The following is a 115343-nucleotide window of genomic DNA, read 5'->3' on the forward strand; positions in this document are numbered from 1 at the left end:
CAGCGGTAGTCCGGAGGCCGGATGTGTATTCATTCGGTAAAGGTGCACAAGTCCATGTCTGTGATCTGAACGATAAACAGCAAGTACGTCATCTGATCGGCGAGGTGCAGCCCGACTATGTGCTGCATCTCGCTGGCAAAAATTCAGTGCCTGATTCGTGGTCTGATCCGCTACTGGTCCTGGAGACCAATGTGATGGCCGTGCTGTATCTGCTGGATGCGCTTCGCAGTTGTCCGACAGCACGAACCGTTATTGTAGGATCGAGGTTAAAATATACGCCGGAACCTGGCCGGATTCCCCAGCCTCCGCATCCATACAGTCTCAGCAAAGCGCTGGAAGAGATGGTGTCCTTGTCGTGGATGTCGCTCTTCGGACAACAGATCATGCTGGCGGAGCCAGGCAATCTGATTGGTGCGGGTCCTTCCACAGGCATCTGTTCACTGCTTGCACGCCATGTTGTTGCCTGTGAGCAGGCGGGGAAAACCGAGGCATTCCGTCTGTCCGGACGGGACAATACCCGTGACTTTCTGGATGTGCGGGATGCAGTCAGAGCGTATGCAACCCTCTTGATACAAGGGTCCAGTGGTACAGTATACCCGGTGGTGTCTGGAGTTGAGCGCAGTCTTGGTGAAATTGCAGAACTGCTGTTGTCCATGACAGAAGCGGAAGTTCCTGTTCGCTGGGATGGGGCATCTTCTGGTCCGGATGGTTCGGGGAAACAAGAGGAATTATCACTGCTGCGCAAGCTTGGCTGGCAGCCGATGATTCCATTTGCCACATCGCTTCAGGATATCCTGAGTGATGTTCGTGTCCAGCAAGGGAGGACGACAAGTTGAATCCGAGAGTATCCATTGTCATTCCATTCTACAACTGCCCTTATGTGCCTCAGGCGATTCAGAGTGCGCTGAACCAGACGTATCCCCATGTGGAGATCGTTGTTGTGAATGACGGTTCAACCCGGCATGCAGAGTTGCTTCAACCCTATCTTCCTTATATTCATGTGCTTGGCAAAAGCAATGGCGGGACGGCTTCGGCACTTAATCATGGCATACGCCATGCCTCTGGTGATTATGTAGCCTGGCTCAGTTCGGATGATTATCTGTACCCGGATAAAATTCGTTATCAGCTGGAGTTTATGCAACGCGAGAATGTGCTCGTCTCACATACAAACTTTCACTATATCAACGAGCATTCGGCAGTTACCAGAATGCATGGTGGGCCTGAACCGATGTCGGATATGGATTTACTACGACGGTTTGTTAACGGCAATCCAGTGAATGGTTGCACGGTCATGATTCGCAAGGATCTCTTTAGCGGAGTGGGGCTGTTCGATGAACTTCTTCCCTACACCCATGATCTGGATCTCTGGATGCGTATTGTACTGAACGGTCATCGGTTCCCATACCTGAATGAACCGCTTACTGCCTATCGGTGGCATGGGGGAATGGGATCGGTACGTCATGCGGATGTCATCGGCAGAGAGGCATCCATGGTATGGTCCAGATATCGGGAACCGCTGTTGCAGCGAATAGCGACGCTTGGCGGGTAGCGTAGGGAGGGCAGTTAAGAAAGCCAAAAGATGGCTGATTAACGCCCTCTTTGCGCAGCATTTTACCTAAGACAGTAAGAGGAGGGGAAGGCCCGAATGGAGCCAAAAGTATCGATCGTCATTCCTTTTTACAATTGTGCTTATATCGAGCAGGCTGTTCACAGTGCCATTCACCAGACGTATCCGCATATCGAGGTCATCGTGGTGGATGATGGGTCAACCGAGCACGTGGAGCGGCTACAGCCATTCATGGATTCCATCCGCTATATTCGCAAAGAAAACGGTGGAACCGCGACAGCATTAAATGAGGGCATCAAGCAGGCAACAGGGGATTACTTTGTTTGGCTCAGCTCAGATGATGTGATGCTGCTGGATCGGGTGGAGAAGCAACTGAAGTTTATGCGCGAGGTTAAGGCTTCATTCTGCCATGGTGCCTACCATTATGTGAATGAGAAGAGTGAATGGTTGGATACGGTGCATCCGGAAGTGGGAAGTCGTCTGGAGATGTTGCAGGTACTGCTGGAAGGTTGTCCGATCAACGGCTGTACTGTCATGTTAGAGATGGAAGCATTCGAGCGGTTTGGACTGTTCGACACTGATTTTCGCTACACCCATGACTATGAGATGTGGATGAGGCTGTTTCCAATGTATGAGCTGTTCTACTACAATGAACCTCTGATGTGTTACCGATTGCATGAGTCAATGGGAACCAAACGTCACTTCAAGGCACTGGTTGCCGAGATGGAAAAAGTTCAAGAGAAGCATCGGCCTATTCTGTTTAACTTACTTCAGGTTGGCGGGTACTGGAAGTAGATGGATTTGGCAACGATGGCTGAATGGAATAGGTGTTAAATGGACAGGAGAGCACCCTTATGAAACGCTTTTTAAGTGTTATAAGTGGAAGCTCTTTTTTTGCTTTATGGACAGATACGTGGACACAAAGGGTGATCGATTGCTGAAGTCTCTGTATAATGAAATGATTCATACACGGAAGGGACTGGACTATGCGCAGATATCAATATCTTAAACCCAACTATTAATAAACTAATGGAGGTAAGAGTATTGATTACAGAGTTATACACAGAACGGTTATATTTGCGAAAAATGAACGTATCGGATGCGGCCAGCTTGTTTAAAATTTGGTCTGATCCGGATGTAACTAGATTTATGAATATCACTCATTTTACGGATGAAAATCAAGCTATAGCCATGATTAATTTTCTGAATGATCTTGCTCAGGAAAACAAGGCCATTCGGTTCTCTATCCTTGTGCAAGAGTCCAACGAAATCATAGGTTCATGTGGTTATAATACACTGGATTTTGACAATCTCAAAGCAGAAATTGGGTATGACATTGCCAGATCACACTGGGGGAAAGGATATGCTACGGAAGCGATCTCTTCTTTATTAGCTCATGCATTCTCGACTATGAAGCTGAATCGTATTGAGGCAAAGGTTGACCCCGATAATGTGAATTCTATCAAGCTATTGCAAAAGCTCAATTTCACATACGAAGGCACCCTCAGAGCATACGAGAGGGCAGGCGAAACGTTCAGTGATCTGAATGTGTATTCCAAGTTGGCGACAGATTAAAACGATCTGTAATAGCGTGTTCTCGGTCCGTTAGAACACATTTGAAGCGAGAAGGGGGTGTCCTCAGTCATTCATATGACAGATGGGACACCCCTTGTTTGATATTTCGGCATGTTATATGAAGACGGCATATCATTGGACAACTCAATCTTTTGAATTCATGATCGCCATGGATGCAGGATCGGGAAATATATATCCTTTAGGCAGCTTTTTCATCAATTCATTCATTACAGCGTAATCCACGTTGATGTGAGGTGTGGAAACTGGAGTCGAAAACCAGCGATTGTATAGATCACTTGGTACAAGTAACGTCATATTGTATGTCCTCCTCTGTAGATGGCTTCTTGGTAGACTTGAAATGTACGAAATCCCATCACTTCCAGTGAACGATTTTGTTCAGCCCAAGCTTTCGCCGCCGCCCCCACTGTTCTTCGGGTAACATCATCCTCAAGTAGTGCATCCAACAGTTCACGGAGCGAGTCGACATCCTGCGGAGGAACAACCCATCCCGTACGTCCAGGTTCAACCATCTCGGGCATGCCGGCTGTGCCACTGACGATAACAGGTACACCCGCCAGTTGCGCTTCAGTAACGGAGAACGGCTGGGTGTCCTGCAGACTGGGCTGGACATAGATATCTGCATGGCGCAGGAAGGAAGGAATATTGTCCAGCTTGCCCCAGAACACAACATCGGCTCCAATCCCCGTTGACGCGGCCTGTGAACGCAATTCATCGGTTAGATTGCCTTCTCCTGCGATCCAGCAGACCCAATCGGAACGTTTATTTTTCAGACTGGCTAAGGCCTTGATTAACACATGAACGCCCTTGATGTATTCAAGTCGTCCGGTAAAGGCAATGACTTTCTTGCCCGCAGGTGGTCGCTGGCGGAACTTCACAGCTGCTGAGGCACGGTAGGCTGGCAGATCTACAGCATAGGGAATCTGTCTGAACTTTGATTCAGGAACGGCAAGCTCTGTAAGCGTACTCTTGATCCAGTGGCTTGACACGAGAATGAGCTCGGACTGTGCTGCACTACGTTCTTCCAATGAGAGAAAATAACGTCCACGCTTGGATTGCAAATATGAAGGGAGAGTAAGCTGTGGGTTGGAATTTTGAGCATCGTAAAAGGCTTCGCGTGCAAGAGCGCCATGATAGCTTGTAACCAGTGGGATATTGCGGTTCAAGATGCGTTTTATGGCTACGGCAGCTACCGGATCTTGCGCATGAATAACGTCATAGTCCTCCACCCCCAGATAAGCGGCTGCCATCTCGAAGGCATATCTATTCAGTTCATAATAAGCGAGAAGAGGATCAGCAGTGAATTGTGGCAGATCAGTCGGATTGAGTTTGGCTTGCAGCATGTGCCACACCTTATCCTTGGAGAAAGCGCGGTTCAGATTACGAACATATACTTCGTTATTGGCACCATTTGTGCCCATGATATCAACCTCTACACCAAGTGCGATTAACCTGTCGGCCAGTTGTTTAACATATGTCCATATGCCTCCCATATGTGTAAGCTCCCAATACGTAACGAGCAGAACTTTCATAGCTACCTCCTTGTCACGGCCTGCACCGGCCGAGCTTCTATCCTTTTATTCTATGAAAAAAGAGGACCGGAAGGTCGGGCATTTCCGTGTAATTGGTCGAAAATGGGTGAATGCAAATGGCAATGGACGAGAGGAAGCATATCCTATGTACAGGAAGGGTTCGTGTGCTCCGAAGGAGGGATCTACAGTGGCGGTATATTTACTTGAGATTCATGAGAATCTGTTACAGACATTTGTTCCCGTCAAGTACATGGATGTGGAGTTGGCCTATGTGGGCGGCGAGGAAGGGACGGATGTATTTGTTGGTGGAGCCAGTATTCACGGAGAACTGTATCGACACCTTTTTCACCTAACGTCAAATTCGGGGGGAGCGGGCGGTAATCAGGTCATTCATAATCTGGATGTGTCATCCGAGCCTTATGAACTGAGGATCATCAGCAACAGTTCTTCACCGAAGCATCTGGTTATTCGAATATATTGCAGAAGTATTCACGGTCAGACATTGGGCATACTGTCAGAATATCAGATGATGAAGGTTGCAGATTGATATGGACATCATTGCATAATCATGATTAACCAACGTGTGGAGCAGGGAAGGTGCCTGTTCCATTTTTTTGTGGTGCATCCATAGTAGAATTGTCTGAAAAAATAGCTTGACAGCAAAGGTATTTTCATTAGAATTAGATCAGTATTAAACGAAAGTTTAAAACGACGATTTAAAACGATAGTTTGAAATTAGTCGTCAATATAGGCTGAGTGAGACGCATGGATAAGCCTGCGATCTACTGGCTGGAAAAGAGTGTGGAGAACGTGAAAGAACAAACAGCAGTACCCCAGGAGCCGGCAGAGTTTTCGCTTAAAGCCATTATACTGCCACTCCTGGCTATTATCGTCGGTATGATCATGGTTATACTGGACAGCACGGTGGTGAACGTGGCCATTCCGAATCTCGTTCAATATTTCGAAACGGATCTTAAAACGATCCAATGGACGGTTACGGGTTACACCTTGGCTTTGTCTGCAGTTATTCCACTGGCAGGCTGGTTAACGGACCGTTTTGGTGCCAAAAGAGTATTTCTGTTCACGATTGCCATGTTTACCTTGGGTTCTGTATTATGCTCGATCGCTCAATCACCTGAGCAATTAATCATTTACCGTATCATTCAAGGCCTTGGTGGAGGCATGGTTGCTCCTATTGGTATGGCGATGGTCTTTCGTCTGGCTCCGCCTGAGCGAAGAGGTTCCATCATGGGGATGCTGGGAATTCCGATGTTGCTTGCCCCCGCATTGGGTCCGGTGTTGTCCGGGTGGTTTATTGAATCACTGAGCTGGCACTGGATCTTCCTGATTAACTTGCCAATTGGTATTGCAGCTTTCATTCTATGTATCAAGTTTTTGCCGGATACAGATCGTGGACGCACACCTGCACTGGATCTGCTCGGCATGATTCTGGCGCCAATTGCGTTCTCGATGCTGGCTTACGGTGTGAGTGAGGGCGGAACGAGCTGGACGTCTGCAACAACTTTGACGGGTGTCATTGTGGGTGGTGTAGCGCTCATTTTGTTCATTATTGTGGAGCTTCGTCATCAAAATCCATTGCTCGAACTCCGGGTATTCAAATCATCTGATTTCTCACGGGGAATTATTCTCGCATGGGTGTCACAAGTGGCGCTGTTCGGTGCGATGATCCTGATCCCGCTTTATTTGCAGCAGATCAAAGGGTACACTGCACTGGAAACAGGATTGATTCTACTGCCACAGGCATTGGCTTCCGGAGTGGGTATGCCGCTTGGTGGTCGGTTGTTTGATAAAATCGGTGCTAGACCTCTGGCCTTTGTGGGTCTGGGTATTATTTCGGGAGCATTGTTTATTCTGTCCTCCATTACGGCAGAGACAGGTCTTGGCCTGATTATAACGGCTCTGGTCATGATGGGTCTGGGTATGGGCTTGTCCATGATGCCACTCAATACGCATGTATTAAATGCTGCACCGCGCAAGTTGGTTGGACGGGTTACACCGCTCACGGCTGCTGCACAGCAAGTAGTCGTGTCCTTTGCGGTTGCAGGGCTTACAGGCTTCCTGACTTCAAGAATCGCAGACAATACAACGAGTACAGAGCCGACCGCTATCGTGCATGGTTTGGTGGCTGGTTTCAATGATACGTTCTTCCTGGCCGCGTGTATTGCATTGTTCGGATGTTTGCTCAGTCTGATTCTGCGGAAACCAAAACCGATGCCGGAAGAAGAACTTCAAAATGGCGACAAGCCTGATCCCGCGATGATGATGGGACACTAAGATTTTATAAAAACCATACTAAGGCAGTTCAGAGAAATTTTGCTGAACTGCCTTTTTTGCTATGCTCAATGGAAAATTCGCAGTGCTGTCATCATTTCACGGAAAGAAATGGCATATCGATCTGGTGAAAAAGACAAGCTCATATGCTGTCTGCCCTGAATGCGAATATACTCACGCAATTTCTTGTTATTCATGAGGTCCCTTGCTTCGGCTACAGCGGCCTCTACATTTCCAATTGGATAAAACTTACCAGTCTTATTATGTGTGATAAATGAACGCACACCATCCGAATCCGTGCTGAGCACCGGGCAGCCACAACTGATAGCTTCAGCGACGGCATAACCAAATCCTTCAAGCAGGGAAGTGGATAACATGATGCCCCCTGAAGCGGCAATCATGGAATAATATGCAGGCATCTGAGAGTGAGGAACATTGATGAAGATCCCAATCCGATCCTCAAGCCCGTATTCTGCCAGCATGTGCCGGAACATGACTTCATCTTCTGGATTAGCCAAAGTTGGATCGTGGAACAACCATAGTCTGGCTTCCGGATTTTTTTTGACAATTTCACTCGATATGATTAGATATTCACGCCAGTTTTTGTTGTGTTCAAGTCGTCCTACCCAAGCCAGCACCGGATAGGGTGGGGTATCCACCAAGATTGGTGCGAAGGTGTCTGTATCCAGCATATTGGGAATAACAAACCGATGAAGCCAAGGACAGATATGAATGAACATATCCAGCAGGTGGTCTGTGGGAGGTATAACGGCAGCATCACAATGAGCTTGGAGGTATGGGACACCCATCTGTATCGTTTCCAGAGCTTGATCGCGTGCTCCGAGTCCCTGCGCTTCAAAAATAATTCGTCCGGTATAACCAAGTCCTCTCAAGCGGCCAGGCATAGCGATGTCTGAAGTGGCAATGATGGCATCATAATGATGAGTATGGATGATATGATGGATATCCTCGTCACTGGATGCGGTGAAAATGGGTGTATCACTGTTGTTCTGCAATCCCGAGCCTGTGCTGAGATACAATAGGTGCGCTTCAATGCCATGGCGTTTCAGAACAGCGGTGCGCAGTCGATTTAACGTATCCACGCCACCGCTCGGAACATAAAACGTGAATAATACTTTCACACGATTCACCCTCTGACTTTTGGTCAGGAGCACATTCTCCTGTACTCTATGTTACGTTGGCTTTAAGCGCAGGGTGTGGGTGTTGGTCAGAATGTTCACATTTTGGACAAATATTTTTAAGCTGCCTTTTAAGTGTCATTAAGCTGAGGCTAGGATAGCTCACGTAATATACAAGGAACTTCCCGTGTCTATCATCTATTACATAAGTTCAACATAACATTTACACGATAACGGAGAGGGCAGAAATAACTTGAAGAAGCGAAGCGTTCACCTTTATCAGCGGATTTTTCCTTCTGAAATGAAGGAATCAAAAAAATCTGGGGATAACAGTGATCGGAAGGTTATTCTGTCATCGGAGTGCAAGTGTAATATTTTCAGTTGAATTTATATCACGAACGATGGTGCACGGGTATTTTAACGGGAAAGGATGAATGATGTGCTCGAAGTGAAACAGGTCAGCAAAGTCTACGAAGGGCAACGCGGCGTACATCAACTGGATTTCACCATGGAACGTGGTGAGATTGTTGGCTTTCTCGGACCCAATGGTGCCGGAAAAACAACAACGATGCGTATGATTACGGGTTATCTGCATCCAACCGCGGGTTCCATTATGGTGGATGGGGTATCGGTGCATGAGCAGGGTCAGCGTGTTCGTTCCAAGATTGGGTATCTGCCTGAAACGCCGCCACTCTATCCGGATATGACCGTGCAGTCCTATCTTAAATTCGTAGCCAATTTGCGAGATGTCCCGGCACGTGAGGTTAAGCTGCGGGTCAGTGAGATGGTTAGCAGACTGGGACTTCAGGGTCGGGAAAGGCAAATGGTACGTGGGTTATCCAAAGGATACAAACAACGCCTTGGGCTAGCAGGAGCCATTATTCACAAGCCAGATCTGCTGGTTCTGGATGAGCCAACATCGGGCCTTGATCCAAACCAGATTATCGAGATCCGGGATTTAATCCGAGAATTGGGCGAGAACCATACGGTGCTGCTCAGTACGCATATTTTGCCTGAAGTGAGCACGCTCTGTAATCGAATGTTGATCATTAATCAGGGACAGCTCGTGCTGGATGGTTCACCTCAGCATTTCGAATCAGCAATGGGGGATCAGTTCAAGGTATCGATAGAAGTGAAGGCCACTGCGGAGCAATTACATAATGTGCTGACACCATGGGAGAAGGTGCGGAGTGAAGTCATTCAAGCGTCGGATGCGAATCCCACCAAAGATAGTTCACTTAATTCAGATTCAGCGAATACGGTTAAAATGCTGCTTACTGGAGAAAACTCGGAAGATTTCCGGCAGGAGCTGTTTTACCTTTTGTCAGGTGCAGGTTTACCGATACTGGAGATGAAGAAGGAGAATCTGAGTCTGGAGCAAATCTTCCTGAAGCTGACCACAACCGAAACAACGGACACAGACGTGAATTTGGCAGATGTGGATAAGGTTGATGGGAAACAGACGAATCAGGATGTAACTTCGGACATTGACTCGTCGAGCATATCAGAAACATCGGCGAGTACATCAGCCGATACTTCGCCCCATTCTCGCAAAGGGGAGGACTCCAAATGAGACGAATGATGGCGGTATGTAATAAAGAGCTACAAGCTTATTTTCTGTCACCAACGTCCTATTTTGCTTTTGCCGTATATGTACTGATGACCAGTCTGTTGTTCTATTCAAGCTTTGTATATTACCAGCCGAGTATTGTTGATTATCGTCTCGTGTTGGGCGATACGTTGTCCATGCTGCTGTTTGTCGTGCCATTGTTAACGATGCGACTGGTTGCAGAGGAATTTAGACAGGGAACGGATGAGTTGTTGCTGACTTCTCCGGCACGGGTAACAGAAATTATTTTTGGCAAATATCTTGCTTCTCTGGCCATTCTGGTCGTGCTCATCCTGTGTAGTCTGGTGTATCCATTCATCATGTCGTTCTATGGGACATTGGATATGACGACGGTATGGATGTCTGCACTGGGGTTATTTTTCCTGGGCGGAAGCATGATGGCGATTGGACTGTTCGCTTCTACATTATCCCAGCATCAGATGGTGTCTGCGGTGGCGGGTTTTATTATTTTGCTCGTTTTGTGGATGCTTGATTCATTCGCAGGCAATACAGGTTCTGCTTTGCAACAGTGGCTGGACCCATTTGCACTGACTAACCGGTTCGACAGCTTCATGAAAGGTGTACTTAGTGGACCGGATATCTTGTATTATGTCACCCTTTCGGGTGTGTTTCTGCTGTTAAGCATTCAAATTGTGGAACGGAAGCGGTGGAGGTGAGAAGATGAAAAAATGGTTAAGTCATACCAACAGTACCGTGCTGTCCGTAGCGGTGATTGGCATCTTTATTTTGCTAACACTGTTCCTGAATTCACTTGGCGGCTTCCAGCTCGATCTGACCTCGAACAAACAATACACGTTATCTGACCAGTCCCTTACTGCGATCAAAAATGTGAAGGATGACGTCAACATTCTGGTGTTAACGGTCGAAAATGCCAACAACACCGTCCTGAACCGTGAGGTCACGGATATGGTCGAGGAATACACGAAACGTAACAGCAAGCTGAAAATAAAACAATATAATCTGACGCAGGAACCTGCGCTTGCATCCAAATATGGCATAACAGGCAGCTCCATTGTGCTGGAGCAGGGAGATCAACACAAAGTGATTGATATCGCCAGTTTGTTTACCGCGACAGGTGACGGCAGTGACGGATCATATCAGTTCACAGGTGAGGAAAAACTTACGCAGGCGCTCATGAATATGTCATCCACGGAGATGCACAAAATGGTCTTTTTGACTGGGCATGAAGAGCTGAGTCTCGCTCAGATGACTACGTTGCAATCCTCCTTGGAACAAAATAATGTGCAGACGGAAGAGTTACAGCTGAATCAAGCCGGAAAGGTTCCGGAAGATGCAGATGTGCTCGCCATTATTGGCCCACAACGTGATCTCAGTGATACCGAAATGAAAGCCATTCGCACGTATCTGAGTAATGGAGGCAAGCTGTTATTATCCCTCGGATTTGTAGAAGATATGAAATCCAGTTGGAAAAACATCGATGCTCTGATGGCTGACTATGGCGTCGTTGATGAGCATGCAGTCATGGTGGATAACCAGCAAGCCAGTACGATGGGGCCACTCTGGGTGGTACCGGAGTATGGTACACATGCAATTACGGACAAACTTGCTGCAAGCCAATTGTATCCGATGTTGTCGTTGTCGATTGCGCTGACCAGCAAAGAACAGGATAAATACACCCTTTCACCGTTAATTCATTCTTCGAATGACAGTTATGGGGAGACAAATATCGGTGGTTTATTGCAAAATGAAACAACCAATGATGCTGAAGAGGATATTCAGGGACCCGTTGATTTAGGATATGCAACCGATACAACGGATGGTAAGCCAAAGGCGGTTATTCTGGGTTCGTCCATTTTCATGCAGGATTCGGAAATTGCGAATGGTGGCAATCGGGACTTTATTTTGAATACGGTAAACTATTTGAGTGAGAAAGAAAATGGATTGACGATTCGCCCACGTGTACAAGCTGGGTATGAGATGGCATACCTGAACGGCGAACAGGCAAGAACAATTTTCTTCGTGGCTATTGTAGCATTCCCACTCATCTTTGTTATCATTGGTGTACTCTTATGGTGGAGGCGCAGACGAGTATGAGAAAATGGGTCCCAACGATTCTGGTGGTCATCGTACTAATTATGGGCTGGGTGTACGCGGCCAATCAAAATTATTTTCGGGAAGAAGAAGCGGTTCAAGCCAAGTTGCTTGGTATTCAATCCGGGGATGTTCAATCTATTACAATACATGACACAACGGAGGAGACATCCGGTACAGTAGCAACTTCGACTCTGACGCTCGATAATGGCGTATGGCAGATGGCTGAGCCAAAAGCCTATCCTCTGAACGGTTACAGTGTTAGCAGTTGGTTAGATGCTCTGAGTGGTGCGAATCAGGAACTGGTGGTGGAAGAAGCGCCAACGGATCTGGATAAGTACGGATTAGGAACAGATGCTACACGTATGGATATCAAACTCAAAGATAATCGGGAGATCAAACTGGCTATTGGTGGCCAGCTTCCAGCAGATGATGCACGTTATGTGCGTGTTGATTCGGGCCCTGTGGTTGCCGTGCAGACAGAGGCGATTACCAGCATAGCTTTGTCTCGTCGTGACTTATTGGACACGACACCTTTCAACATGGATGAGACAAATGTTGGGTCTCTGGAGTGGGAGGGTGAGGCAGCTACCTGGATGTTAACATCGACATCGGAGAACGATGCGGCAGAACATACCTGGACACTGAATGGAAAAACGATTGAAGCCACAGATGCCGTATCTCTTATCGGCAAAATCAAAAACTTGTCGACAGCAGATGATGTGCGTAAAGCGTCCGAGCTGAAAGGTACTGTTCCACGATTCACCTTGTCTGTTGAACAGACGGTCAATGGGCAACAAGTTCGAGATGTGTATCGGGGACTTACGGTGCCATCCGAATCGGATCAGATCTGGGTCATTACGCCGGATGGTCAATGGGCATATGGCATGGATACGACAAGTCTAACGGAAGCCGAGAAATTCCCGGATACAATTAAAGCATCCACAACTTCTTTGGAAGAGTCATCGATTTCTGCAAATGACGCAACGACTTCCTCATCAACAGACGGGAAATGAGCGGGGCGGAAGATAAGTGATATTATTGCGTTGAGATGCAAATATGATTTCGAGGCAGTGCTGCGAACAAGCAGCACTGTTTTTTTATTTTATATAGCGAAGAATCTCATGGTCCACAGATCAAAACCAAAGATCGATAAGCAAAGCCCAAAGACCAAAACCAGAAGACCTGAATCTACAGGGTAAGGTACCATATCCTTTCAGCATATCGGTACGTACAGAAGCGCATCCTATCTTTGTGACCAAAACCAACAAACATTGGAGGATGAGTACATGCCAGCAGTCAAAAAGGCAACAGCTATTACGTTATCATTATCTACTGCAATCTTTGTAATGGCCGGTTTGACAGGATGTGGCACGAATCGGGATACCAACAATATGCATACGCAAAGTGTTCGTCAGCAAGCCAACGGCATTAACCGTTATGGTGTGGAAACAAATGGCATGGATGGCATCCGTGCGAAAAGTTATCGCATGCACAATGTTACTGACCTGAAATCCAGCGAAGAGCTGGCAAAACGTATCACGGAGATGAAGGAAGTAAAATCCGCCCGTGTCATGTTAACGGATCGTAATGCTTATGTCGCGGTTCGTTTGGCAGATGGTCATGCAGGCAAGTTGGAGAGCAAGTCCAATGGTCGTACGAGCATGCTGAATGGAACGATGCGTAATCATGCCAGTGATACCATGCGTGGGGGCAACATGAATCACGATATGGGTGGTATGCGTGTGAATGGCGGTACGGGCACAATGTCTCCGTACAGCACTAGCGGAATTGCTCCAGGACTGAACACAAATTCGGCAACGGACCGCAGCCATATGGGGAATGACCGCAGCATCTATGGAACCATGGGCACAGGCGCCGTTGGCATGATGCGTGGTCTGACAAACAGCGGCAAAGCACGTGGGACTGACGATGGGCATTATGGCATGAAAAGTGAAGGACAACGTGTAGATAGCACGGACGATAACACATCAGCTGAGATTAAGGGTAAGATTTCAGCCAAAATCAAGCAGTTTGCACCAAACATCGAGAATGTATATGTATCAGCCAATCCAGACTTTGTGGAGCATGTCGAGAACTATGCCACAGATATTCGTAACGGTAAGCCCGTTAGTGGCATGATCGATACGTTCCAATCGATGGTGGAGCGCATTTTCCCAACAAACGGAACAGATACGAATAACCGTGATGGCATCCTTGACGATGGCCTGATGAACCGTAATCACAACGGTGGTGTCATGAATCGAATGAATCGGTAGTTTTTTGACATGAACAAGTGTGCCTTTGCGCAGATGGTAACATCTGCTGCAGGGGCATGTTTGTCTTACATAATCTCAAATATATAGACAACTGCTCACGTTCTCTTTGGACAATGAATCACATGTTTACTGCCCATTTTTCTTATAAAACTGAACCAACGCCCTTGACCTGACATAAGATGAGTTGACTGTATCCCCTTAACCTTGTTACACCAACACAACCCGAGCAAGGAGGGGTGAACATTGAAGGGTATCGATCATAAAAGCAAATTTTTGTTGACCCACCGTGAACGCGAAGTATTCGAATTACTGGTTCAAGACAAAACAACGCGTGACATCGCAGGGCAGTTATTCATCAGCGAGAAAACGGTGCGTAACCATATTTCGAATGTGATGCAGAAACTCAATGTTAAGGGTCGTTCGCAGGCAGTTGTCGAGCTGATTAAGCTTGGAGAACTGAAGATTTAGTTGCGAATTACAGTTAGGATTAAGTAGCAGCATGAAAGCCTTTCTCTATTCTTTGTCATGAAGAATGGGGCAAGGCTTTTTTGCTGCTGATTTATAGTTTATTACATCAGATGATCCGCTGTTCCGGGATTGAGTCACCCAACCATGGTGTACAAAAATAAGCCACACAACGACAACCATCAAAGGTTATCATTACATGGCTTATGTTGAAAATTGGACATTCATTAATTCAAAGTCATTTTTGCATGAGGCTCCTGAGAAAAATTCCTCTACAACCTCAACATCGCTTCTGCTCGTATGAAATACATATAACTCGCGTGTCGGATGGAGCTTGTGCAGTTCTTTATAACCGCTCCAGGCTTCTTGAGGATTATCATAGTTTTGAATAACCGCTATATCCTCTAGTTGACGGACACGGTTGCTGGAACTTGCCTTGATTGCTTCCACAAGCACAAAACGATCTGGGTGTAATTCAGTAATCTCTCCCCATTTAATCGGCGTCACCTCGCTTGGATAGTCGTATTTTTATTATAGCATAGTTGTTTAAGGGTGTAGGAAGTAAGCACGTTATTTGTAATTATGTGGTACCTTGTAGTTATTGAGAGACCTATATAGCAACAGGGCGGGGATATGAATATCTCGTTAAAGTTTTTGGGCCCAATTAATTTATGGTTTGAACAGACAATTGAATCTTAAACTGTATTAGCATGAAAGGATGAGCTGAGTGGACCGTTTTTTAAATGAATTTGAAAACCAATTTCGAGCGGGGTTTCTACCCGATCTGGAACAAACGCTGTCTAAAGTGCAGGATGAGAAAGTATATGCTTGTGCCTTTGGAACAGACAGTGATTGGGTTACCCTGTTTTTGGCGGTAAATACAGAGGAATCCCTGGCTGGGCATATTTCGAGTATGAATGAGCAAGGGCTGTGTGATAGCGAGCAGGACGAGATCTATTACAGATGGGGCTGCTCCGAATATCAATATGGCGAGGAGACGCACTTTAACCATATCAGTCGATTGTTGTATGCAACAGAGGATGTCCAGAAGTATAAAGATGAGATCATTCGAATCATTGCCAAAGTTGTGAATGAGACAGCAGATGAAGTTTTTGCCCGATATGGTCAAACCAAAGCAGACATTACGTTCTTCGTTTCTCTCACAGATGACGATTTGGCGGAGGAGATTGAGAATCAATCGGTCCATCAAATGACTGTACCCGGCTTAGCCAGCAAATTCTTAAAACGATATGATGACATGAATTAGACCGAGTTAACTTGAGTTGAGCGTTTAGTTGAATGGAAATTGCATTAAAACGAATTGAATCTTAGTACCGCGAAAGTCTTTCCTATTCTTTAACTAAACTAAAGAAGGAAGAGGCTTTTTTGTTTTAGCGTGAAAAAATGAAACAACCGCTCCATAATAGTTTATCACTTATAGATTCCTATTCATTTGAATGAACATCCTCCATCTTTTCTTCGAAAATGGCTGATAAAATAGCTGCTCCAGCTGCTCAAACTGGGCTTCGTTTAGATGAAGATGGAGTGCTCTTTTCGCAATTTTGGCGGCAGGCTGGGAAGAAGATTTTCGGCCTCCGGCTTTTCGTTTGATCGGAATATGAAATTGCAGCATGTCTTCAAGTTGATTCCAGCCTTCCCAACTCAGCCGACCTCCGCGTTTCCAGTCAATAGCATAGAGGGTATAATAGGCGCGTCCATCTGTTTGTTTGGTGGCAATAATCCAGGTGGAAGGAATGAACTTTCTCCGTTGTCTTCGATTCATTGAATTGCTCCTTCTTTTGATATTGCAAAAGCCATGGGAAATTCCTCTTGATTTGCAGGATCGTCTTGATTAGAATAAACTTATAAAAATGATTTTCTTAATTTATTAAAAATAAATAAAAATAATTTTCATAAAGTGAGGTCCTCATGGCAGCCATATTACGTGCGTTGCAGCAAGAACTGAATAACCTTCCGTCTCAGGAGCGACGTATTGCCGAAGTCATTATGCACTCTCCATCGGACATTCCAGGTTGGACGATTAGTCATCTGGCAGAGCAGAGTGGCACAAGTGCGGCGACGGTAACCCGCTTTTGCAAGTCGTTTCATTTTAAAGGCTTCCCCGATTTCAAAATGAAACTTGCCGCAGAATTGTCCCACGCATCTGATGAAACGGCGTATCAGGATATTGTAGCGGGCAATTCCCTATCCAAAATTGTTGAAGCTATCGAAGCCAACCACCTCGCGTCTATTGCAGATACCACCCGTTTGCTGGATTTGGGCAGATTGGAGCAGGCAGTGCAATTATTGTGTCAGGCTCGCCGCATCGATCTGTACGGTGTAGCTACCTCATCGATTGTTACACAGGATTTCTATCAGAAACTGGTGAGGATTGGCAAGAGCTGTACGGCTTTTTCCGACTCACATATGCAGATTACATCCGCATCTTCGCTCGCCGAGGGAGATGTGGCGATGGCGGTATCCTATTCAGGCGAAACACCAGAGACCATCGATGCCTTGCATTGTGCCAAACAGGCCGGAGCTTCTACGATTTCACTGACTTCCTACGGAAGTAACACACTCGCAACGGTATCGGATATCCCATTGTTCACCTCTTCTCTGGAAGAAGGCATGAGGCGTGGAGATATGGCTTCACGTATTGCACTGCTGCATGTGGTCGATATTTTGTTCACAGGCATGGTAAGTGCCGACTTCGACCGTTTTATCCCCAGACTGGAACAATCCTATCACAATGTGCAATCTTATCGAGTCCAACACAACGGAGGTGCCTGACAGATGAAGATGAATATACGCATTTTTGAAAATGAAGAAGATTTGAACGCCACGGGTGCTGGCCTCATTGCCAGCTTGTTGCAAACCAAACCACGGGCTGTATTGGGGCTTGCGACAGGAAGTTCTCCTGTAGGCATATATAAACAGCTTATCACGTTGTACCAGAAGGGGTTTGTCAGCTTCTCACAGGCTTCTTCTTTTAATCTCGATGAGTATGTCGGACTTCCAACAGAACATCGCGAAAGTTACCGCAGTTTCATGAACGAACAATTATTCAATCATATCGATATAGATATTGCTAGATCGCAAGTGCCTGATGGTCAGGCTGCAGATCTGGAACAGGAATGTAATTCCTATGAACAACGGCTGGACGATCGTGGACCGGTAGACCTTCAACTGCTGGGCATCGGACATAATGGTCATATTGGCTTCAATGAACCGGGAACGGAGCTGACTGGACGAACACATGTCGTGGATTTGAAAGAAGAGACGAGGAAGGCAAACGCACGCTTCTTTGACAGCATTGATGAAGTTCCGGCTCAGGCGATTACAATGGGTGTCGGTACCATTTTGAAAGCCAAACAGATTCTGCTCATTGCCCGTGGCGAGGAAAAAGCCGAGATTATTCGCGAAGCTTTTATGGGTCCAATCACAACGGCCTGTCCTGCATCGCTTTTGCAATGCCATCCAAATGTGGTGGTACTGCTGGACCGTGCAGCAGGGAGGCTGGTGAGATGACCGAGGTGAATAGCCGTGAACCTAGGAGCCAGCGTGATGAAAATATTTCTCTTCTTCGAGGCAGGCTGCTCCTTGCAGATGAAATACTGGAAGACGGTGTAATAGCCTGGAGGGATGGGGACATCCTTTATGCCGGGATACCAGAAGGTCTTCCTGAACGGATTCGGAGCGAGGCTTTGCCGCTGTCAGTACCGGAATGTGGTCTCATTGTGCCTGGATTCATTGATATCCATGTGCATGGTGGTAACGGAGAAGACTTTATGGAAGCAAGCCCGGAGGTGTTGGACAAGATCACTTCTTTCCATAGTACGCAGGGGACAACAGCGATGCTTGCGACTTCCATGACGGCTCCAAAAGAGCGACTGGATAACGTACTTGCTGAAGTGGACCGCTACCGTTCGAGTGAAATGCCATATGCACAGCTTGAGGGCGTGCACCTGGAAGGTCCGTTTTTTAGTCCGAAATGGCCTGGCGCGCAAAATCCGGAACACATCATTCTGCCTGATGTATCTTGGCTCGAAGCATGGGAGAAACAATATCCTGGCCTGATCCGTCAAGTTACGTTGGCACCGGAATGTGAAGGCGCGCTGGAAGTGATTTCATGGCTACGAAAACAACGGATTACAGCCGCACTTGGTCACACGGATGCGACCTATGAAGAGGTGGAGCGGGCAGTGGATGCCGGACTGCATCATGCAGTACATACGTTCAATGCCATGACACCGCTGCATCACCGGCTGCCGGGTGCTGCAGGAGCCGTGCTGAGTGATTCACGCATCAGTGCTGAGGTAATTGCTGACGGTATTCATGTTCACCCTGCGGCGATATCAATCCTCGCTCAGCTGAAGCAACATGATGATCAACTCGTGTTGATTACAGATGCCATGTCTGCTACGGGATTGGATGATGGGGAGTACAAAATCGGCGACCTGCCCGTAATTGTGAAGCATGGTGAGGCCAGACTGAAGGACGGCGGCGCACTGGCGGGAAGCACACTGACAATGATTCGCGGTTTCCGTTACCTGATACAGGAAGTGGGCTTGAGTCTGAACGCTGCATCACGTGCAGCAAGTCTGACCCCGGCACGCCTGCTGGGTATTGATCACCGGACAGGTTCCCTGGCTCAAGGCAAGCAGGCAGATATCGTTTTGCTGAATGCGGAGCTGGATATTGAGGGTGTGTGGGTGAAGGGCAGACGGATCGGCGAGTCATATTAGATTTAGAAAATTAGTATTGTGCTAATAACTCTCATTTGTGATGCATCAGTCTTCGGAGTTAAAACTTGGCTTTTATCTGTGTAGAGGCAACACCTTGCGCAATATGTTAAAATAGATCTCAAAAAGACGGGATCTGCGGATCACGCATAACGGAGGCGTGAAACATGGAACGTAACGCTATGCTCGAACATGATCCGTTCATCACAGTGTTGGCGGAGAAGTTGCACATACACGGATATTATGCCTTTTATGGCGAGCATTACAATGAGACCGATATGGAGCTGTACCGCAGGCATCTGTTCACATCATTCAGCAACATCGTATGGGTAGAGCTGGATGCACGCAAAAAGTATATGATTGTCGATCATCGTGGACGCAACACAGTCATGAAACTGATCGAAGGTATGCTGAACACGCGCAGAACGCTGAGAGCGAACCAGGCAATGGCAGGTACGGACACCGCTGGAGTCCAGCAGGAGATCGCACATTTATCCAAGCTTGTGCACATGCTGAAGTTCACAACATTCCGCACTTAAGCGAAGTGTGATATGTAGGCTGTAATAAGCAGCGTGAGTAGTGCTAACGAATCTGTGAAGCCTTATTCCAATGATTTGGCAGTCATAGAAAATGTAACGAATCTCAGACACGCTATTTAATGCAATTTAACGATATTTCGTTACTTAAACATGTCTACAGCGCAAATAAGATGTCTACGATTCGTTAGATTTTCAAACCTGCGAAATTTTAAGTAATAAGGTTTGTGAGGTTCTTTAGACGACAGTTGGCAATCTCGATGAAAGCTATGGGTTGGACTTAGATAGTACACGAGTAAACGAAAGAGAGAGTCCTGTCATAGCTGACAGAACTCTCTCTATTTTCTTTATACAACGACTAATCAGTTCAGCAACAACCATATTCACTCATTAACTCGTTCAACGGGGATGCAAGCTTCTGAAGCTAACTCATGTAGTAACTCATATCTTACTAACGTGGCACAATACATAGAATTAAGATAACAAAGCTTCCTAAAGATCACAAAGTTACTCACCGAATTCTATAGATATCTCCAAAGATCTATCCCCATCCACAGATCCATCCAACATTCCTTCATTCATCTAATGTCTGAATCCTCATGAAAAGTGGTCATCTAAACGAAGTCACAAAACTGCTGAACAGCGTCCGGACATCATACTGATACTGGTTGATCGGCTCAATTGGACGATTTTCTCCAAGTAAAGTGTATACCGCGATTCGTGCTGCTCGGACCGAATATTCTTCTGTGAATACCACGTCATCGGGAATCTCGCAGAATTGGCTGATGAAGGCCAGGTTGGTGGAGCCTTCAGGCACAACCTTCGGTCTGTCGCTGTTTAGTCTAGGCATGAATTGCGCTGTAATGTATGGCATCATGCAAGGAATGCAGTTGGCGGTAGCCATGATGTCCTCTTGATGTTCCTGAAAATGAAGATGGCCGATCAACTCCTGCATAATCTCTTCCCCTGTACAGTCGCACATTCTTTTCTTCACGTAATCGCCCACGTTATCCGGGTATAATCCGTATCCCCAGAATACGTTGACATGCTCCGGCTGACCGCGGAAGTGCGGTTGAAAGGCTAGAACGACAGACATGAACCAGCTGGAGTCCTTGAAAGTAACCAGAGCACCAGTACCTGCCCGGTTACGTGTTAATTTCTCCATCAGATCAAAGAAGACCGAATCCTGGAAGGTGACCGTAAACGATTCCCATTTGGACTCATCCACATGATCATTAAAAGAAGAAGGATTGCCCAGCAGCGGTTTCTTGGCGGCAATGTTCTCCCACAGCTTCCATGAGCTGCCCTTGCCGTTCAGTTTCGGTGCGGAAGTCATGGAGCCGATATCGGCCCCTTCGGTCATCGAACCGTTTGTGACAATGACGAGATCACCTTCGAGGATGTCAATGACTTCCTCTTCACCTTCCCTGAGCACATGCATCCGACTTACCGTAATGCCGTCTCCGTCTTTGAAATCCAGATCGGTAACCGTACATTTCAGCGTGAAATCTACGCTAAACGGCTCCAGGTAGTTATGCAATGGCAGGATAATCGAGTCATATTGGTTGAACGGTGTGCGGGTGACACCTTCCAGCGTTTGAATTCTTGGGAATTCGTGAAAAAAGCGAAGCATGTATCTTTTGAATTCCACGGCGCTATGCCAAGGCTGGAAAGCGAAGGTGGTCGCCCACATATACCAGAAGTTTGTTTTGAAAAAATGAGGGCCAAACCAGTCGTTGATTCGCAATTTACCCAGCGTGTCTTCAGGAGTAATAATCAGTTTGCCCATCGCCAACCGGTCCGCCATATCAAAACCCATGGAGAGCACATCTTCGACCTTGCCGTCACGGTTGATGAGCCGCGCATTGGAATGTGTGGGATTGGCATCGTCAAATTCGGTGATTTCCTGTCGGACAGATATGCCCGGACGGTCGATGGAAGGGATGGAAGCCAGCAGCTCCCATAGATTCTCATAGGCCTCGTCATTGAGCATCCGTCCGCCACGGATGATATATCCTTGATCGGGATTACCAGCACCGTCATTGCTGCCGCCGAGAATCGGCATTTCTTCGATAATGTGAATATGTTCTCCGGGAAAGTCACAATCTCTAACCAGATAAGCTGCACCCACCAAAGATGCAATGCCGCCGCCTACAAAATAGACCTGTTTATTACCATGTTCTTTCTTCACGATCATTCGCCTCCAAAAGTTACTGTAATCACATCCCTAATGTAAACCTTGCAGGTTCCGTAAGGTATGATCAAAAGAAAGGGAGTGTCTAATTTTTGGTCACTTGTAGTAAAGTGTCTAAAACCTAGGCATAGATCACATGTGAAAAAAGCCGCGCATCCTTAAGTGGATGGCAGCATATTCTCATACCTGTGCAGTGCCCTCAGGACATTGCCTTCGATTAGCTCACTGAGCTTCTCAATAATCTGTTTTGGCGGTTCTTGCATGTTGCCCCTCATCCATTGAATGATCAGCCCGGTGAAAGCCAGGGTATAAAAGTTGGCGACAAACTCTTTGTCTTCACCGCAGACCTTAATCCCACAGGCCAGCTCATCAATAACACCCATGATCAGATCATGGGTTACTTCATAGAGGTATACATCCAGGTGGGTACGCCCGAGCGAGTTGAGTGTGTTGCAGCAGAACGTTTTGTTGTTCTCGATGTAACAAAAGATTTTATAGAATCCGTCCGTCCATGTGCTGTAGCTTCGGTACTCCGTAAGACTCTCCACCGCTTCAGTCTGATAGATCCACCCAAGTAGCGCGTAAATATCCTGAAAATGATAATAAAAGGTTTGCCTGTTCACTCCGCAATTCTCCACCAGATGTTTGACCGTAATCTTGTTCAATGGAGTATGCTCCATCAGTGATTTAAGCGAGTGAGCCAGCGCATTTTTGGTCAGGTGAGAAGTAGACACAACATTCACCTCATCATTTTGGATTAGCTTGCCGGGGCGCAACAGCAGGTAAACACTCATGGCAAAAGTCCCGCGCCGAAGTCGCTGAACATAAACAAGTCAAAACGCAGGAATCCCGAAAGACCCTCCCATCCACAAAACCCCTTTAGCTATCAACATCTTCGTTACCCGATCCACATCATACTCCATAAGGTTCATTTTAAATACTGAATATCAATCGATTCAAACAAACCTCCAAAGGCCAACGCTTGAGTTATCTCTATCAAAACCCTTAAAAGTTAGCCGTCGTCTAAAACCAGTCACAATAAAGCAACCGCTGTAATAGCTGAAACCTAGTGAAGGAGACCGAATCAAAAAAAGGCTATAAGGTCGCGTATGTTATCTCCCATACACTAAACCATTAAAACCGAGACCTCGTCTATAAAATCAGTCATAGGAACAATGATAACGAAGTTATCGAGAAAAAAATCGAAAAAGTGTTCAGTAGCCCATCGTTAAGGTAATCTATCACACTAACCCATCAAAGTGAGACCCAACCCTCTAAAGCACCATGATAAAGCTACAACGTAACGATCGAGACAAAATCAAAGAAACGGCCTATAGGGCTACCATGTTGTTATCACTAATACACTAACCTTTTTAAAAGTAAGCCTCCATCGTCTCCATCATAAAAAGCAACCATCAAAAAAACTACAATTTCACCAAAGAAACAAGAACCAAGAACCAAAGAACCAAAGAAACAAGAAACAAGAAACAAGAAACAAAATCAAAAAAACAAAAAAACAAAATAAATCAAAAAAACGACCCGAAGGCCGTCCTTTTGTTCTCCTAATTACACTAACCATTCAATAGTTAGCTCAATCTTAAAATCAGTCATGCGAGAAGCTGCAACGTAGTGGAGGGGACGAAATCGATTCTGAAGAAGCGGAGCGTTCGCCTTTATCGTCGGATTTTACCCTTTGAGAAGGGGAATCCAAAAAATCCGACGATAACAGCGATCTAAAGAACGATTCGGCCCCGGAACGTCCACTCAGCACGCTCTCATGATCTGGTTTTAAACACGATGATTACAAACTCTTCAGAAATTGAACAATCGTCAACAACCCTTTATCAAAGTTCTCCAGGTTGAAGTGCTCGTTCGGTGCATGCAGGTTCTCATCCGGCAAGCCAAAGCCCATCATAACAGCAGGGATTTCGAGTACACGTGAGAGTTTCTCAACAATCGGAATGGAGCCGCCATCTTTGGTAAAGAGGGCACGAACGCCATACACGTGCTCATACGCGTCTGCTGCTTTTTGCAGAATTGGATTGGAAGGATCGGTATTGAAAGCAAAAGCTTTCTCGATCTGTTTCACATGCAATGTTGCACCCGGTTGAACGTTAGCGCGCAGATGTGCTTCGATACGATCCAATACATGTTGTGGATCTTGATCCGCCACGAGGCGGCAGGTGATTTTGGCATGAGCTTCCTTCGGAATAACCGTTTTGCTGCCTTCGCCTTGGAAACCACCCCATACGCCATTCAGTTCCAATGTTGGACGAGCGCCAACACGTTCCACGAACGAGTAACCTTCTTCGCCGTACAATTGCTCCAGCCCAAGGTCTTGACGAAGCTGTTCTTCATTGAAGCCTTGTTTCACAAATTCTTCTCTCATCTCAGGAGACAGTGGCAGTACGCCGTCGTAGAAACCATCTACACTTACACGGCCTTGCTCATCATGCAACGAAGCGAGCAGTGATACGAGTGCGTGCAGTGCGTTAGGTACACCACCACCAAATGAACCGGAGTGCAAGTCGGTATTGGCTGTGTTCAGATCCACATGCATGGAACATAGGCCGCGCAGGCCAGTGGAGATAGCCGGTTTACCTTTTTCAAGCAGAGATGTATCCGAGATCAGTACCATGTCTGCACGCAGCTTGTCTGTATGTTCATTCAGATAGATGGGCAGGTTCGGGCTGGAGATTTCCTCTTCGCCTTCGATACAGAACTTGATATTAACTGGAAGTTCCTTGTTTTCGGCGAGAATGGCTTCAACTGCCTTGATATGTAGGAAGATCTGTCCTTTGTCATCCGTTGCACCACGGGCATACAGCTTGCCATCACGAACGGTAGGTTCAAAAGGAGGTGTCTCCCACAGGTTAAGCGGATCAACAGGTTGTACATCATAGTGTCCATAGATCAAAGCCGTTGGTTTGCCGGGTGCATGCAGGTGATCTGCATAGACAATCGGATGTCCAGCCGTTTGAATGACCTCTACGTTTTCCATGCCTGCACGTGTGAGAGCATCTGCTGCCCATTGTGCTGCACGATTAATATCCTCTTTATGCTCTGAAATGGCAGAGATACTTGGAATGGACAACCATTCATTCAGTTCTGCCAGGTGTTTTTCTCTATTTTGTTCAAAATAAGTCTGTTCTTTCATTAAAAAGGCCTCCTTCATGTTTGCTATATCTCATTGTAATCCATTTTGTCATGTTAATAAAACATTGGTTAAAAAAATGATCGGTTACAGATCGTTTCATTCACCTGAGGATTGTGCGTATAATACAAGAAAAGGATTTCATCCATATATTCTCAGGGGAGTTGAGGAAGTTTCCATGACAGTCAGACTCGATGCAAGCAGGCAGGTGAGCAACGATGGAATCGACTAGGAGCGATCGAATATTTGGCAGATTCAAGCGGTTATCCGATTTGAAGGCTGGAAGGCATAAAGGACGATTTTATCGAAACAGCCTCATGCTTATTTTACTCATTGCCAGCATTCCCGGACTAATCACAGGTATCGTCATGTATCAACAGGTTGTTGGCCGGATGGAAACCGAGTTCAATCAAATGCACCAGAACCAGATCGAGAACCGGGCACGCAATGTGGATGACCAGCTGGCTTATCTGGAGATGAACTTATCCCATTGGGCTTTTGAACCGAGGTTTGGCAATGCACTGCGAACGCTGGATTTTGTGTACTATTTTAATGAAACGCAGGAGATTGTGACTACCTTATACGTATTACAAGGTTCCCATCCACTGATCAAGTCAGCACAGCTGTATTTGCAGGAACCGAAGCCAATCTTGTTTAATCGGGATTATACCGAATTGAACGATGAAGCGAAAGTACAAGCCTATGATCGATACCTTTCCATGGGGAACCACGTGTACTGGACAGACTGGGTTTCCAGCACCAACAGAGATACCGAACTTTCGACCAACGATAGTCCACTGCATACGGATGCAGGCAATGCACTTGTTCTAGTACATAAGATACCAGGGGAGAGCATTAATCCGTTTGGTGCACTGATCATCACGCTGGATAACGAGAAAGTCGCCAGTTTATTGAAAACGCTTACTCCTTATGACGAAGGGTTAACGTTCCTTATGGATCAGGAAGGAAACACACTGGTTACCGGGAATCCGGGAACGGCGGGAGAGACTTCTGCTTTTGAGCAGCAGCTAAAGGAAGAAGTAGCCCTGCATGCGGACAGCCGCTCATTCCTGTTCCGATATGAGGATCAGACCTATTCTGTCTCATACGGTTCATTGAGCCGGATCGATTCAGACTGGACTTACGTCTCGGCAGCACCTTTGACCTCAGTCACTTCGCCAGTCAAACTGGTATCCAAAATCATCGTCATTGCGAGTGCAGGCAGTCTCATCCTGGGATTGTTGTTATCCTGGTTTGCTTCCCGCCGCATCTATTCGCCTGTAGCACGGATGCTGCATCTGCTTACGCCTGGCAGAAACGAAACAACACCAACGGATGCCAAGCTGGACGAGTTTAAGCTGCTGGAGCAACAGTGGAACGAATTGACCTCCCGCAGTGTCACAGCACATCGCCAATTGCAGGAACAGCTTCCCCATCTGCGCGACAGTTTTGTCTTACAACTTGTACAGGGGCACCTATATGCCTATAACGAGCAGGATCTCCAGCAGCGGATGCGTAATCTTGGCTTTGAACTGGAGGGCCAGCAGTTTTTGCTGGTGCAGATGTATTATACGGGGTATGAGCAGCTGCAAGGCAGATTTGGAAGCCAGGACACGGGATTAGTCACCTTTGCAGCAGTGAATATCACTCAGGAAGTGGCGAAAAATTATTTCAGACAGATCAGTGTCATGAACTTTCATGACCTGTCTTCCGCCATGCTTGTGATTGCTCCCCAGGACGAACCTGTGAAATCACAAGCGCTGTTATGGGGACGGGAACTGGTGGAGGTCATTGGACGTACGCTCAAAATGAAGGTGACCTTGATGGTCAGTCGCCCGGCAGCTTCACTTCAGGAACTGCCCGGACGATTCGTCGAGATGGAACAGGCCGTGGCTTATCGCAGTGTGGAGGAAGGAAGTCAGATTCTCGATCTGGAGGATGAGGCGTGTTTCCGCAGAAATGAAGCAGCTTCCTATCCGCTTGGGCTGGAACGGGAATTGTTACAGGCGGTCAGGCTGGGCAAACAAACCGAAGCGGAACGTGTGCTGGAACAATTCATGAGTGAAATTACGCGGACGGGCAGTACCGAATTTCAGGTGCAACAGATGATGCTTCAATTGCTCGGCAGTATTCAGCACATGATGCTGCAAACGGGTGTCACACCTTATAAGCTGTTTGGTGGTTACAACATGTATGAGCAACTATCCGGTATTCGTGAACCTGTACAGATGAAGCAATGGATGATGAATGAGGTACTCATACCTTATATACAAGAGGTTGAGGTACGATCGCAGGAACCGCTGAAACTGGTGGTGGAACGAACGATGTTGTATATCGATACACATTACCGCAGCGACATTTCGCTGGAGAATTGTGCTGACGAGGAGCAGATGACACCCTATGCACTGAGTAAGGCTTTCAAACAGGTATCGGGCATCAACTTTATTGATTATTTGACACGTGTGAGAATGGATGCGGCGAAGCAATTGTTGCGGGAGACAACGATGAAAATCAATGATGTTGCAGCGGCTGTGGGATATCAGCACAGTTATTTTAATCGGATCTTCAAGAAACAGGAGGGAGTTACCCCGAGTCAGTATCGCGATCAATGGTTTGGACAATAACCTTTTATATCTTTGTCAGTTCAGCCCGGCATTCAGCTTTAACGGATGTCGGTTTTTTCTTTTTCTTACCGTGATACAAAGGAGGATAAACCCGCAAAAATGTGCAATTCTACCCGCTACGTTATGTGCAATTTCTTGTGAAAATGGCGTTATAGCGGGCTTTTCGGCCATCATGTCGTAGCAATGCAAAAAATGAAGGTTGCCGGAAACCAGGCGTCTGTATAGTCTGAATAACAGGTTAATTGATAACGCTTACATCGTTGAGGGAGGGGAGACATGATGAACGGGAAGACGGACTGGAATACCAACGGCACTGCAACTGCTCAAGCGGATATGGCAACAAGACCATTAAAACAAGAGTCCAATTGGAAAAGGCAGATCAAACGAAACAAGTGGTTATATGTGCTTGTGCTTCCCGGATTTTTGTACTTTGTCATCTTTAAATACTTGCCCATGTGGGGGATCATCATTGCCTTTCAGGACTACCAGCCTTTCCTGGGCATCCGGGAGAGTAACTGGGTGGGGCTAGAGAACTTTACGAACTTTTTCTCCAATCCGGACTTCTTCCGACTATTACGTAATACGCTGGTCCTTGCCCTGTATGATCTCATCTTCTTTTTCCCGGCACCAATCATTATCGCTTTGTTATTAAATGAAATTCGGGTCGCTTTCTTCAAAAGAACGATTCAAACGCTGGTCTATGTACCCCATTTTGTATCGATGGTTATTATCGCGAGTATCACGTACGTGTTCCTGACCCCACAGGGTGGGGTGTTATACGACCTGATCGCCTGGATTACAGGCAAGCCCATTGATGTACTCTCCAGTCCGGGTTCGTTCCGTCCGCTCATTATTGTACAGATGATGTGGAAAGAGATGGGATGGGGCACAATTATTTTCTTGGCAGCCCTCGCAGGTGTCGATACGGAACAATATGAAGCCTCCATTGTGGATGGTGCAGGACGGTTACGACGAATGTGGCATATCACACTTCCAGCCATTCGTACGACCATAGTCATTTTGCTTATTCTCAGACTGGGGAACTTCCTCGACACCGGATTTGAGCAGATCTATCTGATGACCAACTCCCTCAACCGGGATGTGGCGGACGTATTTGATACGTATGTGTACACGGTGGGGATTACGCAAGGTGCATTCAGTTACAGTACCGCTGTGGGACTATTCAAGTCTGTGGTGGGGATCATTCTGGTGCTTGGCAGTAATAAACTTGCGAAAAAATTCGGCCATCCCGGAATTTATTAAGGAGGAGCGCCCATGAACAGCCGTCTATACAACAGCCCTGCCGGCAAGGTATTTGATATCTTCAATTACGTCATGCTGGGGATTCTGGGCATATTAACCGTCCTTCCGTTCCTGTATATTATAGGGAATTCTTTCGCAACGGAAGCCGAGATCACTGAACGCAGTTTTTTCCTCATTCCGAAGGTGTTTTCCTTCAGTGCGTATGAGTATATTTTCTCCTCGTCCACGATCTTTCGCAGCATTGGTGTTTCCATTTTCATCACGGTGGCAGGTACATTGGTTAATCTGTTCTTCACACTAACGATGGCCTATCCACTATCCAGAAGTGACTTCTGGGGCCGTAACGTCATGATGAACATGGTGATTTTCTCGATGTTATTTGGTGGTGGCATGATTCCAACGTATCTCGTCATTCGTGGATTGGGACTGCTCGATTCTTACTGGGCTCTTATGCTTCCTGGCGCGATCAGCGCTTTTAACTTAATAGTTGTCAAAAACTTTTTTCAGCAAATGCCGCCCGGGCTGGAGGAAGCGGCCCGTATCGACGGCTGTTCGGATCTTGGGGTGCTGTGGCGAATCGTTCTGCCTTTATCCAAACCGGTCATTGCCACGTTTGCCTTGTTCTACGCCGTAGGCCACTGGAACAATTTTTTCTCCGCACTGCTGTACATTTCCGACAGTGACAAATGGCCGTTACAAGTCATGCTGAGACAGATCGTGTTACTCTCGCAAGCCAGTGTCGGAGATATGGCAAACATGGACCCCAATTTTGTGCAGCCACCAGAGCAGTCAATCAAAATGGCGGTGATCGTTGTAGGTACCATTCCGATTTTGCTGGTGTATCCGTTTTTGCAGAAGCATTTTGCCAAAGGTGTCATGTTAGGTTCAATCAAAGGTTAAAGCCAAGGGGGAGAACGTATGGGACAAAAAACGGGATTCAAAAAAGGTGCACTGTTACTCTCTGCGTCACTGGTATTGAGTACAATTCTGGGAGCATGCTCCACGGATAAAACAGGTTCAGGGAGCGCTGCCGGTGGCACAGACGAAATTACCATTATGCTGCCGAACTTTGAAGCGGAGAATCCGCCGGAGAACAGCCCGGTCATCCAGAAGCTTGAAGAACTGACCAAGGTGGATGTGAACCTGCAGTGGGTGCCAAGCAGCTCGTACGAAGACAAATTTAACATCACACTGGCTTCGGGAAAGCTGCCTCAGATTATGGTGGTGTTAGGGAAGTCTCCGAGTTTTATCAATGCGGCACGAACTGGAGCATTCTGGGAGCTTGGTCCTTATCTGAAAGATTATCCGAATCTGAGCCAGATGAATGAAATCATCACCAACAATGCGTCCATCGATGGCAAAACCTATGGGATCTACCGGGCACGCGCCCTAGGACGTAATGGGGTTACAATCCGAAAGGATTGGCTGGAGAAGTTGGGGTTGGAAGAGCCAAAGACGATTGATGAATTTTACAATGTATTGAAAGCGTTCACGAAGGATGATCCAGACGGTAACGGCAAGGATGATACGTACGGTCTGGTTGCCAGCAAATTCACAGGCCCGTGGGATAACATGCAGGTATGGTTTGGTGCACCCAACAAGTGGGGAGATGATGGCAGTGGAGGCCTGATCCCGGCGCATGAGACACCAGAATACATGGAAGCCCTGAAATTTTTTCGGCAAATCTATAGCGAAGGTCTGGTGAACAAGGACTTTGCCGTGATGGATGCAACGAAACTTCCTGATCCATTTGTGAATGGGCAAGCCGGTGTCATGGTGGATGTAGCAGATAATGCGCAGCGCATGGATCAGAAAATACTCGATAAAGACCCCAATGCGACAGGACGTGTGGATGTGCTACAAGCGATGGAAGGTCCAAAGGGATTGCGTGATATGCCAACGTCCGGCTATTCTGGCCTGATTGCGATCTCCAAAAGCAGTGTCAAAACGGAAGAAGATCTGAAGAAGGTACTGAGCTTTCTGGATCAGCTGAATGAACCGGAATTGCAGGCATTGTTGTACAACGGACTTGAAGGCAAGCAGTATGAGAAAAAAGAAGACTACATCATACCGAGCACTGACAAGCTTGCGCTCCGCGACCTGCAAGGATTAAATCAGATTTTGATGTTTGTGCCGGAGGACAGAACGCTTCGTGTCCAACAGACACCTGTCCGTGAAAAGGTTGCACAGGTGCAGAAAGCCAACGAAGAGATTGTCATTGCCAATCCTGGCGAACCGCTGATCTCTGATGTTTACGCTCAGAAAGGACCGCAGCTGGACAATATCATTAACGATGCACGAATCAAATATATCGTAGGTCAGATTGATGAGAAAGGATTCGAAGATGCTGTTGCCCTGTGGAAGAATAACGGCGGAGACGATTATGTGAAAGAAGTTAATGAATTGTACGCTGCACTGAAGTAGTCTTATAAGCCAAAGCCCGGTAGCCGTACTTTCAGTGTAGCGGAAACAGCCGGGCTTTTCTTATCGCTGTGATGGCTTGATCCGTGAACAAAGTTTCATCCAACTTTCTGGGAATTATGACTTCCTGAATATGGTTTTTGATGTATAATCAAATCGAAAAAAACCTATTTGAACTGAAATGAACGGTATTGGTAAAGCTGGTTACCATACACTCTTGAACATGCAGGGAGGAAGGCAACATGTGGAACGGGGATGCTTTTGAAAATCCCGAGGCGCAGTACAGGGTCCATCCCTTTTGGTTCTGGAACGGGGATATGGAAGAAGAACAGATTAAGCGGCAAGTGGCTGAGATGGCGGCGCAAGGTGTAGGTGGATTCTTCATCTGTCCACGTCAGGGACTGCAAATTCCCTATCTGTCGGAAGCGTGGTTTGATAAGGTTCGGATTGCAGTGGAAGCGGCGGATGCTCACGGCATGCAAGTATGGTTATATGACGAATATCCATATCCAAGTGGGATGGCTGGTGGGGAAGTGACCCTTGATTTCCCTGAAGCGAAGCAGCGTGAGCTCGTGCATCATCAGTTGGTGGTTCAGGGCGGAGAAGCTGTGGATCTGGAGTTGCCATGGGGACGAGTCTTGGTTGCCAAGGCGATTCCCAAGGATGAACAGGGCAAACGGTTGTGGCATGAATCCATTGACTTGCGCAGCAAAATCGGCAATATCCAGACCGATCAGGTGTATCAGGAGACTGGACTCACATCGTATAACCGCAAGCGGTTCTTCACCTACCGAACAGCGTTCCGCTTGTTGTGGGATGTTCCCCCGGGTGATTGGGAGTTGATTATATTTCAAGAAATGGAGATCGACGATTTCAAATATTACGGCAACTTTGTTGATCCTTGCCACAAGGAAGCGATGAGTCGTTTTATTGAACTGACACATGAGCGTTATAAGTCAGCGGTTGGAGATCAATTTGAAAGCGTAATCAAAGGTATGTTCTCGGATGAGATTGCACCGCTGGGCCGTATCCCCTGGTCACCACAGCTTCCCCGTTATTTCAGAGAGCGTTGTGGTTATAGTCTGATCGATTCCCTACCGGCCCTGTTATATGGTGATGTTCCGGACGCGCATCGGATTCGGTATGACTACTATCAGTCCCTACACCTGCTTCTCAGGGAGTCCTATCACAAACAGGTGCATGACTGGTGTGAGGAAGCAGGAATCCAGTACGCGGCTGAAGTGCCTGGTGTACGGATGACGACCCAGTTGTTCAGCCATATGCCAGGTGGTGATTCAGCACATGAGAAAATTGGACGATCCTTATCGTGGATTCTGGAACGGTATGGTCAAAAGATGCGTGACAATCCCAAGATGGTCAGTTCGCTTGCCCGGCAATTGGGCCGAAGCCGCAATCTGATTGAATGTTTTCACAGTGTAGGCTGGTCCATGACGCTACAGGATGCCAAGTGGATGATTGATCGAATGGCCGCCATGGGCACCAATTTTTATAACTTTCACGCCTTTTTCTATACGATTGGTGGGCTTGCGAAGCATGACGCACCGCCGTCTCAATTTTTACAGAATCCCTACTGGAAGCATTTCCGGCAGTTGGGGGATTACACCGGACGTTTGAGCTATCTCATGAGCACTGGAGCAGCAGACATTCGAATTGCTGTACTTGACCCAACGACGACATTCTGGAGTCTGATGGGTAATCCGCTGCATGGATTTGAGTATAGCGGCGAGGACGAAGCAGAACGGGTGCAACTGGAGCGCCTGACGAAGGACTGGATGAGGATCACGACACATCTGCTCGAAAACAGACGTGACTATGATCACCTTGATCCCGAATTGTTGGCTGAAGCTGACTTAACGGATGGCATCATTCAGATCGGCGTTGCCCGTTATGACGTATTAATTCTGCCACCGATGCTGAATCTGGAGGCCGTGGCCTGGGAACAGGTGAAGCGATTTGTTCGGCAGGGAGGAACTGTCATCTCTGTTGGGATGCCTCCGCATATTGCGATTCAGCAGGGAAGTCCAGAGGGAGATGAAGCTGCCCAGTTCTTTGGTGCGGGCGAGCAGCCGCAAGAGGTGTACTGGGGCCGTAACGTGACAACAGATCACGATAACCGTGAAACCATGTGGCATCAGGGTGAGGGGAATGCCTATTTTCTACCCGCAGGAACGGGGCAGGGAGATGACTTTTCGCTGGAGCTAATCTCTCTCCTGCTCGATCAGGTATTGCCGGAACCCATCTGTTGGATCATGGAGGAGGAAAGTGCCTCCCTGCTGATGCACACCCGTGAATTGTCGGCTGGAGAGCATATGGTTTTCTTGACCAATCAGGAGGGTCAGGACCTGAAGGGACAATTGAAGCTGGTCACCAGGCAGTTGTGGGATGGAACGGAGCTGACAGAGGGTGCTTGTCTGGTGGCAGAACGACTTGATCTGGAGACAGGGCAGCTTCAGACATTGCCGTATACGAGCAGTGGCGGGGAATGGTGCATTTCACTAACGCTGGCGCCTTATGAAGCGCATGCTGTTCGTCTTACTTTACAACCTGCGAAGGAAGAGGCATTAACAACGAAGGTGGATGTAACAGACAAAACGGGTTCGACGTTCGTAACGGATGTATTGGCAGGAGCTAATCAAGCCTGTAAGATCATGGTCCCTTCGGAAGGGCCATGGCGACTCGAAACGGTGCAACCTAACATTTTGCGAATGGGACAATTCCATCTTCAGGCTTCCAATGTTAATGGTGTGATTCTGGAAAGCCAGCATGTAGCTGTGAAACCGTTTATTGATCAGGCGGCAGAATTATCGGAGCAGCAGCATCTGTCAGTCCAGTTTAATCAGGTATTTGGCACACCGAAAAAAGCATCCTTAGCCTATCCCATCGAATGTCGATATACGACTACATTTGAGCTAAGAACGGCATTGCCTGCATGTTTGTTATTTATGGATAGAGCGGCGATCTCGGGCAGTTGGTCCATGGAGATTAATGGGCAACCACTTGAAAAGGAACAATTCGATCCAATCGAAATAACCGACCACAATAACATTGCTTGTGAGATTACGGAGTTGCTGCACAGCGGTCTCAACGAAATGACGGTCATCGTACAGGTAACGAAAGATGAGGATGGCATTGTGGATCCCTTGTATCTACAGGGAAGATTCGGCGTGGAGTTCCATCATGAAGGCATGGCTTCGCTCGTGCGGGAGTCGGACACGGCCCTTTGTATCGGACCAGAACCGCAGCCGCTGTATCCCCATTTTGCCGGGGAAATGAGTTATAAACGCACGTTCTGGCTGGATGAGCCAGGGGAAGATATTACCTCGTTTGAATTAGAATTTAGCGATTGGCGGGTGCAGGATGTGACGGAAGTGCGGGTGAACGGACATAGTCTGGGTGTGAGATGCTGGTCTCCGTATCGTTGGAAAGGAGAGGCCTCCTGGTTGCGTCCGGGAGACAACGACATTGAAGTACGGATCACGAACACATTAATTGGCCTGCTGGAAGGTACGTATTTTGATTCAGAACATCATCGATTACAGGATGCAGGTCATGTACCTGTTGAAGAATTGGGATAAAGGAGTGGAAGTAAGGAATGGGACATCGTATTCAGTTTGACCGCTATCCAGGTGGTGTGATGAAAGCGTTAACGCTCAGTTATGACGATGGAGTGGTGCATGATCGCAGACTGGTGGAAATCTGTAATCGGTATGGTCTGCGGGGAACCTTTAATCTGAACTCCGGTACCCTGGGTAATCCAGGCCGCATTGAGGCTGGGGAAGTCGCTGAACTTTATACGGGGCATGAAGTAGCCGTTCACACGGTTACTCACCCTACGCTGCCTTATGTTCCGAATGAACTATTGACCGAAGAGATTATCGAAGACCGAAAAGCATTGGAGCAGGTTGTCGGTTATCCGGTACGAGGCATGGCTTATCCCAACGGAGGGTACGACCGTGCGTTAAGTACAAAGCTGGAGTGGCTTGGCATTGATTATGCCCGTACCGTTGAATCACATGGCAGATACACGTTGCCAGAACGACCCCTTGAATGGCATCCGACGTGTCATCATAACCATGATCTGGCGGGGCATGCCAAACGTTTTATCCAACATTCCAAAACAGGTACGCCACTATTACTCTACGTCTGGGGTCACAGTTATGAGTTCAATGACAACGACAACTGGGAGATCATCGAACAGTTTGGTGAGCAGATTGGCGGCAGGGACGATATCTGGTATGCCACGAACATCGAAGTGATTGCCTATTGGAAAGCGGTGCAACGATTGGAGTGTTCAGCAGATCGCTCCATCATCCATAATCCGTCTGCCATCCCGGTTTGGTTCACCGCAGATCAGCAGGTTGTTGAAGTGCAGGGCGGAGAGACATTGCGGCTAAGCGAACGAATCAAGGTATAGGGAAGGGAGCTGACGATCATTCGTTATTTTCATGAGAACGAGGCGATTGCAGGCAAGGTATACGATTCAATTCCGGATATATTAACTACGGTGGCTCAGCGTTATATTGGCGATCATCCGAAACATTCCTTTTTGTTCAAAGCTTATCATCAGGGAGGTTTTCGCAGGCTAGGGGACTATCGTTACAACCTGAATCTGAATGAGAAATGCGTTGGGGCGCATGCAGGGCAGTACGTGTATGTATGGGGCAAGTTATGGAGCGAGCAGAATACAACGTTAAATACGGGCTTGAACTGTTATAGTCCGGTGACGATTTCCGTGAACGGTGAAGAGGTATTCAAGTCTGAGCTGTTGCAGGAATTATTTCCCGAGCGAAGAACCCAGATTCCGATTTCCGTGAACTATGGCTGGAATGATGTATTGCTGTGTTTTGTCAAAACAGAAGTGGGATTCGGCGGTATCTACGGAACAGCCTCGTTCAAAAATTTCCCGCTGCACTTCCTCACTCCTGGGGCAGATCGTCAGGGTCAGGAGGGCTGGTTATATTCGGAACCCGTCGATGAACCTGTATTATCACTTCCTTGTGACGGCATGACAGAAGAAGAAACGGGTCTTACCTGGTATCCGCGCAGGGGCTGGACAGATGAGGAGCAGAGCATGGGTTCTTTTGCCCGCATCTTTGGTACAGAAAAGCCTGCTGTTGCCTACGCCTGGTCCAGATTGGATGTAACTTTGCCAGGAACATCACCAGTTATTTTAAAAGGTCGTCATGATGGAGCTTTGACCCTGTATGTGGATGGCACGGAAGTATACTCTGCTGGAAGCAGCGGTAATTTCCGCGTTGAACTTCCTCGCCGTTACGGTACATCCGATCTGGTGGCGAAAGGTGAAATTCAGGCAGTCGGCGGCTCATGGGGATTCACGTTGGAATATGCCGAGCGTTCGGATTCCAAAGGCTGGAGACTGAAATCGCCTCATCCGGTTGCGGGATGTTCTAACCCCTGGCTGTACACGGGTGTGTTTGCTCCCGGTGCTGAACCATCGCATGCCGACATCGTGCGAACCGATACCGTATTTGATGATGGCGCACAAGGTGTGTATTGGCGGGTAGATCTTCCCGACACCCATGTCCGTCCTTACCTGGAGAATACACATTACGGAAAGTGGAATTATCCGCTTGGCGTTACCCTGCTTGGACTGCTACAGACGGGACAGGAATTGGGACGGGATGATTACATTCAGTATGTGCGGCAACATATTGAACTGAGCACTTCATTTGACCGCTATGGTCTGTGGGATCGGGAAGGCTACGGTGCGGCAGGGATTAATAATCAGCTGTCTGCCATCGACAGTCTGGATGATTGCGGTTCGTTTGGATCTACACTGCTCGCTGCGATGGAGTTGGGCGATATTCGTGGGGGAAGAGATACTGCGGATCGGATTGCGGGCTACATTACGGATGAGCAGGAACGTTTGGAGGATGGTGCCTTTTACCGGGTTCGCGGCAGTGGAGAGATGCGTCAGGAGACGATGTGGTGTGATGACTTGTACATGAGTACACCTTTTCTGATGCGTTATGGTCAGTTGACAGGAGATGCGACGTATTGGGATGATGCGGTCAATCAGTTCCTGATGTTCCGTAAATACCTCTACCTTCCCGAACAACAGATCATGTCCCATGTGTATGATTTTGTGCGTGGTCGGGCTACAGGTATTCCGTGGGGACGCGGGAACGGCTGGGTGCTCTTTTCATTAACCGAATTGTTATCCATCCTGCCACATGATCATGTGAAACGGTCGGAACTATTACAGTTCTATCGTGATTTAAGTGAAGGTTATTTGGCGCTGCAAGGGGAAAATGGACTATGGCATCAGGTGCTGAACCGCCCGGATTCGTATGAAGAAACCTCCTGCACGTCCATGTTCATCTACGCTTATGCCCGTGGTATTCGGGAAGGCTGGCTGGAACAGCCAGAGCCCTATCTGGAGGCAGTGCGCAAAGGATGGGAAGGTATGACACGTTTGTCGATTGACTATAAAGGCAATATATACGGGGTATGCCGCGGTTCCGGGTACTCGTTTACCGCCTTGTATTATCGCGATGATCTGGGATGGAATCTGAACGATACCCATGGGATCGGCATTGTGCTGTTGGCTGGCATTGAAGCGCATAAAATGAACCAGCAGCTCCGTGAGGCGCATATCGATTCTTCGGTTACAGCCACGCAGCGCTGATGTTTGACGCAACTGAACGGATATTTGTGGATAGCCTTCTATAGGTAGATTACCAGCTAAAGAAAGCGGCAAAGCCCTCGGGCTTGCCGCTTTTAGTTTGTTTCCAATTTCGAATCCGATCTGCATGATAGCAATAACACTCACGTATCTTCACCCTATAATGTGAGTAACTCCGTCTTTTACACGAGTCAAAATAATTCCAGTTGCTCTGGTCCTTCTTCCTTCTCCGGTTCAGTACGGTCAGGGAAAGGTTTCACCGGCTGATCCAGCAGGTCCATCATCATCTGGGCATTCGCCGCTGCATCTCCACCGGAGTTGTTATTGAAAATAACATAGACATCCTTGCTCTGCTCCTGCAATTGCTCCAGATATCCTTTCCACTCCAACAATTCTTCCTTGTTGTAACGGTATAAATAACGGGTCTCGCGCCAATTAGGCGCACCATTCTGATGCCACCCGGATACATTGCGTCCGTGCATGCGCACCAGCGTCATCTCGGAATCCGTCGCCTGTGGCACGATGGGGATAGAACCTAGACCTGCCTGAGGTTCGTCACAGACGCTGTGAATCCAGCCTTGCTCTTTCAGGAACGAAAGCGTGCGCTCTGGCATGTCACCTTCATACCAGCTACGATGACGGAATTCGAGGGCACACGGAATACCTTCCATTCTCAGTTTCACTTCACGAAGCTCTTTCACGTTGTCTTTATTGCACTCAAACCAAGGCGGATATTGAAACAAGGCTGCCTGCATCTTGCCGGCTTCAATGACCGGTTCCAGTGATTCCCGAAAAGCCTTATACATCTCCGACGTGCTGGTGAAGTATGGTTTGCCTCGCAGATGTCCGGTCATTCCCTGATAGGCTTTGATGATAAAAGCAAAGGATTCGGGCGTCTCTGCAACCCACCGTGCCATTCGATCCCGCGGCTGAACGGCGTAGAAAGAACTATCCACCTCCACGGTGGAGAAGTACTGTCCGTATAGACTGAGCTTGTCTTTGGCTTTGGTACGGTTTGGATAGAGATCTTCCTGATCCCCCCATCCGGTAAGTCCGATGTGAATCATAAGAACACCTCCTGTTGCTTTTTGAACAACCTCTTATAATTAACCGATTTACAGGCGTATGTCTAACATTATATCGTGTGCATTTTGGCTCTTCAATGTTGGAAAATCACTGGAATTTTTTGAGTTTGCAGAATAAAGACGTTACAATACATTAAAGCTAGGAGAAATGATCAGGCCTGTACATAGCTTACTACAGATAGAGAGCCAGTGACCAAGTGGAGGGCGAGAATGGATGACGGAATGGTATGAAAAGAGTTTTGGAGAAGATTATCTTCTCGTATACAAGCACCGGGATGTGCAGGGTGCCCATCAGGAAGTACATAAAATGATTAATTGGTTGAAGCTTGAGCCCAATTCTGAAGTATTGGATCTATGCTGCGGTATGGGACGGCACTCCATGGCACTTGCTGACGCAGGATTGCGAGTGACCGGAGTTGATCTGTCCGATGTGCTTCTACATGAAGCGCGCCTAATGGACACCGAACACCGAATATCGTGGTGTCATGCGGACATGCGTGAACTGCCGCTGAAAGGTGGCTTCGACGCTGTAGTTAATCTGTTCACATCGTTTGGTTATTTCCTGGAGGACGGAGAACAACTGAAAGTATTACGTGCCATTCATCGCATGCTTCGCCCGGGTGGCAGCTATATTATTGATTTTATGAATACGGCTTATGTGACTCGGCATCTGGTACCGCACTCCGTCCGAGAGGATGAAGGACAGCGAATTGAGGAGTTCCGCAAGATTGAGGATGGATTTGTGCAAAAGGAAATTCGTATTACGGATACTGCATCCGGACATGAACCGCGGGTATATCAGGAACGTGTGAAGTTGTACACACGGGAACAACTGAGTCAGATGTTAAGTGCCGCCGGACTCCGGGTAGATCAGGTACATGGCGGCTATGACGAAGAGAAATATGACGAGCAGACTTCTCCGCGCATGATTTTTGTTGGTCGTCGTCCTGTGGAGTGAACAGAGACAGTCTGGAAGGGGGATAACATGAAGCGCACAGAAGAGATGCCCATGACAGAGGGCATGCACCGGGTCAAGATCAGCATGTCGTTTCCCTTACGATGGGTGAACAGTTATGTGTTTTCAGAACCGGATGGGAAGATAACTATTATAGATCCGGGACCGCGTAATTCGGAAACAGAACAGGAGTGGAGTGAAGCGCTGGCAGATCTCGGCCTGACCTTTAGCGATATTCGTCAAATTGTACTCACCCACCATCACCCCGATCATCTTGGGTTGTCGGGTTGGATGCAACAGATGACGGGGGCACCCGTTCGAATGTCCACACGCTCCCGCCAAGAGGCCGATTATATGTGGGGACCTGATTCACGCATCAATACAATATTACCTGATTATTATGGTCGTCATGGTATGCCGGAAGACAAGACTGAGCAGATACATGAACATATGAAGGCATTTACTTCGCAGATCACACCACTTCCGAAGGTGACACCCATTGAAGATGGCGAGTGGCTTAATATGGGCGGGAAACGTTGGGTTGCTGTGGAGACGGGTGGACATGCCCCAGGCCATTTATCCTTTTATGCGCCGGAGTCCATGGAGATTCTGTGCGGAGATGCAGTTTTGCCACAGATTTCACCGAATATTAGTCTGCAACCCGGCAGTGACCCTCAGCCATTATTATCTTATATGGAAGGATTGCAACGTCTCGGGGAGCTGGATGTCAAGCAGGCGTATCCAGGGCATCGGAATCCTTTTGCCCAGTTCAACGAACGGACAGTTCAATTGCTGGCTCATCACGAGGAACGTCTTCAGAAGATGACGGAACGAATTCAGGAGTCACCGGCGAATGCTTATGACATCTGTGTGCACATGTTTGGCAATCGGCTGGGTACCCATCAACTGCGGTTTGCCATGAGTGAGACGTTAGCCCATTTGCAGGAGTTAATTCGACGCGAACTAGTGAAGCAAGAGCAGCAACCGGATGGCACGTTCTATTTTTAAATCTAAACGGAATGATGATATCGATATGAAATGATAATACGATCTTATATAGAGGCTCGGGACAGGAAATTCACCTGTTCTGGGCCTTTTTAGCCTCTCTTAACGGTTCATTCATCTATTTTTAAGCCAGCGCGCCTATGATACATCTATGAACTTCGCTAGGGCGTGTCTTAAGACACACCCTAAAGAAAGCAGGGAAGAGCGATGACCAGAAGAAAACGGAATCAATGGAGAAAATGGCAAGCTTCAGCGGCAGCAACGTTGACTGTGGCTGCACTTTTTCAATATGTAAGAACTTCGGATGCCTTTGATGTGGCCTATGCAGCAGCAAATGGCACAGATACAAGCGTTACTGCTTCAAGCCAAGTGGATACGCATGATGATGTGATGGATGAATGGATCAACAGTACAACGGACAGCAACAACTGGAACACGCAGGACAATGACAATAATGATAGTCAATATAATGGAACATCCGATAGCACACAAGCAGCTCGGCCAGATCAGAGCACGAGTAACGAGGGGAATTATTCAGATTCTCAGCGTATCGGGCAAAATAACCAGGGTACAGACTCCGGATACAGCAGTGGCAACTATCAGTCACGTACAGGTGCATCATGAGCCGCACGGAGCAAGTTGCTCGTCCGCTCCGATTTCAATTCCGTGCGATGAACACGGATGTTGAAGTGCAACTGTCAGCTGGGCGGGAAGAAGCTGAACATGCAGCAACCGTGGTGAAGAATTGGTTTGAGACGCAGGAGCAGCGCTTCAGCCGATTTGTTGCAGACAGTGAACTGAATCGTTTGAATGCTTCAACCGGATGGATGCCCATCTCCGCTTCGATGGATGAAGTTTTGAGTTTGGCCTATGGATATATTGGCCTGACCGAAGGGATTTTTCAACCGGGTATCTCGCAGGCTCTTCAGGCTTCGGGATATGATCTAAGCTTCGAGAAGGTGCAGCAACGACAATTGAAACGTCCATTAATTGAACGTGTATTGCGAACGAGAACACCTGAATCATCAGGCTGGATGGAAGATCGATATGATCACAGCCGTCCGAGCTGGATCCAGCGGGAAGGTAGCCGGATGGTTCATCTGGACCCCGGAGCTGAGTTGGACTTGGGAGGCATTGTTAAGGGCTGGGCAGTAGAGCGTATCGCAGACTGGTTGCAGCGAACATTGTATATTCCAGCGGGTTTGATTAACGCGGGTGGAGATATTCAAGTATGGGGTTCACCAGACCATTCCCAATGGACCTTGCAAGTAGCAGATCCTTTGCAGAATCAGGGTGCTATGTCGGGAGCGATCCGTTTACAGCGAGGAGCTGTTGCCACTTCGGGTATTTCCCGCAGACAATGGCAGAATACGGATGGAAGCTTTGCACACCACCTCATTGACCCCCGGACGATGGAGCCGGCAGATACGGACGTATTGCAGTGTACCGTTCTGGGACAGCATGCCTCGCAATGCGAGATCATTGCCAAGACGGTATGCATTCTGGGGAGTGCCGAGGCGGTGGGCTGGTTAAACCGACATTACGATCGGCATGACGTCCTGTGGATGACACGGGATGGGAGTAATTATTTTAGAGGGAATACGGATACGCTTGCTGAGCACTGGCCCGGTTTTGATCCGGATCATCGCTTCAGTCTATTATAAACGAGGACAAGTCTAACAGATATGGGGGAGCCGGTTATGGCACAATGGATTGTAGATTACCTGCCAACGTGGAATATCATTCGAATTAGTGGAATTGCTGCTTATGTGTTGCTCTTTGCCGGTGTGTTTCTGGGTATTGCGCAAGGGATGCCTATGGCCAAAGGCAAACCAAAAGCAGCCATGTTCAAATGGCATACCCGAACGACCTGGCTCGCCTTCGGATTTGGACTCGTGCACGCATTAACGTTATATATTGATCATTACAGCCCATTTACCTGGGGAGAACTTCTGATTCCTTTTACCGCCTCCGTACATCCGATCGGCAGTGGTCTGGGAACGTTAGCCTTCTACGGATTAGTGATTGTCCTGTTATCCAGTGATCTGCGGAACAAGCTGGGCCGTAAATGGTGGTTCATGTTCCACATGTTGTCCTATCCGGTGTTCATTGGTCTGCTGGTTCACGGCATGGTTACCGGAACGGATTCTGGCAACATCATCATGCGGATGATATATGTATTTACCGGACTCAGCATTCTCGGTATCACCGTGCTACGTGGCATGTTGCGAGAGCGTAAAGGCCCGGAAATCACGATTGGACCGAAACGTGCAACATCTGGTTCACCTTCCGAGCAGAATTGGGTTGAAGGTTTTGGTTTGGTGGGAACGGTACGACCTAAACATCTGAAATAATAACATGTTGATGATCGAAAAGTATCTTACACATGCAAAAAAGCGGCCATCTGGCCGCTTTTTCCATAAATAGTTATTTCCTCAAACAATTCTTTCACGAAGCACCCATACACAGTCCAATGTTCCACATGGCTTCATTTATGAAACGATTTACGCATTATACGGCGTCATCACTAACAGGTTTTTCTCCCAGTGCTTCTTCAAGCTCGGATTGTTTGCGATGGGCGATCCGACTGCTCGCTGCTGATGCAATCGCACCGACAATATCATCGAAGAACGTGTGGACAGGGCCCAGGCTCTTGTCATTCAGTCGTTCAAGCACCCCTGGTTTCAGCTTGTCCACATAACCATAATTCGTAAATCCAATACTGCCATATACATTGACGATGGAGAATGCCAAAATCTCATCCACGCCATACAATCCTTCATCGTTCTCAATCATCTCCTGCAAAGGAGATATGAGTTGCCCCTGTTCTGCCAGAATATCAAGCTGAATTCCGGTCAGAACAGCATTCTGTACCTCACGTTTACGGAGAACCATCTCCACATTTTCGATACATTCTTTCATCGTAAGACCTGGATAATATTTTTGTTGCAATAACATGACCAGCTCTGCGATCTCAGGGATCGTGACGCCCCGCTTATGCAGCCATTCCCTTGTGGCCTCCGCCACCTTGCGGCTATTCAGGCTGTAAGGGATTTTTTCTTGCTCAGGATGTTCCATGGGCGATTCCTCCTCTGAAGTTAGCAATGTCCCTACTCTTGCTTCCTAATACGTTATTAACCTGGTTTACGTTTCTTTAAGATAATAAAATTATAAGTTTCAGTGAAGTGGAACAATTCGATTACCACATGGAAAATTTCAGTTAAACACGGTCTGTCTTCCGTGAAAGTGCGTTGATAGACATTTTTCTTATTATCTTTTAGTTATTTTTTGGACAAAGGCTCGTATACATGGTAGTACAAACTGTAAAAATGATGAGGGGGAACGTGATCATGAGAAAGATCCATTCTTTGCGTACGGTATCGGCAGCAGCGCTGCTGAGTATTCCTATGGTATTGTCAGGCTGCGGCATGTTTGGAGCACAGTCTTCCGAAGCTGTTGATCCACCACCGCCCATCCAGGAAGCAGCTATGATTCAAGCGGCCGAAGGGAATGGAGCACTCGCAATGCTCCCGTTAACGACGGTATATCTGCAAGACCAGCAGGGGCTGCTCGCTCCAGTATCCCTGACACTTCCTTCTGGAACAGACGCAAGCAGTCCAAAGACAGCTCTGGATACACTTGTCACAGGCGGGGCCTATGCGGGTATGCTGCCTGAAGGATTCCAGGGCGTTCTCCCGCAGGGAACGGTTGTGCAGAATGTAACGATTCACACGGATGACAAGCTGGCGGTTGTTGAGTTCTCGGGTAATTTTGCCAAGTATGATGCAAAGGAAGAACGGAAAATGCTAGAAGCTGTCACGTGGACATTGACGGGAACACCTGATGTGGAGAATGTGCAGATCTGGGTGGATGGCAAAAAGTTAACACAAATGCCTGTGAACAGCACGCCGTTGCCTGAACCGCTGAATCGGGCTGTGGGAATCAATCTGGATCTGGGTGATACGTTTGTGACCAACAGCAGCCCGGTAACGGTCTATTTCTCCGCTGCTTCGCCAGCGGGCATCCAATATTATGTTCCAGTGACACGTCTGGTTACACCTGGTGAAGATCGGGTGCAGGCAGCATTGAACGAACTGATCAAAGGACCTGACAAAGATGGAGAACTGGAAGAGGTCATGACAGGCGGAACGGAGCTGCAATCGGTCAAAACGGCAGAGGATGGCACGGTCACGGTTGCCTTGAAAGATGATATGTTTGCCGAAGGGGATATCGTGCCAAGCGAGCTGTTACAATCTGTCGTATTAACCACTGCGGAGAACACAGCCAGCAAGGATGCCAAAGTACAGATCGAGTGGAACGGCCAAAAAACGGTCATGGGTGACGACAACAGGGATTACAGTGCGCCGGTTTCCAAGCCTGAATATATCAACGAAATTCCGATTTAATGAACGGAGAATGCTTAAGGATGCTTTTAACCGAACTCTTTGGTAAAATATAAGGGATTCGTAAAAATACGTGTTCAAAAAGATCGGTTTTCAGTACCGAGAAGATGGGATGAAGCTAGAAATGGAGTAGCGGAGCGTAGGCAAACTACGTGAGCAACTACAATGTTTCCGAAGGAAACATACTTCGTAAGCTTATGCTTATTCGGCTGAATTCCATATTCGATGCTGATGATGCCTTAAGGCATTTTTCGTAATCAAAAGCGAGCTTTTTGAACAATCTCTAAAAGTGTGAATAAGTTCAACATTACAGGATGCTTAAGTCGTAGGAGGCAGAAAATATGAGATCAAACGGACGAACCAGCGAACAGCTGCGCCCGCTGAATTTAACAGTGAACACGAATAAATACGCCGAGGGCTCTGTACTGATTGAAGTTGGAGATACAAAGGTGATCTGTACAGCTACAGTAGAGGAACGTGTACCTCCCTTTATGAAAGGGCAGGGTAAAGGCTGGGTAACAGCTGAATATTCCATGTTGCCACGTGCAACACATACCCGGAACCAACGTGAAGCCAATCGTGGCAAATTAACTGGACGCACCATGGAAATCCAGCGTCTGATTGGTCGGGCACTGCGCTCGGTAGTTAATCTGCAGGCTCTTGGTGAGCGTACGATTACCTTGGACTGTGATGTTATTCAAGCTGACGGAGGCACACGCACAACGTCCATAACCGGTGCGTTTGTAGCGCTGGCGCTTGCCGTGAACAAGATCTCCCAACAGCACAAACTGCAAGTGTTCCCGATTACGGATTTCATTGCCGCAGTAAGTGTGGGTGTTGTGGGTGAACAGCCTGTACTGGATCTGAACTATGATGAAGATTCCAAAGCCAAGGTAGACATGAATCTGGTGATGACAGGTGGCGGTAAATACGTCGAGCTTCAGGGAACAGGTGAGGAAGCACCATTTGATCGCCGTGAGCTGAACGCCATGTTGGAACTGGGCGAACAGGGAATTCTGGAAATGATCGAGCGTCAAAAAGAAGTGCTTGGACCGATTGCGCTCAAGATCGGCGCGCGTGGATTAGGGGAAGCCTAAGATGAGTTTGGACAGCCCAATCCTCATTGTTGCAACCCGCAATGCGGGTAAAGTCCGTGAATTCGCTCATGCTTTCGCACCGCTTGGCAAAGAGGTTAAGAGCATGTTTGACTATCCGGAGCTGCCGGATGTCGTAGAAGATGGCGTAACGTTTGCGGAGAATGCCTGGAAGAAAGCCAAAGCGGTTGGTGATGCGCTTGGTTTGCCCGTTCTGGCAGATGATTCAGGTTTATGTGTAGACCTGTTGGATGGTGAGCCGGGAGTATATTCAGCGAGATATGCAGGCGAAGGAGCAACGGATGCACAGAATAATGCGAAGTTGCTGGAGACGCTGGAATCGTTGAAATCCGGTGAGGACACCGAGCAGCCGCTACTAAGTCCGGCTCGTTTCGTTTGTGCGCTGGTCCTGTACGATCCGACAACAGGTGATAAGTATGAATCAGAAGGCACTGCGGAAGGCTGGATTACGGCTCAAGCTGCAGGTGCTGGCGGTTTTGGATATGACCCACTCTTCTATGTACCTGAATACGAGATGACGATGGCAGAGCTGACGCTTGAGCAAAAGCAAGCGATTAGTCACCGTGGTCATGCGCTGAGAGCGCTTGTATCCAGACTTGAAGGCTAAGACTAAATGAAACATCTTGATTTAACTTCATGATATGTGAACATCAAAGCGTTAATGGAAGGACGGAAGCATTCCGATGGGATGCTTCATCCGCCATTAACGCTTTTTCTATGAAATGAAGTATTTGATCGGGTTTGGTGAAGGTCCATCCATATACCTAATTGAAGATAGCTATTTCTGCGACTACACATTAGAACGTGTGTTCTTATACCTACATGAGAAATGGTTTACATTGCACGATTGGGAATCTCATTGGGACTGGAGTTGGAAGAAGTTGCAAGCCTTGTGTGGTATGGGTTAACATTCAAACTAACGAATCACATATGAACCTTAAACGGAGGGATCTACTCATGCAAGAAGTGAAGCTTGTTGTATCTTACGATGATTATGAGGACGGCATTCGTATGGAAAAATTAATTAAGGAACTGGCAGCTAAACCGGAGGCTAGCTCATTGGAAAGTCTGGTCATCGGAGATTGGGGACAGGCTTATGAAAATTCGCCTGACGAGTTCATAGGTACACTTGTCGAGTCTGCTCCAAGCTTTCCGTCATTGAAGAAACTGTTTATTGGAGATATGGGATTCGAAGAATGTGAAGTATCGTGGATTATCCAGACAAATCTCACACCACTGTTAGGTGCCTTTCCAGAATTAAAATCATTTTCTGTAATGGGCAGTAGCGGCCTCAGTCTGGAACCACTCCAGCATGCCAAGCTTGAAGAATTGATTATTATTTGTGGTGGTCTCCCGAAAGAAGTGTTATCTTCAATCACCCATGCCAAGTTGCCTGAATTGCGTAAACTGGAACTGTACCTGGGTGTGGATAATTATGGTTTCAATGGATCACTTGAAGATGTACTCCCTTTGTTAGAAAAAGGATTATTTCCAAGGCTGGTTTACTTGGGTCTGAAAGACAGTGAAATTCAGGATGAGATTGCCAAAGCAGCAGCTGATGCGCCTATTCTGGATCAACTTGAAGTACTGGATCTATCGCAAGGAACGTTGTCCGATGAAGGGGCTGAAGCGTTACTTGCCAGTGACAAAATAAAGAAACTGAAACATCTTGATCTAAGTTACCATTACATGACCAATGAAATGATCAGTCGCTGGAACCGATCGGGTATATCTGTAGATGTTAGCGACCAGCAACAGAGTGATGAGGATGACTGGCGCTATCCATCGTTAACGGAATAGTCGATGTCAGGCGTAAAGGAAATGAATGAAAGCCTGCACCAGCCAATAGATGTACCTGATCTAACGCAAGATCAGCCCTTTTTATTGATCGGAAACCCTGATAACCGACGAACGCAAGGGCTGCAAGAGGCTAGGCATAGATTGGGTTTGAAACCTGCGGTTGTACTGCCATATGCTCAATTGCTGCAGAATTGGAGACACGGACGAACCATCGCTGATACAGTAGATTTCAATCTGCCTGTACCCCTGATTCGGATTGATGCTCCTGGTGAGGATTGGGACGTGGAGCGTGAACTACTGTTCCTTGGAGCTATGAATGATTCGTCAACATTAACGGCTGGGATGGGTACAGAAGCATTTTCCGCAGAACAGGCACTTGCGCTGGAACAGGAGTGGGGAAGAATCTACGCTCCCGCCCAGTGGTTTCGTGGCTGGAAAGCATGTTTGGATCGAATCGGCCGTGAGTCTCGGGAGATATGGTCTGAAGTCCGATTCATGAATGATCCCGCCGATATCCAATTGATGTTTGACAAGAGAACTTGTCAGCAACATCTATCTTCACATGGAGTTGATGTACCTCCGGCGCTGCAATTTTCGCAGCCAATCCGCGATTATATGGACCTGCGTAGCTCAATGAAGTCTGCCGAGATGCATCGTGTGTTTGTGAAGCTTGCGTACGGCTCCGGGGCTTCAGGAGTTGTTGCCTATCAAGTCAATCCCCGAACGGGTGATGAAATTGCTGTAACAACGATGGGAATGGAACAGTCGCGGGGCAAGACGATTTTCTTCAATGAAGGACGTCTACGCAAGTATACCCGCAGTGAAGAGATTGCTACGCTGATGAACTGGTTATGTGTAGAAGGTGCACAGATTGAACGATGGATGCCCAAAGCCACGCTTGATCAGCGGGCCTATGATATTCGCCAACTGGTTGCAGGTGGACAGGCAGGTCATGCGATTATGCGGTTGAGCCATACGCCAATTACCAATCTGCATCTGCGTAATGAACGTATGCTGCCTGCTGAAGCAGGCCTGGATGAACAGCGGATGTCGCTGATACGGTCGGCAGCGCAAGCAGCCATGTCTGCATTTCCCAACTCGTGGTCAGCCGGGATTGATGTGCTGCTTACTAGTGGTTCGAATCTGCGTGCCTATGTGCTGGATGTGAATCCATTTGGAGATCTGTTATACAGGGTTGAGCATCATGGCCTCGGAACCTATGAGTGGGAAATGGAACTTTTACGAAAGGAGGAGCCTATTCAACATGCCTGATATGAACACCATTGTGGGCTCCCATGATCTGTTAATGATTACGCTGGATACGTTACGCTATGACGTAGCCAAGCTGGAAGAGGAGAATTGTCCTAATCTGTGTGGTTCGGGTCCGTGGGAGAAGCGTCATACCCCAGGCAGTTTTACATATGCGGCACACCATGCTTTTTTTGGTGGTTTTATGCCGACTCCTGCCAATACAGATAAGGCATCTCATGTAAGGCTATTTCATTCCCGGAATACCGGACTCAAAACACATCCGCACACTTGGCTGTTTGATACACCGGATATCGTATCCGGGTTCGCAGCTGAAGGTTACCGTACCATCTGTATTGGCGGCGTCATCTTTTTTACGAAAAAAAATCCGCTTGCAAAAGTATTGCCCGGTTATTTCCAACAGAGCTACTGGAGAATGAACTTTGGGGTAACCAACCCCAAATCAACAGAGCATCAGGTACAGCATGCATTAAAGTTGCTTGAACAGACAGCGCCGGATGAAAAGATATTTATGTTTTTGAACGTGTCTGCCATTCATGGACCCAATCGTTACTTTGTAGAAGGAGCGAAGGAGGATTCGGTGGAGACTCAGAGAGCTGCACTTCGATATGTAGATGAGGCTCTTGGACCATTGTTCGAGGCGGTGCGAAAACGCGCCCGGCCTGCGTATTGCCTAGCTTTTTCCGATCATGGTACAGCTTACGGTGAAGACGGGTATCAAGGACACCGGCTTGCACATGATGTCGTCTGGACGGTGCCTTACCGTGAATTTTTAGTATAGAATGTATTGATCTTATGAGGACAACAACCGGAGACAGGAGGAAACCGATGGAGAAACATATACAACATACAACAACAGGCCATTCCACACAGTCCGGATCCAATATAGCTACAAGTCTCAGTGAAGTACTGGCATTCCCTTATCGTTCTTACTTATACTCGTACCCACACAAGACAGCCTATCGGGAGCTTGACCCACCACTGCCGTTAGGGCCACTGTGGGAACGAGAAAATACCGATACGTATTTTTTATATATGCATATTCCCTTTTGTGCTGCTCGTTGCGGATTCTGTAATCTGTTCACACTGCCGGATCGACGGGATGATACGCATGAACGCTATGTAGATGCGCTGGAACGTCAGGCGAAGCAGTGGGCACCTATTACATCTCGAAGACCGTATTCGCGGTTCGCGATTGGTGGGGGAACGCCTACATTATTAAATGAGGTTCAGTTGAATCGTCTGTTTGATATTGCTGAACATGTGATGGGGCTGGACCCTGCGCAAGCATCGATTTCGGTGGAAACGTCGCCGGATACCGTTACGGAAGCCAAGCTGGCCATCATGAAGGAACGAAGTGTGGATCGTGTCAGTATGGGCATCCAGAGTTTTATTGAAGCTGAAGCATCTGCCATCTATCGTCCACAAAAACCGCAGGAAGTTGAACGAGCGCTTGAGAAGCTTACTCGGTATGATTTCCCATTGTTAAATCTGGATCTGATCTATGGTTTGCCGGGTCAAACGGTGGAATCGTGGATATATTCACTGGAAAGAGTTCTGGCCTACGAACCGGGCGAAATCTTTATCTATCCCTTGTATACACGGGAAAATACAATCGTGAAACCTGATGATATTCGACGTCAGGGACCTGATATTCGGATGGAACTGTATAAAGCTGCACGTGAGACTTTAAAAAGTAAAGGTTATGTGCAATATTCCATGCGCAGATTTGCCAAAGAACAGTCGTCCTCGAAAGCACTTCTGCCATACAGCTGTCAGGAGGAAGGCATGGTTGGTCTGGGGTGTGGCGCACGCTCTTATACGAGTGAAGTACACTATGCTTCCAAGTATGGCGTGAGTTACAAGGCCACACAGAGCATCATTGCCGATTATGTGGCAACCGAGCGCTACGATGTGGCGGATTATGGCATCGTGTTAAGCCGTGAGGAACAGAGACGTCGCTTTATTCTGAAAGCCTTGCTGCATCGGGAGGGATTGACGTTGTCTGACTACCAACAACGCTTTGGTACCGATGTGATGTCCGACTATGTCTGGTTGGCTGAACTGTTGACAGAGGGCATGGCGGAGTTGGAGAGTGATGAGGACAAGCAGGTGCTGCGTCTGACAGAAGAAGGACTGGGTTACTCCGATGCGATTGGAGATTGGCTTATATCTGCCGAAATTCGTGAACAGATGGAAGGGTTTGTTTTCTCATGAGAGCGACTTTGTATTATCGGGGGAAGTTGTCTTCCTGTAATTACGACTGTCCATACTGCCCTTTTAGCAAAACCGTGGATTCCAAAGAGACGTTGGAAGTGGATGAACAACAATTGCGTCAATTTGTGAATTGGGTCAGGGAGCAAGAGAGTGCTGGGCATCAATTTTCGATTTTCTTCAATCCCTATGGTGAAGCTTTGGTGCGTCGGTGGTACCGGGAAGCGATGGTTGAGCTGTCACATATGCCACATGTGGATAAGGTTGCAATTCAAACCAACCTGTCCGTCAAACTGGATTGGACGAGGGAGTTGGATGCGAATAAAGCGGCCTTTTGGGCGACGTATCATCCTCGTGAGACAAAAGAGGCTTCTTTTGTTAAACAATGTCTGATCTTGCGTCAGATGGGACTTGCTTTTAGTGTCGGTACTGTCGGACTCCGTAGTGCTTTCCCCGCAATTGAGTCCATGAGACAGGCTTTGCCGGATGATGTGTATATGTGGGTTAATGCCTTCAAAGATCGGCCCAAGTATTACACGCCGGAAGAGATTCAGTTTTTACGTGGGCTTGATCCGCTTTTTGAAGGTAATCTGCAGGATTATGAGAGCTTGGGCAAACGATGTGCTGCCGGTTCGGAAGTATTTTATATACAGGGGTCCGGGCATGTGAAGAGATGTTACAAGGATCGACGAATCATTGGACATCTATATCGCGATGGTTTGCAGGCTTTGTCTGAGGATCGGCCCTGTCGCATGAAAAAATGTGGCTGTTACATCGGTTATATCCATATGGAGGATTCCCCGTTCAGGGAAACGTTTGGCAGCGGGCTGCTTGAACGTAATCCGGTATTGATTCGTTGACCGGCATTTTATATTTAGCTATTCCACTGGGGAGCTGGAATAGGTTTATCCGTTTCTAAACCACATATCAGCGTAACTTCAAACGCATCTTTTAGTATAGGCAGGATCAGACCTTTGGTTTGGACTTGCCTTCTGGAAGGTGTTTTTTTGTTTTAACGGACTAGAGTTAGTGTTTGTGTTCTTTATTAAAAGGGCCTTGACAATTTTGAAAAAATAATATTTTTAAGTTTATGATTCAAATTTTATATTTTATGGGTTAGTATGAATAGGAAAAAAGACCCTGTTACGAATAGTATTTGTACATATAATCGCGAATTATATTTTTAATTGGGTCTAAAGTCTCAATTTAATTGAAAGGAGGGTGGAGGTAGGAAGCATCATGCACGTTATCTGAACTTTCGGGGGAGTACACATGAAAAAAATCTCAATTAGCCGTAAATTACTTATGGGTTTCTCATCTGTGCTGTTATTATTGGTGGCTATAACGGTTATAACATATACGCAGTTTATAGCCGTTGAGAAAACGTATACAGAATTAATTAATGATAGAACAAGCAAACTATTACTCATTAAAAATATGTCGATTGATCTTAAATCACAGCAGATTGCTTTGAGAAATTATATTCTGGAAGACAGTGCGGAGAACGAACAGGCATTTAATAAAGCTTATGAAGATTACATAGCATTAAATGAAGATTTAAAATCATCAGTTTCAAGTTCAAAGATGAAAGATTACCTTTCACGATCGGATGAAGCGATGAGCCAATATTATGAACTTGCGCAGCAGATTATGACATTGACAAGACAGGGGAATAACAGTGAAATCTCAAGATTACTGAAGGATACAGCCCCAAGTCTGATCTCTGAATTTGAAGGCATTGTGGAAGGAATGGAAACGCATCAACAAGATGCCATGAACTCAGGCGTTGTGGAGGCTAATCTTCAGATTGTGCAGGTCCTTAGGTGGATTGCAATTATTGGAGTGGCTTCTCTTCTAATCGGGGCACTTGTGGCGTATGTCATTGGCAGAATGATATCCTTGCCTGTTGCTGCTATTGCCCAATCCGCGAGCCGGATTGCAGACGGAGATCTGACTGGTGAGCCTATTGTGGTCCGTAACAAGGATGAGATTGGTGATCTCGCCCAAGCCTTTAACATCATGTCTGCAAATTTGCGTACACTCATTCATCAGGTAGGAGACAGTGCAGAACGGGTAGCTGCCTCTTCAGAGGAGTTGACGGCAAGCACCGAACAGACAGCAACCGCCACAGAGCAAGTGGCCATCACAATGGGTGAGATTGCAACAGGTATGGATACACAGGTTCGAATGGCGAGTGATGGATTCCAGACGATGAATGAGTTAACGACAGGCTTTCAACAAGTTACGGAGAACACACTCCATATGTCTGAAGAAGCTACCAAAGTCTCCGTAAAAACAATATCGGGTAGCGAGTCAGTTCAGTCTGCGATAGGTCAAATGAATTCTATACAAGGGACGGTGTCGAATCTGTCGGTCGTGATCCAGGAACTGAGCAGACACTCTCAGGATATTGTGAAAATGGTGGACAGCATCTCGGAAATATCAGCACAGACGAATCTCCTATCCCTTAATGCTGCTATTGAGGCTGCACGAGCTGGCGAACAGGGAAGAGGGTTTCAGGTTGTTGCTACAGAGGTTCGGAAGCTGTCTGAGCAGTCTGCGCTTTCTGCTAATCAAATTGTTCCATTGGTGGCATCGATTGAGAAGGGAATGCGAAATGCTGCTGAATCTATGGTGGTTGTATCCGCAGAGGTTCAAGAGGGGATTACACTTGTTCACCAGGCGGGAGCCACATTTGATGAAATTCGTGAGGCGGTTGGGGGCGTAGCGGGGCAAACACAGGAAGTCTCTGCTTCAATTGAGCAAATGTCAACAGGGGTAGAACAGATTAATAGGTCTATGAAAACAATCATGGAAGTGACCGAAACGGGGGCCGCCGGAACAGAAGAAGTGAGTGCATCTTCTGAGGAGCAGTTGTCTGCGATGCAGGAGATTGCTTCCGCAGCCAATGATCTCTCCTTGATGGCAGAACAGTTGCAACAGACCGTCAGTCGTTTCAAAGTGCAATAAATTGAACTGAGTGGAATGTGGATGAAGAACGAGCGCATCCGTACAGAGATTTTTATAAAAAAGTAATAAAAGGGTGTCCAAACACAGTAGTTACTGTTTGGGCACCCTTAAATAATTCATCATGTTGAATCAATGCATAACATGATCTTAACGAATAGCGACTTTATATGTCCGCAACCAGGTATTGATCTGAGTCAGATATGCAAATAACTGTGGCCCAGACATTAACTGTCCGAACCAGGGAAGATTGGAAGCTGCATCTGGTGAAGACGCAAGATTGCGGATCTGAGTTTTGTCGATCAAAGGCAAAATCGGCGAAGTGGGATCATCCAGGATATCAAGTACCTGCTGTTTGACCGCGGCCAGATATTGCGGATTATGTGTTTTCGGATACGGACTCTTTTTGCGATATAACACATCGTCAGGCAGGACACCTTCGAGTGCTTTACGCAGAATACCTTTTTCCCGTCCGCCCGTTATTTTCATTTCCCAAGGGATGTTAAACACATACTGGATCAGACGATGGTCACAGTAAGGTACCCGCACTTCCAGTCCTGCCCCCATGCTCATCCGGTCTTTGCGATCCAGAAGTGTAGGCATGAAACGTGTAATATTCAGGTAGGACATCACCCGCATTTGTGCAGCTTTACCTGTTTCCCCATCCAACAGAGGCACTTCAGCCACTGCATCCGAATAGCGGTCTGCCAAATAATCGAGTGGCCGAATCCATTCCCGAATATCCGGGGATAACAACGCTGCTCGCATATCAGGTGCTACAGACCACGGAAACGTACCGGAGTTCAGCATATCTTCTCGATGGAACCAGGGGTAACCGCCAAACACTTCATCCGCTGCTTCGCCTGAAATGGCAACGGTGGCCCCTTTTTTGATTTCTTTACAGAACAAATAGAGCGAGGAGTCTACATCTGCCATACCTGGCAGATCCCTGACTAACATGGCCTGTGTCAGTGCATGAATCAGTTCTCCGTTCTCAATCTCAATCCAGTGATGGTCGGTCTTGAGTTCATCCACCATTCGCTTAATCCAGGGTCCATCTGCACCCGGCTGAAAGGAATGCGCCTGGAAATGCTTGGCGTTATCCACATAATCGACAGAATACGTACTGATTTGGCCTTGCCCGGTTCGCTTGTAATAATCAACGGCTAATGCAGACAAGGCGCTGGAGTCCAGTCCTCCTGATAAAAGAGAGCATACTGGAACATCCGAAGCCAACTGGCGCTCCAGTGTATCTTGCAAGAGAGAGCGTACCTCTGCTGCCGTCTCTTCCAGGTTATGTTCGTGGTTCTGGCTTTCCAGTTTCCAGTAGGCATAGGTTCGGATACCGTTTCGGTTATAGATCAGCGCGTGCGCAGGCTTGAGTTCGCTTAGTGAAGAGTATACGCCGTGTCCTGGTGTCCGTGCAGGCCCTACGATAAACACTTCGGCCAATCCTTCCGGGCCAACAGCGGCTTCCACATCAGGGTGAATAAGCAGAGCTTTGGGCTCTGAACCAAATACGAGAGTGTCTTTGTTATTACTGTAGAACAGAGGTTTCACGCCAAGGCGATCTCTTGCGATAAAAACCTGTTCGCGTCCCCCATCCCATATGGCAAAAGCAAAAATACCGTTAAACCGGTCAACACATGCCGGTCCCCACTCAATATAAGAGGCGAGCAACACTTCCGTATCACATTGCGTGCGGAACTGATGCCCCCGCTGGAGCAATTCCTTTTTCAACTCGGGTGCATTGTATAGTTCTCCGTTATACACGACGGTATAGGAGGTATCTCCCTGTAACGCATGCATGGGCTGTGCGCCGTTCTCGGGGTCCATTACACTAAGACGCCGATGTCCAAAGGCACAAGGATTGGATATCCATGTACCTGAAGCGTCGGGCCCCCGGTTCGACAAGCTATCCGTCATACGGACCAGCAGCTCTGATTCCTGGGTCAAATCCCGATTCCACTGTATGAAGCCGGTAATACCGCACATGGTTTGTTCATCCTTTCTTGGTCGAGTCATTCATCCGTATGGCTGCTTAGTTACTGGCAACCAGCAAATGTTGTCTTTTCGTCAGAGGTCGTAACAAATATATGCCGAAAGCAGGCATAAAATGTCTGTCCTCTTCGGAAACTAGTTCTAGGGACAACGGCCTCAACATGCCTGTGAAGGAGAGAACATGCAATGGACAGTATGAAGTATTATGTGTCTGTCATGGGCCGCTCCGTTATTCCGGATCCGTCGGTAACATCATATGAATGGATCATTCAGGCAACGCCGCAGGAAGCGGAGCAATTACTGGGACTGCTGAGCCTCATGCAGGAAAAGGAGGAAGAGGCCTTTCCTGGCATGGTATTCCCATGGCCAGATACACCGGAGGAGTCCGTAAACCGAGCTTATGAAACGGTATTACAACAGGTGTATCGAGAGATTTACCGATTGGGCACACCAGAGACACGATACCAGATTGAACAAAGTACATGATAAGCACAAAGGAAAAGGAGCGCGATGACGAATGTATGCCATTCAAGATGCCAAAATACGCAGATTAACCGAGGTGGATGGATTGTCTTGTGCAGAGGTTGAAGTGCAGCCTGGAAATGCCGGAGATCCATCGTTACTTGTATACGTGGCTTCAACACAGCCCGGAAATTCGCTGGAAGTTGTTCGGATTGTACGCAATCACTCCGATTCGGCGATCGACTGGTATAACAATAATATGCATACTGCGTTTGAAGAGGCGACAGATACCGCATTTGAGAACAGCGAAGGTATGACAGTAGAAGAAGATAAAGCTCGGTTTCAAAGTGAGTTGTTTTCCTTTGGTTTGCTTGGTCCAACACTTCAGCGTTATCTGATCGGGCAGGCTTAACAGGTAACGCTCCAGCAACACATGTGGCGATAGTGGGATAGAGTTCGATGTTGAGCTATATGTAGATGTGACCTGTTGCTGGTTGCTCTGACTGTATCTGTAACTGGAAAAACCCGCCGTTGTTGAACGGCGGGTTTTGTTATGCGATGGTCAGATCAGGTGGAGATGTGATCAAGCATACTCGCGCAGCACTTGAATCCCTTTAACCACATTGTACACAAAGCTTAATCCGTAAATCACAAAGAATAGAATGACAAACCCAACGGCGGAACCCAGACTATGCGCAGTCACGAAGAAATAAAATAACGGAATGGCAGCGAGAAAGGGGAATACATGTGAGAATAAGGCGCGTTTTGCATGTCCCTCAATGTAATCATCCTTGGCAACAATCCATATAATGATCGGAAACAGGAACGGGGCAAAGAAAATACTGAAATAGGATAGGGCTGATAAAAGCTGTCTCATGACGATTCTCTCCTTCAATGGATCATTGAAATATATGTATGCAAAAGATTACCCAGCAATTCTGACATTGAAAATGTCTGATGTTAATCTTACTCTAAATGTCCCAATCTCCTCAATATAACCTGGTTCAAGCTATCATATTCTCAAAGGGGCTGGAGTATGAGAATAACACCGAAAAGTACATTTATCGCCTTTGATTACGAATGATGCCTAGTGGCATCATCAACATCGAATATGGAATTCAGCCGAAATAAGCGGATGCTTACGAAGGTTGTTTCCTTTGGAAACAATGTAGTTGCTCACGTAGTTTGTCTACGCTCCGCTACTCCATTTCTAGCTTCATTCCATCTTCTCGGTACTGAAAACCGGAGTTTTTGAACCCGCATTTAAGTATAATTATTAATTTTTTTATAAAACTATTGAAAAATATAGAAATCAGAGTATAATAAGAACCGCGCCGAAAATTTATTATACATATTTGTCTCAGTAGCTCAGCTGGATAGAGCAACGCCCTTCTAAGGCGTCGGTCGGGGGTTCGAATCCCTCCTGGGACGTAAAAAAAGAAGAAGCTTCCTTCGGGAAGCTTCTTCTTTTTCGTTCAAGGGAAGAGAACCCTCCAATGGTTCGTCGGAGCATCCGCTTCGTTAGCGCTTTTATTGGTTATACCTATAAACAATATAGAATTTTTATATTTAAATAATAAACAATTCTGTGCCACAATGAGGATATCAATAACGAAAGCGACGGTGGTATCCATGAAATCATTAAATCAATGGCAAGCAGATGAGTATGACAACAAACTGGCTTTTGTGTCCGGATACGGCAAAAATCTGATCTCTTGGCTTCAACCCCAAAAAGGGGAATACATTCTTGATCTGGGTTGCGGGACGGGGGATTTGACGCATGAAATTTCTCTGGCCGAAGCTGAAGTTATTGGTATGGATGCATCGACGGACATGATTCGCCGTGCGAGGAAGAAATTCCCTGAACTTGAGTTCGTGGAAGGAGACGGTCATCAGTTTGAGATGAATAGACTGTATGATGCCGTCTTCTCCAATGCAGCCCTGCACTGGATGCGAAGCCCGCGATTAGTGGTGGATAGTATATGGAAATCTTTGAAGCCCGGAGGGCGTTTTGTCGCAGAGTTCGGTGGTAAAGGGAACGTGCAGACCATTGTGAATGCATTAGAGCAGGTTATGGAGCGAAACACGGGCATTCGTGCATCGGAACGCAACCCTTGGTACTTTCCTTCGATCGGAGAATATAGCCATATTTTAGAGCAACGTGGATTTGTGGTGCGACAGGCCTATCACTACGACCGTCCTACGAGACTAGCAGATGGTGAGCAGGGTATAGTAGGCTGGTTGGCTCATTTTGGAGGCGACTATTTTGAGAGTCTCAGTCATGAAGAGATACAACAAATATGCCATGAAACCAGTCAAATCGTGATGCCTCACCTTTGGAAGGAAGATACGATGTATGCCGATTACAAGCGCCTGCGTATTGAAGCCGTGAAGCCAGAATAAAGTGAAATTTCGCGATATGTAGCAATTTTTATCGATGTTAGACGAACTATTACGATCCTTTGTACACTAACCACGCTTCCCCTATATACCAGGAATCTCTTTCGGATAAAGAGGATCTTGGTCTTTTTTTTGATGCATTATTTTAAAAATGAAATATTCAAACGACAAATAATTACAAATGGATAATTATATCATACTCAAGACCCATATAAGTAATTTCTATATCATATTTGTAAGTATTTAGAAGGAAAATGTGGTATTTTGATAGAATAATTTACCAAGGGTCAATCTTCTTGCAGATAGGCGGTGAAATTGGAATGTGTATTGCAGTACGCACAAACAGCAGGAACCCATCATTTGGTGACGTATTCACATTTAAAAGGAGGGGCAAAGCCTTGAGTAAACGATTGATATCCACGTTATTAAGTGTTCTGATGGTCTTTTCCATTATTCTCCCCGCGGCTGGAGCCGCTCCCGCAGATTCAGTTATTCAGCTTGACAACTTACCCAGTACAGCCGAAGCCAAACAATGGAGAGAGATTCTTGCAGGACGGGAAGCAAAACTTGCCGCAGATCCATTTTTGGATAAAAGCTTGGAAGGTCTGGGTGGCGAGAACACCCGAGTGATCGTTGAGCTTTCCAATAAACCTGTTGCAGTAGCGCAAGGTGAATCAACCCTCTCCGGAAAATCTTTTACCTCCTCTATGGAAACAAAGGCTGTGACTCAAGTTGAGCAACAACAACAGTCATTTGTACATAGCCTCACTCAGAAGAAAATCAAACATGAAGTATTGGAAGAATATGCATATGCCCTGAATGGTGTAGCGATTGAGCTTAAAGGAAACCAGGTGGGACAATTGCTTCAAATACCTGGCGTGGTCAGCGTATATCCTGACCTTGAAGTTACAATAGCGCCAGAGACAGATGAAGTGAACCCGTACATGAAAGACACAGCGCCTTTTATTGGTGCACCTGAAGTATGGGATCTGGGTTACAAAGGAAATGGCATTAAAGTCGGCGTCATTGATACAGGGATTGACTATGAACATCCTAATTTGCAGGAAGCTTACAAAGGCGGATGGGACTTTGTTGGAAACGACAATGATCCGTATGAAACAACATATCAAGAATGGAAAGGATCGGGCGAGCCTGAGCTTAACGAGCTTGGAAGCCCCTATTACACATCTCACGGTACGCACGTAGCGGGTACCGTTGCTGCTCGCGAAGCAGGGGACTACGGTATTGTTGGTGTGGCTCCTGAAGCAGATATCTATGCTTACCGTGTACTTGGACCGTATGGTAGTGGTCAAACCTCATGGGTACTCGGCGGAATTGATCGTTCTGTTCAAGATGGCATGGACGTAATCAATCTCTCGTTAGGTAACGCCGCCAACGACCCGAGTTATATCACTTCGGTTGCCCTGAACAATGCGATGTTGTCTGGTGTGACAGCGGTTGTGGCAAGTGGTAACAGTGGACCTAACCGTTATACACTCGGTTCTCCGGGTGCGTCTGCAATGGCCATTACGGTAGGTAACTCTACAGGACCTAGCCAGCTGATTACAGCCGATACTCACTTCTGGATTGGTGAGGAAGGCGAAGAGGCACAACCTGAACAACAACCGGCGCCAGATGTTGAACAATCTCCTGAACTGGGTACGGCACCTGGAACAGAAGAGCCTGAAGGTTCAGAGCAAGATGTACCCGCAACTGCTGATGAGGAAAGTGCAGCGGCTGTGGAGGACACAGTTTCTAACGAAGCTGAAGATCTGAATGTAGAAGAAGCTACAACGGAAGAAAATACTCCATCTGCATCACCTTCTGCACCCGTTGAAGCTTCTCCTGAAGCTGCTCCTGTGGAAGAAGAGTCTGTAATTGCTCCGACTGAAGCTCCACTGGCTATTACAGAGTCGGTTTACCGTCTGGATCTGATGGGATGGAGCCTGTCGGCAGACCCTGAAACTGTTTTGACAGGGAAATATGAGCTGGAATTTGCAGCACTGGGTAAGCCAACTGATTTTGAAGGTAAGGATTTCACAGGTAAAGTGGCATTAATACAGCGTGGTGAACTCGCATTTGTAGAGAAAATCGCCAATGCTAAAGCGGCCGGGGCCGTGGCTGTTATTGTATATAACAACATTCCTGGCCCAATTGGTGTAAGTCTGGGCGATAACTTTGAACTCATTCCAACACTGAGCATGTCCAAGGAAGATGGAGATGTGATCAAGGTTGAGCTGGACGCAGGCCAAGCCGTTGAAGTGAGCTTTAGTGATTTTGAACGTTCCCAAACTCCGGGCGATGAAATGAGTTCATCCAGTTCACGTGGACCTGCAAAGGTAACACTGGACATCAAACCGGATATTGTTGCACCAGGTACAAGCATTTTGTCTACGATTCCTGCCTACGGCAAGGATGAGCCAGACGCAGATTACGCACAAGCTTATGATCGTAAATCAGGTACAAGTATGGCTACACCTCATGTAGCGGGTTTGATTGCGTTGCTGATCGAGAAACATCCGGAATGGACACCATTTGATATCAAAGTTACACTGATGAACAATAGTAAGGTGCTGGATACAACCAAGTTTGATGTATTTGATCAAGGTGCTGGCCGTATTCAGGCTGTAAATACCATTGATCCTGCTGCTTTTGTCAAAGTGCTTGATGTAACTCAATACACAGAAAGTGGCTCTGTTGTTGAAAAGGAGAATATCACCGGAAGTATCAACTACGGTAATTTCCTGAGCACAGATGAAAAGACGATTACCAAAACGATTAAAGTTGAAGCGCTGAATGGTAGTGGTGGGGATTACACCGTAAATGTGAATCCAACTCGTAATGTCGCTGGTGTATCCGTTGCCGTAGACAAGAATTCCTTTACATTGAATGGTGAGGAAGAACTTGCAGTAACAATCACCGTTCCGCGTGGGGTTACTACGACTACAGAAGCACAAGGATACATTGAGTTCTCGAATGGAACCAATACTTTTACTGTGCCATATGTTGCTCATTTCAACGTTACGTTGAGTGGAGTTAAGTATATCGAAACCGTAAAAGGCACTGAGAAAAATCCATTCCACTATCCATTGAAGGCTGATGGTACGTTGGATACCCTTAATGTAGCGATGGAATTCTATAATCCGATGACATTTGCCCTGATTGAGATCTATGATGGTCTTAATCCGGAAGGTGGATATTATCAAGATGGTTATATTGGCTCCATCTTTGGTAACTATTTCAACTTCAATGCCAATGCAAGATACAACCTTGCTTGGGACGGCTCATATGCAGATTACACAACCGATGAAGTGACTGAGATTCCGGATGGTTTATATACGGTAGACATCACTACTATTGGTACGGACGGCAAAACCTATAAGGAAGACACTTCGCCATTTTTGGTGAAAAAGACAGCTCCGGCTGTAACTGCACCAGAAGCGTTGGAGTTCAAAGAGGATGAGTCTGTTGTCCTTAACGGTAGCGTGGAAGACTTGTACTTCCGTGTAGCTCCTGCGCTTGCCAGCGGATGGGACATCACGTTTGATCCGGCAGCTTCCCTGGAAGCAACGTATGTTGTGAAAAAAGAGGATGGTTCGATTTATAAAGAAGGAGTCTTTGAAGTACAAGCTGATGGTACCTTCAGCCTTACTTTGGAGGGAATTGAAGCAGGCGAGTATGCTGTTGAACTTACCGTAAAAGACCAACAGGGGCTTTCGGGCACAGCCAATACGGCACTGAAATTGGAAGCCGTGGAGACCGAACCTGAAACTCCGGCAACCAAGGCCCCAGGTACGCCTGTATTGTCTCACAATAACTGGGTAGGCAACGGCCTACCAGAGGGTTCGTATATCGTTACAATGAACCTGTGGTGGGGCGAGAACGGAACTAGCTACAAGTTATATGAGGACGGGGTTTTGGTTGATACGCAGAAGTTGACTTACAACGCGCCTTGGGCGCAGTTTGCTCAGACGAAGATCACGGGCAAAGCCAACGGCACATATACGTATGTGGCTGAGCTGACTAACGACAAGGGAACAACGCGTAGTCAGACGTTGACTGTTCAGGTTACCAACGCAACGCCAGGCAAAGCGGTTCTCTCGCAAGATAACTGGGATGGCGACGGCCATTATAAGGTGTCTATGAACCTGTGGTGGGGGACCAACGCTACAGAGTATCGTCTCTATGAAAATGATAAGTTGATCGATACGCAAGAACTCCGTTCGGCTACACCTTATGCTCAAAGTGCTGTGACTACACTGTCCGGGAAAGCATCGGGCACGTATACGTATCGGGCAGAGTTAATTAACGCAGCCGGAGTTACCAGCACAGACACGATTAAGGTAAAAGTGAAGTAAGTTCATTCCTCATAGAAATTAATTAAAATGGATTCAATTAATGAAGGAATTGTTCTATGCATAAACGGCCTCCATCCTGATTTGCAGGATGGGGGCCGTTTTGTTTTTTTATAAATGAATTATATGACTAACCGATCATCCTATTTTTGCTGGCTTGAATCCCTGCGATTAACAAAGCGATGGCCAGAATGACCTGTATTAGCAACGGCAGGGTCCATCCTTTTGTCCAGTCATGAAGCATACCGAACAGTAGAGGTCCAACTGCGGCCAGCATATATCCGAAGGATTGGGCCATACCGGACAGGCTGGCAGCTTGTCTGGCATCTTTTGTGCGAAGGACGAAGAACATCGTTACCATGCCAAATGAAGCTCCAGCGCCTATTCCTGCCAACGTGACACCAATGGTAACGAGCGAAGCAATGCCACTTAACAATAAAGCATACCCAACAATTAAAGAAGAGCACGTTATCGCGGTTAGAACACGCTGATCTCGCGTTCGGCCGGCGAGGATTGGAACGATAAAGGTAGCTGGTACACTAACCATCTGCATCAGGGAGAGCATCCACCCTGCTGAGGTGGGGCTGAATCCTTGCTCAGCGAGAATCTCGGGAAGCCAGGTAATCGTTGTATAGAATATTAGAGATTGAAGACCCATAAATAAAGTAATGAACCAGGCCAGGGAAGAGGTCCGTAGACGTACAGGTGTCCCTTCACTCTGTGTGGCTATGAATAACATTCGCTGACGTCCTGCGGCGATCTGGGGGAGCCATAAGAGGAGCGCCAATATGGACAACAAGGCCCACATGCCTAACGAAGCGCGCCAACCCATAGATGTGGCTCCTGCTACGGGCACACTCACACCTGAGGCGATGGCGCCAAATATATTCATGGATACAGAGTATAATCCGGTGACGATACCTACCCGCAATGGGAAATCACGTTTGATCAAACTTGGCAAAAGCACGTTGCTTAATGCAATGCCGCACCCCAAAATTGCGGTTCCTGCATATAAGGAGAGAACGGAAGGCAACAAGCGTAATGCCACCCCAATGGTTACAATCATAACAGCCAATAGCAGAGCAGATTCGAGTCCTAACCGCTTGGCAAGACGTGGTGCAAAAGGAGAGACTGCTGCAAAGGCGAGCAAAGGAAGTGAGGTCAGAAGCCCGACCATTGTATGGCCGATACCTGTATCTGAGCGGATCATCTCCACAACGGGACCCGTTGCAGTGATCGGTGACCTCATGGTAGCGGCGATGACGATAATGCCTGCTAATAACAGGCCGAATCTTTTTGATGTCGAAGAATGTTCTTCCTCGGTATGGATAGATGAGTGTTGCTGTATTGAAGATGACATTGATAAAATCTCCTGTTTCCTAAGAAGTTAATATGTATGGATTGTTACATTACCCACTGGGTAAGCATAACATTCTATGTCAATATTGAGCAATGAAATGAAAAAACACCCAATCGACAATGGGTGCCTTGATTAACCTGTGAACTCTAACGAATCCACGAGGTCTTATAATGGGAAAATCGCTATTTTCAAATTCTAACGAACCTCAGCGACGTTAAGCAGGCTATGAAGTGCGAATAACTGGGTTAATACCCCAGAATGGTGAAATAAGCTCTCTAAGATTCGTTAGAGTTCCACAATGCTGAATTGGGAGCAAATAAAGTGTCCTATGTTCGTTAGAACATCGATACTTCAACGTGTTGCTTATAGAATGAGCAAATGCGGACGCTCCAATGCAGCGACATAGAGCATGTAACGAAGCGAATGCTCCGACGAACCATTGGGGTTCTCATCCCCAGACGCAAAAAAACTTCCCGAAGGAAGCTTCTTTTAATACGTCCCAGGAGGGATACTCCTTGCAGTCGAGACTGCGAAGTGGTGCTAACGAAGCGAATGCTCCGACGAACTGTTGGGGTTCTCATCCCCTGAACGCAAAAAAAGCTTCCCTAAGGAAGCTTCTTTTTATACGTCCCAGGAGGGATTCGAACCCCCGACCGACGCCTTAGAAGGGCGTTGCTCTATCCAGCTGAGCTACTGAGACATGAATTTTTTCAAGCAAAATTGATTTTATCATATGCATACAGGAATATCAAGCGTTTTATTTTGAATTATTTTTCGTATATGATATTTAGCGGCAGTAACGTTTTTTTCATTATATTTAAGGTTATGTTAGAATATCAGGAGAACTCAGAAAATAGATCAACAATCGTTTTAATATATACATCTATTTATGTTGATTCCGACTGGAGATTCAGGATATAGAGGAGGTGCTCCCATTAAGGAATCCACGACCCCGGAAACCGAGCATAACAACAATATTGTGCTGTTTCCTAAGACGCTGGACTATTACCAGATTCAATTGACAGTTATGCTTGAAAATGAACGGTATGGTGAAGCGATGAAATTGCTTCACTTTTTGCTGCAATGTCAGGGACAGGAAGAGCGCCATTATGATGAATGGCGGGCTCTGCTCGAATGGCTTCAGGCTGCGTTTCCTCAATATGAAGAAACCTCGCCTGCCGTTCTTGAAGAACGAGAAGAGGAAGAAGAGATTAGTGAGGAAGACATGGCACGGCAACATGCCCGAATGAAGCTTGAACAGGATGATGGTTATGCAGATAAGATGCTTCGCACAGTAATGGAGGAGCCGCTGTCTGAACAGACGATGCTGGCTTTGGAGCAGCTGGCCTATCTTGATCTACCGAAGATTGACGAGGCACTTACGAGTTGGTTAAAAGATAAGTCGCTTCACCCTCTGCTTCAATTTCGGGTGTTGCAAACCTTGCGTCGACGAGGTGTTCAAGGTATGATCCTGTTTACGAGAGGCGAAGAGCAGGTTGAAGTCGAGATCGACACCGTGCCTCTTAGACCAGAGGAATTCCCGCTCCAAATCGTTCAGATTCTGGAACGAGTGGCAGATCAGACGGAGGTTCATGAACCTACGCTCTTTTATTTTGCCCAGGAACTGTGGATACAATATGTCATGGCGGTGTATGGAACCCGTGATTATGTATCGATGCTGGAAGAAAATGATTCCATGACAGATATATGGGCAGCAGCTCTACATATGACCGTTGCAGACAGTCTGGGTGGTTCGCATGATGAGGAAAATACCCGCTCAATGTATGCTGTGACAGGCGCGATGCGCTTTCGACTGGAACAGGCTTATCGTTCCATGAAACAGTTTGTATCTGCCGGTTTGGATGGTTAATCGAGGCCGGAAACGTTTTCCTTAAACTGTATCAAGGGATTCCCCTTGAAAAAGAATCTAATCTTGTTTATACTAAAATGGTTATTTTGTACGTGATTGCCTACGTGAACATGTGAATTTTGGAGGGGAAAGTATACAATGAAAGCAACTTGGGAAAAGATAGAGAAGAACCTTGGGGTTCTTGAGGTTGAAGTGGATGCAGATCGTGTAACTGCAGCACTCGACAAAGCTTTTAATAAAGTGGTTAAACAAGCAAACGTACCTGGATTCCGTAAAGGTAAAGTACCACGTTCCATTTTCGAAGCACGTTTTGGTGTAGAGAGCCTTTATCAAGAAGCAATCGACATTTTGCTTCCTGAAGCTTATACAGAAGCAATCGACCAAACGGATATCTTCCCGGTTGATCGTCCTGACGTAGATGTTGAACAATTTGCTAAAGGACAAACATTCAAGTTCAAAGCAAAAGTAACTGTGAAACCTGAAGTTACTCTTGGTGAGTACAAAGGAATCGAAGTTGCTGTAGCAAAAGGCGAAGTAACTGACGCAGAAGTGACTGAAGAACTTGAGCGTCTTCAACAACGTCACGCTGAACTCGTTGTAATTGACGAAGGTTCCGCTGCTAACGGCGACGTTGCAGTAATCGACTTCGACGGTTCCGTTGATGGTGTACCTTTCGAAGGTGGACAAGCTGAGCGTTATTCCCTGGAACTGGGTTCCAACACATTCATTCCTGGATTTGAAGAACAAGTTGTGGGTCTGTCCACAGGTGACTTCAAAGACGTAGAAGTGACTTTCCCAGAGAGCTACCATGCAGCAGAACTTGCTGGCAAACAAGCGGTATTCAAAGTGAAAATTCACGAAATCAAACGCAAACAACTTCCTGCATTGGATGATGAGTTTGCTAAAGATGTTAGCGAATTCGACACACTTGAAGAGTACAAAGCTGACCTGAAAACACAATTGGAATCCCGCAAAGCTGACGAAGCCAAAGCTGCACAAGAAAATGCAGTTGTAGAAAAAGTGGCTGAAAACGCTGAAGTGGACATTCCTGCTGCAATGGTTGAGAGCGAAGTACAAAACATGATGCGTGATTTCGACAACCGTCTGCGTAACCAAGGTATGAACCTTGAAATGTTCCTGAGCTTCTCTGGCCAGACTCAAGCTGACCTGAGAGGGCAAATGCAAGAAGATGCTTCCAAACGTGTTCGCAACAACCTGGTGCTTGAAGCTGTAGGTAAAGCGGAAAACATTGAAGTATCTGATGAAGAAGTGAATCAAGAACTCGAGAAAATGGCTGAATCTTACAAGCGTCCTGCTGATGAGATCCGTGGCATCCTCGAAGGTAATGGTTCCTTGGACAGCCTTCGCGATGAAGTTAAACTGCGTAAAACGATTGACGTTCTCCTTGAGAACAGCACAGTTGTTGAACCGGTTGAAGCTCCAGCTGAAGAAGTTGTTGCAGAAGCTGACGAAAAATAAGACAAGCTGTTATCAACTTGTCAGTTGAATAAACGATAAGGCACGTGAATTATTGCGTGCCTTATTTTTAAATTACGACATCCATTTTATAGAAAATGAAGTAATTATATGGATGAACACTAATTTTATTGATCCGCGTACACTTTTTACATACCTATGTACTTCATGCAAATAAAAAATGGCAAGACGGCATAGGATGGCTTCAATTTGCACATACATAGAAAACATGGTTAAATATGATCAGGCTAAAAAAGTAAACAAATTGATGTCTCACCCCTCTTGTGAAAAATGACATTGTCACAGGAAAGTGTTAGAATGAATTTGGGTTTGCTTTACAGGTGGCCTATGTCTAATTACATGTAGAAAAGAGGTTGGTCTCATGAGTCTGGTGCCAATGGTTATAGAACAAACCAATCGAGGCGAGCGGTCTTACGATATATATTCACGTTTGCTGAAAGATCGCATTATCTTTCTAACCAGTGCGATTGATGACGATGTAGCCAATCTTGTCATAGCACAGCTTTTGTTTTTGGCAGCCGACGATCCTGAGAAGGATATCAGCTTGTACATTAACTCACCTGGTGGTTCTGTCACCGCAGGGATGGGTATATACGATACGATGCAATTTATCAAGCCGGATGTATCTACCATTTGCGTAGGGATGGCAGCAAGCATGGGCTCGTTATTGCTGACAGCCGGTGCACCTGGCAAGAGATATGCGCTGACAAATAGCGAAGTAATGATTCATCAGCCGCTTGGCGGCATTCAAGGACAGGCTGCGGATATTAAGATACACGCAGAATGGATTATTAAAACACGTCAGAAACTGAATCAAATATACGTCGATCGTACGGGTCAGCCTCTTGAGAAAATTGAGCGGGATACCGACCGTGACTTCTTCATGAGCGCTGAAGAAGCTAAGACGTACGGCATTATTGACCAGGTGCTCAGTAGACCGATCAATTCCTAAAGGGGTGGTTTCATGTTTAAATTTAACGATGAGAAAGGGCAGTTGAAATGCTCTTTTTGCGGTAAATCTCAGGAGCAGGTACGCAAGTTGGTCGCTGGACCAGGCGTGTACATCTGTGATGAATGTATCGAACTTTGCACCGAAATCGTTGAGGAAGAACTTGGTCATGATGAAGAAGTGGACCTGAAAGATATTCCGAAACCAAAAGAAATTCGTAATATTCTGGATCAATATGTTATTGGACAGGAACAAGCGAAAAAATCATTGTCTGTTGCGGTGTATAATCACTACAAACGGATCAACACACAAAGCAAAATTGAAGACGTTGAATTGTCAAAGAGTAACATTTTGCTGTTAGGGCCAACAGGTTCTGGTAAAACGTTGCTTGCGCAAACGATGGCAAAAATTTTGAATGTTCCTTTTGCTATTGCGGATGCTACGTCATTAACAGAAGCGGGTTATGTGGGTGAGGATGTAGAGAACATCCTGCTCAAACTGATTCAAGCTGCTGATTATGATGTGGAAAAAGCAGAGCGTGGCATTATTTATATCGATGAGATTGATAAAGTAGCGCGTAAATCCGAAAACCCATCCATTACTCGTGATGTATCGGGCGAAGGTGTGCAACAGGCTCTCTTGAAAATTCTTGAAGGAACTGTGGCTTCTGTACCACCACAAGGTGGTCGTAAACACCCTCATCAAGAATTCATTCAGATCGATACAACAAACATCCTGTTCATTTGCGGCGGTGCCTTTGATGGTCTGGAGCAAATGATCAAACGCCGGATCGGTAAAAAAGTCATTGGCTTTAATACCGTTTCTGAGCAAAAAGATCTGAAACCAGGTGAATACCTGGGTATGGTATTGCCGGAAGATTTGCTGAAATTTGGTCTGATTCCGGAATTTGTAGGCCGTCTGCCAGTTATCTCCACTTTGGAGCCGCTGGATGAAGATACGCTGGTACGGATTCTTTCCGAACCAAAAAACGCGCTTACCAAACAGTACCAAAAACTGCTTGAGCTGGATAATGTGAATCTGGTCTTTGAACCAGCTGCATTGCTTGCGATTGCAAAAGAAGCAATTAAACGTAACACAGGTGCACGTGGATTGCGTGCCATCATTGAAGGTATCATGCTGGAAATCATGTATGAAGTGCCTTCACGTGAAGATGTTACGAACTGTGTCATTACCGAGGAAGTTGTTGAGAAAAGAGTCGTGCCTGAACTAAGCCAATCGAAGGACGATAAGCAGGAAGAGAGCGCCTAATAAAGGCCTGAATCCCGTTGAACTCTGAAATATAGACTTGTCAGTTCTCCACTTTGGCAGAAGGCGAATTCATGTCTCTGTCAGGGTGGAGCTTTGACGTTGTGGGGAGAGAAATCACTCATGTATTTAAGACAGGATACACGTCCCGTGAAAGTGGGAAACGTAACGATCGGTGGCAGTAACGAAGTCATTATCCAAAGTATGTGTACAACCAAAACGGCAGACGTTGAAGCAACGGTTGCAGAGATTCTGCGACTGGAAGAAGCGGGCTGTCAAGTGGTACGTGTAACGGTGAATAATGAGGAAGCTGCCGCAGCCATCAAGGAAATCAAAAAACGCATTAATATACCGCTCGTAGCGGACATTCATTTCAACTATAAGCTGGCTTTACTTGCGATTGAGAACGGCATCGATAAAGTTCGGATTAATCCAGGTAACATCGGTAAACGTGCAAAAGTGGAAGAAGTGGTTAAGGCTTGTAAAGACCGCGGCATTCCGATTCGGATTGGAGTAAATGCGGGTTCTTTGGAAAACCATCTCCTTGAGAAGTATGGGTATCCTACGGCAGATGCTATGGTAGAAAGTGCATTGTATCACATTGGTATTTTGGAAGAGCTTGATTTCCATGATATCATCGTGTCTCTCAAAGCATCGGATGTGCCGATGGCAATTGAGGCGTATACCAAAGCAGCTCAAATCATTCCGTATCCGTTGCATCTCGGGATTACCGAAGCAGGTACACTGTTCTCCGGTACAATCAAAAGCTCCGCAGGTATGGGAGCTCTATTGTCCATGGGTATTGGTTCAACGATGCGGATCTCACTGAGTGCGGACCCGGTAGAAGAAATTAAGGTCGCTCGTGATCTGCTCAAAACATTTGGACTGATTACAAATGCAGCCACATTGATCTCCTGCCCAACGTGTGGACGTTTGGATATCGACCTGTTCTCCATTGCCAACGAAGTGGAAGAGTATATCTCCAAACTGAAGGTGCCGATTAAAGTATCGGTGTTGGGTTGTGCGGTTAATGGTCCAGGTGAGGCCAAAGAAGCGGATATCGGAATTGCCGGTGCTCGTGGAGAAGGTCTCTTGTTCCGTCATGGTAAGATGATTCGTAAAGTGCCTGAAGAAATCATGGTTGAGGAATTAAAAAAAGAGATCGACAAAATCGTTGAAGCCTACGAAGAGACAGGTGTTATTCCTGGTCGTTCGCACTGATTGATTCATATCTTGTTACAGCAAAAGCTCGCCAGCGATGGCGGGCTTTTTATTTTCTCGCATACAAATTCCGCATCGCCCGTTTACGTCGCGTTGAAAAGGCTATACTACCAAGTATTAGCATGATCTCATATGAGAATAGCGACAAAATAGGAGGATGTGAAGACATGGAATTTGGTATGGTCATCATGTTGATTCAGTTATTTTTTGGAGTGGTGATTGGTTTGTATTTCTGGAACCTGCTGCGTGGCCAGAAAACAAACCGCAGTGCCGTTGAGCGTGAATCTCGCAAGGAACTGGAGAAGCTGCGCAAGCTGCGTTCGATCTCACTCACCAAGCCGTTGTCGGAGAAGACGCGTCCAGCTACCATTAACGATATTGTTGGGCAAAAAGACGGGCTGCGTGCCCTTAAAGCTGCTTTGTGCAGTGCTAATCCGCAACATGTTATCATTTATGGCCCTCCCGGAGTCGGGAAGACAGCTGCCGCAAGGGTCGTTTTGGAAGAGGCTAAGAAGAATCCAACATCGCCTTTCAAGCCAGACGCGAAATTCACGGAGCTGGATGCAACAACAGCCCGTTTTGATGAGCGTGGTATTGCGGACCCCTTAATTGGTTCGGTCCACGATCCGATATATCAGGGAGCAGGAGCCATGGGCGTTGCAGGTATTCCCCAACCGAAACCGGGCGCTGTCACGAAAGCGCATGGGGGAATGCTTTTTATTGATGAGATTGGTGAATTACATTCGATTCAGATGAATAAGCTGTTGAAAGTGTTGGAGGATCGCAAGGTGTTTTTGGAGAGTGCGTACTATAACTCGGAAGACACGCATACTCCTGCTTATATCCACGATATTTTTCAAAATGGCCTGCCGGCCGATTTCCGCCTTGTTGGAGCAACGACACGTTCGCCTCATGAACTGCCACCAGCTCTGCGTTCCCGCTGTATGGAAGTTTATTTCCGTCCTCTGTTGCCTGAGGAGATTGGGCGAATTGCAGAGGATGCTGTTCAGAAAATAGGGTTCAGTCCATGTCCGGATGCCGTTGATGTGGTCAAGCGATATGCAACCAATGGACGTGAAGCGGTCAATATCATCCAGCTGGCTGCTGGACTTGCGCTGACAGAGAAGCGTGAGACGCTTCAGGCATCTGATGTGGAGTGGGTGGCGGGTAGCAGTCAGATTCAGCCACGGCCTGATCGGAAGGTCCCTACACAGCCGCAGGTGGGTTTTGTTAACGGCTTGGCGGTATACGGACCGAATATGGGAACCATTTTGGAGATCGAAGTGTCTGCTGTTCCGGCTCTTAAAGATCAAGGCCGAATCAACATTACAGGCGTTGTGGATGAAGAAGAGATTGGAGGCGGTTCGCGTACACTCCGGCGAAAAAGTATGGCCAAAGGCTCGGTTGAAAATGTGTTAACCGTATTAAAAGCCATGGGTATTCGTCCGAATGATTACGATTTACACGTGAATTTCCCAGGTGGGACGCCTATTGATGGCCCATCCGCCGGGATCGCCATGGCGACTGCCATTACATCAGCCATTCAGAGGCGTCCTGTGGATCATGAGACAGCGATGACTGGCGAGATCAGTATTCATGGTCGGGTTAAACCTATCGGTGGCGTGCTGGCCAAGGTCGAGGCTGCCTTTCAGGCGGGAGCGAAGACCGTTATTATTCCCGCGGAGAACTGGCAGTCCATTTTTGAGAATCTGGATGGCTTGCGCGTTATCCCTGTAGATACGGTACAGGACGTATTCCGTGAAGTGTTCGCCTGGGTCCCGGAATCACAACAGATGGAACAAACGAAGCTTGCAGAGGAGACAGTTGCACCTGCACCGGAGATTTTTCCGCCGGCATCCGCTTCCTATTTGCGTGCGGACGTGCCTCGTCCAGGACAGGTTACAGATTCGGGAAGCTGCTAAGCGCTTCCCTTCATTGGTTTTTTATGTGAACATTTGATAGAATAATGAATGACTACAACCTGAGAGCCATTGGAGGTGCGAAAGCGATGGGACCGAGCAAAGCGAAAGGTCGTCGTTTTCCTTTACTGCCTTTAAGAGGACTTCTCGTCTACCCGAGTATGGTACTGCATCTCGATGTGGGCCGGGAGAAATCGGTCAAGGCTTTAGAAAAAGCGATGGTAGAAGAACATCTGATTCTCCTATGTTCCCAAGCCGAAGTAAATATTGAAGAACCAACACAAGAGGACATTTTCAGAATCGGAACCGTGGCCAAGGTCAGACAGATGCTGAAGCTTCCGAACGGTACGATTCGTGTACTCGTTGAAGGCTTGGAACGGGCTGAAATTATTGAATATACGGACAACGAGGAATATTATGAAGTACTGGCTAAAGAGCTGCCTGAAGAGGAGAATACCCATCCGGAGACGGATGCCTTGATGCGTACCGTTCTGAACCAGTTCGAGAATTATATTAATCTGTCCAAAAAAGTGACACCAGAGACACTCGCAGCGGTGTCTGACATCGAAGAACCAGGGCGTCTGGCCGATGTCATCACGAGTCACCTGTCCTTGAAGATCAAGGATAAACAGGAAATTCTGGAGACCATCGACGTTCGGGAACGTCTGGAGAAATTGCTGGATATCCTGAACAATGAGCGCGAAGTGCTGGAGCTTGAACGCAAGATCAGCCAACGTGTGAAGAAACAGATGGAGAAAACGCAGAAGGAATATTATTTGCGCGAGCAGATGAAAGCGATCCAGAAAGAACTGGGTGAAAAAGAAGGCCGTGCGGGTGAGGTCGAGGAACTTCGCACTCAGATGGAAGAACTCGGCTTGCCGGACAAGGTGAAAGAAAAGGTCGAGAAAGAAATTGATCGACTGGAGAAAATGCCTGCAAGTTCAGCCGAGGGCGGAGTCATTCGCAACTACGTGGATTGGCTGCTTGGCCTTCCTTGGAGTCAGATGACAGCGGATGATCTGGATATCCAAAAAGCCGAAGATGTGCTCAATGCAGATCATTACGGACTGGAAAAGCCCAAAGAACGTGTACTTGAATATCTGGCTGTCCAGAAGCTCGTCAAGAAGCTCAAAGGGCCAATTCTCTGTCTGGTTGGACCTCCAGGGGTCGGTAAAACATCACTTGCTCGTTCGATCGCGAGATCGCTAGGTCGGGAGTTTGTAAGAATATCTCTTGGCGGCGTGCGTGATGAAGCCGAGATTCGTGGTCACCGACGCACCTATGTAGGGGCTATGCCTGGGCGTATCATCCAAGGGATGAAAACGGCAGGTTCACTCAATCCGGTATTCCTGCTGGACGAGATTGATAAGATGGCTTCAGACTTCCGCGGAGATCCTTCCGCAGCGTTACTTGAGGTACTTGATCCGGAACAAAATAATACGTTTAGTGATCATTTTGTAGAATTGCCGTTTGACTTATCCAACGTTATGTTTATAACAACTGCCAACACGGTACACAATATTCCGCGTCCATTGCTGGATCGGATGGAAATGCTCAACATCCCTGGTTATACGGAGCTGGAGAAGCAACAAATTGCGAAAAACTATTTGTTGCCCAAACAGAAGCAGGACCATGGTTTGGAAGAAGAGCAATTGGAAATCCCGGATGACGCGTTGTTGCGTGTAATTCGTGAATATACACGGGAGTCAGGTGTGCGTAATCTGGAACAGCAGATGGCTTCGTTGTGCCGGAAAGCTGCCAAGAACATCGTATCGGGTGTGGAAGGTCAGATTAACATCTCATCCGATGAGATCAAAGACTACCTTGGACCTGGCAAGTTCCGTTATGGTATGGCCGAACTGGAAGATCAGATTGGTACCGTAACGGGTCTGGCGTGGACTGAAGTGGGTGGAGATACCCTTATCATTGAAGTGACTGTTGTGCCTGGAACAGGTAAATTGACTCTCACAGGTAAACTGGGGGATGTCATGAAGGAATCGGCACAAGCCGCATTCAGTTACACCCGTTCCAAAGCTACACAGCTTGGAATTTCGCCTGACTTCCATGAGAAGAACGATATCCATATCCACGTTCCGGAAGGAGCGATTCCGAAGGATGGTCCATCTGCCGGGATTACGATGGCAACAGCGTTAATCTCAGCCTTGACGAACAAACATGTGTCCAAGGATATCGCGATGACTGGTGAAATAACACTGCGTGGACGTGTGCTGCCGATTGGTGGCCTTAAAGAGAAATCACTGGCGGCCCATCGTGCCGGCTATAAAAAAATATTATTGCCTAAGGATAACGAACGGGACCTGCGTGACATTCCAGACAGCATCAAGGAAGATGTGGAGTTTGTCCCTGTAGCCCATATGGATCAGGTATTACAGCATGCACTTGTTGAGCAGACAGGAATTCACCTGTAATCCACGTATCCGAAAGGTTCGTATGAAGATTAGACCGTTCTGCGGAGGCTTCGGCGTCCGCTGGAACGGTTTTTTTGGTATGATAGAACAATCCATGGCATAATACCTTCAACAGGTGATGCATAGCACAGGCGTTCAAGAGAGGAAAGATACAATATGAAAGTAAATCAATCTGAATTTATTATCAGTGCCGTTCGGCCTGAACAATACCCCGAGGACGGTCTGCCAGAGATTGCTTTGGCGGGACGCTCCAATGTGGGGAAATCTTCCCTGATCAACCGATTGATCAATCGTAAAAACTTGGCTCGGACGAGCTCAACACCGGGTAAGACACAGCAACTCAACTATTATAAAATTAATCAGGATCTCTACTTCGTCGATTTCCCGGGATATGGCTACGCTAAAGTTTCTAAAGAGCAACGCTTTGCCTGGGGTAAAATGATGGAGAAATACTTGTTGGGACGCGAGGAATTGAAACTGGTCATGCAGATGGTTGATATGAGACATGAACCGTCCAAAGAGGACAAGATGATGAACGAATGGCTTCGTCATAATGGACTGCCTTTGGTTGTCGTAGCAACCAAGATGGACAAGATTCCAAAAACCCGCAGAGCCAAATATATCAAAGTCATTAAGGAATCACTGGGTCTTCGTTCAGGGGATTTGTTTGTGCCGTTTTCATCCGAAGAGGGATTGGGGAAAGAAGAGTTATGGGACATCATTACCCGCCATGCCCGCATAGATAAGTATGCACCAGTGCTGGATGCAGAGGGTGCTTCTGATGAGGAAGAAACCAACGGAATTAACGGATAACCGAGATAGTATACCGTTTTAGTGCAGGAAAGTGAGCATGCTAAATGAATCTTTGATGAGATCCAGATTAATCCGGTTTTTTAAGGAATTTCGTGAGAATTCATCATCTGGGTCTGGAGAAAAATAACGTTAGGGTAGTGTATAATGAGCATAGGTGCATATTGCCAACAGTACCAAAATTACCGGCCATGCCGGCCTGAAGAATTTTGAGATGACTGCTACATGTGCAGGAAGGCAAAACAATCGGGAAAGAATTGAGGGATTTGTATGGCTCAGCGGTTAGCCACAGAGTACGTTAAGGCCACTATGAAATTGTCAGAACCCCAGATGCATCAGTTTTTGCGCATGACAGAAGACGGCAGGCTTCATCACCGGGTTAAGGTGTTGGACAATGGTTGTCAGGAGGTTGTGCTGGGGGATGTAAGTGGAGAAGAAGTGCATTTCCCTTTTGACCGCATAGAAGGGTTTTATATCTGTGAATTATCTTGCCGCCTGGTGAATCTGCATCTGACCAACGTTGTCCGGAAGCTCTTTGTGACTTTTAAGGGTGACGGGGTCGTTCATCGGATCTATAAAGGGTTCACCATGACGTATGTTTATGCTCAAGGCACTGTCCGCAAAATTGTGGAGAAGACCGGGGAGAACACCCGAGTGATCTATGAATACAAAAATACGTTGCTTGAATTGCAACATCTGTTCCAGGCCAGAGATGTAGAACGCGAAATCAACCGTGTGTATGCCGAGATCGATTCACTACTGGACACTAGAAAAGATGCGACTGCTGATCAGCTCCATCAGATTGATGAGACCCTTGCTCGTCATCAAAAACGGTTGTTTGAGCTTGAAGCTTATTAGCTTTAAATTGTATGTTTATAAACGTATATGTATATAATGAATTCCCTTGTATCTTCCGTGCAGTGGCACTTGCCAATGTGGAGGTTGCAGGGGGATTTTTGATGTGAGATGGAATATTTCGAATTGGAAATATTTATTTTACAATCTTCTGGAAAAGGGTTGATTTCACTCTGATTCAATGTTATTTTTAATCTCGTTGAAAACAATATAGGAACCAGGATTCACTCAGGACATTATATGTTGCGAGAGATTTTTCCCTCGGGAAGTGAATGACGTAGGTCCTAGCGGATGAAATTTTTCAAACATTTTATTCCTAGGAAGGGGGAACCGAAGGATGGAATATTCAACTTTCGGAAGACACGTTGCTGTTGATACTTGGGGTGTCGACTTTAATCTACTGAACAATGCAGAGTATCTGGAAGCCCAAATGGTTGAAGCAGCGGAGGCATGTGGCGCGACAGTGATGTCCGTACAGTCCAAGCAGTTTGATCCACAGGGAGCGACCGTACTTGTACTATTGTCTGAGAGCCATCTCTCCATTCATACGTATCCTGAGAGAGGTTTTGCAGCGATTGATTGTTACACTTGTGGGGAGACTGTAGATCCACAGCTTGCTATTGACTACCTGGTATCCGTATTAAAGCCTGAAAAAACGTATGCAAAGAAGTTGGTACGTGGTTTGGGCGAATTGCAAGTTGAAACACCAGACATGAACAATCAGACTGAACGGGTTTAAATAAAAAGTATATTGCATACACAATGTTCACATATCGGGATGGACACATAACCTCCCAAACTCAAATAGTCATGGAATAATTCCATGGCTATTTGTTTTAATATGCGTATCGTTATGAATATTCATAATCGACACTTTTTAACGCATAACGGTGAACTTTGGTGAGACACTACAATAAATGACAGTGCATATGATGATGAACATGGTGATTTCATAAACATTTCATAAAAATGACCCGGTCATGGCTATGATGTGTGATATAATTAACCTTGTCAATCATAAATGGATAGACATATGCAGTAAGCACTTTGATTGGAAATTTATTAGGCAGGTGAACTTGCAATGCACATCGTTGTCGTTGGTTTGAATTATCGCACGGCGCCTGTAGAGGTTAGGGAACGATTCACATTTGCAGAAAAGGATTTGTCTGAAGCGCTGCAGCAGCTCAAGCTGACCAAGAGTGTATTGGAAGGTGTAATCGTAGCCACATGTAACCGTACCGAGTTGTATGTTGTGGTGGACCGTCTTCACATGTGTGGTTATTTTATTCGAACATTCATGGAACAATGGTTTAACGTACCACGGGAAGAATTTACGCAACACTTATATATATATGAAGATGATCAAGCCATGCGCCATTTGTTCCGCGTCATCTGCGGACTAGATTCCATGGTCATTGGTGAGACTCAGATTCTTGGACAGGTGAAACAGGCTTTTCTTAAAGCGCAAGAAGAGAAATCAACAGGTACCTGGTTTAATATGCTGTTCAAACAGGCAGTTACGCTGGGCAAACGGGCACATTCGGAGACTTCCATCGGGGAGAGTGCCGTATCTGTCAGTTATGCTGCTGTTGAACTCGGTAAGAGGATTTTTGGCATGTTCACAGACAAGAAGGTGCTCATTTTGGGTGCGGGCAAGATGAGTGAACTAACCGTGAAACATCTCTATGCCAACGGGGCATCCGAGGTCATCGTGGCGAATCGTACGCTCGCAAGAGCTGAAGAATTGGCAGCCAAGTTCCGGGGTACACCTTGTACGATGGAACAGGCATTAGATCGACTGAATGAAGTTGATATTGTGATTAGTTCGACTGGAGCTGAACGTTATGTCATGGATGCAGCAGTGGTGCGTGAGAGCATGAAGCGTCGTCAATCTCGTCCATTGTTCCTGATTGATATTGCGGTTCCACGCGATATTGATCCGGCGATTGGTGAATTATCCAACGTATTTCTCTATGACATTGATGATCTGGAAGGAATCGTGGAGAGCAACCTGGAGATGCGTAAGGTTGAAGCTGCCAAGATTGAGAGAATGATTGAGCTTGAGATGGAGGATTATTACCATTGGCTCAAAACGTTGGGTGTTCGTCCCGTTATTCGCGCTTTGCAGGAAAAAGGTGTCTCCATTCATGAAGAAACGATGGATAGCCTGTTTAATAAACTGCCTGAGCTCGATGAACATCAACGTAAAGTCATTCGTCGTTTGACCAAGAGTATTGTGAACCAAATGACGACAGATCCGATTAATCGGATTAAGGAAATGGCAGGCACGAAGCAAGGTGATGAAGCTCTGCGCATGTTTACTCAGATTTTCGCTCTGGAAGATGCAGTAGAGATGGCCGCTGAAAAAGTGAGTCAGAGTGATGCTACAGCTCTGGCGAAACCAGCCGCTCACCTTAACGAAAACCGGCAAGACCCCGTGCCGGCTTATGCTCCGGCAGGCGTATAAGGCGGGTGGGCAGCTTGACCCTTGCTGAACAAGTTTATGAAGCTCTAATCTATATGTATGCCCTGAGCCTACTGTTCTATTTCTCGGACTGCATTCGACGCAATGCGGGGGCGAAGCGGACAGGCACAGGGTTTCTTGTCGTTGTTTGGGGACTGCAGGTAACGCATGTCATATTGCGCATGTGGACTGAAGGCCATTTCCCCATCTATACCACCTTTGATTTTTTGTTTATATTTTCATTCAGTATTGTGCTGATGTCTCTTGTCATGACTCGCATCCAGCGTTCCGAATTTGTGATTTTGTTGCTGAATGTTGTAGGTTTTTCCGTTACGGTATTAAACCGACTGTGGTTTACGGCCGGAGAGATATCACTGCATAACTGGCAAACGGTACATGGATTACTCATTATGCATATTACCTTGGCGAATCTTGGTTTTGCGGCGTTAACCGTTGCTACGGTATTTGCCATGTTATATCTGTTCCTGCACCGTAAGTTGAAGAAAAAAAAGTGGAATGATACGATGCGACGGATGCCAAGCCTGGAAGTGATCGGCAAATACATGGATGGTGCTAATTTCATAGGTACACCGCTCCTTGGCGTTTCTGTGATGCTTGCCGTATTATCCATTGTGGCTGAAAGACGCTGGATTCTACTCTTGGATCTCAAAGTTATTGCGACAGGTCTTGCTATAGCCATCTATGTGGGGTACTTCGTATCCAAGAGAAGGAAACAGTTCTCTACAATTATCATGGCAAGATGGACACTGATTGGGTACGGATTTGTCATTATAAGTTTTTTATCCAATGCGTATTCAGCGTTTCATCGTTGGACGGGAGAGTGAAGGGGATGGACCGTTACACGCCGATATTTGTGAATACTTCAGGCAAAAAGTGCTGCGTGGTTGGTGGTGGACGTGTTGCCGAACGTAAAATTAAGGGATTGTTGCATGCTGAGGCACAGATTACGGTCATTAGTCCGGAGCTTACTCCCGTATTAAAACAACTGCATCATGAATCCCGAATTCAATGGATAGACCGGTCCTACCGCAATGGAGATTTGCGGGGGGCCTTTCTCGTATATGCAGCGACTGACCATTCAGAGGTCAATTCAACTGTGGTTCGGGATGCGGAGGCTGCGGGCATATTGGTGAATAACGCAATGTCTTCGGAGCACAGCAGCTTTATTACGCCAAGCGTGGTAAGGCGTGGGAGATTAAGCATAGCGATATCCACAGCAGGAGCGGGACCGGCAGCAGCTGCGGAGATACGTGCCACACTCGAACGACAGTTCGGTGATGAGTATGAGACGTACCTTGAGTTTTTGCACCAGATGAGGACTGAGGTGAAGTCACGCGTATCTTCTTCAAGTCTCAGGAGTACGTTGCTTCGGCAATTAACTGAAATGAACATATTAGAAGATATTCGTACAGGCCATTTTCGGTGGTGGACCGAAGAAGAAATCGGGGACTGGATATCCCGTAATCAGGAGGAAGTGTAGATATGCGTACAATTAAAGTTGGAAGTAGACAGAGCGCGCTTGCGCTAACCCAGACAGGTCATGTCATTCAGGATTTACGCGATATTTGTGAGCGGGAAGGATTAGCTTTTGACTTTGAAGTACATAAGATTGTTACCAAGGGAGATCTCATTCTGGATGTAACGTTGTCAAAAGTGGGAGGCAAAGGTCTGTTTGTCAAAGAGATTGAACAGGCGATGCTTGATCGTACGATTGATATGGCTGTGCATAGCATGAAAGATATGCCCTCCGAGTTACCCGAAGGATTAATCAATGGTGCAATTCCCCGTCGTGCAGATCCACGGGATGCGCTGATATCTAATGGTGGACTAACTCTGGATCAACTGCCAGAAGGAGCTAGAGTCGGAACAAGCAGTCTGCGCCGATCGAGTCAATTAAAGGCCTATCGTCCAGATTTGCAATTGGAATCGATTCGCGGCAATATTGATTCCCGTCTGCGGAAGCTGGAGACCGAAGGATTCGATGCGATTATTCTGGCAGCTGCAGGATTGTACCGTATGGGCTGGGAAGACCGGATCACAGAGTACTTGACGGAAACAGCTTGCCTTCCGGCAGTGGGTCAAGGCGCGCTTGGTATCGAATGTCGTGAAGACGATGAGGAACTGTTGCACTTGCTGCAGCTGTATAACGACCCCGAGACAGCATTTCCTGTACAGGCGGAACGCCGTTTTCTTAGTGTATTGAATGGGGGCTGCCAGGTTCCGATCGGTGCTCATGCGGTGTGGGTGCCTCAGCAAGATGCAGATTCCCTGAATGGTGAAAACACGTTACAATTAACAGGTATGGTCGGCACGCCGGATGGTGGACTGATTCTTAAGGAAGCTATGATCGGCAAGGACCCGGTTCGTCTGGGTGAAGAAGTAGCGTGGAGATTGATTGAACGGGGTGCAGAGCAGATACTGGCAGAAGTTAGGGGATGAAGACATGGTGGGAAAGGTCTTTTTGGTAGGGGCAGGTCCTGGGGATGCAAAGCTGATTACGGTAAAAGGGTGGGAATCCATCGGGAAAGCCGATGCTGTAGTCTATGATCGTTTGGCAAGTCCGAGATTGTTGAAACAAATGAAACCTGGCGCAGTCAAGATTTATGTGGGCAAGCGCCCGGATCGGCATACGATGAAGCAGGAAGAGATCAATCAACTGTTGGTTGATCTGGCGCTTGAAGGCAAGGTTGTGGTTCGGCTTAAAGGCGGCGATCCAACTATCTTTGGACGCGTGGGCGAAGAGGCGGGTTTGCTGCACAAAAACGGAATTCCGTTTGAGATTGTACCTGGGGTTACCGCTGCAATAAGTGTACCTGCGTATGCCGGAATTCCTGTGACTCACCGTGACTATGCATCTTCCATCTCTATTATTACGGGGCACGAGAGTCCGGACAAGCTTGATCGCAGTATCCATTGGGATAAAGTGACGAATGCAACGGGCACACTTGTATTTATGATGGGGGTTGCCAAAATTGGATATATCAGCGAACAATTGATTCGTCATGGTCGTCCAGCGCAAACACCGGTAGCTCTGATTCGTTGGGGAACACGAGCGGAACAGGATACCCTTACAGGTACCCTTGAGGATATAGAAGCGAAAGTGATCGCAGCCAATTTCCAACCACCAGCTGTTATTGTGGTGGGAGATGTCGTCAATCAGCGGGAACAGTTGAAATGGGCAGAAGCGCTGCCGCTGTTTGGCAAACGAATTCTGGTAACCCGTGCTCGCAGTCAGGCGAGTGAACTGGTGAATCGCATTGAGGAACTCGGCGGCGAACCGTATGAGTTTCCGGTCATTGAGACGGTCATGCCGTCCAGTGAATCTGCGCAGCAAAGTGTCAAAGACGCCTTCAGTGCTTTAAATACCTATGACTGGGTGTTTTTCACAAGTGTGAACGGCGTGGAGTTTTTCTTCCGCCATCTGGAACAGGAAGGCAAGGATATTCGTTCGATTCATCAAGCGAGAATTGCTGCCGTAGGACCTTCCACAGCAGATGCTTTGCGCAAACATGGCATCGTTGCAGAGGTTGTCAAAGGTCCTTTCCAGGCCGAAGGCATGCTTGAGGCTTTTGAAAGTGAGCTGAAGGAAGGCCAGAGAGTATTGCTTCCGCACGGTGATCTTGCGCGTACATGGTTACGTGACCAGTTGAGAGAACGAGGAATTCAGGTCACCGAAGCCATCACCTACGATACGATCCTCGCTGGTGAGGATGATGACGAACTACTCAAGCTACTTGAAGAAGGTGGTATTCATGCGGTAACCTTTACAAGTTCATCGACGGTTACCAATTTCATGAGTATGTTGAAACGTATGGGATTGCAAGATCCACTGCCTTTATTGAAAGATGTGGAGGTTGCGTGTATCGGACCTGTTACAGCCAAGACGGCAGAAGCCGCTGGACTGAAGGTTACACTGATGGCAGAGGAAGCAACGATGGATAGCTTGATCACAGTGCTATGCGACTGGAAACGGACAGGCACCAAAGAAGGCGCTCTTCGAAATTAATACACATGTAATCATGTCAACATATGAAGCGTGCTGAATTCTATAGGATACCAGCGCGCTTCCCTTTTTGCTCTATTTAACTTTCAGGGAGGTTTTACTTGTATGAGTTTTCCAATTGTACGGCATCGCCGTTTACGCCAATCCACAGGTATTCGCAATATGGTCAGAGAGACCCATCTAACCGTGGACGACTTTATTCAACCGATCTATGTGACGTATGGAGAAAATGTGAAATCTGAAATCAAATCCATGCCTGGCGTATTCCGCTTCTCGCTGGATCGTCTTCAGGAGGAAGTAACGGAAATTGCCGAGCTGGGAATTCCAGCCGTGTTATTGTTTGGTATTCCCGAGACGAAGGACAGTGTGGGTTCATCTGGCTTCGCTGAAGATGGCATTGTGCAGGAAGCGACGAGATTGATCAAATCCTGGTATCCAGAACTGCTGGTTGTTGCGGATACTTGTCTGTGTGAATTCACGGATCACGGTCACTGCGGTATGGTACACACCGTGGAGATTGACGGTCACATCTGCGGAGATGTGTTAAATGACGAATCACTTGATCTGCTCGTGCAAACGGCAGTGTCTCAAGCCAAAGCAGGAGCGGACATTATTGCACCATCCAACATGATGGATGGATTTGTACAAGCGATCCGCGCGGGGCTGGATGAGAATGGATTCAGTCACATTCCGATTATGTCTTACTCTGTTAAATATGCATCCGCATTCTATGGTCCATTCCGTGAAGCTGCGGATTCCACACCACAATTCGGAGACCGCAAGTCATATCAGATGGACCCGGCGAACGCGCGTGAAGCCTTGCGTGAAGCAGAGACGGATGTGCTCGAAGGAGCGGATATGCTAATGGTTAAACCTTCGCTGTCCTATCTTGATGTCATGCGTACGATTAAGGATCAATTTGATCTTCCGCTTGTTGCCTATAATGTAAGTGGCGAGTATGCCATGGTGAAGGCGGCGGCGATTCAAGGCTGGATCGATGAGAAAAAAGTTGCCATGGAAATCCTGCTCAGCATGAAACGCGCAGGTGCAGATATGATCATTACCTACTACGGAAAAGACGCTTCACGCTGGTTGGCTGAGAAATAAAATACATTACATTAAGGAGGATATTCATGACTGCACAACAAGGTAATCGTCGCAATGATGAGCGCTCACGCAGCGCGTTTGAGGAAGCTAAGCAGTACATACCTGGGGGTGTGAACAGCCCTGTACGCGCATTCAAATCGGTGGGACTTACTCCGATCTATGCAGAACGCGGTGAAGGGTCCAAAATCTACGATATTGATGGCAATGTTTTTATTGACTATGTAGGATCGTGGGGCCCACTCATTATGGGACATGCACACCCTGACGTTGTAGAAGCTTTGCGTGAGACAGCCCTCAAAGGAACAAGCTTTGGTGCGCCTACCTTGCTGGAGACCGAGATGGCAAAACTGGTCTGTGAGCGTGTACCTTCTATCGATATCGTGCGGATGGTTAATTCCGGCACGGAAGCAACCATGAGTGCCATTCGACTGGCACGTGGGGTAACCGGACGCAGTAAAATTCTGAAGTTTGAAGGATCATATCATGGACATGCGGACAGCTTGCTGATCAAGGCGGGTTCAGGTGTTGCAACACTGGGTCTACCGGATAGTCCAGGTGTACCTGAAGGTGTAGCTGTGAATACCATTACGGTACCTTATAACGATCTGGAGTCCGTTACGCTTGCTTTTGAACGTTATGGTGAAGAACTGGCCGCTGTTATTGTGGAACCTGTGGCAGGTAACATGGGGGTTGTTCCTCCGGCTTCCGGTTTCCTTGAAGGCCTGCGCAGTTTGACGACCCAATATGGCAGCCTGCTTATTTTTGACGAAGTCATGACCGGTTTCCGCGTAGGGTTGAACTGTGCTCAGGGACGATATGGGGTTACACCTGACCTGACTTGTCTGGGTAAAGTTATCGGTGGCGGACTCCCGGTTGGTGCTTATGGTGGTCGTCGGGATCTGATGGAACAGATTGCTCCAACAGGACCGATCTATCAGGCAGGTACACTTAGTGGGAACCCGTTGGCTATGGCAGCAGGATATACCACGCTCAAATTGTTAACACCAGAGGTCTATGACCGTCTGGAGACATTGTCTGCACGTTTGCAAGCCGGATTCGAGAAAAATGCAGCTGAGACGGGTATTGCGATAACCATTAACCGTGTGGGTTCCATGGTTTGTCCATTCTTCAGTGCCGTTCCAGTAACCAATTATGATATTGCCAAAGAAAGCAATCTGGATCAATTCCGTCGTTATTTTGCGGCCATGATTGATCAAGGTGTAAGTGTTGCACCTTCGCAATATGAAGGCATGTTTGTCTCTGGTGTGCACACAGAGCAGGATATTGACGATACGATTGAGGCGAATCGTAAAGCTCTTCAATCGCTATGACCATCAAAAGTTGGAAACGCCGCGGGGAATGGCTTGAGCTGATGCCAGGGAAAGCCGTAACAGGCAGTTCGGACAAACCGATGGCTGCAGAGCAATGGCTATTGTCTGAACTTCAGTTTCCGGAGAAACTGCTCCGTCAGCTGAAAGCAAACCGAGGAATACAACTTGCAGGGGACCGGCTTCGGCTGGCCCTTTTTGCGTCCCAGCCAATCGATGTTGAGCCACGCTGGGCTGATGTGGATGTATTGTATGAGGACGATTTCTGTCTGGTTATGCACAAACCGGCAGGCATGAAACTGCATCCAGATGGAAGTCGTGCCGATCAGGCCATCACGCTGGATCATGTGGTTGCCTCTTATTACGAAATGAACGGAATCCAGGCGAGCGTTCGCCATGTTCATCGACTGGATGAGGATACAACCGGACCTGTCCTGTATGCCAAAAATGCTTTTGCCCTCGCCAAACTGGATGAAGCGATGCGTCGCAAAGAGATTGGCCGCCATTATGTAGCCATTGCAGGTGGACATATCCCCCTTGAACTCCACAAAATTGATGCTCCGATTGGCAAGGATAGACATCACAAACAGCGCAGACGTGTCTCCGAAGGTGGACAGGAAGCTGTTACTCATGTGGAGATCGTCGAAGTGTGGGAACGAGCAACCCTTGTACGATTAAAGCTGGATACAGGACGCACACACCAAATTCGTGTACACCTGAGTTACGCGGGACATCCGCTTATTGGTGATGCGTTGTATGGAGGTAGAGCGGATGCCATTGGACGACAAGCACTTCACGGAGAGATGCTTAAGTTTAGTCATCCGTTAACCGGAGCGATGATTGAAGTGAACGACCCTTGGCCATCCGACTTCACACAATTGGCAAAGCGTGAAAAGATGTATTCATAAATGATATAGAGCGAACTTTAATAGTTACACGAAAACAGAGAGGACAGAAACAACCAGAAGAAGCAAAGCGTTCGCCTAAAAGCTTTCTGAAAGAAAGCTGCTTCGGAAGCATAAGCTATCCCCGGATTTTCCCTTTGTAAAAAGGAATGAAAAAAATCTGGGATAACAGCGATCAGAAGGTTGTTCTGTCATGGGAGTGACAGTGTAAATAACCATGAGTTGAACATATATAGCAAGGTTTTTCAAAAGGTGGCATGCTCCCCTCATTCAAGGCATATAGATGGGGTAACGAAGGATTTGGACCATGGATCAGTCCCATGAGAAGGATCATGGTGAACATATGCCGAAAGGAGGACGCCACCTTTGTTGAATCAACCTTATGGTTTGCGGTTCGATATTTATGAGCGCGTTCATTTGTCTGAGGGAGTTCCTGCGATTGAGGAATTGGAGGAGATTGAACTATACCCACGCATTCAAGTCATAGGGCAGGATGATCATGCCACATTAAGAGGGCATCTTTTACTTACAGGTGCGTACAGAGGAGAAAATGAGGCTTCAGAGGAGCTCAAACATTTCATTCCCGTGGAGATCACAGTGCCGCTGAACCGGGTCAGATCGATTGAGGATATTTCCATCGAGATCGAAAATTTTGACGTGGATCTGTTATCCAATCGCAGTCTGAACATTACAGGTGTATTGTCGCTGCGAGGTATCGAAGGTTTTCCTGTTGAAGAGCCACAAGTATGGTCAGCAGATGAGTTTACAGTTGTTCATTCACCTGATGCTCAGCAATCCAACCGTTCCGATGAAGCAGCACAGGCAGGCAGCGATCCCAACACATTTGCACAAGAGTACCTGCTCCAGCGGAGTGAGGAAGAGAGACTTGCGAATGCAGCAGAACTTGCCTATGGTGCTCCGGAATTCGCTGACCTGTCTACAAGAGAAGAGACATTAAGGAATAGCGAAGAATGGCAGCAAGAATATGCGGATTCGTCATCGGCCGAGCCAATTCAATCTGAGGAGCAAAGCGCGGAGTACGCTAACGAAAACAGACAACCTGATGCAAACGAAGATCCCGTATCTCTGACAGCGAATGGGGATGAATTGGCATCTCATGAGCAATACAGCGAACCTTCTCCGATCTCGTCATTTATGGCTGAGACCGCAGATCGGTTAGCTTCTTACCCTGAGTCGGAACCACTGCTGCCTCTGGAAGATGAGTCTTCGGGTTGGTCCGAGCCTTCCGTGGATGCATTGCCTGCCAACTCGAGAAGTGCAGATCAAGCAGTCACAGAGCCTACTGCTCAATCATCTAATGAGTTGGCAGCACCGGATGTACCGGACGCACCAGAGGTATGGCACTTCGAATCAGCGAGATCTGTACCTCAGCAGGAGAATCAGGCAGTTGCCGATGTCCCGGTTGAATCACAGGCGGAGAACTGGCAAGGTGTATTTGCTTCGTCCGAACCAGGCAACGCTGAGGAAGATCGGCCGTCTTTTGAAGCGACTGGGGTAGACGAGTTTGTACAGAACGAAGCATTTGTTCCTGAACCTGTGGCTGAGACGGAAGACAAGCCGGAGCTGAAGGTTGCTTTTGGCAGCAAAAAAGAATCCGCACCACGGCAAGAAGAGGGCGTAGGTATCTCTTCCTTGTTATCTTCCGGTAGAGCGGCACGCGATGCTGAAGTGGAGCGAGGCGATGAGGTTCCTGCGGGTGTGGTACAGGAAGAAACGTATCCAGCTGATGATGTGGAATGGAAGAACCTGTTCCTGGGAACGATCGTGGACCAGACCCCATTCCGCAAGGTGAAACTGTGCATCGTTCAGCGAGAAGATACACTGGATGCCATTGCAGATCGATATCAATTGAGCACGAGGGAACTTCAGTTGTATAACCGATTATCTGAGCAGGTTGTGGAAGAAGGCCAGATATTGTACATCCCTTAATCCGTAGTTAAAGCCTTCGTTACGACCCGTGATCCCCTTGAGGATTGCGGGTTTTTGCATGATTCGTCCTAAACCTGCATTCCAGCGCTCTTTATCCGCTGTTGTCAGGTTGACTATCGCGCACGAGCAAGGTATGATGTGTGTAGGTTTTTTGAAGAACAACGTGGAACGGGAGTAGTAGACAGTATGACCTTTCAGAGAGTGGAATTGCAACGCTGTGAGATTCCGCAGGAACCAACTGATCGAAGTCGCCCGGGAGTTGCCTGTTTGAATACAAGGGATGAATGAGCTCTATTGTCATTTATTTCTGAGGTAGGATGGGCCGGTAGCAGCCGTTATCTGCTTGAAGTGTCACGTCATGTACAAAGGGTGAAGTCTATCTTACTGTAGGCGTGAAACAAAGGTGGTACCGCGAAAGCTAACCTTTCGTCCTTTGATGGATGAAAGGTTTTTTTTGTTTTTTTTGGCGAAGATGATGAAGTAACGGAGGAATGACACATGTCTGAGGAAAAAAAATCTGCTGCAACAGAAATGCCGACCACTTACGATCCTAAGGCGGCAGAGGATAAATGGTACTCCACCTGGATGGAGCGTGGATATTTCAAAGCCGGTCAACGTAAAGATGCAGAGCCGTATACGATTGTAATTCCGCCCCCGAATGTAACCGGGATGCTGCACATTGGGCATGCGCTCGATTTTACACTGCAGGATATTCTGATCCGCACCAAACGGATGCAAGGTTATGACGCACTGTGGCTTCCGGGTTCCGACCATGCAGGTATTGCTACTCAAACCAAAGTGGAGCAGAAGCTGCGTGAAGAAGGTCTGACTCGTTATGATCTGGGACGTGAGAAGTTTCTGGAGAAAGTATGGGATTGGAAAGATCAATATGCCACTACCATTCGTCAGCAATGGGGCAAAATGGGATTGTCGCTTGATTACTCACGTGAACGTTTTACGCTGGATGAAGGTCTGTCCCAAGCGGTTCGTAAAGTATTTGTTCAACTGTATGAAAAAGGCCTTATTTACCGAGGCAAACGCATCATTAACTGGGACCCGGTGAACCGGACAGCTCTGTCCGACATTGAGGTTGAATATAAAGAGGTTCAGGGTCACCTGTACCATCTGCGGTACCCGCTCAAAGACGGAAGTGGCTACGTTACAGTGGCAACAACGCGTCCTGAAACGATGCTGGGTGATACCGCGGTTGCTGTTCATCCGAAGGATGAGCGTTATGCAGATATGATTGGTAAAGTACTTGTACTGCCTATCATTGGACGCGAAATTCCAATTATCGCTGATGATTATGTGGATAAAGAGTTTGGAAGTGGTGCAGTTAAAATCACGCCTGCGCATGATCCAAATGACTTTGAAGTAGGTCTTCGTCATGATCTCCCTCAGATTACGGTAATGGATGAGAGCGGCACAATGAATGCTGAGGCAGGCAAGTATCAGGGACTGGACCGCAGTGACTGCCGCAAGCAGATTGTTGCTGACTTGAAAGAGCAGGGCGTATTGATCAACATTGAGGATCACACGCATCAGGTTGGACACAGTGAACGTACTGGAGCTGTTGTTGAGCCGTATCTGTCTACACAGTGGTTCGTTGAGATGAAGCCACTTGCAGAGAGAGCGATTAAAAAACAACAGAGCGGCGAAGGGGTTAATTTTGTTCCAGATCGTTTTGAGAAAACCTATCTGAACTGGATCGAAAACGTTCGTGACTGGTGTATTTCCCGTCAACTGTGGTGGGGACATCGTATACCTGCTTGGTATGATGAAGAAACAGGTGAAATCATCGTATCTGCTGAAGATCCAACAACGCTGCCAGAGTATGCTGGACGCAAGCTCAGACAGGACGAAGACGTACTCGATACTTGGTTTAGCTCCGGCTTATGGCCATTCTCCACACTAGGCTGGCCGGAAGATACGGAAGACCTGAAACGTTATTATCCGACAAGTGTACTTGTGACAGGGTATGACATCATATATTTCTGGGTTGCACGTATGATTTTCACTGCACTGGAATTCACCGATGAGATTCCGTTCAAGGATGTGCTGATGCATGGTCTTGTTCGTGATGCAGATGGACGCAAAATGTCCAAATCACTGGGCAACGGTGTAGATCCGCTGGATGTGATTGAGAAATACGGCGCAGATGCAATGCGTTACATGATCTCAACCAGCAGCACGCCAGGTCAGGATCTCCGTTTCCGTTGGGAACGGGTGGAGCAGGCTCGTAATTTCGCCAACAAGATCTGGAATGCTTCGCGCTTTGCATTGATGAATCTGGAAGGATTCACCTATGAGGAACGTGACATCAGCGGAGAGCTTGGTACAGCGGATTATTGGATTTTGCACCGTCTGAACGAAACTTCCCGCGATATTACGCGTCTAATCGAAGCGTATGAATTTGGGGAAACGGGTCGTGTGTTGTATAACTTTATCTGGGATGACCTGTGTGACTGGTACATTGAGTTTGCTAAGCTGTCCTTCTATGGGGAAGATCCGGTTGCCAAGAAGAAAACACAATCCGTGCTTGCTTATGTGCTGGATCAGACCATGCGCCTGATTCATCCGTTTATGCCATACATCTCCGAAGAGATCTGGCAGCATCTGCCGCATGAAGGTGAGACCATTACGTTGGCATCTTGGCCGGTATATGATCCTGCTCTTGAGAACCCAGAGGCTGTTGCCGAGATGAACCTGCTTATGGATACCATTCGTGCAGTGCGAAACATTCGTGCAGAAGTGAATGTGCCGATGAGCAAAAAGATCGAGCTGATGGTCAAAGCAAATAGTGCTGAGACGTCCAGCATCATTGCGCGTAACAGTCACTACATCAAACGTTTCTGTAATACGTCCGAGTTCGATAGTGGGCTGGATTTAAACTCACCGGATAAGGCAATGACTGCGATCATTACGGGGGCAGAACTATACTTGCCGCTCGCAGGTCTTATTGATATCGAGCAGGAAGTGGCTCGTTTGGAGAAAGAGTTGGAGAACCTTGAGGGCGAAGTTCTCCGTGTAGAGAAAAAGCTGGCGAACGAAGGCTTTGTAGCCAAAGCTCCTGCCAAAGTTATTGAGGAAGAGCGCGCCAAACAAGCAGATTATTCCGATAAACGGGATAAAGTGATTGCACGAATCAAGGAACTTAAAGGTTAATATATGTGGGTCGGATGGAGAGCCATTATGCCATCCGGCCGCTTTTTTCACTCAAACTCGGGACCGAAGGTGAATCAGATGACGGAATTAGACGGGACAGATGCAGCAGCTCCTTTACTTACGTACAACGAGGCCGTGGACTGGATCAATGGCCTTATTCCTTTTGGCATCCGACCTGGATTGGAACGAATCGAGAGTCTGATGTCCATGTTAGGCAATCCACACCAACGTCTCAAATTTATTCATGTCGCGGGAACGAACGGCAAAGGTTCGACTTGCGCTTTTTTGACGTCAGTGCTTCTTCAGGCTGGATATGATGTGGGTACCTTTACGTCGCCTTATATCACCAAGTTTACAAACCGTTTTCAATACAACGGTGAGGATATTCCTGAAGAAATCCTGCTTAAGCTCTCGAACCGATTACATCCACTGGTCATGGAAATGGCCTCCACTCCGCTTGGATCACCCACGATGTTTGAGGTGTCCACGGCTCTGGCGCTTCTATACTATGCAGAGGAGTGTTACCCTGACGTTGTGGTATGGGAGACGGGGCTAGGGGGAAGGATGGACGTAACGAATATTGTCGCACCTGTTGTGTCCGTCATCACCAACATTGGTATGGATCATACGGATGTGCTTGGAGATACGATTGAGCAGATTGCTGGAGAAAAGGCAGGTATTATCAAGCCGGGAGTACCCGTTGTGACTTGCGCGACTCAACCCGAAGCTGTGAAGGTGATTCAGGAGAAAGCACAGCAGCTTCAATCAAGCGTGTATTTGGCTGGAGATCAATTCTCTTATCATAGACTGGACAGCAATGAGAACGGACAATCTTTTCATTTTACAGGCCCGTTCCGTGATCTGGACGTTCGCATACGCATGCAGGGCTCACATCAATGTGACAATGCAGCGGCCGCACTTATGGTGCTTGAATTGCTTAGACAATACATGGCATTTATGCTGGATGACAACGATATTGCACTTGGACTGGAGAATGCTTTCTGGGCAGGAAGATTCGAAAAAGTCGTCGATGAACCCCGAATTGTGCTCGATGGAGCACATAATCCGGAAGGGGCAGAGTCACTGGCCAAGAGCATTATGGATGTCTATCCGCACAACAAGTTAATTTTGATGATGGGTATGTTGGCAAATAAGCATCACGAAGCGTATTTGCAGCATATACTGCCACTAGTGGATACGCTGATCCTGACCGAGCCAGATTTCCGACGCAAAATGGATGCAGCCGAATTGCTGCAGATTGTCGAACGGGTACGTCCCGCCATTGCGAAGCAGGAACTGGAAATCATCGTCGAGCCCGAATGGGCAAAGGCACTTGATCTATTGAAGTCACGGACGGAAGCGGAAGATCTGGGGGTGGTCTCCGGCACACTGTACCTGATTGCGGATGTGCGGGCAGCCCTTTTGCATCAAACCGATTCTGAAAAAGGTTGGTGAAAGTTTTGTTAAATACATCGGAACACGTTCATTTTATAGGGATTGGCGGATATGGCATGAGTGCCATCGCAAGAGTTATGTTGGAAATGGGATACACCGTTACCGGATCGGATGTCGCTTCACAGGAGTTGACCGAGAAGTTGGCAGCCAAGGGAGCGAAAATATATATCGGACATACGGCAGAGCACGTCACTGGAGCAGACCTGGTTGTCTACTCTACGGCAGCGCCTGCTGATAATGTGGAACGGGTAGCAGCTGCTGAGCTGAACATTCCGATTCTGCATCGTTCCCAGATGCTTGCACGTTTGTTGAACGAACGTAAAGGTGTGGCTGTAGCTGGGGCTCATGGTAAAACAACCACTTCATCCATGATTGCACTTGTTATGGATAAATGTGATACAGATCCGACATACATTATTGGCGGAGAAATCATGAATGTGGGTACCAACGCGAAGGCCGGTCAAGGCGACTGGGTAGTCGCTGAAGCGGACGAGAGCGATGGTTCGTTTTTGCAGTACCATCCATGGCTCGGTATTGTAACCAATATTGAGGCAGATCATCTGGAGAATTACAACAGTGATTTTGAGGAGCTCAAAAGGGCTTATGTGCAGTTCCTGAGCCAGATTCGTCCGGAAGGAACAGCGATTGTGTGTTCTGACGACGAGAATGTTCAAGCGATTTTGCCAGAACTCAAGTCACGGATTACAACCTATGGTATTGATCGTGCTGCAGATTATACGGCAACGGATATTGTATTGGGCGATCGCCGTATCTCCTTTACGATGAATCATCAGGGTGCTGCTATGGGCACGGTGGAATTATCAGTGCCGGGTAAGCATAACGTTTATAATGCGATGGCTACTGTGATTACCTGTCTGGAAGCAGGCATTCCATTTGAGAAGATTGTGGCAGCTATCATCCAGTTCCATGGAGCCAAACGTAGATTCCAGGTATTGGGCGAGGCGCGCGATATGCTGATCATCGATGATTATGCTCATCACCCGACTGAGATTGAAGCTACAATTAGTGCCGCTAAAGCAACGGGCAAACGCATTATTGCGGTATTCCAGCCACAGCGTTATACGCGGACGTTCTTCCTGCTGGATGCGTTCAGTCGTGCTTTTGCGGAAGCGGATGAGGTGCTTATTACGGACATCTATTCTCCTGCGGGCGAAAAACAGATCGAAGGGGTAACCTCAGCCCGACTGGTTGAACTGATCGTTCAAAACAGTAATGCTTCTGCACGTTACCTTCCTACAAAAGAAGAAGTGGTAGCTGATCTGCAACATCGTCTGCAGCCAGGAGATCTTGTGATTACGATGGGCGCAGGTGATATCTGGAAAGTCGGCGATACACTTGCCAAAGGTTTGAAATAGATCAATTGAGAAATCGCCTGTCTTCGATACGAAGCAGGCGTTTTTTGCGTTATATGGAATGTATTCTCCAGTCTCTGCATATAGCTTATATAAATGGGACAAAGGAGAGGGTACGGGTGAGCAATGCTAGAATGACGTTTCGCTTCGGGGATCATGAGTCGGACAAGCCTGAAAACAAGAGGATATCCGCGTCCAGTCCATTGGTGACGTTAAGTGAAGAATTACCGCATAATCAACCGCTAACGCCTAAGATGGATACAACCCCATCATGGACGCCTGAGGATATCCCCGGAGACTGGGGAGAGACGGTGCTGACAAGCTCTGCTGTACCTGAACCTGACGAGCGGGTGAGTCATGATTCGAACTTGAACTTGGATGAGGCCCATTATTTTGGGAACCGTTCCGGTTACGGTTATGTTAATCATACCGATAATCCAGAGGAAGAGCGTCGTGATCTGTCCAATACCCATGATGATCAAGGCCACGACTGGCTTGCAGATTCGGAGAACTATTCCTATAAACGCAATCGCCCTCCAAGGGGATGGAAAATGATTGGTTCTGTTACTGGGGCACTTGTTACCGGAGCGCTTTTTGGTATGGTTATTCTTTCATTTTTTAATAAAGAAGGAGCCGCGAAGCCAGGCGATCTTCTGCCCGTCAATCAGGCAGTTTCTACTGTGACAGGTCAGGAGGGGGCTGCAGGTACAGAACAGCAACTTCAGACAGCTACGACTGGCAGCACGTATTATGCACTTCAATACGGTGTATTCAGTTCTCCTGAACGTGCTGAGCAGGCCAAGCTTGAGCTCGCTCAGGCAGGGATAGCCGCAGGTTCTGATCCTGAAGATGGCAATCGAGTATATGCAGGCATTTCGGCTGATCGTGAAGAGGCCAAGCTACTTAGCTCCAGGCTAAAAGCCCAGGGAGTTGAACTGTATGTCAAGGAGATTGTGAACCCTGAGATCAATCCGGCTATATTCGGTGGCAAACAAGAGGATGTGCAGCTTTTCTTCACGAACAGTTCTGCACTGGTGGAACAATTATCTACTTTGTCCATTCAGCAGCTGGGACAGTCTGCTCCGGCAGCAGTTTCTACAGAAACGATGACCGCGATTCAAAATAAGCACGAGTCTTGGCTGACGGGATTGAATAGTCTTACACCTGGCCTGACCGCAGATGTACAACCTATTATTGGTGGAATGGAGAAATCAATGAACAGTGCAATTACGGCTATCGCGGAGTACAACAAAAACCCGGATGATGTACACATGTGGTCCGTGCAGTCCGATCTGATGGAATATGTACTGCAGCAGAAAAAATGGCTCGAAGCGATAAAGCAGTAACATGCTCTTTCCCATAACAACGCTTGGAAATACCCATCCGGCAAGGAACTGGAAATAGTTCCCCTTGCCGGATTTGTGTTTGTATTGACGTACAAAACCCCGTATAATAATGTGGGTGTCAAAAAATGGCGAGGGAAGATTACCGATGAAAAAAAACTTCGGCATGTTATTGCTGTTTCTGCTGCTCGGCTGGATGGCCGGAGCGTGGATCGCCAAGGCACTGCAGCCTGTAAAGGCAGTAGCCTTTCTTACGAAAGCCACGACCATACGTTGGTCGCCACAGGCTGATCTGGATATTATCAGTTATAATATTTCACTTCAATTTCAAATGAGCCTTCTGAGTCTGATCGGTATGATTGCCGCTGTGTGGCTGTATCGCAGACTGTAGGAGAATGACGAGTTATGACGAAAAAAATTAAACCAGTGACATCTATTATCGTGATCCGGACAGGATGTTGCCGTGGCATAAGGAGCCGTTCATTTTGGATAACACACAACAGCGCCCTATTATTCTGGCCTCCACATCGCCTCGGCGCAAAGAACTGATCGCATCACTCCACCTAGCGTTTGATGTAATACCAAGTCATGCCAATGAAGATACACCACCAGAGTGGACACCTGAACAGACGGTACAGGAACTTGCTTTGCGCAAGGCGCTTGCCGTGTATCGCGGGCTTGAAGGCCGCGAGCAGGAAGCCATTATTGTTGGTAGTGACACCGTTGTTGTTCTGGATGGTGAGATTCTAGGCAAACCCTTAGACGAAGCGGATGCTGAACGTATGTTATCTCGGCTGCAGGGCCGCGTACATCGGGTGTTTACGGGCGTCGCTTGTATTGATGCGGGCAATGGACAGTCGTTAGTTCATTACCGCCAGACCGATGTAACGATGAAAGAGCTGTCGGATGCGACCATCCGTGCTTATGTGCAGACAGGTGAGCCTTCAGATAAGGCAGGTTCATATGCCATTCAGGGCATTGGTGCTTCACTGATCGACCGCATTGAAGGATGTTATTTTAATGTGGTTGGCTTGCCGCTATCTTTGCTAAGTGATATGTTGGATGGGTTCGGCGTACATGTGTTGCCACGAACATGAATGAAGCCAAATGTTGTGAAATGAAAAGAGGGAACATATGGAGTCGCCTCAATACATGATGCGCGACATCCCCCAGGAAGAACGCCCGAGAGAACGCATGATGGAATACGGGGCGGGCGCCTTAAGCCATGCTGAATTGCTGGCAATTTTACTTCGAACAGGCACAAGACAGGAATCCGCGGTGCATATGGCACAGCGGATTCTGGCCGAAGCGGGTGGCATTCGCTCGTTGATGGATTTGAGTCTGGAAGAACTGACCGCGATGAAAGGGATCGGCAATGCCAAGGCTGTGCAATTGAAAGCTGGCATTGAGCTGGGTCATCGGATTGCCAAAAGCAGACTTACACAGTCGACTTCAATTCGTACACCGCGTGATGCAGCTGATATCCTGATGGAACAATTGCGTTATTTGCAAAAAGAACATTTTGTGTGTCTCTTTCTGAATAGCAAAAATCATATTATTGCCCAGGAAACACTCTCCATGGGCAGCCTTAACGCTTCGATTGTACATCCACGTGAAGTGTTCCGGGCTGCCATCAAATGCAGCAGCGCATCGATTGTGTGCGCACACAACCATCCGAGTGGTGATCCTACGCCCAGTCCGGAGGATATCCAAATAACCAAGAGACTGATTGAAGCAGGCGCTATTGTTGGCATTGACGTGCTTGATCATATTATTATCGGAGATGGAACGTACGTAAGTTTGAAGGAGAAGGGCTTAGTATAATATAATGGTTGGCGTTGATGTTTTCCTATGAATGTTAACGGCGTTGTCCGTAAAAGATAGGTTCACTTTACAAATGCAAAAAAACAAATGCGAATATTAGCTCCACGTATTGCGTGGGAATAAAATTATTACGCTCTGGATCAGAATGGAGCGGCTATATGAGGCAGAAAAGGAGATTATGTTATGTTTGGTGGTTTTACGAAAGATTTGGGTATTGACTTGGGGACAGCAAATACGTTGGTTTATGTACGAGGAAAAGGAATTGTGGTGCGAGAACCTTCGGTTGTCGCTATACGGACAGATACAAATAGCATCGAGGCAGTAGGTGAAGCCGCCAAAAAAATGATTGGACGTACACCAGGTAACATTCGTGCCATTCGTCCAATGAAAGATGGCGTTATTGCCGATTTTGATACAACAGCAACGATGATCAAATATTTCATCCGTGAGGCGCAAAAACAACGCTCTATGTTCCAGCGTCATCCAAACGTGATGGTATGTGTACCATCCGGGATCACGGCAGTAGAACAACGTGCGGTTGAAGATGCAACCAAACAGGCTGGAGCACGTGAAGCCTATACAATTGAAGAGCCTTTTGCTGCTGCAATCGGTGCAGATCTGCCTGTATGGGAACCAACGGGTAGTATGGTTGTCGATATCGGTGGTGGTACAACGGAAGTGGCTGTTATCTCTCTTGGTGGTATTGTAACGAGCCGTTCGGTTCGTGTAGCAGGTGACGAGATGGATGAATCCGTTATCCAGTACATCAAACGTCAATACAATCTGATGATCGGTGAGCGTACATCGGAGCAATTGAAGATGGACATCGGATCAGCTATGCCATTGGAACAAGTAGAAACGATGGAAATTCGTGGACGTGACCTTGTAACAGGTCTGCCGAAGACAATTACGATTACTTCGGACGAGATCAGTGAAGCGCTGGCTGATACGGTGAATGCAATTGTTGAAGCGGTAAAAGTAACACTGGAAAAATGCCCGCCTGAACTTGCAGCCGATATCATGGATCGGGGTATCGTTCTTACAGGTGGTGGGGCGTTGCTTCGCAACCTGGACAAGCTTCTTGCTGGTGAGACAGGAATGCCTGTCATTGTGGCTGAGAACCCGCTGGATTGTGTAGCAATCGGAACAGGTAAAGCGCTAGAGAATATTCATTTGTTCAAAAGCAGAAGCAGTTCGGCAGTTCGTTCCAAACGTTAATTGGTATTTGCCTAACTTGGCATAGCGACCAAGTGGCAAGATATCTTTATAGAGGACCCGGTTAACCCCGGGGATGAGCTATTACCCGCTTAACAGGGGAGGATCGGCTGATATTCTCGCAGGGACTACAGGTCTGACAGTCTCCCCGCCGGGCATGGCTCGGAAGAGAATATGGATGTTAGAGGGTGTTCGAACTGTTTAAACTGCTAGGCAACAAAAGACTTTTTGTTTTGCTGGTGGGCCTTGTTACATTTATCGCGTTAATGGGCTTTACGCTCAGTCCGCGAACCACTCTATCCTGGCCGGAGAAATTCCTGAAGGATTCAGTTGGATTTGTACAATACGTATTTTACAAGCCCGCTTCCTATGTAGCGGGCTTTTTCAAAGATGTAGCGAACATGCGTACGGTATATGATGAGAATGAAGAGCTTCGCATCGCAATGGGTCACTATACCCGGGATCGGCTGAAATACAATGATATGGAGCAAGTGAATGAGCAACTTCAGAAAGCGCTCAATTTCACAGAAGAACAGAAGAATCGCTATAATTACGGTTCACGAATTGCTCAGGTTATCAGTGCCAATTCGGATCCAAATAGCAGAACCATTAACATTGATATCGGTGAAAATGCGGGAATCAAGCCGGGGATGGCCGTTACCTCCCAGGAAGGGCTGGTCGGCGTGATCAGTCATGTTAGCTCATATACGTCAACGGTTAATCTGTTAACGTCCATGGACGCCAATGATCCGACATCCAATGCCATTGCAGCAACGGCAGTAGGTAAGGAGAAAGTATTTGGTATGATTGAGAGTTATGATCCGAAGACGGGCATGCTCAAAATGACCAAGATCTCAGAGGATTCAAACATCAAAGAGGGTGATGAAATAATTTCATCCGGGATCATCAATAACTTTCCGAAATACATGCGGATTGGTGAAGTGGAAAAGGTTGAAGTTGGGGAGTACGGTTTAACGCGAACTGCGATTATCAAACCATACGCAAGCTTCCTTGATTGGAAAGAGCTGATTGTCATTATCCCGCCTGAGGTAAAAGAATAATGGTAACACGTAAGCAAGTTTTGTTCCTGTTACTATTCCTTTTGTTCATTGCGGAAGGCACAATTTTGCCACTGCTCATCCCTTCTGGCTGGCAGATGCGTATTTCTGCCAATCTGGTCTATATCGTAATTTTGTTTATCGCTGTATATCATCATCGTCACACGGCACTAGTACTGGGTATATTTTTTGGACTATTGCATGACGTTGTATTCTACGGCGAGATGATTGGACCTTATGGATTCTCGATGGGATTATCGGCATATATGATGGGACTCATTTTTCAAGCACCGCGTGCACCACTGCCGGTTATGGTATCGGTTGTCATTTTGGGAAGTTTGCTTAATGACACCATGCTATTTTTCCTGTACAAGCTCTTCCAACTTAACCACGTGACCTTTGATTGGGCGTTGATTGAATACATGATTCCTAATTTGTTCATTCATTTTGTGTTTGCCTTGATCATTTATGTCCCGCTTCGGAAACAACTGGAGCGGATCGGCAAGAGACGGAGCAAGACAGAAGAAGCTTCCTAAATACATTTATGGAGCGCAAAGCAGGAACTTGGGGCCCCGGGCACGAAATGTAATGAGATGGGAGGGACAGGCTTATGACGGTAAAATCGAATCACGTAACGATTAAAGGCATCCGAGACGGCCTGGTTTTCCTGTTGGACGATCAATGTGAATTCGAGGAATTGCTCTATGAGCTCCGCTATAAGCTGGAACACAGCCATCAAAATATTTTGACCGGACCGATTGTTCATGTGGATATCAAGTTGGGTGCCCGCGAAGTGACAGAGGACCAGAAAGAAGCAATCCTCGATATATTGAAGCAAAAAGGGAATTTGCTTATTCGATCCATCGACTCACCTGCACTCCAACCGGAGGTTAAAGGACCACCGCCGATTGTAACCATGTGTGGTATGGTGCGTTCAGGTCAGGTGCTTCATCATGAAGGAAATCTCCTATTTCTTGGGGATATCAATCCGGGGGGCACAGTGACGTGTACCGGAGATATATATGTGTTGGGTTCACTCAGAGGTATGGCTCATGCCGGAATTGGCGGGGACGAGGAAGCGATCATTGCCGCTTCGGTATTTGCACCGACGCAGCTAAGGATTGCGGATATCATCAGTCGTCCTCCCGATGAATGGGAGAGCCGAGAGACCGGAATGGAATTTGCTTACTTACAGGACAATCAGATGCAGATAGACAAAATGAGCAATATCGTTCGGTTACGCCGAGATTTTAATGTGTTTAAAGGAGTGTAGCTCATGGGAGAGGCGATCGTGATCACTTCGGGTAAAGGCGGCGTGGGTAAAACAACCACCTCGGCAAACATCGGGACAGCGCTGGCGCTGCTCGGCAAAAAGGTTTGTCTGGTAGATACCGATATCGGCCTTCGTAATTTGGATGTCGTGATGGGACTCGAAAACCGTATTATTTACGATCTGTGCGACGTTGCGGACGGCCGCTGCCGTCTGAATCAGGCTTTGGTCAAAGACAAGCGTTTCGAAGAATTATACATGTTGCCTGCGGCGCAGACGAGAGACAAAAACTCAGTGTCGCCAGAACAGGTCAGAGATATTATCCTTGAATTGAAAAAAGATTTTGAATACGTCATTATTGATTGCCCAGCCGGCATAGAGCAGGGTTTCAAAAATGCGGTAGCAGGAGCAGATCAGGCCATCGTGGTCACTACACCGGAAAATGCTGCAGTACGTGATGCGGATCGTGTCATCGGCCTACTGGAGAGTTCGCACATTCAATCACCAAAGCTGGTGGTGAATCGAATTCGCAATAATATGGTTAAATCGGGTGACATGTTAGATATCGATGGTATTTTACAAGTACTTAATATTGACCTGATTGGCATCGTGCCTGATGATGAACTGGTCATCAAAGCGGCCAATTCAGGAGAACCTACGGTCATGAATCCGGATTCACTTGCGGCAATTGCGTATCGCAACATTGCACGACGCATTCTGGGAGATACGGTCCCATTGATGCAGCTGGAGCAGAAAAAGGGCGCTTTTACTCGTTTCAAAAAGTTCTTGGGAATGGGTTAACTCATTTAAATGGACTTATTCATTATCTAATTACATGACAGCCGTGGCTTATAGCCCGGCTTTTTTTGTTACCTGCGGGCAGGCTTGTTCATATTATCAACCACCTCTTCATAGGATGTAGTAAACAAGCCTCGGCGGGAGGACATTCCATGAACACGAAACTCAGAATCAAGCAGAGACGAGAAGAACGTATCCGGCGACTGATGGATGGTGCCACTGTGGAGGTCTTACAGGAGCAGAAATTAGGTTCACTGTTGGACAAGAATGAGATCATACACCCAAAACCATTTACGCCTAGTGAGGGGACACAGGAAAGAGATCCGGAATGGTTGTGGAAAAAAGAGAATGGTCATTTCGTTCCAGGGGGGCATTCGAGATTCAACCTGTTCAAGTCACTTCTCAAACGGACGGTTATTAGCGCTTTGATATTTGGCGGAGTATGGGGTCTATTTCAGTTGGATACATCGTGGACGACATCACCCAAAACAGTAATTGCGGATGCACTCCATCGGGATATGGATTTTGCCTCAGCATCGGCTTGGTATGAACGGCATTTTGGAGGAACGCCTTCGTTTCTTCCGGTCCTCGGACATACGACGGATGCTGTGAACGGATTGAAAGTAAGGCAGTTACTGGGCAAACCGATCTCAGGCACAGTGGTTCAGCCATTCGCGCTGAGCATGAAGGGAATTGAGATCGTACCGGATGCCGCAGGTGCAGAACTTATACAGGTCGCAAGTTCTGATGCTGGGCGTGTCATGGAGGTTATCGGAGATGCAGCAAGTGGATTCACAGTTGTCATCCAACATACAGGCAATGTCACGGCAATATACGGTCGGCTGAACGAAAGTGAAGTGAGCGTGAATGATTGGGTGGAAGCGGGGAATCCAGTGGGGAGTCTCAAGGCTAAGGGTGGTGAACAACCGGCTACGCTCTATTTTGCAGTCAAAGAGGGGGAGGAGTACGTAGACCCGGCGGAAGTTGTTGCCCTTGATTAGGGTGTGGGGAGTCCATATTACGTTTCATCCGTTTTTTGTAATTATCATGATGGCCTCCCTTCTGACTGGACATTTTATTGAGCTTATTACGTTGTTTGCCATCGTATTTATTCATGAATGTGGACATGCTGCGGCGGCAGCACTTCTGGGCTATCGTGTCTTGTCGATCCAGATGCTTCCTTTTGGAGGAGTTGCGGTTATCGAAGATGGAGGTACGATCACGGCCTACCGGGAAATCATGATTGCTCTGGCTGGTCCATTACAAAACATCCTGATGGTTGGCGTGGTTATGCTGTTGCAGTATGGCAATCTGGGCGATCCGGTATTTCTCAACTATATCATTCAGGGGAACCTGCTCATTGCCCTATTTAATCTGTTGCCTGTACTTCCTCTGGACGGAGGTAAAGTTGTTCAGGCACTTGTCAGTCTGTGGGCACCTTACTATACAACATTAATGTGGACTTACAGAATTAGCATTCTGTGTAGCGTAGGGGTTATTTTATATGCTATCAGCCGATGGTTTACTGGAGACTACGGCCTACCGCTCAACATTCTGTTAATCGGCCTTTTTTTGTTCTATTCCAACGTAACGGATTACCGAAATGTGCCCTATCGCTTTATTCGTTTTCTGATGAATCGAGAGGGTGCGTTTGCTCGTCACGCGGCTACTGGCAGTTTGGCGCAGCCAATAATCTCATTCCCGGCGAAACCTTTGGACACTATTTTGCGTCTATTAAAGAGAGAAAGATACCATATGGTATACGTGATGAACAGACAGGGTCGAATTATGGCCGTATTGCCTGAGCAACGGATTATCGGTTCCTATTTTCAACAAAATGGTAATAAATTGTAGTGTTCTGGTGGACCTGTTCTGAAATGGGTTAATATATGTACAATGAGAATTGAAAAGATACTGAAATGGATGTGGATGATTTGAATTGTCTTCTAGAGGTGAAGCCATGAAACAAATGATAGTACATAATGAACATAACCTCATGCAAATGGCGCTTCTGGAAGAAGGCAAAGCTGTGGAATTTACGGCAGAGCGTACACGTGATCGTGGACTGCTGGGTTCCTTTTTCAAGGGACGGGTCGTGAATGTGTTACCAGGTATGCAGGCTGCTTTTGTGGATATTGGTCAGAAAAAGAATGCGTTCCTCTATGTGGACGATGTGTTGCATCCCCATCTGGAGAAGCAGCCCAAGGTGAAGCCTTCCATCTCGGAGTTGCTTCGTCCGGGTCAGGAAGTCATTGTTCAGGTTCTGAAAGAACCGGTAGGAGGCAAGGGAGCCCGGGTGACGACTCATTATTCACTCCCGGGCCGTTGGCTTGTCTACATGCCTGTTGCTGACTATGTAGCGGTATCCAAGAAAATTGCCCGTGAAGGGGATCGTTCCCGTCTTAAGGCACTTGGGGAGCAACTGAGGCGGGATGAAGAAGGACTTATTATTCGGACCGTATCTGGAGAAGAGCAGCATGAAGCCATTAAGTCGGACTTGGAAACATTACGCGCGCAGTGGTATCTGATTCGTGAAAAAGCGGACAGTTTGCCTTCACCAAGCCTCTTGCATCGGGATCATAGCATGGTACAGCGAATCATCAGAGATGTGTATACGCCAGGGAGTGACGAAGTCATCACTGATAGTGAAGGACAAGCCCGTGAAGTAAAAGCATTGCTCGAAGAGATTAGTCCTGGTCATCAACCTAAAGTACAGGTGTATCGGGGAACAGAATCCATCTTTGCTGCCTATGGTGTGCAGGAACAGTTGAATAAGGATTTTGCCCGGAAAGTGTGGTTGCCCGGAGGCGGATACATTGTTATTGATCATACTGAAGCTCTGACTGTAGTGGATGTGAACACAGGCAAATATACGGGAGCTGGCGGTGACAGTCTGGAAGAGACCGTGACAGAGACCAACATACAGGCAGCAGTGGAGATCGCTCGTCTGATGCGCCTGCGGGATATCGGTGGCATGATTATTGTCGACTTCATTGATATGGAGGAAGCCTCGAATCGGCATGAAGTCGCGGCAACCTTGGAGGGTGAGCTCAAGAAGGATCGGACCAAAGCGTTTGTAATGGGTTGGACCAAGCTTGGATTGCTCGAACTTACCCGTAAGAAAGTGCGGGAAGAGAGTACGTTGCCCTATGTGGAGCCGTGTTCTTCCTGTCATGGTACGGGAAAAAGATATATTTCACCATTGCATTGATTTTTGATATATTGCGTGATATAATCTTCAAGTATGTGTTTAGCCTAATGGTCTTGCACATGCTGTAACCGCACTGGCCGGGTATAAGAACAGTTCCGCAAGGACACTGTCACCTGAGAACGGGCGAGTCTGAGACATGAGGAGGTGCAAGGCAAATGTACGCAATTATTGAAACAGGCGGCAAACAGTACAAAGTCCAAGAGGGCGATGTTCTGTTCATCGAGAAATTGACTGCGAACGATGGCGAAAGCGTAACGTTCGACCGTGTCCTGGCTGTATCTAACGATCAAGGTTTGACAGCAGGTACACCATTGATTTCTGGAGCTACTGTAACGGCTAAAGTGGAGAAACATGGCAAAGGACAAAAGGTTATCGTATACAAATACAAACCTAAAAAGAACTACCATGTGAAGCAAGGTCACCGTCAACCGTACACTAAAGTAACTATCGAAACAATCAAAGCGTAAAGAAGGTGCGATAAGTGATTATCGTTCAAATCTTTCGTGATGAGGACGGGAACATCGAACGTTTTTCCATTGAAGGGCATGCTAATTTTGCCAAGCGGGGAGAAGACATCGTATGTGCCGGGGTATCCGCTGTTACAGTGGGTACGGTGAACTCGATTGAAACATTGACCGGTGTCGAAATGGATGCCAAGATGAAGAATGGCTTTTTAAGCGGTTCTTTACCTTTGTTAGAGAGAGGGGAAACCTGGTCCCAGGTACAATTGTTACTCGAATCCATGGTGGTTATGCTCTCTAATATTGCAGAGTCATACGGGAAGTATATTAAAATACAGCAATTCAAATAAGCAAAGAAGGAGGACAACCAATCATGTTGAAATTAAATCTTCAGTTATTCGCATCGAAAAAAGGTGTAGGTTCCACGAAGAACGGACGTGACAGTAATGCTCAACGTCTGGGTGTTAAACGTGCTGATGGTCAAACTGTAACTGGTGGTAGCATTCTCGTTCGCCAACGCGGAACGAAAATTCACCCAGGAACTAACGTTGGCATCGGTAAAGATGACACTTTGTTCGCGAAAATCGACGGCGTTGTAAAATTCGAACGTTGGGGACGCGATCGCAAAAAAGTAAGCATCTACCCTGTTAATGTTGCTCCTGTAGCAGCAGCAGTAGAAGCGTAATATCGGCATTCCGCCTAAGGAGCCTTCGGCATTTTTGCCGAAGGTTTTTTGTATTCAACGGTTATTCGATAATGAACTGGCAGAAGAGACATGTTATACTTGGTTACGGTGGGTGTAGACCAACCGAGTTTTGTAGAACGGGGAGAAGCCATGAAATCTTGGAAAAGAGTGCCGTGGATTGCGGCATGTTCACTTCTGATTCCTTTGGTTTTCGTTATGTTGTATCCGGCGATGATCTCAAGCGTCGTGTGCGCATTGTGGTCCGTCGCAGTATTGCTCATTTCTGTGAATGCGATGAAGAAACAGGCGGAGGCGGAACGCAGAGCCATCATACAATCCATGGAAAAAACAGCAATTGCTTCATTAAATCATCATCGACACGACTGGATGAACGACCTTCAGGTGTTATATGGATATCTTCGACTGGGCAAACTTGATAAATCCTTGCAATGTGTGGAAAGAATAAAAGAGCGGGTTACAGAAGAAAGCCGAATCTCCAGATTAGGTATTCCTTCCCTCGTATTTTATCTTCAGTCTTTTCGTGCCAGTGGAATTGCGCTGGACTTGCATGTGGAAATAGAAGATGAGTTGCAGCTTAGTGCTCTGGTCTCTCCCGAGGATGGCGAGTCACTTACCGGGGCGATTGCTGATGCAATCAGGGCCTATCAATATGGCGGAGGCCGGTCTTCTTGGGGAGAGGTTCGCAAACTGACCTTAAACTTCGGACAGGATCATGGAGATGTGGTTGTCCGACTGGATGGGGATCAAACACCCGATCCGGAAACACTGCGGCAGCTTACTGCCGTACTCAAAGGAAAAAAAGTCAGAACGGAGCAGTTTCCGTCTGAGGATACCTTTATACAATTCAGAATGCCGTGTGGAATATAGGAAGAAGGGGTTAACCAATGTTTGTAGATAAAGCGAAGATTTATGTAAAAGCCGGAGATGGAGGGGACGGAATTATTTCGTTCCGTCGTGAGAAGTATGTACCAAACGGCGGACCTGCCGGGGGCGATGGAGGCAGAGGAGCTGACATCATTTTCCGCGTGGATGAAGGTTTGCGTACGTTGATGGATTTTCGTTACCAGCGTCACTTTAAGGCCCCACGTGGTGAGAAGGGACGTAACAAAAGTCAGCATGGTGCAAACGCGGAGAACATGATTGTGCGCATTCCACCAGGAACTATCATCTTGGATGAAGACAGTGGAGAAGTACTGGCGGATATGACACGTCACGGTCAACAGGTTGTTATTGCTCGTGGTGGTCGGGGCGGACGAGGGAACATCCGATTTGCTACACCGAACAATCCTGCACCTGAACTTGCTGAGAACGGTGAAGAAGGACAAGAGCGATACATCGTACTCGAACTGAAAGTTATGGCAGATGTTGGTCTGGTTGGTTTCCCGAGTGTCGGGAAATCCACATTGCTTTCTGTCGTTTCGTCAGCCAAGCCAAAGATCGGGGCATACCATTTCACAACCATTACACCGAATCTGGGTGTAGTCGGTGTAGGAGAAGGCCGAAGCTTTGTCATGGCTGATCTGCCTGGACTGATTGAAGGTGCGCATGAAGGAGTCGGACTGGGACATGAGTTCCTGCGTCATGTCGAGCGTACTCGTATTATTGTTCATGTCGTAGATATGTCGGGTTCGGAAGGACGCGATCCTTTTGAAGACTGGCAGAAAATCAATGACGAATTGAAGTTGTACAATCCGCTCCTCGCCGAGAGAACGCAAGTTGTAGCAGCTAACAAGATGGATATGCCAGACTCTGAAGCGAACCTGGAGCAATTTTTACAGCAAGTTCGTGAAGTGCAACCTGATATTGAAGTGATGCCAATTTCATCCTTGACTCGTAAAGGGATTCAAGAACTTCTGTATCGTGCAGCTGATCTGCTGGATCAGGCTCCAGACGAGCGAGTGGTTGAAGAGGTAGCAGATGTATCTGAACGTAAAGTATACAGTCTGGACAAAAAAGAAGACGATGGTTTCAAAATTGTGCGTGAGAACGAAATGTTCGTTGTCGAAAGTGCCAAGATTGACCGCATGATGAAACGGATGCAACTGAACTCGCACGAGGCTATACTGAAACTCGCACGTACACTGCGTTATATGGGTGTGGATGCTGAGTTGCGTAAGCGCGGAGCTGTAGAAGGCACCATCGTTCGTATTGGAGACTTTGAATTCGAATTCGTGGAAGGTAGCAGTTACTACTAAGTAGCCGTCTTCCGTGGAGAGACAGATTGATATAGGAACGCAGAGAAGTGGGAAGTTGACCCGCAACTCTGCGTTTTTTTTGTTTTTTCCTGACATGGGAGAGGGATAAACTTGTATACTGTGAGGAACGTATTTCAAAAAATAGGCGTGTCATGTATTGCCCTTTTGTTATAGATCCTATATAATGTCCACTATATGAATACATGAGTCTTTGAGGAGAGGACGTTCTGTGAACGAACGCTATTACTTAGTACGGGAAGATATTTTACCAGAGGCAGTGGTGAAGACCATGCAGGTAAAAGAACTACTGGCTTCTGGGGATGTTAAAACAGTGCATGAGGCGGTTGAACAGGTCGGATTAAGCCGGAGTGCCTTTTACAAGTACAAGGATGGGATTCATCTGATCAACCAGCTTGAGCGCGAGAGAATTGTAACGATCTCCATTGATCTGGAGCATCAGTCGGGGATCTTGTCTCGTGTGCTTGGACATGTAGCTGGTTATGGAGCTAACGTACTCACGATTAATCAGAGTATCCCGCTTCAAGGAAGAGCCAATGTTGTCATTTCGGTGGAAACGACACATCTTCATGGCGAAATTGGTGAAATGCTGGATCGAATGCAAGATATGCCTGGAGTAAGACGTACACGTATTGTAGGCCAAGGGTAATTAGGCTTTAACATACAGGACTGACGGACAAGAATAGACATTAGGGGGTAGATCGTTAGTGAAACCGGTAAAAGTCGGATTGTTGGGTCTGGGAACTGTCGGAACGGGAGTCGTTCGCATTGTGGAAGGGAATCAGGAGGATCTGAGCAGTCAGGTTGGATCGCCGATTGTCATCGAGAAGATCGCAGTGAAAAATACAGAGAAAGAACGTGTTATTGCTGTAGACCGTGCCAAGCTTACGGAAGATCCTTGGGAAGTCATTCGTCATCCGGATATTGATGTCATCGTTGAAGTTATGGGCGGCATTGATCAGACGAAGGAGTATATTCTTGAAGCGTTGGAACGTGGGAAACATATCGTAACAGCAAACAAAGATCTCATGGCACTACATGGTACAGAGATTTTGGCGAAGGCACAGGAAAAACAATGTGACGTGTTCTATGAGGCGAGTGTTGCTGGAGGGATTCCGATCATTCGTACGCTGATTGAAGGTTTCTCTTCTGATCGGATTACCCGCATTATGGGGATTGTGAACGGAACAACGAACTTTATTCTGACCAAAATGAGTCAGGAAGGTGCATCCTATGAAGAAGTGCTGGCTGAAGCACAGGCTCTGGGATACGCCGAATCCGATCCAACTTCCGATGTGGAGGGACTTGACGCAGCTCGCAAAATGGCGATATTGAGTACACTCGGTTTCCGCACCAATGTGGAGTTGAAGGATGTAACCGTTAAAGGAATATCCTCCGTAACTCGTGAAGACATTATGTATGCCAAAAGATTGGGCTATGAGATGAAGTTACTTGGTATTGCGGACCGTATTGGCGATGAGATCACGATCAGCGTTCAGCCGACAATGGTTAGACAGAATCACCCGATTGCTTCAGTCAACGGTGTGTTCAACGCAGTATATGTACACGGTGAAGCTGTAGGGGAGACGATGTTCTACGGTGCGGGTGCGGGAGAACTCCCAACGGCAACTTCGGTTGTAGCTGACATTGTGGCGGTTACCAAAAACCTTAAACTTGGCGTGAACGGTCTCAAAGCAATTGTGCCTTATAAGATTAAGCGACTACAAAGCGACGAGCAGATCGTGTCGAAAAACTTTATTTTACTACACGTAGACGACAAAGCCGGTGTATTGGCACAAATCACACAAATTTTCGCGGAATATGATGTCAGTCTGGCGTCTGTTGTTCAACAGCCGAATGAGCACAACCCGGATGCCGAGATCATTATCGTTACACATAATGCAAGTAAGGCAAGCATGGATAAAGTGTTAAAACATTTTGAATCACTCAGCGTCATTCGCCGCATTAAGAGTGTTTACCGGGTCGAAGGATAATTGTCCTTATCCCATACGGCATCTCAATTATTTCAGTTATAACGTACAAGTTAATCATATCCGGTTCAACAGGTCATCATTTCAGATTATTAAAACATAAAGGAGTTTACCCACAATGAGATATCAAGGACTTTTGCAAACGTACAGAGAGCACCTTCCAGTTAATGAAAATACACCCCTGCTTACGCTTCAGGAAGGAAATACACCGTTGATTCATGCAGAGAATCTGTCTGAGGAACTCGGTTTGAATGTTTACTTCAAATACGAAGGTTTGAACCCTACGGGATCTTTCAAAGACCGCGGTATGGTTATGGCTGTTGCCAAAGCTATGGAAGAGGGCAGCCGTACGATCATGTGTGCATCCACAGGTAATACGTCAGCAGCTGCAGCGGCCTACGCCGCACGTGGTGGCCTTAATTGTATCGTACTGATCCCGAATAATAACATTGCACTGGGTAAACTGGCCCAAGCCATGATCTATGGAGCTAAGGTGATCGCGATTAATGGTAACTTTGACCGTGCACTGGAGATTGTGCGTGAGATCACAGCCAAACATCCGATCACGCTTGTAAACTCTGTGAATCCGTTCCGGATTGAAGGACAGAAGACAGCAGCGTTTGAAGTTATTGAACAACTTGGCGAAGCGCCTGACGTTCTGGCTATTCCAGTCGGTAATGCGGGTAATATCTCGGCTTATTGGAAAGGCTTCAAAGAATATAAAGAGGCAGGCAAATCCAGCACGCTTCCACGTATGGTTGGTTTCGAAGCAGAAGGTGCGATGGCCATTGTCAAAGGTGAGCCGATCCTTGAACCTGAAACGGTAGCAACAGCAATTCGAATCGGTAATCCGGCGAGCTGGAAAACGGCGGTAGCTGCAGCTGAGGAATCTGGTGGACAGATCAACTATGTAACGGATGAACAAATTCTGACAGCGTATCGTACACTTGCTTCTCGGGAAGGGATTTTTGCTGAACCTGCTTCTGCGGCTTCCCTTGCCGGTGTATACAAACTGAAGAGTGAAGGGTACTTTAAAGGCGGAGAGACTGTCGTTTGTGTACTGACAGGTAATGGCCTGAAAGATCCTAATATTGCGATCAAAACAGTAGCGACTGAGCCACTTGTTGTTGAGGATACCGAAGAAGCGGTAATGGCGGCTATTGCACAACTGGAGCAGCAATCTGTATGAGTTTGCGTGAAAAGGTAACCGTAAAAATACCTGCAAGCACAGCCAATCTCGGTCCGGGGTTTGATACCCTGGGCATGGCATTGTCTTTGTATGCCTGGTTGGAAATGAAACCTGCCGAGCAGACGTCATTTCATCTTCACGGCAATCATTTGACAGGCCTGCCAACAGATAAATCGAATTTGATTTACGAAGTGGCACAGATGGTATTCAATGAAGCTGGGTTATCCATCCCTGAATTGGAGATTTCCATGTATTCCGATATTCCGCTTACGCGGGGACTCGGGAGCAGTGCATCAGCCATCGTTGGTGCATTGGCAGCAGCGAATGCATTAATTGGTGCTCCTTTGTCCGATGCGAAGCTTCTGGATATGGCCACATCCCTCGAGAAGCATCCTGATAATGTTGGAGCATCTCTGTATGGCGGTATTATTACGGCTGCATGGAATGGTCAACAGGTAGATCATATACGTATTGAACCACACCAGGATCTGCAGGCTTTGGTTATTGTACCTGAATTCCAGCTGTCTACTACAAAAGCAAGGAATGTAATTCCAGAGCAATTTGGCATGTCTGATGTGGTGCATAACATTAGCAGATCCTCACTGCTCGTTGCCGCTTTGGCGAGTGGACGACTGGATATGATTCAGAAGGCGATGTCAGATCGAATTCACCAACCATATCGGGCATCATTGGTGCCAGGCATGGCTGAGATATTGGAACATGCTGTCGATCATGGAGCGTTGGGAGCTGCCCTGAGCGGAGCTGGACCGACCGTATTGACTTTGGTAGATCGTCATGACACCCGGAAAGCGGGATTGGAACAATATTTGCTGGACACTATGGAGCGGGAGGGCATATCTGCTTCTGCACTGTGGCTCGATCCGGATTTGGATGGTGTAACCGTGCTGCCTGATCAAGACGAACGTCCTTTTCTGGACCGAATCAAAGGGGAAGTTAATGCATGAAACGAATTGCAGTATTACCTGAAGGCTCAGTCTCTCATGAGGCAATTGATTTCCTTTTCAACGGAGAACCATTAGATTTGCTTCATTCCAAGCTGATTTCGGATGTGTTTAGAGCAACGGATAGCGGAAATGCAAAATACAGTGTTATTCCGATCGAGAATACCATTGAGGGTTCCGTTAGTCTTCATATGGACTGGCTTGTGAATGAAGTGGACATTCCGATGCAAGCGGAGTGGGTATACCCATCCATCCAGAATGTCATTGGACATGGCTCGGAATTTAAGACGGAGAGCGGCGAGTATGATTTTAGTAAAATTACCAAGATCATGTCTCATCCTGTGGCTATTCCGCAGTGTCAGAATTTTATTCGGCTGCATTCGCCTGGGGCGGAGCTTGAAGGTGTGAACAGTACAGCCGAAGCTGTAGAAATTGTGAAAAAAAATCCAGGTAAGGGCTGGGTGGCGATCGGTACAAAGCTTGCTGCTCAGAAGCATGGCTTGGACATTATGGCTGAACGGGTTACAGATCATGACAACAACTACACCCGTTTTGTGCTCATTGGCCATGAACCTGTGAACATTCCACGTGAACCCGATCATGTAAAAACCAGCTTGCTGGTGACGTTGCCAGAAGATGCACCGGGTGCATTGCATCAGGTATTGTCGGCTTTTGCATGGCGGAAGCTGAACTTGACCCGTCTCGAATCTCGTCCAACGAAGAAACGATTGGGCAGTTACTATTTCTACATTGATGTTGTGGAAACGGTCGATTCGGTATTGCTTACCGCAGCCATGGCAGAGATTGAAGCATTGAATTGTCAGGTGCGCGTTCTGGGTAGCTATCCTTGTTATACATATCCTTCGAGATAATTGACCTGATGGTGTTTGGGAATGTTAGAAGGTTGTCATAAGTCGGGGTAGAATGAGCGAGTAATGGCTTGTCATTTGGTGTACAATGGACGGGTTAAT

General features: G+C 47.1%; 99 protein-coding genes, 2 tRNA genes and 2 other annotated features (1 of these 103 cut by a window edge). Of the genes, 87 read left to right on the top strand and 14 right to left on the bottom strand.

What is annotated here, in order from left to right; translation table 11 throughout:
- The 4 genes from C161_RS24715 to C161_RS24730 all read left to right on the top strand — a co-directional run.
- A protein-coding gene (locus C161_RS24715) for an NAD-dependent epimerase/dehydratase family protein (protein ID WP_036673459.1) crosses the window boundary here: on the top strand, window positions 1-836 show its 3' portion. The gene continues 106 nt to the left of window position 1, outside the view; 836 of the gene's 942 nt are visible here — the last part of the coding sequence; its start codon lies beyond the left edge, outside the window; its stop codon occupies window positions 834-836.
- Window positions 833-1549 (top strand): glycosyltransferase, encoded by a 717-nt coding sequence (locus C161_RS24720; RefSeq protein WP_036673462.1) that lies wholly within the window; start codon window positions 833-835, stop codon window positions 1547-1549. Before C161_RS24715 ends, C161_RS24720 begins: the two co-directional genes overlap by 4 nt.
- Window positions 1550-1645: 96 nt before the next feature.
- Window positions 1646-2362, top strand: coding sequence for a glycosyltransferase (locus C161_RS24725; RefSeq protein WP_036605845.1), 717 nt, complete (start codon window positions 1646-1648; stop codon window positions 2360-2362).
- A 249-nt stretch (window positions 2363-2611) separates the two neighbouring features.
- Complete coding sequence (locus tag C161_RS24730; protein WP_036673464.1) at window positions 2612-3142, top strand: GNAT family N-acetyltransferase; 531 nt, start codon at window positions 2612-2614, stop codon at window positions 3140-3142.
- A gap of 144 nt (window positions 3143-3286) precedes the next feature.
- Here C161_RS24730 and C161_RS32825 read toward each other — a convergent pair whose 3' ends face one another.
- Window positions 3287-3457, bottom strand: coding sequence for a hypothetical protein (locus C161_RS32825; protein ID WP_164783209.1), 171 nt, complete (start codon window positions 3455-3457; stop codon window positions 3287-3289).
- Entirely contained in the window at window positions 3454-4692 is a 1239-nt protein-coding gene (locus C161_RS24735; RefSeq protein WP_036673467.1) for a glycosyltransferase family 4 protein, read from the bottom strand. Before C161_RS24735 ends, C161_RS32825 begins: the two co-directional genes overlap by 4 nt.
- Window positions 4693-4879: 187 nt before the next feature.
- Between C161_RS24735 and C161_RS24740 the strand changes: the two genes are divergently transcribed.
- The gene (locus C161_RS24740; protein ID WP_036673468.1) at window positions 4880-5239 is read left to right on the top strand and encodes a hypothetical protein; all 360 of its coding nucleotides are present in this window, start codon (window positions 4880-4882) and stop codon (window positions 5237-5239) included.
- A 218-nt stretch (window positions 5240-5457) separates the two neighbouring features.
- Window positions 5458-6987: a DHA2 family efflux MFS transporter permease subunit gene (locus C161_RS24745; RefSeq protein ID WP_235193922.1), complete on the top strand. Its 1530-nt coding sequence runs from the start codon at window positions 5458-5460 to the stop codon at window positions 6985-6987.
- A 65-nt stretch (window positions 6988-7052) separates the two neighbouring features.
- Here the strand turns inward: C161_RS24745 and C161_RS24750 are convergent, their stop codons facing one another.
- Window positions 7053-8126 carry a glycosyltransferase family 4 protein gene (locus C161_RS24750; protein WP_235193923.1) on the bottom strand — a complete coding sequence of 358 codons (1074 nt, stop codon included), beginning with the start codon at window positions 8124-8126 and terminating at the stop codon, window positions 7053-7055.
- A 436-nt stretch (window positions 8127-8562) separates the two neighbouring features.
- Here C161_RS24750 and C161_RS24755 point away from each other — a divergent pair, with 436 nt between their 5' ends.
- The 6 genes from C161_RS24755 (at window position 8563) to C161_RS24780 (ending at window position 14552) form a co-directional block, all read left to right on the top strand.
- Window positions 8563-9696 carry an ABC transporter ATP-binding protein gene (locus C161_RS24755; RefSeq protein WP_036673475.1) on the top strand — a complete coding sequence of 378 codons (1134 nt, stop codon included), beginning with the start codon at window positions 8563-8565 and terminating at the stop codon, window positions 9694-9696.
- Window positions 9693-10409, top strand: coding sequence for an ABC transporter permease subunit (locus tag C161_RS24760; RefSeq protein ID WP_017692528.1), 717 nt, complete (start codon window positions 9693-9695; stop codon window positions 10407-10409). Before C161_RS24755 ends, C161_RS24760 begins: the two co-directional genes overlap by 4 nt.
- A 4-nt stretch (window positions 10410-10413) precedes the next feature.
- Entirely contained in the window at window positions 10414-11808 is a 1395-nt protein-coding gene (locus tag C161_RS24765) for a GldG family protein (protein ID WP_036673477.1), read from the top strand.
- Window positions 11805-12821 carry a DUF4340 domain-containing protein gene (locus tag C161_RS24770; protein WP_036673479.1) on the top strand — a complete coding sequence of 339 codons (1017 nt, stop codon included), beginning with the start codon at window positions 11805-11807 and terminating at the stop codon, window positions 12819-12821. Before C161_RS24765 ends, C161_RS24770 begins: the two co-directional genes overlap by 4 nt.
- Before the next feature lie 273 nt (window positions 12822-13094).
- Window positions 13095-14084 (top strand): YhcN/YlaJ family sporulation lipoprotein, encoded by a 990-nt coding sequence (locus C161_RS31710; RefSeq protein WP_051449926.1) that lies wholly within the window; start codon window positions 13095-13097, stop codon window positions 14082-14084.
- A gap of 243 nt (window positions 14085-14327) precedes the next feature.
- The gene (locus tag C161_RS24780; RefSeq protein WP_017692532.1) at window positions 14328-14552 is read left to right on the top strand and encodes a helix-turn-helix domain-containing protein; all 225 of its coding nucleotides are present in this window, start codon (window positions 14328-14330) and stop codon (window positions 14550-14552) included.
- Window positions 14553-14753: 201 nt separating this feature from the next.
- On the opposite strand, the gene C161_RS24785 is transcribed toward C161_RS24780, so the two are convergent.
- The gene (locus C161_RS24785; RefSeq protein ID WP_235193924.1) at window positions 14754-15056 is read right to left on the bottom strand and encodes a hypothetical protein; all 303 of its coding nucleotides are present in this window, start codon (window positions 15054-15056) and stop codon (window positions 14754-14756) included.
- A gap of 220 nt (window positions 15057-15276) precedes the next feature.
- Here C161_RS24785 and C161_RS24790 point away from each other — a divergent pair, with 220 nt between their 5' ends.
- A complete protein-coding gene (locus C161_RS24790) occupies window positions 15277-15816 on the top strand; it encodes a DUF4303 domain-containing protein (RefSeq protein WP_036673481.1) in 540 nt (179 codons plus the stop codon).
- Window positions 15817-15984: 168 nt separating this feature from the next.
- On the opposite strand, the gene C161_RS24795 is transcribed toward C161_RS24790, so the two are convergent.
- Window positions 15985-16332 (bottom strand): hypothetical protein, encoded by a 348-nt coding sequence (locus C161_RS24795; protein WP_036673482.1) that lies wholly within the window; start codon window positions 16330-16332, stop codon window positions 15985-15987.
- 146 nt (window positions 16333-16478) lie between these two features.
- On the opposite strand from C161_RS24795, the gene C161_RS24800 reads away from it, so the two are divergent.
- The 4 genes from C161_RS24800 to C161_RS24815 all read left to right on the top strand — a co-directional run bounded on the left by C161_RS24800 (window position 16479) and on the right by C161_RS24815 (window position 19833).
- Window positions 16479-17342 carry a MurR/RpiR family transcriptional regulator gene (locus C161_RS24800; RefSeq protein ID WP_036673483.1) on the top strand — a complete coding sequence of 288 codons (864 nt, stop codon included), beginning with the start codon at window positions 16479-16481 and terminating at the stop codon, window positions 17340-17342.
- A 9-nt stretch (window positions 17343-17351) separates the two neighbouring features.
- A complete protein-coding gene (nagB, locus tag C161_RS24805; protein WP_036673591.1) occupies window positions 17352-18080 on the top strand; it encodes a glucosamine-6-phosphate deaminase in 729 nt (242 codons plus the stop codon).
- Complete coding sequence (gene nagA / locus C161_RS24810) at window positions 18077-19297, top strand: N-acetylglucosamine-6-phosphate deacetylase (protein WP_036673484.1); 1221 nt, start codon at window positions 18077-18079, stop codon at window positions 19295-19297. The genes nagB and nagA overlap by 4 nt, the downstream gene beginning before the upstream one ends.
- Window positions 19298-19461: 164 nt before the next feature.
- On the top strand, window positions 19462-19833 hold the full coding sequence (locus C161_RS24815) for a hypothetical protein (RefSeq protein ID WP_036673485.1): 372 nt from the start codon (window positions 19462-19464) through the stop codon (window positions 19831-19833).
- A 607-nt stretch (window positions 19834-20440) separates the two neighbouring features.
- Here C161_RS24815 and C161_RS24820 read toward each other — a convergent pair.
- The 3 genes from C161_RS24820 to C161_RS24830 form a co-directional block, all read right to left on the bottom strand.
- Complete coding sequence (locus tag C161_RS24820) at window positions 20441-22027, bottom strand: oleate hydratase (protein ID WP_036673486.1); 1587 nt, start codon at window positions 22025-22027, stop codon at window positions 20441-20443.
- Window positions 22028-22182: 155 nt separating this feature from the next.
- Window positions 22183-22818 carry a TetR-like C-terminal domain-containing protein gene (locus C161_RS24825; protein ID WP_235193925.1) on the bottom strand — a complete coding sequence of 212 codons (636 nt, stop codon included), beginning with the start codon at window positions 22816-22818 and terminating at the stop codon, window positions 22183-22185.
- Between the two features lie 1007 nt (window positions 22819-23825).
- Window positions 23826-25181: a dipeptidase gene (locus tag C161_RS24830; RefSeq protein ID WP_036673487.1), complete on the bottom strand. Its 1356-nt coding sequence runs from the start codon at window positions 25179-25181 to the stop codon at window positions 23826-23828.
- A gap of 215 nt (window positions 25182-25396) precedes the next feature.
- Here C161_RS24830 and C161_RS24835 point away from each other — a divergent pair, with 215 nt between their 5' ends.
- The 7 genes from C161_RS24835 to C161_RS24865 all read left to right on the top strand — a co-directional run bounded on the left by C161_RS24835 (window position 25397) and on the right by C161_RS24865 (window position 38156).
- A complete protein-coding gene (locus C161_RS24835; protein ID WP_084650477.1) occupies window positions 25397-27802 on the top strand; it encodes an AraC family transcriptional regulator in 2406 nt (801 codons plus the stop codon).
- A 333-nt stretch (window positions 27803-28135) separates the two neighbouring features.
- Complete coding sequence (locus tag C161_RS24840) at window positions 28136-29065, top strand: ABC transporter permease (RefSeq protein ID WP_026081491.1); 930 nt, start codon at window positions 28136-28138, stop codon at window positions 29063-29065.
- A 12-nt stretch (window positions 29066-29077) separates the two neighbouring features.
- Window positions 29078-29965 (top strand): carbohydrate ABC transporter permease, encoded by an 888-nt coding sequence (locus C161_RS24845; protein ID WP_017692544.1) that lies wholly within the window; start codon window positions 29078-29080, stop codon window positions 29963-29965.
- Between the two features lie 18 nt (window positions 29966-29983).
- The gene (locus tag C161_RS24850; RefSeq protein WP_036673488.1) at window positions 29984-31489 is read left to right on the top strand and encodes an extracellular solute-binding protein; all 1506 of its coding nucleotides are present in this window, start codon (window positions 29984-29986) and stop codon (window positions 31487-31489) included.
- A gap of 239 nt (window positions 31490-31728) precedes the next feature.
- A complete protein-coding gene (locus C161_RS24855; RefSeq protein ID WP_036673489.1) occupies window positions 31729-35082 on the top strand; it encodes a glycosyl hydrolase in 3354 nt (1117 codons plus the stop codon).
- Window positions 35083-35099: 17 nt separating this feature from the next.
- Window positions 35100-35921: a polysaccharide deacetylase family protein gene (locus tag C161_RS24860; protein ID WP_036673490.1), complete on the top strand. Its 822-nt coding sequence runs from the start codon at window positions 35100-35102 to the stop codon at window positions 35919-35921.
- 90 nt (window positions 35922-36011) lie between these two features.
- The gene (locus tag C161_RS24865; RefSeq protein WP_235193926.1) at window positions 36012-38156 is read left to right on the top strand and encodes a glycoside hydrolase family 88/105 protein; all 2145 of its coding nucleotides are present in this window, start codon (window positions 36012-36014) and stop codon (window positions 38154-38156) included.
- Between the two features lie 188 nt (window positions 38157-38344).
- Here C161_RS24865 and C161_RS24870 read toward each other — a convergent pair whose 3' ends face one another.
- Window positions 38345-39220: a DUF72 domain-containing protein gene (locus C161_RS24870; protein ID WP_036673493.1), complete on the bottom strand. Its 876-nt coding sequence runs from the start codon at window positions 39218-39220 to the stop codon at window positions 38345-38347.
- Window positions 39221-39452: 232 nt separating this feature from the next.
- Between C161_RS24870 and C161_RS24875 the strand changes: the two genes are divergently transcribed.
- The 5 genes from C161_RS24875 to C161_RS24895 all read left to right on the top strand — a co-directional run bounded on the left by C161_RS24875 (window position 39453) and on the right by C161_RS24895 (window position 43552).
- A complete protein-coding gene (locus C161_RS24875) occupies window positions 39453-40196 on the top strand; it encodes a class I SAM-dependent methyltransferase (protein WP_036673495.1) in 744 nt (247 codons plus the stop codon).
- A gap of 27 nt (window positions 40197-40223) precedes the next feature.
- A complete protein-coding gene (locus C161_RS24880; RefSeq protein WP_036673497.1) occupies window positions 40224-41201 on the top strand; it encodes an MBL fold metallo-hydrolase in 978 nt (325 codons plus the stop codon).
- A 204-nt stretch (window positions 41202-41405) separates the two neighbouring features.
- Window positions 41406-41822: a hypothetical protein gene (locus tag C161_RS24885; protein ID WP_036673499.1), complete on the top strand. Its 417-nt coding sequence runs from the start codon at window positions 41406-41408 to the stop codon at window positions 41820-41822.
- Window positions 41819-42862 carry an FAD:protein FMN transferase gene (locus C161_RS31715; RefSeq protein ID WP_051449928.1) on the top strand — a complete coding sequence of 348 codons (1044 nt, stop codon included), beginning with the start codon at window positions 41819-41821 and terminating at the stop codon, window positions 42860-42862. Before C161_RS24885 ends, C161_RS31715 begins: the two co-directional genes overlap by 4 nt.
- Window positions 42863-42898: 36 nt before the next feature.
- A complete protein-coding gene (locus C161_RS24895) occupies window positions 42899-43552 on the top strand; it encodes a ferric reductase-like transmembrane domain-containing protein (protein ID WP_051449929.1) in 654 nt (217 codons plus the stop codon).
- Window positions 43553-43709: 157 nt separating this feature from the next.
- Here C161_RS24895 and C161_RS24900 read toward each other — a convergent pair whose 3' ends face one another.
- Window positions 43710-44276, bottom strand: coding sequence for a phosphatidylglycerophosphatase A family protein (locus C161_RS24900; RefSeq protein ID WP_036673507.1), 567 nt, complete (start codon window positions 44274-44276; stop codon window positions 43710-43712).
- 272 nt (window positions 44277-44548) lie between these two features.
- Between C161_RS24900 and C161_RS24905 the strand changes: the two genes are divergently transcribed.
- The 9 genes from C161_RS24905 to C161_RS24945 all read left to right on the top strand — a co-directional run bounded on the left by C161_RS24905 (window position 44549) and on the right by C161_RS24945 (window position 54969).
- On the top strand, window positions 44549-45604 hold the full coding sequence (locus C161_RS24905; RefSeq protein ID WP_036673510.1) for a GerMN domain-containing protein: 1056 nt from the start codon (window positions 44549-44551) through the stop codon (window positions 45602-45604).
- A gap of 338 nt (window positions 45605-45942) precedes the next feature.
- Window positions 45943-46698 (top strand): ribonuclease PH, encoded by a 756-nt coding sequence (gene rph, locus C161_RS24910; protein ID WP_017692572.1) that lies wholly within the window; start codon window positions 45943-45945, stop codon window positions 46696-46698.
- A gap of 1 nt (window position 46699) precedes the next feature.
- Window positions 46700-47323 carry an XTP/dITP diphosphatase gene (locus tag C161_RS24915; protein ID WP_017692573.1) on the top strand — a complete coding sequence of 208 codons (624 nt, stop codon included), beginning with the start codon at window positions 46700-46702 and terminating at the stop codon, window positions 47321-47323.
- Window positions 47324-47673: 350 nt separating this feature from the next.
- Entirely contained in the window at window positions 47674-48516 is an 843-nt protein-coding gene (locus C161_RS24920) for an STM4015 family protein (RefSeq protein WP_036673512.1), read from the top strand.
- Between the two features lie 3 nt (window positions 48517-48519).
- Window positions 48520-49788, top strand: coding sequence for an STM4014 family protein (locus tag C161_RS24925; RefSeq protein WP_235193927.1), 1269 nt, complete (start codon window positions 48520-48522; stop codon window positions 49786-49788).
- Window positions 49781-50566 carry an STM4013/SEN3800 family hydrolase gene (locus tag C161_RS24930; RefSeq protein WP_036673514.1) on the top strand — a complete coding sequence of 262 codons (786 nt, stop codon included), beginning with the start codon at window positions 49781-49783 and terminating at the stop codon, window positions 50564-50566. Before C161_RS24925 ends, C161_RS24930 begins: the two co-directional genes overlap by 8 nt.
- A gap of 47 nt (window positions 50567-50613) precedes the next feature.
- Window positions 50614-52002 (top strand): STM4012 family radical SAM protein, encoded by a 1389-nt coding sequence (locus C161_RS24935; protein ID WP_036673517.1) that lies wholly within the window; start codon window positions 50614-50616, stop codon window positions 52000-52002.
- Window positions 51999-52859 carry an STM4011 family radical SAM protein gene (locus C161_RS24940; RefSeq protein ID WP_036673519.1) on the top strand — a complete coding sequence of 287 codons (861 nt, stop codon included), beginning with the start codon at window positions 51999-52001 and terminating at the stop codon, window positions 52857-52859. The genes C161_RS24935 and C161_RS24940 overlap by 4 nt, the downstream gene beginning before the upstream one ends.
- A gap of 412 nt (window positions 52860-53271) precedes the next feature.
- Window positions 53272-54969 (top strand): methyl-accepting chemotaxis protein, encoded by a 1698-nt coding sequence (locus C161_RS24945; protein WP_036673520.1) that lies wholly within the window; start codon window positions 53272-53274, stop codon window positions 54967-54969.
- A gap of 147 nt (window positions 54970-55116) precedes the next feature.
- On the opposite strand, the gene asnB is transcribed toward C161_RS24945, so the two are convergent.
- Window positions 55117-56961, bottom strand: a complete 1845-nt coding sequence (asnB, locus tag C161_RS24950) for an asparagine synthase (glutamine-hydrolyzing) (protein WP_036673522.1) — start codon at window positions 56959-56961, stop codon at window positions 55117-55119.
- 192 nt (window positions 56962-57153) lie between these two features.
- On the opposite strand from asnB, the gene C161_RS24955 reads away from it, so the two are divergent.
- Both C161_RS24955 and C161_RS24960 read left to right on the top strand, forming a co-directional pair.
- Entirely contained in the window at window positions 57154-57453 is a 300-nt protein-coding gene (locus C161_RS24955) for a hypothetical protein (protein ID WP_017692581.1), read from the top strand.
- Between the two features lie 31 nt (window positions 57454-57484).
- Window positions 57485-57841, top strand: a complete 357-nt coding sequence (locus C161_RS24960) for a hypothetical protein (protein WP_036605881.1) — start codon at window positions 57485-57487, stop codon at window positions 57839-57841.
- Window positions 57842-58012: 171 nt separating this feature from the next.
- Here the strand turns inward: C161_RS24960 and C161_RS24965 are convergent, their stop codons facing one another.
- A complete protein-coding gene (locus C161_RS24965) occupies window positions 58013-58306 on the bottom strand; it encodes a DUF4870 domain-containing protein (protein ID WP_017692583.1) in 294 nt (97 codons plus the stop codon).
- Between the two features lie 480 nt (window positions 58307-58786).
- Between C161_RS24965 and C161_RS24970 the strand changes: the two genes are divergently transcribed.
- The 3 genes from C161_RS24970 to C161_RS32620 all read left to right on the top strand — a co-directional run bounded on the left by C161_RS24970 (window position 58787) and on the right by C161_RS32620 (window position 64187).
- Window positions 58787-58860: transfer RNA gene (locus tag C161_RS24970), tRNA-Arg, on the top strand.
- 201 nt (window positions 58861-59061) lie between these two features.
- On the top strand, window positions 59062-59832 hold the full coding sequence (locus tag C161_RS24975; protein WP_036673524.1) for a class I SAM-dependent methyltransferase: 771 nt from the start codon (window positions 59062-59064) through the stop codon (window positions 59830-59832).
- 395 nt (window positions 59833-60227) lie between these two features.
- Complete coding sequence (locus C161_RS32620) at window positions 60228-64187, top strand: S8 family serine peptidase (RefSeq protein ID WP_051449931.1); 3960 nt, start codon at window positions 60228-60230, stop codon at window positions 64185-64187.
- 127 nt (window positions 64188-64314) lie between these two features.
- On the opposite strand, the gene C161_RS24985 is transcribed toward C161_RS32620, so the two are convergent.
- Both C161_RS24985 and C161_RS24990 read right to left on the bottom strand, forming a co-directional pair.
- Window positions 64315-65544 (bottom strand): CynX/NimT family MFS transporter, encoded by a 1230-nt coding sequence (locus tag C161_RS24985; RefSeq protein WP_036605884.1) that lies wholly within the window; start codon window positions 65542-65544, stop codon window positions 64315-64317.
- A gap of 626 nt (window positions 65545-66170) precedes the next feature.
- Window positions 66171-66244 (bottom strand) — tRNA-Arg (locus C161_RS24990).
- Between the two features lie 189 nt (window positions 66245-66433).
- Between C161_RS24990 and C161_RS24995 the strand changes: the two genes are divergently transcribed.
- The 44 genes from C161_RS24995 (at window position 66434) to pheA (ending at window position 115244) form a co-directional block, all read left to right on the top strand.
- Window positions 66434-67414 carry a hypothetical protein gene (locus C161_RS24995; RefSeq protein WP_370511445.1) on the top strand — a complete coding sequence of 327 codons (981 nt, stop codon included), beginning with the start codon at window positions 66434-66436 and terminating at the stop codon, window positions 67412-67414.
- A 138-nt stretch (window positions 67415-67552) separates the two neighbouring features.
- Entirely contained in the window at window positions 67553-68893 is a 1341-nt protein-coding gene (gene tig / locus C161_RS25000) for a trigger factor (protein ID WP_036605885.1), read from the top strand.
- Between the two features lie 379 nt (window positions 68894-69272).
- The gene (gene clpP / locus C161_RS25005) at window positions 69273-69863 is read left to right on the top strand and encodes an ATP-dependent Clp endopeptidase proteolytic subunit ClpP (RefSeq protein WP_036605886.1); all 591 of its coding nucleotides are present in this window, start codon (window positions 69273-69275) and stop codon (window positions 69861-69863) included.
- Between the two features lie 12 nt (window positions 69864-69875).
- Window positions 69876-71129, top strand: coding sequence for an ATP-dependent protease ATP-binding subunit ClpX (clpX, locus tag C161_RS25010; protein WP_036605887.1), 1254 nt, complete (start codon window positions 69876-69878; stop codon window positions 71127-71129).
- A gap of 120 nt (window positions 71130-71249) precedes the next feature.
- A complete protein-coding gene (gene ispG, locus C161_RS25015) occupies window positions 71250-72347 on the top strand; it encodes a flavodoxin-dependent (E)-4-hydroxy-3-methylbut-2-enyl-diphosphate synthase (protein WP_017692591.1) in 1098 nt (365 codons plus the stop codon).
- 167 nt (window positions 72348-72514) lie between these two features.
- Window positions 72515-74269 carry an ATP-dependent protease LonB gene (gene lonB, locus C161_RS25020; RefSeq protein ID WP_036605888.1) on the top strand — a complete coding sequence of 585 codons (1755 nt, stop codon included), beginning with the start codon at window positions 72515-72517 and terminating at the stop codon, window positions 74267-74269.
- 86 nt (window positions 74270-74355) lie between these two features.
- Window positions 74356-76695 (top strand): endopeptidase La, encoded by a 2340-nt coding sequence (lon, locus tag C161_RS25025; protein WP_036605889.1) that lies wholly within the window; start codon window positions 74356-74358, stop codon window positions 76693-76695.
- A gap of 156 nt (window positions 76696-76851) precedes the next feature.
- Entirely contained in the window at window positions 76852-77508 is a 657-nt protein-coding gene (yihA, locus tag C161_RS25030; protein ID WP_036605890.1) for a ribosome biogenesis GTP-binding protein YihA/YsxC, read from the top strand.
- 267 nt (window positions 77509-77775) lie between these two features.
- On the top strand, window positions 77776-78363 hold the full coding sequence (locus tag C161_RS25035) for a hypothetical protein (protein ID WP_036605891.1): 588 nt from the start codon (window positions 77776-77778) through the stop codon (window positions 78361-78363).
- A 334-nt stretch (window positions 78364-78697) separates the two neighbouring features.
- Window positions 78698-79099: an adenosylmethionine decarboxylase gene (speD, locus tag C161_RS25040; RefSeq protein ID WP_036673526.1), complete on the top strand. Its 402-nt coding sequence runs from the start codon at window positions 78698-78700 to the stop codon at window positions 79097-79099.
- Window positions 79100-79441: 342 nt separating this feature from the next.
- A complete protein-coding gene (gene hemA, locus C161_RS25045; RefSeq protein ID WP_036605893.1) occupies window positions 79442-80827 on the top strand; it encodes a glutamyl-tRNA reductase in 1386 nt (461 codons plus the stop codon).
- A 14-nt stretch (window positions 80828-80841) separates the two neighbouring features.
- Complete coding sequence (gene ccsA / locus C161_RS25050) at window positions 80842-81669, top strand: cytochrome c biogenesis protein CcsA (RefSeq protein WP_036605894.1); 828 nt, start codon at window positions 80842-80844, stop codon at window positions 81667-81669.
- 5 nt (window positions 81670-81674) lie between these two features.
- Window positions 81675-82325 carry a precorrin-2 dehydrogenase/sirohydrochlorin ferrochelatase family protein gene (locus C161_RS25055; RefSeq protein ID WP_036673528.1) on the top strand — a complete coding sequence of 217 codons (651 nt, stop codon included), beginning with the start codon at window positions 81675-81677 and terminating at the stop codon, window positions 82323-82325.
- Window positions 82326-82327: 2 nt separating this feature from the next.
- Window positions 82328-83284, top strand: a complete 957-nt coding sequence (gene hemC / locus C161_RS25060; RefSeq protein ID WP_036605896.1) for a hydroxymethylbilane synthase — start codon at window positions 82328-82330, stop codon at window positions 83282-83284.
- A gap of 4 nt (window positions 83285-83288) precedes the next feature.
- A complete protein-coding gene (gene cobA, locus C161_RS25065; protein WP_036673530.1) occupies window positions 83289-84851 on the top strand; it encodes a uroporphyrinogen-III C-methyltransferase in 1563 nt (520 codons plus the stop codon).
- A 102-nt stretch (window positions 84852-84953) separates the two neighbouring features.
- Entirely contained in the window at window positions 84954-85955 is a 1002-nt protein-coding gene (gene hemB / locus C161_RS25070) for a porphobilinogen synthase (protein WP_017692601.1), read from the top strand.
- Between the two features lie 26 nt (window positions 85956-85981).
- Window positions 85982-87286 carry a glutamate-1-semialdehyde 2,1-aminomutase gene (gene hemL, locus C161_RS25075; RefSeq protein ID WP_036673531.1) on the top strand — a complete coding sequence of 435 codons (1305 nt, stop codon included), beginning with the start codon at window positions 85982-85984 and terminating at the stop codon, window positions 87284-87286.
- Window positions 87283-88191, top strand: a complete 909-nt coding sequence (locus tag C161_RS25080) for an RluA family pseudouridine synthase (protein WP_036673533.1) — start codon at window positions 87283-87285, stop codon at window positions 88189-88191. The genes hemL and C161_RS25080 overlap by 4 nt, the downstream gene beginning before the upstream one ends.
- Window positions 88192-88554: 363 nt before the next feature.
- On the top strand, window positions 88555-90138 hold the full coding sequence (locus C161_RS25085; protein ID WP_036673536.1) for a LysM peptidoglycan-binding domain-containing protein: 1584 nt from the start codon (window positions 88555-88557) through the stop codon (window positions 90136-90138).
- Window positions 90139-90293: 155 nt separating this feature from the next.
- Window positions 90294-90575, top strand: a binding site (T-box leader).
- 61 nt (window positions 90576-90636) lie between these two features.
- Complete coding sequence (locus tag C161_RS25090) at window positions 90637-93303, top strand: valine--tRNA ligase (RefSeq protein ID WP_036605901.1); 2667 nt, start codon at window positions 90637-90639, stop codon at window positions 93301-93303.
- A 78-nt stretch (window positions 93304-93381) separates the two neighbouring features.
- Window positions 93382-94758, top strand: coding sequence for a bifunctional folylpolyglutamate synthase/dihydrofolate synthase (locus tag C161_RS25095; RefSeq protein WP_036673600.1), 1377 nt, complete (start codon window positions 93382-93384; stop codon window positions 94756-94758).
- A gap of 56 nt (window positions 94759-94814) precedes the next feature.
- Window positions 94815-96134 carry a UDP-N-acetylmuramate--L-alanine ligase gene (murC, locus tag C161_RS25100; protein WP_047841184.1) on the top strand — a complete coding sequence of 440 codons (1320 nt, stop codon included), beginning with the start codon at window positions 94815-94817 and terminating at the stop codon, window positions 96132-96134.
- Window positions 96135-96250: 116 nt separating this feature from the next.
- Entirely contained in the window at window positions 96251-97477 is a 1227-nt protein-coding gene (locus C161_RS25105) for an SPOR domain-containing protein (RefSeq protein ID WP_051449932.1), read from the top strand.
- Between the two features lie 145 nt (window positions 97478-97622).
- A complete protein-coding gene (locus C161_RS25110; RefSeq protein WP_036605903.1) occupies window positions 97623-97865 on the top strand; it encodes a DUF4321 domain-containing protein in 243 nt (80 codons plus the stop codon).
- Between the two features lie 94 nt (window positions 97866-97959).
- Window positions 97960-98571, top strand: coding sequence for a Maf family protein (locus C161_RS25115; RefSeq protein ID WP_036673538.1), 612 nt, complete (start codon window positions 97960-97962; stop codon window positions 98569-98571).
- Window positions 98572-98608: 37 nt separating this feature from the next.
- Window positions 98609-99298, top strand: coding sequence for a RadC family protein (gene radC / locus C161_RS25120; protein ID WP_036673540.1), 690 nt, complete (start codon window positions 98609-98611; stop codon window positions 99296-99298).
- A gap of 183 nt (window positions 99299-99481) precedes the next feature.
- Window positions 99482-100516, top strand: a complete 1035-nt coding sequence (locus tag C161_RS25125) for a rod shape-determining protein (protein WP_017692612.1) — start codon at window positions 99482-99484, stop codon at window positions 100514-100516.
- 185 nt (window positions 100517-100701) lie between these two features.
- Entirely contained in the window at window positions 100702-101574 is an 873-nt protein-coding gene (gene mreC, locus C161_RS25130; protein WP_036673542.1) for a rod shape-determining protein MreC, read from the top strand.
- The gene (gene mreD, locus C161_RS25135) at window positions 101574-102107 is read left to right on the top strand and encodes a rod shape-determining protein MreD (protein ID WP_036673543.1); all 534 of its coding nucleotides are present in this window, start codon (window positions 101574-101576) and stop codon (window positions 102105-102107) included. The genes mreC and mreD overlap by 1 nt, the downstream gene beginning before the upstream one ends.
- 74 nt (window positions 102108-102181) lie before the next feature.
- Complete coding sequence (gene minC / locus C161_RS25140; RefSeq protein ID WP_017692615.1) at window positions 102182-102844, top strand: septum site-determining protein MinC; 663 nt, start codon at window positions 102182-102184, stop codon at window positions 102842-102844.
- 3 nt (window positions 102845-102847) lie between these two features.
- The gene (gene minD / locus C161_RS25145; protein WP_036605908.1) at window positions 102848-103642 is read left to right on the top strand and encodes a septum site-determining protein MinD; all 795 of its coding nucleotides are present in this window, start codon (window positions 102848-102850) and stop codon (window positions 103640-103642) included.
- A gap of 149 nt (window positions 103643-103791) precedes the next feature.
- Window positions 103792-104640 carry a M23 family metallopeptidase gene (locus tag C161_RS25150; protein ID WP_036605909.1) on the top strand — a complete coding sequence of 283 codons (849 nt, stop codon included), beginning with the start codon at window positions 103792-103794 and terminating at the stop codon, window positions 104638-104640.
- On the top strand, window positions 104633-105493 hold the full coding sequence (locus tag C161_RS25155) for a M50 family metallopeptidase (RefSeq protein WP_036605910.1): 861 nt from the start codon (window positions 104633-104635) through the stop codon (window positions 105491-105493). The genes C161_RS25150 and C161_RS25155 overlap by 8 nt, the downstream gene beginning before the upstream one ends.
- A gap of 106 nt (window positions 105494-105599) precedes the next feature.
- Window positions 105600-106850 carry an Rne/Rng family ribonuclease gene (locus C161_RS25160; protein WP_036605911.1) on the top strand — a complete coding sequence of 417 codons (1251 nt, stop codon included), beginning with the start codon at window positions 105600-105602 and terminating at the stop codon, window positions 106848-106850.
- 56 nt (window positions 106851-106906) lie between these two features.
- Window positions 106907-106991 (top strand) — a sequence feature (ribosomal protein L21 leader region).
- Between the two features lie 14 nt (window positions 106992-107005).
- Window positions 107006-107317, top strand: coding sequence for a 50S ribosomal protein L21 (rplU, locus tag C161_RS25165; RefSeq protein WP_017692620.1), 312 nt, complete (start codon window positions 107006-107008; stop codon window positions 107315-107317).
- A 14-nt stretch (window positions 107318-107331) separates the two neighbouring features.
- On the top strand, window positions 107332-107661 hold the full coding sequence (locus C161_RS25170; protein ID WP_036605912.1) for a ribosomal-processing cysteine protease Prp: 330 nt from the start codon (window positions 107332-107334) through the stop codon (window positions 107659-107661).
- 23 nt (window positions 107662-107684) lie between these two features.
- On the top strand, window positions 107685-107996 hold the full coding sequence (rpmA, locus tag C161_RS25175) for a 50S ribosomal protein L27 (protein ID WP_017692622.1): 312 nt from the start codon (window positions 107685-107687) through the stop codon (window positions 107994-107996).
- A gap of 90 nt (window positions 107997-108086) precedes the next feature.
- A complete protein-coding gene (locus C161_RS25180) occupies window positions 108087-108884 on the top strand; it encodes a Spo0B domain-containing protein (RefSeq protein WP_235193928.1) in 798 nt (265 codons plus the stop codon).
- 17 nt (window positions 108885-108901) lie between these two features.
- Window positions 108902-110212: a GTPase ObgE gene (gene obgE, locus C161_RS25185; protein WP_036673545.1), complete on the top strand. Its 1311-nt coding sequence runs from the start codon at window positions 108902-108904 to the stop codon at window positions 110210-110212.
- A 229-nt stretch (window positions 110213-110441) separates the two neighbouring features.
- Entirely contained in the window at window positions 110442-110879 is a 438-nt protein-coding gene (locus C161_RS25190; protein WP_017692625.1) for an ACT domain-containing protein, read from the top strand.
- A 58-nt stretch (window positions 110880-110937) separates the two neighbouring features.
- Entirely contained in the window at window positions 110938-112224 is a 1287-nt protein-coding gene (locus C161_RS25195; RefSeq protein ID WP_017692626.1) for a homoserine dehydrogenase, read from the top strand.
- Window positions 112225-112339: 115 nt separating this feature from the next.
- Window positions 112340-113410: a threonine synthase gene (thrC, locus tag C161_RS25200; protein WP_036673546.1), complete on the top strand. Its 1071-nt coding sequence runs from the start codon at window positions 112340-112342 to the stop codon at window positions 113408-113410.
- Complete coding sequence (thrB, locus tag C161_RS25205; protein ID WP_036673548.1) at window positions 113407-114375, top strand: homoserine kinase; 969 nt, start codon at window positions 113407-113409, stop codon at window positions 114373-114375. The genes thrC and thrB overlap by 4 nt, the downstream gene beginning before the upstream one ends.
- Complete coding sequence (pheA, locus tag C161_RS25210) at window positions 114372-115244, top strand: prephenate dehydratase (RefSeq protein WP_036673549.1); 873 nt, start codon at window positions 114372-114374, stop codon at window positions 115242-115244. Before thrB ends, pheA begins: the two co-directional genes overlap by 4 nt.
- Window positions 115245-115343: the final 99 nt, after the last annotated feature.

It is taken from the genome of Paenibacillus sp. FSL R5-192 (assembly GCF_000517845.1).
Taxonomy (GTDB): Bacteria; Bacillota; Bacilli; order Paenibacillales; family Paenibacillaceae; genus Paenibacillus; species Paenibacillus amylolyticus.

Coding starts and splice junctions, on each gene's coding strand:
- C161_RS24725 (WP_036605845.1), top strand. CDS start 1,646: ATGGAGCCAAAAGTATCGATCGTCATTCCTTTTTACAATTGTGCTTAT.
- C161_RS32825 (WP_164783209.1), bottom strand. CDS start 3,457: ATGACGTTACTTGTACCAAGTGATCTATACAATCGCTGGTTTTCGACT.
- C161_RS24735 (WP_036673467.1), bottom strand. CDS start 4,692: ATGAAAGTTCTGCTCGTTACGTATTGGGAGCTTACACATATGGGAGGC.
- C161_RS24745 (WP_235193922.1), top strand. CDS start 5,458: ATGGATAAGCCTGCGATCTACTGGCTGGAAAAGAGTGTGGAGAACGTG.
- C161_RS24760 (WP_017692528.1), top strand. CDS start 9,693: ATGAGACGAATGATGGCGGTATGTAATAAAGAGCTACAAGCTTATTTT.
- C161_RS24765 (WP_036673477.1), top strand. CDS start 10,414: ATGAAAAAATGGTTAAGTCATACCAACAGTACCGTGCTGTCCGTAGCG.
- C161_RS24770 (WP_036673479.1), top strand. CDS start 11,805: ATGAGAAAATGGGTCCCAACGATTCTGGTGGTCATCGTACTAATTATG.
- C161_RS31710 (WP_051449926.1), top strand. CDS start 13,095: ATGCCAGCAGTCAAAAAGGCAACAGCTATTACGTTATCATTATCTACT.
- C161_RS24795 (WP_036673482.1), bottom strand. CDS start 16,332: ATGAATCGAAGACAACGGAGAAAGTTCATTCCTTCCACCTGGATTATT.
- C161_RS24800 (WP_036673483.1), top strand. CDS start 16,479: ATGGCAGCCATATTACGTGCGTTGCAGCAAGAACTGAATAACCTTCCG.
- nagB (WP_036673591.1), top strand. CDS start 17,352: ATGAATATACGCATTTTTGAAAATGAAGAAGATTTGAACGCCACGGGT.
- nagA (WP_036673484.1), top strand. CDS start 18,077: ATGACCGAGGTGAATAGCCGTGAACCTAGGAGCCAGCGTGATGAAAAT.
- C161_RS24815 (WP_036673485.1), top strand. CDS start 19,462: ATGGAACGTAACGCTATGCTCGAACATGATCCGTTCATCACAGTGTTG.
- C161_RS24820 (WP_036673486.1), bottom strand. CDS start 22,027: ATGATCGTGAAGAAAGAACATGGTAATAAACAGGTCTATTTTGTAGGC.
- C161_RS24825 (WP_235193925.1), bottom strand. CDS start 22,818: ATGAGTGTTTACCTGCTGTTGCGCCCCGGCAAGCTAATCCAAAATGAT.
- C161_RS24830 (WP_036673487.1), bottom strand. CDS start 25,181: ATGAAAGAACAGACTTATTTTGAACAAAATAGAGAAAAACACCTGGCA.
- C161_RS24835 (WP_084650477.1), top strand. CDS start 25,397: ATGGAATCGACTAGGAGCGATCGAATATTTGGCAGATTCAAGCGGTTA.
- C161_RS24840 (WP_026081491.1), top strand. CDS start 28,136: ATGGCAACAAGACCATTAAAACAAGAGTCCAATTGGAAAAGGCAGATC.
- C161_RS24845 (WP_017692544.1), top strand. CDS start 29,078: ATGAACAGCCGTCTATACAACAGCCCTGCCGGCAAGGTATTTGATATC.
- C161_RS24850 (WP_036673488.1), top strand. CDS start 29,984: ATGGGACAAAAAACGGGATTCAAAAAAGGTGCACTGTTACTCTCTGCG.
- C161_RS24855 (WP_036673489.1), top strand. CDS start 31,729: ATGTGGAACGGGGATGCTTTTGAAAATCCCGAGGCGCAGTACAGGGTC.
- C161_RS24860 (WP_036673490.1), top strand. CDS start 35,100: ATGGGACATCGTATTCAGTTTGACCGCTATCCAGGTGGTGTGATGAAA.
- C161_RS24870 (WP_036673493.1), bottom strand. CDS start 39,220: ATGATTCACATCGGACTTACCGGATGGGGGGATCAGGAAGATCTCTAT.
- C161_RS24875 (WP_036673495.1), top strand. CDS start 39,453: ATGACGGAATGGTATGAAAAGAGTTTTGGAGAAGATTATCTTCTCGTA.
- C161_RS24880 (WP_036673497.1), top strand. CDS start 40,224: ATGAAGCGCACAGAAGAGATGCCCATGACAGAGGGCATGCACCGGGTC.
- C161_RS24885 (WP_036673499.1), top strand. CDS start 41,406: ATGACCAGAAGAAAACGGAATCAATGGAGAAAATGGCAAGCTTCAGCG.
- C161_RS31715 (WP_051449928.1), top strand. CDS start 41,819: ATGAGCCGCACGGAGCAAGTTGCTCGTCCGCTCCGATTTCAATTCCGT.
- C161_RS24895 (WP_051449929.1), top strand. CDS start 42,899: ATGGCACAATGGATTGTAGATTACCTGCCAACGTGGAATATCATTCGA.
- C161_RS24900 (WP_036673507.1), bottom strand. CDS start 44,276: ATGGAACATCCTGAGCAAGAAAAAATCCCTTACAGCCTGAATAGCCGC.
- C161_RS24905 (WP_036673510.1), top strand. CDS start 44,549: ATGAGAAAGATCCATTCTTTGCGTACGGTATCGGCAGCAGCGCTGCTG.
- rph (WP_017692572.1), top strand. CDS start 45,943: ATGAGATCAAACGGACGAACCAGCGAACAGCTGCGCCCGCTGAATTTA.
- C161_RS24915 (WP_017692573.1), top strand. CDS start 46,700: ATGAGTTTGGACAGCCCAATCCTCATTGTTGCAACCCGCAATGCGGGT.
- C161_RS24920 (WP_036673512.1), top strand. CDS start 47,674: ATGCAAGAAGTGAAGCTTGTTGTATCTTACGATGATTATGAGGACGGC.
- C161_RS24925 (WP_235193927.1), top strand. CDS start 48,520: ATGTCAGGCGTAAAGGAAATGAATGAAAGCCTGCACCAGCCAATAGAT.
- C161_RS24930 (WP_036673514.1), top strand. CDS start 49,781: ATGCCTGATATGAACACCATTGTGGGCTCCCATGATCTGTTAATGATT.
- C161_RS24935 (WP_036673517.1), top strand. CDS start 50,614: ATGGAGAAACATATACAACATACAACAACAGGCCATTCCACACAGTCC.
- C161_RS24940 (WP_036673519.1), top strand. CDS start 51,999: ATGAGAGCGACTTTGTATTATCGGGGGAAGTTGTCTTCCTGTAATTAC.
- C161_RS24945 (WP_036673520.1), top strand. CDS start 53,272: ATGAAAAAAATCTCAATTAGCCGTAAATTACTTATGGGTTTCTCATCT.
- asnB (WP_036673522.1), bottom strand. CDS start 56,961: ATGTGCGGTATTACCGGCTTCATACAGTGGAATCGGGATTTGACCCAG.
- C161_RS24955 (WP_017692581.1), top strand. CDS start 57,154: ATGGACAGTATGAAGTATTATGTGTCTGTCATGGGCCGCTCCGTTATT.
- C161_RS24960 (WP_036605881.1), top strand. CDS start 57,485: ATGTATGCCATTCAAGATGCCAAAATACGCAGATTAACCGAGGTGGAT.
- C161_RS24965 (WP_017692583.1), bottom strand. CDS start 58,306: ATGAGACAGCTTTTATCAGCCCTATCCTATTTCAGTATTTTCTTTGCC.
- C161_RS24975 (WP_036673524.1), top strand. CDS start 59,062: ATGAAATCATTAAATCAATGGCAAGCAGATGAGTATGACAACAAACTG.
- C161_RS24985 (WP_036605884.1), bottom strand. CDS start 65,544: ATGTCATCTTCAATACAGCAACACTCATCTATCCATACCGAGGAAGAA.
- C161_RS24995 (WP_370511445.1), top strand. CDS start 66,434: ATGTTGATTCCGACTGGAGATTCAGGATATAGAGGAGGTGCTCCCATT.
- tig (WP_036605885.1), top strand. CDS start 67,553: ATGAAAGCAACTTGGGAAAAGATAGAGAAGAACCTTGGGGTTCTTGAG.
- clpP (WP_036605886.1), top strand. CDS start 69,273: ATGAGTCTGGTGCCAATGGTTATAGAACAAACCAATCGAGGCGAGCGG.
- clpX (WP_036605887.1), top strand. CDS start 69,876: ATGTTTAAATTTAACGATGAGAAAGGGCAGTTGAAATGCTCTTTTTGC.
- ispG (WP_017692591.1), top strand. CDS start 71,250: ATGTATTTAAGACAGGATACACGTCCCGTGAAAGTGGGAAACGTAACG.
- lonB (WP_036605888.1), top strand. CDS start 72,515: ATGGAATTTGGTATGGTCATCATGTTGATTCAGTTATTTTTTGGAGTG.
- lon (WP_036605889.1), top strand. CDS start 74,356: ATGGGACCGAGCAAAGCGAAAGGTCGTCGTTTTCCTTTACTGCCTTTA.
- yihA (WP_036605890.1), top strand. CDS start 76,852: ATGAAAGTAAATCAATCTGAATTTATTATCAGTGCCGTTCGGCCTGAA.
- C161_RS25035 (WP_036605891.1), top strand. CDS start 77,776: ATGGCTCAGCGGTTAGCCACAGAGTACGTTAAGGCCACTATGAAATTG.
- speD (WP_036673526.1), top strand. CDS start 78,698: ATGGAATATTCAACTTTCGGAAGACACGTTGCTGTTGATACTTGGGGT.
- hemA (WP_036605893.1), top strand. CDS start 79,442: ATGCACATCGTTGTCGTTGGTTTGAATTATCGCACGGCGCCTGTAGAG.
- C161_RS25055 (WP_036673528.1), top strand. CDS start 81,675: ATGGACCGTTACACGCCGATATTTGTGAATACTTCAGGCAAAAAGTGC.
- hemC (WP_036605896.1), top strand. CDS start 82,328: ATGCGTACAATTAAAGTTGGAAGTAGACAGAGCGCGCTTGCGCTAACC.
- cobA (WP_036673530.1), top strand. CDS start 83,289: ATGGTGGGAAAGGTCTTTTTGGTAGGGGCAGGTCCTGGGGATGCAAAG.
- hemB (WP_017692601.1), top strand. CDS start 84,954: ATGAGTTTTCCAATTGTACGGCATCGCCGTTTACGCCAATCCACAGGT.
- hemL (WP_036673531.1), top strand. CDS start 85,982: ATGACTGCACAACAAGGTAATCGTCGCAATGATGAGCGCTCACGCAGC.
- C161_RS25080 (WP_036673533.1), top strand. CDS start 87,283: ATGACCATCAAAAGTTGGAAACGCCGCGGGGAATGGCTTGAGCTGATG.
- C161_RS25090 (WP_036605901.1), top strand. CDS start 90,637: ATGTCTGAGGAAAAAAAATCTGCTGCAACAGAAATGCCGACCACTTAC.
- C161_RS25095 (WP_036673600.1), top strand. CDS start 93,382: ATGACGGAATTAGACGGGACAGATGCAGCAGCTCCTTTACTTACGTAC.
- murC (WP_047841184.1), top strand. CDS start 94,815: ATGAGTGCCATCGCAAGAGTTATGTTGGAAATGGGATACACCGTTACC.
- C161_RS25110 (WP_036605903.1), top strand. CDS start 97,623: ATGAAAAAAAACTTCGGCATGTTATTGCTGTTTCTGCTGCTCGGCTGG.
- radC (WP_036673540.1), top strand. CDS start 98,609: ATGGAGTCGCCTCAATACATGATGCGCGACATCCCCCAGGAAGAACGC.
- C161_RS25125 (WP_017692612.1), top strand. CDS start 99,482: ATGTTTGGTGGTTTTACGAAAGATTTGGGTATTGACTTGGGGACAGCA.
- mreD (WP_036673543.1), top strand. CDS start 101,574: ATGGTAACACGTAAGCAAGTTTTGTTCCTGTTACTATTCCTTTTGTTC.
- minC (WP_017692615.1), top strand. CDS start 102,182: ATGACGGTAAAATCGAATCACGTAACGATTAAAGGCATCCGAGACGGC.
- minD (WP_036605908.1), top strand. CDS start 102,848: ATGGGAGAGGCGATCGTGATCACTTCGGGTAAAGGCGGCGTGGGTAAA.
- C161_RS25150 (WP_036605909.1), top strand. CDS start 103,792: ATGAACACGAAACTCAGAATCAAGCAGAGACGAGAAGAACGTATCCGG.
- C161_RS25160 (WP_036605911.1), top strand. CDS start 105,600: ATGAAACAAATGATAGTACATAATGAACATAACCTCATGCAAATGGCG.
- rplU (WP_017692620.1), top strand. CDS start 107,006: ATGTACGCAATTATTGAAACAGGCGGCAAACAGTACAAAGTCCAAGAG.
- rpmA (WP_017692622.1), top strand. CDS start 107,685: ATGTTGAAATTAAATCTTCAGTTATTCGCATCGAAAAAAGGTGTAGGT.
- C161_RS25180 (WP_235193928.1), top strand. CDS start 108,087: ATGTTATACTTGGTTACGGTGGGTGTAGACCAACCGAGTTTTGTAGAA.
- obgE (WP_036673545.1), top strand. CDS start 108,902: ATGTTTGTAGATAAAGCGAAGATTTATGTAAAAGCCGGAGATGGAGGG.
- thrC (WP_036673546.1), top strand. CDS start 112,340: ATGAGATATCAAGGACTTTTGCAAACGTACAGAGAGCACCTTCCAGTT.
- thrB (WP_036673548.1), top strand. CDS start 113,407: ATGAGTTTGCGTGAAAAGGTAACCGTAAAAATACCTGCAAGCACAGCC.
- pheA (WP_036673549.1), top strand. CDS start 114,372: ATGAAACGAATTGCAGTATTACCTGAAGGCTCAGTCTCTCATGAGGCA.